At 69.7% G+C, this 115,343-nt stretch carries 105 protein-coding genes, 5 tRNA genes and 1 pseudogene; 74 read left to right on the top strand and 37 right to left on the bottom strand.

The genetic code is table 11. The features are described from left to right. Positions 1-10 precede the first annotated feature (10 nt). Positions 11-1,198 (bottom strand): PucR family transcriptional regulator, encoded by a 1,188-nt coding sequence (locus I8N67_RS11250; RefSeq protein WP_200302702.1) that lies wholly within the window; start codon positions 1,196-1,198, stop codon positions 11-13. Positions 1,199-1,389: 191 nt separating this feature from the next. Here I8N67_RS11250 and I8N67_RS11245 point away from each other — a divergent pair, with 191 nt between their 5' ends. The 3 genes from I8N67_RS11245 to I8N67_RS43815 all read left to right on the top strand — a co-directional run bounded on the left by I8N67_RS11245 (position 1,390) and on the right by I8N67_RS43815 (position 4,553). Continuing rightward, complete coding sequence (locus I8N67_RS11245; protein ID WP_200302667.1) at positions 1,390-2,370, top strand: proline dehydrogenase family protein; 981 nt, start codon at positions 1,390-1,392, stop codon at positions 2,368-2,370. 30 nt (positions 2,371-2,400) lie between these two features. Then, positions 2,401-4,041, top strand: a complete 1,641-nt coding sequence (gene pruA / locus I8N67_RS11240; RefSeq protein WP_200302666.1) for an L-glutamate gamma-semialdehyde dehydrogenase — start codon at positions 2,401-2,403, stop codon at positions 4,039-4,041. A gap of 380 nt (positions 4,042-4,421) precedes the next feature. Further along, entirely contained in the window at positions 4,422-4,553 is a 132-nt protein-coding gene (locus I8N67_RS43815) for a hypothetical protein (RefSeq protein ID WP_005479955.1), read from the top strand. 68 nt (positions 4,554-4,621) lie between these two features. On the opposite strand, the gene I8N67_RS11235 is transcribed toward I8N67_RS43815, so the two are convergent. Further along, a complete protein-coding gene (locus I8N67_RS11235) occupies positions 4,622-6,193 on the bottom strand; it encodes a purple acid phosphatase family protein (protein WP_200302665.1) in 1,572 nt (523 codons plus the stop codon). A gap of 167 nt (positions 6,194-6,360) precedes the next feature. On the opposite strand from I8N67_RS11235, the gene I8N67_RS11230 reads away from it, so the two are divergent. The 5 genes from I8N67_RS11230 (at position 6,361) to cimA (ending at position 12,790) form a co-directional block, all read left to right on the top strand. After that, positions 6,361-7,404, top strand: coding sequence for a 3-isopropylmalate dehydrogenase (locus I8N67_RS11230; protein WP_200302663.1), 1,044 nt, complete (start codon positions 6,361-6,363; stop codon positions 7,402-7,404). Between the two features lie 247 nt (positions 7,405-7,651). Then, positions 7,652-8,740 (top strand): branched-chain amino acid aminotransferase, encoded by a 1,089-nt coding sequence (locus I8N67_RS11225; protein ID WP_200302661.1) that lies wholly within the window; start codon positions 7,652-7,654, stop codon positions 8,738-8,740. Between the two features lie 102 nt (positions 8,741-8,842). After that, positions 8,843-9,595, top strand: coding sequence for a TolB family protein (locus I8N67_RS11220; protein ID WP_200302659.1), 753 nt, complete (start codon positions 8,843-8,845; stop codon positions 9,593-9,595). Positions 9,596-9,640: 45 nt separating this feature from the next. Beyond that, positions 9,641-10,834 (top strand): TolB family protein, encoded by a 1,194-nt coding sequence (locus I8N67_RS11215; protein ID WP_200302657.1) that lies wholly within the window; start codon positions 9,641-9,643, stop codon positions 10,832-10,834. Between the two features lie 351 nt (positions 10,835-11,185). Next, positions 11,186-12,790 (top strand): citramalate synthase, encoded by a 1,605-nt coding sequence (cimA, locus tag I8N67_RS11210; RefSeq protein ID WP_200302655.1) that lies wholly within the window; start codon positions 11,186-11,188, stop codon positions 12,788-12,790. 193 nt (positions 12,791-12,983) lie between these two features. Here cimA and I8N67_RS11205 read toward each other — a convergent pair whose 3' ends face one another. Continuing rightward, positions 12,984-13,478 carry a hypothetical protein gene (locus tag I8N67_RS11205; protein ID WP_200302654.1) on the bottom strand — a complete coding sequence of 165 codons (495 nt, stop codon included), beginning with the start codon at positions 13,476-13,478 and terminating at the stop codon, positions 12,984-12,986. Between the two features lie 169 nt (positions 13,479-13,647). Between I8N67_RS11205 and I8N67_RS11200 the strand changes: the two genes are divergently transcribed. Together I8N67_RS11200 and I8N67_RS11195 are read left to right on the top strand one after the other, a co-directional pair. Continuing rightward, on the top strand, positions 13,648-16,161 hold the full coding sequence (locus I8N67_RS11200; protein WP_200302653.1) for a glycoside hydrolase family 3 N-terminal domain-containing protein: 2,514 nt from the start codon (positions 13,648-13,650) through the stop codon (positions 16,159-16,161). A gap of 167 nt (positions 16,162-16,328) precedes the next feature. Beyond that, positions 16,329-17,717 (top strand): hypothetical protein, encoded by a 1,389-nt coding sequence (locus tag I8N67_RS11195; RefSeq protein ID WP_200302652.1) that lies wholly within the window; start codon positions 16,329-16,331, stop codon positions 17,715-17,717. A 125-nt stretch (positions 17,718-17,842) separates the two neighbouring features. Here I8N67_RS11195 and I8N67_RS11190 read toward each other — a convergent pair whose 3' ends face one another. Further along, positions 17,843-18,625, bottom strand: coding sequence for a serine protease (locus I8N67_RS11190; protein ID WP_200302651.1), 783 nt, complete (start codon positions 18,623-18,625; stop codon positions 17,843-17,845). A gap of 388 nt (positions 18,626-19,013) precedes the next feature. Between I8N67_RS11190 and I8N67_RS11185 the strand changes: the two genes are divergently transcribed. From I8N67_RS11185 to I8N67_RS11175, 3 genes are all read left to right on the top strand, one after another. Beyond that, a complete protein-coding gene (locus I8N67_RS11185; RefSeq protein WP_200302650.1) occupies positions 19,014-21,464 on the top strand; it encodes a polysaccharide lyase 8 family protein in 2,451 nt (816 codons plus the stop codon). A 165-nt stretch (positions 21,465-21,629) separates the two neighbouring features. Further along, positions 21,630-23,213, top strand: coding sequence for an acyl-CoA carboxylase subunit beta (locus I8N67_RS11180; protein ID WP_200302649.1), 1,584 nt, complete (start codon positions 21,630-21,632; stop codon positions 23,211-23,213). Positions 23,214-23,270: 57 nt separating this feature from the next. After that, the gene (locus tag I8N67_RS11175) at positions 23,271-23,462 is read left to right on the top strand and encodes an acyl-CoA carboxylase epsilon subunit (protein ID WP_200302648.1); all 192 of its coding nucleotides are present in this window, start codon (positions 23,271-23,273) and stop codon (positions 23,460-23,462) included. Between the two features lie 72 nt (positions 23,463-23,534). Here the strand turns inward: I8N67_RS11175 and I8N67_RS11170 are convergent, their stop codons facing one another. The 9 genes from I8N67_RS11170 to I8N67_RS11130 form a co-directional block, all read right to left on the bottom strand. Continuing rightward, a complete protein-coding gene (locus tag I8N67_RS11170; RefSeq protein ID WP_200302646.1) occupies positions 23,535-27,149 on the bottom strand; it encodes a DEAD/DEAH box helicase family protein in 3,615 nt (1,204 codons plus the stop codon). Between the two features lie 170 nt (positions 27,150-27,319). Further along, positions 27,320-28,480, bottom strand: a complete 1,161-nt coding sequence (locus I8N67_RS11165) for a restriction endonuclease subunit S (protein ID WP_200302644.1) — start codon at positions 28,478-28,480, stop codon at positions 27,320-27,322. Then, positions 28,477-29,997, bottom strand: coding sequence for a type I restriction-modification system subunit M (locus tag I8N67_RS11160; RefSeq protein WP_200302642.1), 1,521 nt, complete (start codon positions 29,995-29,997; stop codon positions 28,477-28,479). The genes I8N67_RS11165 and I8N67_RS11160 overlap by 4 nt, the downstream gene beginning before the upstream one ends. A gap of 379 nt (positions 29,998-30,376) precedes the next feature. Next, positions 30,377-31,573 (bottom strand): RNA-guided endonuclease InsQ/TnpB family protein, encoded by a 1,197-nt coding sequence (locus tag I8N67_RS11155; RefSeq protein ID WP_200302640.1) that lies wholly within the window; start codon positions 31,571-31,573, stop codon positions 30,377-30,379. Further along, positions 31,570-31,992 (bottom strand): IS200/IS605 family transposase, encoded by a 423-nt coding sequence (gene tnpA / locus I8N67_RS11150; protein WP_200302700.1) that lies wholly within the window; start codon positions 31,990-31,992, stop codon positions 31,570-31,572. Before tnpA ends, I8N67_RS11155 begins: the two co-directional genes overlap by 4 nt. Positions 31,993-32,144: 152 nt before the next feature. Beyond that, positions 32,145-32,381: a PIN-like domain-containing protein gene (locus I8N67_RS11145; RefSeq protein WP_200302638.1), complete on the bottom strand. Its 237-nt coding sequence runs from the start codon at positions 32,379-32,381 to the stop codon at positions 32,145-32,147. Continuing rightward, on the bottom strand, positions 32,381-33,022 hold the full coding sequence (locus I8N67_RS11140; RefSeq protein WP_172638923.1) for a DUF433 domain-containing protein: 642 nt from the start codon (positions 33,020-33,022) through the stop codon (positions 32,381-32,383). The genes I8N67_RS11145 and I8N67_RS11140 overlap by 1 nt, the downstream gene beginning before the upstream one ends. A 98-nt stretch (positions 33,023-33,120) precedes the next feature. Further along, positions 33,121-33,480, bottom strand: a complete 360-nt coding sequence (locus tag I8N67_RS44180; protein WP_307835211.1) for a DUF397 domain-containing protein — start codon at positions 33,478-33,480, stop codon at positions 33,121-33,123. 9 nt (positions 33,481-33,489) lie between these two features. Then, positions 33,490-34,341 (bottom strand): helix-turn-helix domain-containing protein, encoded by an 852-nt coding sequence (locus tag I8N67_RS11130; RefSeq protein WP_307835210.1) that lies wholly within the window; start codon positions 34,339-34,341, stop codon positions 33,490-33,492. Positions 34,342-34,490: 149 nt separating this feature from the next. On the opposite strand from I8N67_RS11130, the gene I8N67_RS11125 reads away from it, so the two are divergent. The 5 genes from I8N67_RS11125 to I8N67_RS42495 all read left to right on the top strand — a co-directional run bounded on the left by I8N67_RS11125 (position 34,491) and on the right by I8N67_RS42495 (position 36,608). Beyond that, positions 34,491-34,820: a hypothetical protein gene (locus I8N67_RS11125; RefSeq protein ID WP_200302634.1), complete on the top strand. Its 330-nt coding sequence runs from the start codon at positions 34,491-34,493 to the stop codon at positions 34,818-34,820. A gap of 136 nt (positions 34,821-34,956) precedes the next feature. After that, a complete protein-coding gene (locus I8N67_RS11120) occupies positions 34,957-35,283 on the top strand; it encodes a DUF6247 family protein (RefSeq protein WP_200302632.1) in 327 nt (108 codons plus the stop codon). A gap of 20 nt (positions 35,284-35,303) precedes the next feature. After that, a complete protein-coding gene (locus tag I8N67_RS11115; RefSeq protein ID WP_307835209.1) occupies positions 35,304-35,519 on the top strand; it encodes a hypothetical protein in 216 nt (71 codons plus the stop codon). A 184-nt stretch (positions 35,520-35,703) separates the two neighbouring features. After that, positions 35,704-36,357: a DUF3800 domain-containing protein gene (locus tag I8N67_RS42500; RefSeq protein ID WP_307835208.1), complete on the top strand. Its 654-nt coding sequence runs from the start codon at positions 35,704-35,706 to the stop codon at positions 36,355-36,357. Then, on the top strand, positions 36,354-36,608 hold the full coding sequence (locus tag I8N67_RS42495; RefSeq protein ID WP_234045468.1) for a hypothetical protein: 255 nt from the start codon (positions 36,354-36,356) through the stop codon (positions 36,606-36,608). Before I8N67_RS42500 ends, I8N67_RS42495 begins: the two co-directional genes overlap by 4 nt. A gap of 104 nt (positions 36,609-36,712) precedes the next feature. Here the strand turns inward: I8N67_RS42495 and I8N67_RS11105 are convergent, their stop codons facing one another. From I8N67_RS11105 to I8N67_RS11070, 8 genes are all read right to left on the bottom strand, one after another. Beyond that, complete coding sequence (locus I8N67_RS11105) at positions 36,713-37,294, bottom strand: GTP-binding protein (protein WP_013000463.1); 582 nt, start codon at positions 37,292-37,294, stop codon at positions 36,713-36,715. After that, a complete protein-coding gene (locus I8N67_RS11100) occupies positions 37,275-37,844 on the bottom strand; it encodes a DUF742 domain-containing protein (RefSeq protein WP_200302629.1) in 570 nt (189 codons plus the stop codon). The genes I8N67_RS11105 and I8N67_RS11100 overlap by 20 nt, the downstream gene beginning before the upstream one ends. A 98-nt stretch (positions 37,845-37,942) precedes the next feature. Then, the gene (locus I8N67_RS11095) at positions 37,943-38,356 is read right to left on the bottom strand and encodes a roadblock/LC7 domain-containing protein (RefSeq protein WP_005479603.1); all 414 of its coding nucleotides are present in this window, start codon (positions 38,354-38,356) and stop codon (positions 37,943-37,945) included. Between the two features lie 10 nt (positions 38,357-38,366). Further along, complete coding sequence (locus I8N67_RS11090; RefSeq protein WP_200302627.1) at positions 38,367-41,588, bottom strand: sensor histidine kinase; 3,222 nt, start codon at positions 41,586-41,588, stop codon at positions 38,367-38,369. Positions 41,589-41,986: 398 nt separating this feature from the next. After that, positions 41,987-42,562, bottom strand: coding sequence for a GTP-binding protein (locus I8N67_RS11085; RefSeq protein ID WP_200302626.1), 576 nt, complete (start codon positions 42,560-42,562; stop codon positions 41,987-41,989). Next, positions 42,543-42,941 (bottom strand): DUF742 domain-containing protein, encoded by a 399-nt coding sequence (locus tag I8N67_RS11080; RefSeq protein ID WP_200302624.1) that lies wholly within the window; start codon positions 42,939-42,941, stop codon positions 42,543-42,545. Before I8N67_RS11080 ends, I8N67_RS11085 begins: the two co-directional genes overlap by 20 nt. 110 nt (positions 42,942-43,051) lie before the next feature. Beyond that, a complete protein-coding gene (locus I8N67_RS11075; RefSeq protein ID WP_030667329.1) occupies positions 43,052-43,465 on the bottom strand; it encodes a roadblock/LC7 domain-containing protein in 414 nt (137 codons plus the stop codon). 9 nt (positions 43,466-43,474) lie between these two features. Beyond that, complete coding sequence (locus I8N67_RS11070) at positions 43,475-47,410, bottom strand: sensor histidine kinase (protein WP_200302622.1); 3,936 nt, start codon at positions 47,408-47,410, stop codon at positions 43,475-43,477. 600 nt (positions 47,411-48,010) lie between these two features. On the opposite strand from I8N67_RS11070, the gene I8N67_RS11065 reads away from it, so the two are divergent. The 3 genes from I8N67_RS11065 to gltX all read left to right on the top strand — a co-directional run bounded on the left by I8N67_RS11065 (position 48,011) and on the right by gltX (position 50,692). Continuing rightward, on the top strand, positions 48,011-48,190 hold the full coding sequence (locus I8N67_RS11065) for a hypothetical protein (RefSeq protein WP_200302620.1): 180 nt from the start codon (positions 48,011-48,013) through the stop codon (positions 48,188-48,190). 257 nt (positions 48,191-48,447) lie between these two features. Continuing rightward, positions 48,448-49,224, top strand: coding sequence for a fumarylacetoacetate hydrolase family protein (locus tag I8N67_RS11060; protein WP_200302618.1), 777 nt, complete (start codon positions 48,448-48,450; stop codon positions 49,222-49,224). Further along, entirely contained in the window at positions 49,217-50,692 is a 1,476-nt protein-coding gene (gene gltX / locus I8N67_RS11055) for a glutamate--tRNA ligase (RefSeq protein WP_200302616.1), read from the top strand. Before I8N67_RS11060 ends, gltX begins: the two co-directional genes overlap by 8 nt. A 70-nt stretch (positions 50,693-50,762) precedes the next feature. Here the strand turns inward: gltX and I8N67_RS11050 are convergent, their stop codons facing one another. Next, the gene (locus I8N67_RS11050) at positions 50,763-51,047 is read right to left on the bottom strand and encodes a type II toxin-antitoxin system RelE family toxin (RefSeq protein ID WP_200302614.1); all 285 of its coding nucleotides are present in this window, start codon (positions 51,045-51,047) and stop codon (positions 50,763-50,765) included. Positions 51,048-51,158: 111 nt separating this feature from the next. On the opposite strand from I8N67_RS11050, the gene I8N67_RS11045 reads away from it, so the two are divergent. From I8N67_RS11045 to I8N67_RS11020, 6 genes are all read left to right on the top strand, one after another. Further along, on the top strand, positions 51,159-51,890 hold the full coding sequence (locus I8N67_RS11045; RefSeq protein WP_200302612.1) for an HAD family hydrolase: 732 nt from the start codon (positions 51,159-51,161) through the stop codon (positions 51,888-51,890). A gap of 90 nt (positions 51,891-51,980) precedes the next feature. Further along, positions 51,981-52,052, top strand: a tRNA-Gln gene (locus tag I8N67_RS11040). Between the two features lie 42 nt (positions 52,053-52,094). Continuing rightward, positions 52,095-52,167 (top strand) — tRNA-Glu (locus tag I8N67_RS11035). A 62-nt stretch (positions 52,168-52,229) separates the two neighbouring features. Continuing rightward, positions 52,230-52,302, top strand: a tRNA-Glu gene (locus I8N67_RS11030). 20 nt (positions 52,303-52,322) lie between these two features. After that, positions 52,323-52,394 (top strand) — tRNA-Gln (locus tag I8N67_RS11025). Positions 52,395-52,425: 31 nt separating this feature from the next. Continuing rightward, positions 52,426-52,498: transfer RNA gene (locus tag I8N67_RS11020), tRNA-Glu, on the top strand. 62 nt (positions 52,499-52,560) lie between these two features. On the opposite strand, the gene I8N67_RS11015 is transcribed toward I8N67_RS11020, so the two are convergent. Continuing rightward, positions 52,561-53,205 (bottom strand): MerR family transcriptional regulator, encoded by a 645-nt coding sequence (locus I8N67_RS11015; protein ID WP_200302610.1) that lies wholly within the window; start codon positions 53,203-53,205, stop codon positions 52,561-52,563. Positions 53,206-53,308: 103 nt separating this feature from the next. On the opposite strand from I8N67_RS11015, the gene I8N67_RS11010 reads away from it, so the two are divergent. Beyond that, the gene (locus I8N67_RS11010; protein WP_200302608.1) at positions 53,309-53,824 is read left to right on the top strand and encodes a DUF4188 domain-containing protein; all 516 of its coding nucleotides are present in this window, start codon (positions 53,309-53,311) and stop codon (positions 53,822-53,824) included. Positions 53,825-53,901: 77 nt separating this feature from the next. Here I8N67_RS11010 and ndgR read toward each other — a convergent pair whose 3' ends face one another. Further along, positions 53,902-54,618 (bottom strand): IclR family transcriptional regulator NdgR, encoded by a 717-nt coding sequence (gene ndgR / locus I8N67_RS11005; protein ID WP_200302606.1) that lies wholly within the window; start codon positions 54,616-54,618, stop codon positions 53,902-53,904. A gap of 213 nt (positions 54,619-54,831) precedes the next feature. Between ndgR and leuC the strand changes: the two genes are divergently transcribed. From leuC to I8N67_RS10985, 4 genes are all read left to right on the top strand, one after another. Next, complete coding sequence (gene leuC, locus I8N67_RS11000) at positions 54,832-56,262, top strand: 3-isopropylmalate dehydratase large subunit (protein WP_200302604.1); 1,431 nt, start codon at positions 54,832-54,834, stop codon at positions 56,260-56,262. A gap of 6 nt (positions 56,263-56,268) precedes the next feature. Continuing rightward, on the top strand, positions 56,269-56,862 hold the full coding sequence (gene leuD, locus I8N67_RS10995; protein WP_200302602.1) for a 3-isopropylmalate dehydratase small subunit: 594 nt from the start codon (positions 56,269-56,271) through the stop codon (positions 56,860-56,862). A gap of 287 nt (positions 56,863-57,149) precedes the next feature. After that, positions 57,150-57,380, top strand: a complete 231-nt coding sequence (locus I8N67_RS10990) for an SCO5555 family protein (RefSeq protein WP_200302600.1) — start codon at positions 57,150-57,152, stop codon at positions 57,378-57,380. A gap of 138 nt (positions 57,381-57,518) precedes the next feature. Then, positions 57,519-58,172, top strand: coding sequence for an HU family DNA-binding protein (locus I8N67_RS10985; protein ID WP_200302598.1), 654 nt, complete (start codon positions 57,519-57,521; stop codon positions 58,170-58,172). A 110-nt stretch (positions 58,173-58,282) separates the two neighbouring features. Here I8N67_RS10985 and I8N67_RS10980 read toward each other — a convergent pair whose 3' ends face one another. Together I8N67_RS10980 and cofC are read right to left on the bottom strand one after the other, a co-directional pair. Further along, positions 58,283-58,486: a hypothetical protein gene (locus tag I8N67_RS10980; RefSeq protein WP_200302596.1), complete on the bottom strand. Its 204-nt coding sequence runs from the start codon at positions 58,484-58,486 to the stop codon at positions 58,283-58,285. Positions 58,487-58,495: 9 nt separating this feature from the next. Further along, complete coding sequence (gene cofC, locus I8N67_RS10975; protein WP_200302594.1) at positions 58,496-59,146, bottom strand: 2-phospho-L-lactate guanylyltransferase; 651 nt, start codon at positions 59,144-59,146, stop codon at positions 58,496-58,498. A 161-nt stretch (positions 59,147-59,307) separates the two neighbouring features. Between cofC and I8N67_RS10970 the strand changes: the two genes are divergently transcribed. Genes I8N67_RS10970 through I8N67_RS10960 form a run of 3 tightly spaced genes read left to right on the top strand, consistent with a single transcriptional unit; the run spans position 59,308 to position 62,344 of the window. Next, positions 59,308-60,120, top strand: a complete 813-nt coding sequence (locus I8N67_RS10970) for a lysophospholipid acyltransferase family protein (protein WP_200302593.1) — start codon at positions 59,308-59,310, stop codon at positions 60,118-60,120. Beyond that, on the top strand, positions 60,117-61,127 hold the full coding sequence (locus tag I8N67_RS10965; RefSeq protein ID WP_200302592.1) for an NAD(P)H-dependent glycerol-3-phosphate dehydrogenase: 1,011 nt from the start codon (positions 60,117-60,119) through the stop codon (positions 61,125-61,127). Before I8N67_RS10970 ends, I8N67_RS10965 begins: the two co-directional genes overlap by 4 nt. A gap of 59 nt (positions 61,128-61,186) precedes the next feature. After that, positions 61,187-62,344, top strand: coding sequence for a D-alanine--D-alanine ligase family protein (locus I8N67_RS10960; RefSeq protein ID WP_200302591.1), 1,158 nt, complete (start codon positions 61,187-61,189; stop codon positions 62,342-62,344). A 56-nt stretch (positions 62,345-62,400) separates the two neighbouring features. Here I8N67_RS10960 and I8N67_RS10955 read toward each other — a convergent pair whose 3' ends face one another. Both I8N67_RS10955 and I8N67_RS10950 read right to left on the bottom strand, forming a co-directional pair. Next, on the bottom strand, positions 62,401-62,922 hold the full coding sequence (locus I8N67_RS10955) for a DUF3515 family protein (RefSeq protein ID WP_200302590.1): 522 nt from the start codon (positions 62,920-62,922) through the stop codon (positions 62,401-62,403). Positions 62,923-62,942: 20 nt separating this feature from the next. Next, entirely contained in the window at positions 62,943-63,176 is a 234-nt protein-coding gene (locus tag I8N67_RS10950; RefSeq protein WP_200302589.1) for an Lrp/AsnC family transcriptional regulator, read from the bottom strand. Positions 63,177-63,403: 227 nt separating this feature from the next. Here I8N67_RS10950 and I8N67_RS10945 point away from each other — a divergent pair, with 227 nt between their 5' ends. Together I8N67_RS10945 and thiD are read left to right on the top strand one after the other, a co-directional pair. Next, positions 63,404-64,369 carry a thiamine-phosphate kinase gene (locus I8N67_RS10945; RefSeq protein WP_200302588.1) on the top strand — a complete coding sequence of 322 codons (966 nt, stop codon included), beginning with the start codon at positions 63,404-63,406 and terminating at the stop codon, positions 64,367-64,369. Beyond that, positions 64,366-65,169: a bifunctional hydroxymethylpyrimidine kinase/phosphomethylpyrimidine kinase gene (thiD, locus tag I8N67_RS10940; RefSeq protein WP_200302586.1), complete on the top strand. Its 804-nt coding sequence runs from the start codon at positions 64,366-64,368 to the stop codon at positions 65,167-65,169. The genes I8N67_RS10945 and thiD overlap by 4 nt, the downstream gene beginning before the upstream one ends. Positions 65,170-65,331: 162 nt before the next feature. Here thiD and rpmB read toward each other — a convergent pair whose 3' ends face one another. Beyond that, positions 65,332-65,517: a 50S ribosomal protein L28 gene (gene rpmB / locus I8N67_RS10935; protein ID WP_003973430.1), complete on the bottom strand. Its 186-nt coding sequence runs from the start codon at positions 65,515-65,517 to the stop codon at positions 65,332-65,334. A 341-nt stretch (positions 65,518-65,858) separates the two neighbouring features. Here rpmB and I8N67_RS10930 point away from each other — a divergent pair, with 341 nt between their 5' ends. Then, positions 65,859-67,541, top strand: a complete 1,683-nt coding sequence (locus I8N67_RS10930; protein WP_200302584.1) for a DAK2 domain-containing protein — start codon at positions 65,859-65,861, stop codon at positions 67,539-67,541. 142 nt (positions 67,542-67,683) lie between these two features. On the opposite strand, the gene I8N67_RS10925 is transcribed toward I8N67_RS10930, so the two are convergent. Together I8N67_RS10925 and I8N67_RS10920 are read right to left on the bottom strand one after the other, a co-directional pair. Then, on the bottom strand, positions 67,684-70,647 hold the full coding sequence (locus I8N67_RS10925) for a tetratricopeptide repeat protein (protein ID WP_200302582.1): 2,964 nt from the start codon (positions 70,645-70,647) through the stop codon (positions 67,684-67,686). Next, positions 70,644-72,554 carry an HSP90 family protein gene (locus I8N67_RS10920; RefSeq protein WP_200302580.1) on the bottom strand — a complete coding sequence of 637 codons (1,911 nt, stop codon included), beginning with the start codon at positions 72,552-72,554 and terminating at the stop codon, positions 70,644-70,646. The genes I8N67_RS10925 and I8N67_RS10920 overlap by 4 nt, the downstream gene beginning before the upstream one ends. A gap of 191 nt (positions 72,555-72,745) precedes the next feature. On the opposite strand from I8N67_RS10920, the gene recG reads away from it, so the two are divergent. The 8 genes from recG to mutM all read left to right on the top strand — a co-directional run bounded on the left by recG (position 72,746) and on the right by mutM (position 80,309). Further along, complete coding sequence (gene recG / locus I8N67_RS10915; protein ID WP_200302578.1) at positions 72,746-74,953, top strand: ATP-dependent DNA helicase RecG; 2,208 nt, start codon at positions 72,746-72,748, stop codon at positions 74,951-74,953. Between the two features lie 150 nt (positions 74,954-75,103). Further along, positions 75,104-75,691: a 16S rRNA (guanine(966)-N(2))-methyltransferase RsmD gene (rsmD, locus tag I8N67_RS10910; protein ID WP_200302576.1), complete on the top strand. Its 588-nt coding sequence runs from the start codon at positions 75,104-75,106 to the stop codon at positions 75,689-75,691. A 26-nt stretch (positions 75,692-75,717) separates the two neighbouring features. Next, positions 75,718-76,197 carry a pantetheine-phosphate adenylyltransferase gene (gene coaD, locus I8N67_RS10905; RefSeq protein ID WP_200302696.1) on the top strand — a complete coding sequence of 160 codons (480 nt, stop codon included), beginning with the start codon at positions 75,718-75,720 and terminating at the stop codon, positions 76,195-76,197. A gap of 100 nt (positions 76,198-76,297) precedes the next feature. Beyond that, positions 76,298-77,392: an ATP synthase subunit B family protein gene (locus I8N67_RS10900; RefSeq protein WP_200302694.1), complete on the top strand. Its 1,095-nt coding sequence runs from the start codon at positions 76,298-76,300 to the stop codon at positions 77,390-77,392. A gap of 157 nt (positions 77,393-77,549) precedes the next feature. Further along, positions 77,550-78,194 carry a YceD family protein gene (locus I8N67_RS10895; protein WP_200302574.1) on the top strand — a complete coding sequence of 215 codons (645 nt, stop codon included), beginning with the start codon at positions 77,550-77,552 and terminating at the stop codon, positions 78,192-78,194. Positions 78,195-78,196: 2 nt separating this feature from the next. Further along, on the top strand, positions 78,197-78,370 hold the full coding sequence (gene rpmF / locus I8N67_RS10890; protein ID WP_086771257.1) for a 50S ribosomal protein L32: 174 nt from the start codon (positions 78,197-78,199) through the stop codon (positions 78,368-78,370). A gap of 7 nt (positions 78,371-78,377) precedes the next feature. Next, positions 78,378-79,229, top strand: coding sequence for a ribonuclease III (rnc, locus tag I8N67_RS10885; RefSeq protein ID WP_200302572.1), 852 nt, complete (start codon positions 78,378-78,380; stop codon positions 79,227-79,229). Between the two features lie 219 nt (positions 79,230-79,448). Beyond that, positions 79,449-80,309 (top strand): bifunctional DNA-formamidopyrimidine glycosylase/DNA-(apurinic or apyrimidinic site) lyase, encoded by an 861-nt coding sequence (gene mutM, locus I8N67_RS10880; RefSeq protein ID WP_200302570.1) that lies wholly within the window; start codon positions 79,449-79,451, stop codon positions 80,307-80,309. Here the strand turns inward: mutM and I8N67_RS10875 are convergent. Then, entirely contained in the window at positions 80,282-80,722 is a 441-nt protein-coding gene (locus I8N67_RS10875) for a winged helix-turn-helix transcriptional regulator (RefSeq protein WP_234045464.1), read from the bottom strand. The two genes, mutM and I8N67_RS10875, sit on opposite strands and share 28 nt — an antisense overlap. Before the next feature lie 103 nt (positions 80,723-80,825). Beyond that, positions 80,826-81,791, bottom strand: a complete 966-nt coding sequence (locus I8N67_RS10870; protein ID WP_200302690.1) for a CAP domain-containing protein — start codon at positions 81,789-81,791, stop codon at positions 80,826-80,828. Between the two features lie 202 nt (positions 81,792-81,993). On the opposite strand from I8N67_RS10870, the gene I8N67_RS10865 reads away from it, so the two are divergent. The 4 genes from I8N67_RS10865 (at position 81,994) to I8N67_RS10850 (ending at position 88,308) form a co-directional block, all read left to right on the top strand. Then, the gene (locus tag I8N67_RS10865; protein ID WP_200302568.1) at positions 81,994-82,275 is read left to right on the top strand and encodes an acylphosphatase; all 282 of its coding nucleotides are present in this window, start codon (positions 81,994-81,996) and stop codon (positions 82,273-82,275) included. Positions 82,276-82,675: 400 nt separating this feature from the next. Further along, complete coding sequence (locus tag I8N67_RS10860) at positions 82,676-82,876, top strand: hypothetical protein (RefSeq protein WP_152171913.1); 201 nt, start codon at positions 82,676-82,678, stop codon at positions 82,874-82,876. 231 nt (positions 82,877-83,107) lie between these two features. Then, positions 83,108-86,719 (top strand): chromosome segregation protein SMC, encoded by a 3,612-nt coding sequence (smc, locus tag I8N67_RS10855; protein ID WP_200302566.1) that lies wholly within the window; start codon positions 83,108-83,110, stop codon positions 86,717-86,719. A gap of 170 nt (positions 86,720-86,889) precedes the next feature. After that, positions 86,890-88,308 (top strand): sugar porter family MFS transporter, encoded by a 1,419-nt coding sequence (locus I8N67_RS10850; protein ID WP_200302563.1) that lies wholly within the window; start codon positions 86,890-86,892, stop codon positions 88,306-88,308. Positions 88,309-88,508: 200 nt separating this feature from the next. Here the strand turns inward: I8N67_RS10850 and I8N67_RS10845 are convergent, their stop codons facing one another. Beyond that, positions 88,509-89,480, bottom strand: a complete 972-nt coding sequence (locus I8N67_RS10845; protein WP_200302562.1) for an LLM class flavin-dependent oxidoreductase — start codon at positions 89,478-89,480, stop codon at positions 88,509-88,511. 135 nt (positions 89,481-89,615) lie between these two features. On the opposite strand from I8N67_RS10845, the gene ftsY reads away from it, so the two are divergent. Then, on the top strand, positions 89,616-90,821 hold the full coding sequence (ftsY, locus tag I8N67_RS10840) for a signal recognition particle-docking protein FtsY (protein ID WP_200302561.1): 1,206 nt from the start codon (positions 89,616-89,618) through the stop codon (positions 90,819-90,821). Between the two features lie 124 nt (positions 90,822-90,945). Here ftsY and I8N67_RS10835 read toward each other — a convergent pair whose 3' ends face one another. Beyond that, positions 90,946-91,602, bottom strand: coding sequence for a bifunctional DNA primase/polymerase (locus tag I8N67_RS10835; RefSeq protein WP_200302560.1), 657 nt, complete (start codon positions 91,600-91,602; stop codon positions 90,946-90,948). A gap of 425 nt (positions 91,603-92,027) precedes the next feature. Here I8N67_RS10835 and nsdA point away from each other — a divergent pair, with 425 nt between their 5' ends. From nsdA to ffh, 6 genes are all read left to right on the top strand, one after another. Next, positions 92,028-93,503: a transcriptional repressor NsdA gene (gene nsdA / locus I8N67_RS10830; RefSeq protein WP_200302559.1), complete on the top strand. Its 1,476-nt coding sequence runs from the start codon at positions 92,028-92,030 to the stop codon at positions 93,501-93,503. 372 nt (positions 93,504-93,875) lie between these two features. Then, complete coding sequence (locus I8N67_RS10825) at positions 93,876-94,451, top strand: hypothetical protein (RefSeq protein WP_234045461.1); 576 nt, start codon at positions 93,876-93,878, stop codon at positions 94,449-94,451. A gap of 350 nt (positions 94,452-94,801) precedes the next feature. Next, positions 94,802-96,091, top strand: coding sequence for an ammonium transporter (locus I8N67_RS10820; protein WP_200302557.1), 1,290 nt, complete (start codon positions 94,802-94,804; stop codon positions 96,089-96,091). Then, on the top strand, positions 96,088-96,426 hold the full coding sequence (locus I8N67_RS10815) for a P-II family nitrogen regulator (RefSeq protein WP_003997576.1): 339 nt from the start codon (positions 96,088-96,090) through the stop codon (positions 96,424-96,426). Before I8N67_RS10820 ends, I8N67_RS10815 begins: the two co-directional genes overlap by 4 nt. 26 nt (positions 96,427-96,452) lie before the next feature. Continuing rightward, complete coding sequence (locus I8N67_RS10810) at positions 96,453-98,912, top strand: [protein-PII] uridylyltransferase (protein ID WP_200302555.1); 2,460 nt, start codon at positions 96,453-96,455, stop codon at positions 98,910-98,912. 143 nt (positions 98,913-99,055) lie between these two features. Continuing rightward, the gene (ffh, locus tag I8N67_RS10805) at positions 99,056-100,606 is read left to right on the top strand and encodes a signal recognition particle protein (RefSeq protein WP_200302553.1); all 1,551 of its coding nucleotides are present in this window, start codon (positions 99,056-99,058) and stop codon (positions 100,604-100,606) included. A gap of 144 nt (positions 100,607-100,750) precedes the next feature. Here ffh and I8N67_RS10800 read toward each other — a convergent pair whose 3' ends face one another. Together I8N67_RS10800 and I8N67_RS10795 are read right to left on the bottom strand one after the other, a co-directional pair. Continuing rightward, on the bottom strand, positions 100,751-101,377 hold the full coding sequence (locus I8N67_RS10800) for a hypothetical protein (RefSeq protein ID WP_200302551.1): 627 nt from the start codon (positions 101,375-101,377) through the stop codon (positions 100,751-100,753). A gap of 178 nt (positions 101,378-101,555) precedes the next feature. Continuing rightward, positions 101,556-102,416 (bottom strand): SAM-dependent methyltransferase, encoded by an 861-nt coding sequence (locus tag I8N67_RS10795; RefSeq protein WP_200302549.1) that lies wholly within the window; start codon positions 102,414-102,416, stop codon positions 101,556-101,558. 203 nt (positions 102,417-102,619) lie between these two features. Here I8N67_RS10795 and proS point away from each other — a divergent pair, with 203 nt between their 5' ends. The 17 genes and pseudogenes from proS to I8N67_RS42490 form a co-directional block, all read left to right on the top strand. Then, complete coding sequence (gene proS / locus I8N67_RS10790; RefSeq protein ID WP_200302547.1) at positions 102,620-104,035, top strand: proline--tRNA ligase; 1,416 nt, start codon at positions 102,620-102,622, stop codon at positions 104,033-104,035. A 260-nt stretch (positions 104,036-104,295) separates the two neighbouring features. Continuing rightward, positions 104,296-104,892 (top strand): hypothetical protein, encoded by a 597-nt coding sequence (locus I8N67_RS10785; RefSeq protein ID WP_086746543.1) that lies wholly within the window; start codon positions 104,296-104,298, stop codon positions 104,890-104,892. 375 nt (positions 104,893-105,267) lie between these two features. Further along, positions 105,268-105,696 (top strand): 30S ribosomal protein S16, encoded by a 429-nt coding sequence (gene rpsP, locus I8N67_RS10780; protein WP_200302545.1) that lies wholly within the window; start codon positions 105,268-105,270, stop codon positions 105,694-105,696. Between the two features lie 2 nt (positions 105,697-105,698). Next, positions 105,699-105,938, top strand: a complete 240-nt coding sequence (locus I8N67_RS10775) for an RNA-binding protein (protein ID WP_033526925.1) — start codon at positions 105,699-105,701, stop codon at positions 105,936-105,938. A gap of 84 nt (positions 105,939-106,022) precedes the next feature. Further along, entirely contained in the window at positions 106,023-106,577 is a 555-nt protein-coding gene (gene rimM / locus I8N67_RS10770) for a ribosome maturation factor RimM (RefSeq protein WP_200302543.1), read from the top strand. Next, the gene (gene trmD, locus I8N67_RS10765) at positions 106,577-107,410 is read left to right on the top strand and encodes a tRNA (guanosine(37)-N1)-methyltransferase TrmD (RefSeq protein WP_200302542.1); all 834 of its coding nucleotides are present in this window, start codon (positions 106,577-106,579) and stop codon (positions 107,408-107,410) included. The genes rimM and trmD overlap by 1 nt, the downstream gene beginning before the upstream one ends. Before the next feature lie 134 nt (positions 107,411-107,544). After that, positions 107,545-107,895 (top strand): 50S ribosomal protein L19, encoded by a 351-nt coding sequence (gene rplS / locus I8N67_RS10760; protein WP_033526928.1) that lies wholly within the window; start codon positions 107,545-107,547, stop codon positions 107,893-107,895. A gap of 72 nt (positions 107,896-107,967) precedes the next feature. Continuing rightward, positions 107,968-108,693: a signal peptidase I gene (gene lepB, locus I8N67_RS10755; RefSeq protein WP_200302540.1), complete on the top strand. Its 726-nt coding sequence runs from the start codon at positions 107,968-107,970 to the stop codon at positions 108,691-108,693. Further along, on the top strand, positions 108,686-109,807 hold the full coding sequence (gene lepB, locus I8N67_RS10750; RefSeq protein WP_307835207.1) for a signal peptidase I: 1,122 nt from the start codon (positions 108,686-108,688) through the stop codon (positions 109,805-109,807). The genes lepB (I8N67_RS10755) and lepB (I8N67_RS10750) overlap by 8 nt, the downstream gene beginning before the upstream one ends. Further along, positions 109,773-110,690 (top strand): signal peptidase I, encoded by a 918-nt coding sequence (lepB, locus tag I8N67_RS10745; RefSeq protein ID WP_307835206.1) that lies wholly within the window; start codon positions 109,773-109,775, stop codon positions 110,688-110,690. The genes lepB (I8N67_RS10750) and lepB (I8N67_RS10745) overlap by 35 nt, the downstream gene beginning before the upstream one ends. Positions 110,691-110,770: 80 nt before the next feature. Then, on the top strand, positions 110,771-111,517 hold the full coding sequence (gene lepB / locus I8N67_RS10740) for a signal peptidase I (RefSeq protein ID WP_200302536.1): 747 nt from the start codon (positions 110,771-110,773) through the stop codon (positions 111,515-111,517). Positions 111,518-111,635: 118 nt separating this feature from the next. Then, complete coding sequence (locus tag I8N67_RS10735; protein ID WP_200302688.1) at positions 111,636-112,121, top strand: NUDIX hydrolase; 486 nt, start codon at positions 111,636-111,638, stop codon at positions 112,119-112,121. Between the two features lie 57 nt (positions 112,122-112,178). Beyond that, entirely contained in the window at positions 112,179-112,487 is a 309-nt protein-coding gene (locus I8N67_RS10730; protein ID WP_005311352.1) for a DUF2469 domain-containing protein, read from the top strand. Between the two features lie 137 nt (positions 112,488-112,624). Then, positions 112,625-112,990, top strand: a complete 366-nt coding sequence (locus I8N67_RS10725) for a YraN family protein (protein ID WP_200302534.1) — start codon at positions 112,625-112,627, stop codon at positions 112,988-112,990. Beyond that, a pseudogene (locus I8N67_RS10720) lies at positions 112,990-113,241 on the top strand (magnesium chelatase domain-containing protein); the annotation flags it as partial. The gene I8N67_RS10725 and the pseudogene I8N67_RS10720, both read left to right, overlap by 1 nt. Before the next feature lie 40 nt (positions 113,242-113,281). After that, positions 113,282-114,886 carry a recombinase family protein gene (locus I8N67_RS10715; protein ID WP_200302532.1) on the top strand — a complete coding sequence of 535 codons (1,605 nt, stop codon included), beginning with the start codon at positions 113,282-113,284 and terminating at the stop codon, positions 114,884-114,886. A gap of 250 nt (positions 114,887-115,136) precedes the next feature. Further along, positions 115,137-115,343: helix-turn-helix domain-containing protein (locus tag I8N67_RS42490; protein WP_200302530.1), on the top strand; the 207-nt coding region annotated here is incomplete at its 3' end.

Here is a 115,343-nt window from a genome sequence, read left to right as displayed (position 1 = left end):
GTGCCGGAGTTCAGAGCCGCGCCCCCTTCAGCGCCATGTGCAGCAACAGCCGGTCCTCGCCGTCGTCCAGGTCCAGGCCCGTGAGTTGTTCGACGCGGGAGAGGCGGTAGTAGAGGGTCTGGCGGTGGATGCCCAGTTCGGCGGCGGTGCGGCCGGCCTGGCCGGCGCGGTCGAGGAACACCTCTGCGGTGTGGGCGAGTTCATGGTGGGCGGGGGACAGGAGGGTGCGCACTGAGGGGTCCTGGGGGGTGTCGCGGGGGAGGGCGGTGAGGAGGCGGTACGGGCCGATGGAGCGCCACTCGGCGACCGGGCCGAGGCGGGGCTCCGCCAGCACCGCGCGCGCCGCCGCCGAGGCCTCGCGCCAGGCGGTGCCCAGGTCGGCGAGGCCCGTGCGGGCGCTCGCGACGCCGGCCGCCGCGTGGGCGCCCGCGCGTTCCAGGACCCGGGCGGCGGCCGTGAGCGCCGGGGCCGGCACGTCCGCCGAGCGGAGCCGCACCAGCAGGGCCAGGCCCTGGCCCGCCGCGCCGCACGGCACCGTGCACAGCGCGATCGCCCCCGGCACCGTACGGAACGAAGGGGCGTCCTCCGGGGCGGGGGACGGCCAGGGGGCCACGCACACCATCGTGTGGACGCCGTCGCCGCGGGGGCCGAGGGCCGTGCGCAGTTCCGCGACCGCCATGTCGTGCTCCCAGCCGCGCTCGGCGGTGAGAACCGCGCGCAGCTCGCGGGTGAGGTCGGCGCCGGCCTGGGCCTCGTCCCCGAGGAGGGCGCCGATGCGGGAGGCGACCGCCATGGCGGCGGACAGCTGTACGTCGGTGGGGCCCGGATCGCCGTCCAGCAGCCAGACGTAACCGAGGACGACACCCCGATGGCGTACCGGGAGGCAGATACGGCCTCGGAGGACCCCGGCCTCGGAGGCGGGTGGGATGCGGACGGGGGCCGTCGCCCGGGTGATGCCGTAGCCCTCGAACCAGGCGCGGACGGCCGCCGTCGAGCGGCGGGTCAGGATCGAGCGGGTGCGGACCGGGTCCAGGGCCGACGGGTCGAGATCGCCCTCACTGTCGTACGCGCCGAAGGCGATCAGCTCGAAGTCGCGGTTCTCCAGCGTCGCCGGGGCGCCGAGCAGCCCCGAGATCTCGTCGACGAGCTCCTGGTACTCGCCGCGCCCGCCACCGCTGTTACCGCTCGCACCCGTCATCGTCGCCACCGCCCACGTCCGCGCCCGCCTCGAAAACGTCCGTCACGCGGGCATTCTCCCGCGGTTTCACCGTCCTTCATACAGATGTCTGAGATCCAGGGCACGAATGCGTGACAGCTGTCGATGGCCGACGATCGGAGGGATCCTTAGGTTTCACGGTGGTTCTATCTGCTGGTTTGTGGAGGTGCCCCGTGCTGGGTCCCGTGATTCTTGCCGCGTCGCGCAGCGACCGGATGCGACGCCTGGTCTCGGCGGCCCCGGTGACCAAGCAGGTCGTCGACCGCTTCATCCCCGGTGAGACGGTCGACGAGATCGTCCCGATCGTCCGGGCGCTCACCGACCGGGGCCTGGAGCTGACGATGGACGTCGTCGGCGAGGACATCACCACGCCCGAGCAGGCCGCCGCCGCCCGGGACGCCTATCTGGAACTCGTCGACCGGCTGAAGGGGCTGGAGCTGGGTACCAGGGCCGAGATGTCCGTCAAGCTGTCGATGTTCGGCCAGTCCCTCCCGTCACCCACCACCGCCCTCAACCGAGAGCCCTTCGGACTCGCCCCTACATTCAACGGCGGCCACGAGCTGGCCCTGGCCAATGTCCGCCCGGTCGTCGAGGCTGCCGCCGCCATCGGTACGACCGTCACGCTCGACGCCGAGGACCACACCACCCTCGACTCGATGTTCGCCATCCACGAGGAGCTGCGGAAGGACTTCCCGCAGACCGGCTGCGTCATCCAGGCCTACCTCTTCCGCACCGAGGCCGACGCCCGCCGTCTCGCCGGGGCCGGCAGCCGGGTGCGGCTCGTGAAGGGGGCGTACAAGGAGCCGGCCGACGTCGCTCACCAGCACAAACACGAGATCGACAAGGCGTACGTCCGGATCCTGCGCACCCTGATGGACGGCGAGGGCTACCCGATGATCGGCTCCCACGACCCGCGCCTCATCTCCATCGCCCAGGAACTCGCCCGGCAGGCCGACCGCAAGCTCGACGAGTACGAGTTCCAGATGCTGTACGGCATCCGCGGCGACGAACACCTCCGCCTGGCCGCCGAGGGCCACCGCATGCGCGTCTACACGGCCTACGGCACCGACTGGTACGGCTACTTCATGCGCCGCCTCGCGGAGAAGCCCGCCAACCTGCGGTTCTTCGCACGAAGCTTGATCACCAAGGGCTAAGCACACCGCTCAGTAAGGAGTTCGGAACCCATGGACGCTGTGACCCAGGTCCCCACCCCCGTCAACGAGCCGGTGCACGGCTACGCCCCCGGCTCGCCCGAGCGCGCCCGTCTGGAGGCCAGGCTGAAGGAGCTGGCCGAGAACCCGGTCGACCTGCTCATGACGATCGGCGGCGAGCAGCGGATGGGCGGCGGCGAGCGCTTCGACGTCGTACAGCCGCACAACCACAAGGCACGCCTCGGCACCTACGGCAACGCCACCCGGCAGGACGCCCAGGACGCCATCGACGCGGCCCTCGCCGCCGCGCCCGCCTGGCGCGCGATGTCCTTCGACGACCGCGCCGCGATCATCCTGCGCGCCGCCGAACTGCTCGCCGGCCCCTGGCGCGAGACGTTGGCCGCCTCCACCATGCTCGGCCAGTCGAAGACCGCCCAGCAGGCCGAGATCGACTGTCCCTGCGAGCTGGTCGACTTCTGGCGCTTCAACGTCAAGTACGCCCGTGACCTGCTCGCCGAGCAGCCGCCGGCCAACTCGCCGGGCGTCTGGAACCGCCTCGACCACCGCCCGCTGGAGGGCTTCGTCTACGCGATCACGCCCTTCAACTTCAGTGCGATCGCGGGCAATCTGCCGACCGCCCCGGCCCTCATGGGCAATGTCGTCGTCTGGAAGCCGTCCCCGACCCAGACCCACGCGGCCGTCCTGCTGATGCGGCTGCTGGAGGAGGCGGGCATGCCGAAGGGTGTCATCAACCTCGTCACCGGCGACGGCATCGAGGTCTCCGAAGTGGCGCTGGAGCACCGTGATCTCGCGGGCATCCACTTCACCGGGTCGACGAAGACCTTCCAGTACCTGTGGAAGACGGTCGGCGCGAACATCGAGAAGTACCGCTCGTACCCGCGGCTGGTCGGCGAGACCGGCGGCAAGGACTTCGTGGTGGCCCACCCGAGCGCCGACCGTGCCGTACTGAAGACGGCCCTCACCCGCGGTTCCTTCGAGTACCAGGGCCAGAAGTGCAGCGCGACCTCCCGCGCGTACATCCCGGCCTCCATCTGGAACTCCGGCTTCAAGGAGGAGTTCGCGGCCGAGGTCGACGGCATCACCATGGGTGATGTCACCGACCTGTCGAACTTCGTCGGCGCCGTCATCGACGAGCGCTCCTTCGCCAAGAACAAGGCGGCGATCGACCGGGCACACGCCGACCCGTCCTGCACGGTCGTCGCGGGCGGCACGTACGACGACGCGGTCGGCTACTTCGTCCGCCCGACCGTCGTCGAGTGCACCGACCCGGCCAACGAGGTCTTCACCACCGAGTACTTCGGCCCGTTCCTCGCCGTGCACGTGTACGACGACAGCACGGCCGACGCGTACGACGAGATGCTGACCCAGATGGAGTCGGTCTCCGCCTACGCCCTGACGGGCTCGGTGATCGCGGGCGACCGCGCGGCGGCGGCGTACACGATGGAGAAGCTCCGCTACGCGGCCGGCAACTTCTACATCAACGACAAGTCCACCGGCGCCGTCGTCGGCCAGCAGCCCTTCGGCGGCGGTCGCGCCTCCGGCACGAACGACAAGGCCGGCGCCCCGCAGAACCTGATGCGCTGGACCCTGACCCGCGCCGTCAAGGAGACGCTGGTCGCGCCGACGGACTACGTGTACCCGCACATGGGCTGACAGCGGGCGAGGCAGCGGGCGAGGCAGCGGGCGAGGCAGAGGCGAACGGGCCGGGTCGTTCACGATCCGGCCCGTTCCGTCGTTCCCGCCGGAGGAAGAAGGCACAGGTCAGCGCGGTGTGACCCAATCCACCGTCTCAGATAGTAGGAAGTCCGACTAACTGTGGAGACAGATGCGCCGGCCTCGCCTAGCTTTGTAGGAGCCGAACGTATCGCTCGACCAAGCGAATGGCGGTCGTGAGCCGGAGCCCGAGGCAGGCAACCCCTGCGGCCCCGCTCCCCGCCCCACCTGGGGGCACCTCCCACGCCCATTAGGCAGTGGGGGAGTCTCGTAACCCCCCGTTTCCGTACTCCGGACTGCCTCGAAGGAGTCGATTCCCCATGGCCGAGACGACCGTCCGCCGCCGAGTCCGCCACGTTTCCCGGACGACCGAGTCCGACCGCAAGAACGCCGCCGCCGCGCTCCAGCGCGCCCTCGACCGCAGGGACAACGGCGGCTCGACCGGGCACTGAGCGCCCGGCACCCCTTCAGCCGGGAGCCGCACCCGTTCGGGGTGCGGTGCGGCCCGTGGGTGGACGACTCACGCGCCGCGCCGCACCTCGAAGTGATCGATGCGCGCTCCGGTCTGGGCGAGTGCCGAGACCTTGAGACGGGGAGCGGTGCCCGCCTCCACCTCCACCGACAAGAACGAGAAGCCGGTGTAGCGCACCCGCGACCACTCCACCGTCTCGGACTTCTGCTCGCGTTCCTTCGTCCAGTGGTACGACTCCACGGACTCACGCTCGTCGGTCCTGCCCTCGTAGCTGTCCGCCACGCCCTCCGGGAAGCCGTACAGCTCCTTGCCGGCCCCGCCCGCCGTGACGTACACCGTCCCGTCCCGCGTCGGATCGGTCGACGCGCCCACCGGGACCCGCTTGCCCACCCTGCCGCCCTTGATGGCGTCGGTGCGCTCGTAGACGTGGTTGTGGCCGTTGATGACGAGGTCGACCTGGTGCTTGGTGAAGAGCGGCAGCCAGGTGTCGCGCAGGCCCCCGTCCGAGGCGTGCGTGGACGTCGAGTACACGCAGTGGTGGAAGAAGACGACGACGAAGTCCACCGCGTCGGACGCCCGCAGCTCGCCGAGGCGCCGGTCCAGCCACTTCGTCTGCTTCCCGTCCGTGTAACCGAGGTTGGCGGGGATCTCGTACGACACGTCGTTCGCGTCGAGGGAGACGACGCCGACATTGCCGTAGACGAAGGAGTAGACCCCGGGCGCCTTGCGCGGGTCGAAGCCGTTCTCCGGCAGTGACCAGCGGGCGAGTTGGCCGCCGTAGCCGTCGAGGGAGTACCAGGCCTCCATGTCGTGGTTGCCGTACGAGACCATCCACGGCACCGACTTGGCGACCGACTCGGTCTGGGCGAGGAACTGGTCCCAGACGCGGGCGTCGTAGACGTCGCCCTCCTCGCCGTGGCCGGTGGTGTCGGCGTAGCAGATGTCACCGGCGTGGAGGTGGAAGGCCGGGTTCTGGCCGAGGATCACCTGGTCGTTGGCCAGGGCGTCGTAGCTGACGCCTTGGTCGCCGAACGCGGTGAAGACGAAGGACTCCGCCTTCGCCGGGGCCGTGGTGAAGGTGCCCAGCGTCTCCAGCCGGTCGGCCGGGTCGAAGCCCTCGTGGCCGACCCCGTAGTAGTACGTCGTGCCGGGTTTCAGGCCGTCGAGCGCCGCGTGCAGGTAGTACTGGTCGACCGAGGGCAGCATTTCCGACAGGGACGGGGTGCGCAGGTCGCGCAGCTCGGCCTCGATCTTCCGGCTCAGCTCCCAGGGTTTCAGCCCGACCCGGACGTACGGCTGCTTGACGGCGAACGGCACCTGCCAGGAGATCCGCATCTGCGTCTTCGGATCCGCGCCGAAGGCGAGCCGGCGGCCGAAGGGGACGACGACCGAGCCGTGGACCCTGCCGGTGGCGGCGGCCGGCGCGGGCGGGGACGACCGCTTCCTCGCCGGCTCCTCCTCGGACCCCGAGCAGCCGCCGACCAGCAGCCCGCCCGCCATCGCGCCCGCGGTCGCCAGGGTGCCGCGCCGGGAGAGCTTCGTGCGCAGGTACTCGTACTGTTCCGGCATGCTGAGCCGGCGCGCGAGCCGCTGCGGGATGCCGAGGTTCGGGGTGTCCATGGCTGTTCAACTTCCCAGCAGAGGCCAACTCCCGGCAAACGCACGGGTGAACGCCAGTCAACGGATTGGAGCGAACGTCACACTAGCGGGTCCCTCGCCTGCCCCTTTCGCGTCCAAATCGCGGACAGTCCGTGTCATTCCCTGGGACCGAGGAGTACGGTGCCGTCATGTCTCGCAGCCTCAATCTCGCAGTGATCCCCGGTGACGGCATCGGTAGGGAAGTCGTGGCCCAGGGGCTGAAAGTCCTCTCCGCCGTCCTTCCGCAGGATGTGAAGCTGGAGACCAAGGAGTACGACTTCGGCGCCAGGCGCTACCACGCCACCGGTGAGACCCTCACCGACGCCGACGTGGCCGCGCTCAAGCAGCACGACGCGATCCTGCTCGGCGCGATCGGCGACCCGAGCGTCCCGTCCGGGGTCCTGGAGCGCGGCTTCCTGCTGAAGCTCCGGTTCCTCTTCGACCACCACGTCAACCTGCGGCCGAGCAAGCTGCTGCCGGGCGTCGAGACCCCCCTCAAGGGCCAGCCCGAGATCGACTTCATCGTGGTCCGCGAGGGCACCGAGGGCCCGTACACCGGCAACGGCGGCACGATCCGCAAGGGCACCCCGCACGAGGTCGCCACCGAGGTCTCCGTCAACACGGCGTTCGGTGTCGAGCGCGTCGTCCGTGACGCCTTCGCCCGTGCCCAGGCCCGCCCCCGCAAGAAGCTCACGCTGGTCCACAAGAACAACGTGCTGGCCTTCGCCGGTCACCTCTGGACGAACATCTTCAACCAGGTGGCCGAGGAGTTCCCCGACGTCACCACCGACTACATCCACGTCGACGCCGCGACGATCTACCTCGTCACCGACCCGGCCCGCTTCGACGTGATCGTCACCGACAACCTCTTCGGCGACATCATCACCGACCTCGCCGCGGCCGTCTCCGGCGGCATCGGCGTCGCCGCCTCCGGGAACATCAACCCGAGCGGCGAGTTCCCGTCCATGTTCGAGCCCGTGCACGGCTCGGCCCCGGACATCGCCGGCCAGGGCAAGGCCGACCCCTCCGCCACGGTCCTGTCCATCGCGCTGCTCCTGCGCCACCGCGGCTACGAGGCCGAGGCCGCAGCGATCGAGGAGGCCGTCTCCGCCGACCTCGCGGAGCGCGTCGGCAAGCCGGCCCGTACGACGGACGAGATCGGCGACGCCCTCGCCGTACGAGTAGCCGGCTGACCTGCCGCGCTCGAAACGCTTCGAAGCCGCCGGGTCGCATCAGCACCCGGCGGCTTCCGCATGTCCCCGCCGGGTGTCACCATCATCCCTGGGTCGCATTCACGCCGTTTTCTTCCGCCCGTTCCTCTTGCGATAATCGAACGCGGAGCCGCGGAGTGAGGGAATGCTCGGACGTCCTGACACTGGCCACTGGCCGTACGGATGTGAGCGCGGCCCGTCACACACAACCGGTGAAGGACAACCACTCATGACGACGCCCACGATCGAGCTCAAGCCCTCGGCCTCGCCACTCTCCGACGCGGAGCGCGAGGCGATCCTCGCCAACCCCGGGTTCGGCCGCCACTTCACCGACCACATGGTCGTCATCAAGTGGACCGAGGGCCGCGGCTGGCACGACGGCCAGCTCGTCCCGTACGCGCCGCTCTCCCTCGACCCGGCCACCATGGTCCTGCACTACGCGCAGGAGATCTTCGAGGGGCTGAAGGCCTACCGCCGGCCCGACGGGAGCGTCGCCACCTTCCGCCCGGAGAAGAACGCCGAGCGCTTCCGGCTCTCCGCGCGTCGGCTCGGTATGCCGGAGCTGCCGGTCGACACGTTCATCGAGGCGTGCGACGCGCTGGTGAAGCAGGACCGGGCCTGGGTCCCGGCGCACGGCGGCGAGGAGTCCCTCTATCTGCGCCCGTTCATGATCGCCACTGAGGTCGGCCTGGGCGTCAAGCCGGCCAACGAGTACCTCTTCCTGGTCATCGCCTCCCCGGCCGGCGCCTACTTCCCGGGCGGCGTGAAGCCCGTCTCCATCTGGGTCTCCGAGGATCACGTCCGTGCCGTCCCCGGCGGCGTGGGCGACGCCAAGACCGGCGGCAACTACGCCGCGTCCCTGCTCGCCCAGGCCGAGGCCGCCGCCGAGGGCTGTGCACAGGTCTGCTACCTCGACGCGGTCGAGCGCAAGTGGGTCGAGGAACTCGGCGGCATGAACCTGTACTTCGTGTACGGCGACCGCATCGTCACCCCCTCCCTCACCGGCTCGATCCTGGAGGGCGTCACCCGCGATTCGCTGCTGACGCTCGCCGCCGACCTCGGTTGCACCGCCGAGGAGGGCCGCATCTCCATCGACCAGTGGCAGGCCGACGCCGAGAGCGGAGCCCTCACCGAGGTCTTCGCCTGCGGCACCGCCGCCGTCATCACCCCCGTCGGCACGGTCAAGCGCACCGGCGCCGCCTGGCAGCAGTCCGGCGGCGAGCCCGGCCCCGTCACCCTCAGGCTCCGCGACGCCCTGCTGAACATCCAGCGCGGCACGGTGGAGGACACGCACGGGTGGATGCACGAGCTGGGCTGAGCGTGGTCGCCTGCGGCTGAGCTGAGCCGCTGAGTTTCGGGAGCCCGCCCTGGACGTCGCGTCCGGGGCGGGTTTCCTGTGCGCGGCTCGCGGACAGCGTATGTGTACGACCGCGTGACCGGCGAGACCCAGCAGCTGTGGCCCGCGCAGGTGCCGGACGACACGAGCTACGAGCTGGGCACCGTGCGGGCGATCAGCACCGACGGCCGTCATGTCGCATACGTGATCGGCAACCGCGACGGCAACCAGGGCTCCCGCGTGCTGTACGTCCGCGATCTGGCCACCGGTACCGACGAGCGCATCACCTCGCTGCCGCCCGAGGGCATGATCGACCGGGTCAGGCTGAGCGCCGACGGCCGCACCGTCGCGTGGGACGTGATCGTGCTCACCGGATCGGCCTCGGGCGCGCTCGGCCGCGTCTACGTCAAGGACCGGCGGACGGGCGTCATCCACCCGGTCTCCGACCCCGAGGCCCCGTCCACCCTCGCACAACTGTCCGATGATGGCCGCCGGGTCCTCCTCACCACGACACCGGCCACGTCACCCACCCCGGGCACACCCCAGCCGTACGTCCACGACCTGCGCACCGGGCGCACCGAGCCGGCCGGGCCCGAGGGCAGTACGGCGGTCGCCGGCGACGCCACCGCCCGCCATGTCCTGCTGACCCGCGACGGCGCACTGCCCCTCCTCGACCGGCGCACCGGCGCGCACCGGCCCGTGACCACGGCCGGCACCGCGCTCCCGGACGCGGTCACCCGTCACGGCCGCGCCGTGGTGTTCACCTCCACGGCTGAGGACCTGGTCGAGGACGACACCAACGGGGTCGCGGACGTGTTCATCAAACGCGGTCACTGACCGGACCGACAGACCGATGGGCAGCACCACAAGGGGGAACAGATTTTGTACGCCGGCACTCGTACACACACCGCACTCACCGTCGCAGCCGCCGTCGCCGCCACAGTCGCCCTGACCGGGCTCTCGGCGAGCGCCGCGCCCAACGCCCCGCACACCCGACCGATCAGCGTCACCCCGGAGGGAAAGGCGGGCAACGGCGCCTCCGGGGACATCGTGATCAGCCGCGACGGCCGGTACGCGGCCTTCTCCTCGTCCGCCACGGACCTCGTGCCGGGCAAACCGGGCGGAGTCTTCGTCCGCGACCTGCGCACCGGGAAGCTGGAGCGCGTCGCGGGCGGCAGCGGCCCGTCGATCAGCGCCGACGGCCGGTACGTCGCCGTCGCCGGCTCCTCCGAACTGCTCGACCGGCGCACCGGCCGGACCGAACGACTCGACACCGGCCTCCCGGCCGGATTCTCCGCCTCCGGTGAACTCACCCTCAGCGCGAACGCCCGCTACGCCGCGTTCGTCGCGTCCGGCGACGAGGGCTACGTGGTCTTCCTGCGCGACCGCGTGCGGAAGACCACCGAGCGGATCAGCCACCCCAAGCCGACCTGGGAGCCCCGCGACGCCGGAAAGCCCTCGGTCAGCGACGACGGCCGATACGTCGTCTACGACTACCGGTACGCGGGCGGCCCGCGCGGCGACGACTGGGGCGACATCTGGATGTACGACCGCGCCAAGGGCACCCGCACCCAGATCGACCGCTCGTACGACGGCTCCACGACCGAGCGCGAGTCCCTGGAGCCGTCCCTCAGCGGCGACGGCCGCAGCGTCGTCTTCGAGTCGGCCGACACCCATCTGGTCCCGGACGACAGGGACAAGAGCTGGAACGTGTTCGTGCACGACGTGGCCTCCGGCGCCAACAAGCGCGTCCGGCCGGCGGCGGGCACGGCCACCCGGGAGTCGTACACCCGGCTGCCCGCCGTCAGCGCCGACGGCCGGTACATCACCTTCACCGTGTACGTCGAGAAGCCGGGCGGCGGCACGGCGTACCCCGTGTATCTGCGCGACCTGAAGACCGGCTCCACCGCCCTGGTCTCCCCGGACCCCGCAGGCGGCGTGGCCTCGGCCACCGTCGAGCCGGGCGGGATCGCCGACGGCGGACGCCGGATCGCCTTCTGGTCGTACGACGGCACCCTCACCCCCGCAGGGGACACGAACGACGACCGGGACGCCTTCGTACGCCACTTGAGGTGAACGGGGGTCGAATGACGTGAACGTGGGCCGATCCGAGTCGATCAGCGCGCTGTTCGCATCCTGAGACGGACGGTGAGCATGGGGGCGGATTGTGCCAGACTGCCCCCGTGCTCTCGTTCGCCACGATTATTGGCAGCAGGCGCGCCGGTCCGCAGTGACCGCCACGTACGACCAGGTACGGGCGGACATCGTCGTCTTCGACCCGCGCGCAGACCTCTCGCACCCGCGAGGGGTTTTTCGCTTTTCTGGCCCACCTTCAGCCGGGAGCGCAGCGTGAGGGACCATGGGAGAACGGTGGAGCCGGTCATTCCGGTAAAGACCGAGATCGAAATCCTCAGGAGCCTTGAGACCATGACGGAAACCAGCGAGCTCGACGACTCGTTCCACGTCTTCGACACCACCCTGCGCGACGGCGCCCAGCGCGAGGGCATCAACCTCACGGTCGCGGACAAGCTGGCCATCGCACGGCACCTGGACGACTTCGGCGTCGGCTTCATCGAGGGCGGCTGGCCCGGCGCGAACCCGAGGGACACCGAGTTCTTCGCCCGGGCGCAAAAAGAGATCGACTTCAAGCACGCCAAGCTCGTGGCCTTCGGCGCGACCCGCCGCGCGGGCGGCAAGGCGAGCGAGGACCCGCAGGTCAAGGCCCTCCTGGACTCCGGCGCCTCGGTCATCACGCTCGTCGCCAAGTCCCATGACCGGCATGTCGAGCTGGCGCTGCGCACCACCCTCGACGAGAACCTGGAGATGGTCCGCGACACCGTCTCCCACCTGCGCGAGCAGGGTCGCCGGGTCTTCGTCGACTGCGAGCACTTCTTCGACGGATACCGCGCCAACCCCGAGTACGCGAAGTCGGTCGTACGCGCCGCCTCGGAGGCCGGCGCCGACGTAGTGATCCTCTGCGACACCAACGGCGGCATGCTCCCCGCCCAGGTCCAGGCCGTCGTCGCCACGGTTCTCGCCGACACCGGCGCCCGGCTCGGCATGCACGCCCAGGACGACACCGGCTGCGCGGTCGCCAACACCCTGGCCGCCGTCGACGCCGGCGCGACCCACGTCCAGTGCACGGCCAACGGCTACGGCGAGCGCGTCGGCAACTCCAACCTCTTCCCGGTCGTCGCCGCCCTGGAGCTGAAGTACGGCAAGAAGGTCCTGCCCGACGGCGCGCTGCGCGAGATGACCCGCATCTCCCACGCCATCGCCGAGGTCGTCAACCTCACCCCGTCCACGCACCAGCCGTACGTCGGTGTCTCGGCCTTCGCGCACAAGGCCGGCCTGCACGCCTCCGCGATCAAGGTCGACCCGGACCTGTACCAGCACATCGACCCCGAGCAGGTCGGCAACACCATGCGGATGCTGGTCTCCGACATGGCGGGCCGCGCCTCCATCGAGCTCAAGGGCAAGGAACTGGGCGTCGACCTCGGCGACGACCGTGAGCTGGTCGGCCGGGTCGTCGAGCGCGTCAAGGAGCGCGAACTGAGGGGCTACACGTACGAGGCCGCCGACGCGAGCTTCGAGATCCTGCTGCGCGACGAGGTCGCGGGCAAGCCCCAGCGCTACTTCCGCACCGAGTCCTGGCGGGCCATCGTCGAGGACCGCCCCGACGGCAGCCACGCCAACGAGGCCACCGTCAAGCTGTGGGCCAAGGGCGAACGCCTCGTCGCCACCGCCGAGGGCAACGGCCCGGTCAACGCCCTCGACCGCGCCCTCCGCGTCGCCCTGGAGAAGATCTACCCCCAGCTCGCCAAGCTGGAGCTCGTCGACTACAAGGTCCGCATCCTTGAGGGCAAGCACGGCACGAACTCGACGACCCGCGTCCTCATCTCCACGACCGACGGCACGGGCGAGTGGTCCACGGTCGGCGTCGCCGAGAACGTGATCGCGGCGTCCTGGCAGGCGCTGGAGGACGCGTACACGTATGGGCTGCTGCGGGCTGGGGTGGAGCCGGCGGAGTAGGCCGGCAGGTCGGGGTACGTCGTCGGCCGCGGCTGAGCGGGGGCTGGTCGCGCCGTTCCCCACGCCCCCAAAGGCGAAAAGCGCGGGGCGCAGCCCCTGCTCTTTCAGGGGCGCGGGGAACTGCGCGAGCAACCACAACGCACCCGCAGCCGCCAACGCACCCCGACCACCCGAGTACCCCCGCGCACAACCCTCAGCACGCCCCCTCGGCGAGCTCCTCGAACTCCCCGGGGCTCATGGCCCGGTCATCCGCCCACACCTGGCCCGGCTCCAGCCCCGAGATGTCCGCCGCGGTGAAAGCGACGGTCCCGTTGTGGTCGTCGCCGCCCGCGTACTGGCCGAAACCCAGCCGATAGCTGTGCCCGGGCAGCAGCCGTTGCCCGCCCTTGTCCCCCTTGCGCTCGGCCTCCCACGCGCCCGGCGGCGAGAACAGCGGGAACTGCGAGTCACCCGACCGCTCACCCGCCACCGCCCAGCCCGTCGTGACCGTCTCGTCCTCGTCTGAGGACGGCCAGCCCTCCAGCCCCAGACCCCGGTAGCCGTCGTCACCGCACGGCCGGATCAGTGCCCGGGGCGTCCCGTCGGCGTCCACGGCCACGGCCGCCAGGGGCAGATCGAGCGCCGTGCAGCCGCTCAGCACCGCCGCTCCCGTCAGTACGCCGACCGTCGTGAGCACTCTCCGCCGCATCCCGTTCGCCCGTCCCCCAGTAGCACTACGTGACCAGCACGCCTCCCGAACGGTTGTACAGCCGTCTTGACGCCTGCCCAAGCCGACAGTTGACTCCCATCAAGTCACAAAAGGGAAACGGGAGTTCAGCGCGGCGACTGGTCCTGGAGTTTCAGTGGAGGAAAACCCGATGCGGTCCTCAACGAACGACCGAAGCACCCGGCTCACCGGAACCACACCGCTCACCGGAACCACCCCGCACACAGAAAGCACCCGACACCCCGGAGACACCCGGCACGTCCGAAAAACGTCCCTGCTGGCCTCGGCCGCCCTCCTGTCCGGCCTGATCCCGCTGTCGTTCGCCCCCACGGCGACGGCGACGACGGCCGCACCCGCGCGGGTGGCCACCGACGCCACCGCGTACCCCGTGGCCGAGGGCGGCACGGCCCGCATCCGGGTCACCGTCACCGGCGCGGTCGCGGAACCCGTCACCGTGACGTACCGGACGCCCGCCGACGCCGACGCCGACGCCGACCACAGGCCGGCCGACGGCACCCTGACCTTCCCGGCGGGCACCCCCTCCGGCACCTCCCGCACCATCGCCGTACGCACCCTGCCCGACAAGGGCGCGGAGACGGCCGAGTCGATCCCCGTCCGGCTCACCGTCACGGGCGCCCAGGCCCCCGCCGAGACCCCGACCGTCGTCATCGGCGCCCACGGCCTGCCCTACCTGAACCCGAAACTGCCGGTGCAGCGGCGTGTCGCCGACCTTCTCTCCCGGATGACCCTGGAGGAGAAGGCCGGCCAGATGACGCAGGCCGAGCGCGGCGCCCTCGCCACCCCCGAGGACATCACCGCGTACGGTCTGGGCTCGATCCTCTCCGGCGGCGGCTCGACCCCCGCGCGGAACACACCCGAGGCCTGGGCCGAGATGATCGACGGCTTCCAACGCCGCGCGCTGGCCACGCGACTGCAGATCCCGCTGATCTACGGGGTGGACGCGGTTCACGGCCACAACAACCTCCTCGGCGCCACGATCACCCCGCACAACATCGGCCTCGGCGCCACCCGCGACCCCGAACTCGCGCATCGCATGGGTGAGTTGACGGCTGCCGAGACCCGGGCCACCGGCATCCCCTGGGACTTCGCCCCCTGCCTGTGCGTGACGCGCGACGACCGCTGGGGCCGCGCGTACGAGTCCTTCGGCGAGGACCCGGCGCTCGTGAAGTCGATGGAGACGATGATCCAGGGCCTGCAAGGGCCCCGCGACGGGCGGGATCTGGACCGTGGCGACAAGGTCCTGGCCACGGCCAAGCACTTTGTCGGCGACGGCGGCACCGAGTACGGCTCGTCCACGACCGAGGCGTACACGATCGACCAGGGCATCACCAAGGTCACCCGCCAGGAACTGGAGGCGGTCCACCTCTCGCCGTACCAGGAGGCCGTGGACCGGGGCGTCGGCTCGGTCATGCCGTCCTTCTCGTCCCTCGACATCCTCGGCGACGGCAAGGGCGCGGTGAAGATGCACGCCCGCGCCGACATGATCAACGGCGTCCTCAAGGACCGGATGGGCTTCGACGGCTTCGTCATCAGCGACTGGCAGGCCATCGACCAGATCCCCGGCGACTACGCGAGCGACGTCCGCACCTCCGTCAACGCGGGCCTCGACATGATCATGGTCCCGTACGCGTACGGCGACTTCCACCGGACCCTGGTCGCGGAGGTGAAGGCGGGGCGCGTCAGTGAGCGGCGCGTGGATGATGCCGTCTCCCGCATCCTCACCCAGAAGTTCAGGCTGGGCCTCTTCGAGAAGCCGTACGCCGACACGGCGGGTATCGCGGACATCGGCTCGCCCGACCACCGCGCGGCGGCCCGCGAGGCGGTGGCCAAGTCGCAGGTCCTGCTGAAGAACAAGGGCGGGGTCCTGCCGCTGAAGAAGTCCCAGAAGGTGTACGTGGCCGGCTCGAACGCCGACGACCTCGGCAACCAGTCCGGTGGCTGGACGATCACCTGGCAGGGCTCCTCCGGCGACATCACGCAGGGCACGACCGTCCTGGAGGGCCTCCGGAAGGTCGGCGGCGACCGCGTCACGTACTCGAAGGGCGCCTCCGCCCCGACCGCCGGGTACGACGTCGGCGTGGTCGTCGTGGGCGAGACCCCGTACGCCGAGGGCTTCGGCGACGTCGGCAACGGCCACGACCTGGAGCTGAGCGCCGCCGACAAGGCCGCCGTGGACAAGGTGTGCGGCGCCATGAAGTGCGCGGTGCTGGTCGTCTCCGGGCGACCGCAGCTCATCGGCGACCGGCTCGGCGACATGGACGCGCTGGTCGCCTCCTGGCTGCCCGGCTCCGAGGGCGACGGCGTCGCGGACGTGCTGTACGGCAGGCGGCCCTTCACCGGCCGGCTCCCCGTGACCTGGCCCCGGTCGGGGGCCCAGTTGCCGATCAACGTCGGCGACACGTCGTACGACCCGCAGTTCCCGTACGGGTGGGGCCTGACGACGAAGGGGGCGGCGACGGCCTCGGAGCGTGGAGTGCCCGCCTCGGTGTACCGGGCGCGGCAGCTGGTGCGGGAGAAGGTGGGCCAGGACGTCCGTATGACGGAGGCGGTCGCGAAACCCTTCGCGGTGGCCGACCACCTGCTGCTCACGGGCCGCTACGCGCAGGCGCTGGCGAAGCTGAGGGAGGCGTACCGGGCGGCGTGACGCCCTTCTCGGCGAGGCGTGACGCGTGACGTGCGTGCGTGACGTGCTCGCGTGACGTGACGCGTGGCGCGTGACGGCGGTCGGTGGGGAGCGGGAACCTCCGGATTCTTCGGCTCCCCATCGACCGGATCGTCCGTTTTCACGCCGATCGAGGTAGCTTCGAAGGTATGAAGGGCGCACCGGTCCGACGTCTGCTCCACCTCCTGATGGTGCCGCTCGCCGCAGTGGCTCTGGCGGCTCTGGCGGTGCTGTCGGTCGGCGCGCCGAGCGCCCACGCGGCCACCGACCTCTCCACGGTGGCCGAGGCGCTGCGCGAGAGCCCCGTCTACGTCGACCCGGCCGCCTCCGCCCAGCTCTCCTCGGCGGACGCCGAAGCGCTCGCCGACAAGATCGAGGACGCGGATGAGCCGGTCTTCGTGGCCGTGCTCCCGGCCGGCTACCCGACCGAGAACCTCTTCCAGAACCTCCGCACGGAGACGGGCGTGACCGGCCTCTACGCGATCCGCCTCGGCGACCGCTTCGACGCGCGGGCCGACAGCGGCGTCCTGAGCGAGCAGGCCGTGGCGAACCTGGTCACGGCGGTCCAGGGCGCCGGCGACACCAAGGCCCAGCTCAACGACTTCGTGGACGACGCCCTGCGCGGCGACCTCGGCGGAACGGCCCCGTCCAGTTGGAGCGACGGTGGCGGCGACGCGGGCGTGGACGCGGGCACCCTGGCGGCGACGGGCGCGGTCCTGGCGGCGGGCGGCGTCGGCGCGTACGCGCTGATCCGCCGCAACCGCCACCGCAAGGAAGAGGAACGCCGAGCGGCGCTGGCCAAGCTGGCGGTGGTGGTGGACGAGGACATCACCGCCTTCGGCGAGGAGCTGGAGCGCCTGGACTTCCACCCCGCCGAGGCGGGCGCGGACGACGCGATGCGCGCCGACTACGAGCGGGCCCTGGACGCGTACGAGGAGGCCAAGTCCCTCATGGCGGCGGCCACCCGCCCCGAGGAGGTGCGCGCGGTCACCCGGGCCCTGGAGGACGGCCGTTTCTCGCTCTCGCAGCTGGCCGCCCGCCGGGAGGGCCGGCCCCTTCCCGAACGCCGGGCCCCCTGCTTCTTCGACCCCCGTCACGGCCCCTCGGTCGCGGACGTCCTCTGGACCCCGCCGATGGGCGGTGCGGAACGCGAGGTTCCGGTCTGTGCCGCCGATCAGACCCGCCTGGCGGACGGGCAGGAGCCGATGATCCGCGAGGTGGAGACGGCAACCGGCAGCCGCCGCCCGTACTGGGACGCAGGCCCCGCCTACGGCCCCTGGGCGGGCGGCTACTTCGGCGGCGGCCTCCTCCCCGGCCTCCTCGTCGGCACCATGCTCGGCAGCATGATGGCCACCCCGTCCTACGCGGCCGTCTACGGCGCCGGCTACGGCGACTTCGGCGCGGCCGCCGGTTACGAGGGCGGCGACGTCTCGGGCGCCGACTTCGACTCCGACGACTTCAGCGGCGGCTTCGGCGGCGGGGACTTCGGCGGCGGAGGCGACTTCGGGGGCGGCGGGGACTTCAGCGGCGGTTTCTGAGAGACGACGGAAACAGGAACGGGAACAGGAACGGGAACAGGAACACGTACGAGAACGGGAACGGGTCCGGCGCTGGGCGGCGCCGGACCCGTTCGATGCCGTACGAAGTGGTGCGGGAGTGTCGGTCAGAGCGTGGCCGCGGCCGCCGCGATCTGGGACGCGAAGGTGGACACCTCGGTGTAGACGCCGGGGGCGTTCGGCTGGGCGCAGCCTATGCCCCAGCTGACGATGCCGACCTGGACCCACGCGCCCGCGTTGTCCCGGCGGAACATCGGCCCGCCGGAGTCGCCCTGGCAGGTGTCGACGCCGCCCGCCGCCAGTCCGGCGCAGATCTCCTCGCCGGCGATGAGCCCGCTGTAGCCGCTGTACGAACGGCAGGTCGCGTCGCTCACGAACGGCACGGTCGCCTTGAGCAGATACCGCTGCTGCGCCCCGCCCTGGGTGGCCGCGCCCCAGCCGGCGACCGTGAAGGTGCCGGTGTTGTACGCCGTGGTCGTGGCGATGTTCAGCGTCGGCTGGCTGATCGGTGAGGCCAGCTTGATGAGCGCCCAGTCCTTGCCGTCGCCGTTGTAACCCGGAGCCCGGTACACCTTGGTCGACCTGACCTGGACCCGGCCACTGGTGTTCTGCAGGTCCACGACACCGGCCGTGGCCGTATAGCTGGTGTTGTTCCCGGTCGCGCCCACACAGTGCGCAGCCGTGAGCACGATCTGCTGCGTGTACAGCGCGCCGCCACAGCCCATCGACAACCGAACCATGAACGGGAACTCACCCTGCGCGGCCCGGGTTCCACCGACAACGGGCGACGGGGCGGCCTGCGCGGCCGAGACGGGCTGAAGGCTGGCGAACGCAAGGGCCGCGGCACCGATGACCGCACATCTCTTGACCGCCGTGAGGAGCTTCTTCAACGTGATGCCTTCCGTGGGGGGTTGGCCAACTGACAGCGAAATGACCTGCGCATGTCAATCTGGGCGCCAAGGAACCGCCCTGGTTGCCATGAACGGGCCAATTTCTGTTGCTGGATTATGCGAACCCTGTGAGCGGCGCGACAAGGGGTGCGATCCAGCCAGGCGTCCAGGCCGAGACCTCCCGCCCCCGCACCGTGTCCGGGCTGTCCGGCGCCGATGAGGAGGGCCGCCGGCGACAGCGCTCCTTGAGTGAGGTTGTTCAACGTTCAATGAACTGAACACGGCCCACCGTGGGCCCATTCCGTCCGAGATTCAACTTTGTCGCCACGGTGATCATCCAGTCACTCACTGTTGATCTCGTGGCGACTGAGTGATAGACGGCATGGGCATGACCCCCATGACCCCCGAGGCTGCCAAGTCCCCCGAGGCTCCCAATCCCCCCACACGCCGAACCGTCCTGTTCCTCCCCATGACCCTGGCGGCAGTCCTGGCGGCGACCACCCCCGCCACATTCGCCCCCACCGCGTACGCCGCCCCCGATGACGACGAGTCCGACGAGTACGACACCCTCCGCCGCCGCTGGCTGACCATCGCCCTCGGCGCCGGCTACGACCCCACCGCCGAGCCCTACGCGACCCGCCTCCAAGAGACCGGCGACCTCGCCCGCGGCTTCCGCGCGACCATGGCGCCCACCGCCGGCTCCCTCTGGCCGGGCCGCCCCTTCGACCCGCCCGCCGGCATCACCCAGAGCTACAGCCGCCTCTGGACGATGACGCAGGCGTACACACAACCGGGCACCGGTTCCACCGGCGACGCCGCCCTCCTCGCGGACGTCCTGCGCGGCCTCGACCACCTCTCCGCGACGGTCTACAACCCCGCGACCACCCGCTACGGCAACTGGTGGGAGTGGCAGATCGGCAGCCCCCGCCTGCTGATGGACATCGTCGCCGCCCTGCACGACGAGCTGACGCCCGCTCGACGGACCGCCGCCTGCGCGGCGATCGACCACTTCATCCCCGACTCGATGCTCCGCGAGTACACCGGCACCTCCACCGGCGCCAACCGCGTCGACCTCTGCCGCTCCGTCGCCCTGCGCGGCGTCCTCGGCCGCGCCCCCGAGAAGATCGCCCTGGCCCGCGACGCCCTCTCGCCGGTCTTCCCGTACGTCACCGAGGGGGACGGGCTGTACGCCGACGGCTCGTTCGTGCAGCACACCTGGGTCGCGTACTCGGGGACGTACGGGCAGGTCATGCTCGACGGGCTGGGGCGCCTCTTCGCGCTGCTGGCCGGGTCGAGCTGGGAGGTGACGGATCCGGGCCGGCGGATCGCCCTCGACAGTGTCGAGCGGGCGTACGCCCCGCTCATCCACGACGGCCTGGCCATGGACAGCGTCAACGGAAGGGCCATCAGCCGGGGCCACCTCAAGGGCGACGACCGGCACATCATGCGGAGCGACCACTTCCATGGGCAGGGGATCATCGCCGCGATCGCGCTGCTCGCGCTCGGCGCCACCGCGAGCGAGCGCGAGCGCTGGCACGGGCGGATCAAGGGGTGGATCGAGCGGGACACGGTGACACCGATCCTCACGGCGGCCCGGTTCGGCGTCGCGGACCTCGCCCGGTTGCAGGCCGTCGCCGCCTCCCCGGTGGCCGCCGCCCCCGAACCCGTCGGCCACCGCCTCTTCGCCTCGATGGACCGCGCCGTGCACCGTCGCCCGGGCTTCGCGGTGAACATCGCCATGGCCTCCGACCGCATCGCCCACTACGAATGCGGCAACGGCGAGAACCCGCGAGGCTGGCACACCGGCGCAGGGACGACCCTGTGGTGGGCCGAGGGCCGCGGCGATCAGTACACCGACTGGTACTGGCCGACCGTCGACTGGTACCGGCTCCCCGGCACGACCGTCTCCACCAAGCGGCTCGCCGACCGGGAAGGCGGCGAATGGGGCGTTCCGAAGCCCGCCGTACGGTGGGTCGGCGGGACCACGGACGGCGAGTACGCGGCGATCGGCCAGCACCTCAAAGGGCTCAACTCCACGCTCCAGGCCCGGAAGTCGTGGTTCTGCGTCGCGGACGCCGTCATCTGCCTGGGAGCGGGGATCAGCTGCACGGACGGGGTGCCGGTGGAGACGGTGGTCGACAACCGCAACCTGGGGGAGGCCGGCAACGAAGCGCCGCGGACCCTGGTACGCGGCAGGTGCTGGGCCCACCTGGAGGGACACGGCGGCTGGGTCTTCCCGAACGACCCGCCGGGCGGCGCCCCGCGCACCCTCCACGCCCCCCACGCCCCCCACGCCCTCCGCGCCCTCCGCGAGGACCGCACCGGCGCCTGGTCCGACATCAACATCTCCAGCACGACCGAACGCCGCACCCGCCGCTGGCAGACCCTCTGGCTGGATCACGGCACCGACCCGACCGACGCCGCATACGTCTACCTCCTCATGCCCGGGGCGGCCCGCCACGCCGTCGCGGCCCGCGCCGCCGACCGGCGCTGGTTGTCGGTCCTCGCCAACGACAGCGTCTGCCAGGCCGTCCGCGTCCCCTCGCTCGGCCTGACGGCCGCCAACTTCTGGCAGGCCGGTACGGCGGGCCCGCTGACCGCCTCGGCCGGGGCGAGTGTGCTGGTACGCCGCCGGGGACGGAGCGCTACCCTCTGCGTGAGCGAACCGCCGCGCACGGGCGAGCCGGTGGAGATCACTTGGCGTGGCGGACCGGTCCGCGCGGTGGTCCGGGCGGACGACTCGGTCGAGGTGCTGGAGTCGACGGCCGGCCGGCTGCGGCTCCGTGTCGCACCCGGCACGGCCTGCGCCACGCACACCTGTGACCTGACTCTCGCCTGAGCGCCCCATCGCGCCTTTGTCCGACCCCTACAAGTCCCACACCCCCTGAACAGTCGGTTCGGCTGCATGCCGGCATGGTTCTGTTCAGGGGTACCAGGAAAACGCGCCGGAGACTGTACGGAGTCGACGGACCGCTTTCCTCGCTCGGCTTCGTATGGTCGCTACATGACCGTTTTGGATGAGGCACCGGGTGAGCCGACGGACGCGCGTGGGCGCGTGGCCGAACTGCACGAGATCCGTGCGCAGGCGATGGCCGGCCCCAGCGAGAAGGCGACCGAGGCGCAGCACGCCAAAGGCAAGCTGACCTCCCGGGAGCGCATCGAGCTGCTGCTGGACCCGGGCTCCTTCAACGAGGTCGAGCAGCTGCGCCGGCACCGGGCCACCGGATTCGGTCTGGAGGCCAAGAAGCCGTACACCGACGGTGTCATCACCGGCTGGGGCACGGTGGAGGGACGTACGGTCTTCGTCTACGCCCATGACTTCCGCATCTTCGGCGGCGCCCTCGGCGAGGCCCACGCCACGAAGATCCACAAGATTATGGACATGGCCATCGCGGCCGGTGCCCCTCTGGTCTCGCTCAACGACGGCGCGGGCGCCCGTATCCAGGAGGGCGTCTCCGCCCTCGCCGGTTACGGCGGCATCTTCCAGCGCAACACCAGGGCGAGTGGCGTCATCCCGCAGATCAGTGTGATGCTCGGCCCCTGCGCGGGCGGCGCGGCCTACAGCCCCGCCCTCACCGACTTCGTCTTCATGGTCCGCGAGACCTCGCAGATGTTCATCACGGGCCCGGACGTCGTCAAGGCGGTCACCGGCGAGGAGATCACCCAGAACGGCCTCGGCGGCGCCGACGTGCACGCCGAGACGAGCGGTGTGGCCCACTTCGCGTACGACGACGAGGAGACGTGCATCGCCGAGGTGCGCTACCTCCTGTCGATGCTCCCGCAGAACAACCGCGAGAACCCGCCCCGCGTGGAGCCCTCCGACCCGGCGGACCGCCGCGGCGACGTCCTCCTCGACCTGGTCCCGGCGGACGGCAACCGCCCCTACGACATGACCAAGGTCATCGAGGAGCTCGTCGACGACGGCGACTACCTCGAAGTGCACGAGCGCTGGGCCCGCAACATCATCTGCGCCCTCGGCCGCCTCGACGGCCAGGTCGTCGGCATCGTCGCCAACCAGCCGCAGAGCCTCGCGGGCGTCCTGGACATCGAGGCTTCGGAAAAAGCTGCGCGCTTTGTCCAGATGTGCGACGCTTTCAATATTCCGATCATCACGCTGCTGGATGTCCCCGGCTTCCTCCCGGGCGTCGACCAGGAGCACGGCGGAATCATCCGCCACGGCGCGAAGCTGCTGTACGCGTACTGCAACGCGACCGTCCCCCGAATCTCCCTGATCCTGCGCAAGGCGTACGGAGGCGCCTACATCGTCATGGACAGCCAGTCCATCGGCGCCGACCTCACCTACGCGTGGCCGACCAACGAGATCGCCGTCATGGGCGCCGAAGGCGCCGCCAACGTCATCTTCCGGCGGCAGATCGCCGACGCCGAGGACCCCGAGGCGATGCGCGTCCGGATGGTCAAGGAGTACAAGGCCGAGCTGATGCACCCGTACTACGCGGCCGAGCGCGGCCTCGTCGACGACGTGATCGACCCCGCGGAGACCCGCGCGATCCTCATCCGCTCCCTGGCCATGCTCCACACCAAGCACGCGGACCTGCCCTCCCGTAAGCACGGCAACCCGCCGCAGTAACCCGCCGGATCCTTCGCGGTACCCCTGCGGAAACCTCTCTCCCGGAGACTGACATCCATGAACCTGCCTGATATTCGCGTCGAGAAGGGCCACGCCGAGCCCGAGGAAGTGGCCGCGATCACCGCGCTGCTGCTGGCCCGCGCCGCGGCCACGCCCAGCGAGGCCCCGACCCACCGCGGCCGCGCCCGCGCCGGCTGGCGCCGCCTGGAGCGCGAGCCCGGCTTCCGGGCGCCGCACAGCTGGCGCTGAGCATCTGCTTGTCCCCGCCGCCGGACGGGCTCCGCACGGGAGCCCGTCCGGCGATGGGTCTTTCCGGACCCCTCAGGCGGCCAGGGCGGCAGGCTTGGCAGTCCGCTCCAGCTCCTTGAAGATGACCTTCAGGCCTTCGAGCTCCTCACCCGAGAACAGATCATCCGGACCACCGGGGGAGAGCGCGGCGAACGAGTCCTCGTAGAGATCTCCCAGGCCGAGGATTCCCCGCTTGGCCACTGTGTCGACGATCAACGTCAGGAAGTCGAGCTGGCGGGCACTGAGTTGCTTGCCCGCGATGAATCCCTCGAAGGCCTTCTGTGCGGCCTGCCGATCCAGCCCGCACAGCCCGCGCACGAACAGCCCGAGCCCACCGGAGGACCTCACCTCGTCCAGATCCTCCGGGGAGGCGATGGCTTCCGAGAGAAAGATTTCCTCCAGGGCCGAGAGATCGGGCTCGGTGATCTGCTCGTTGGTACGCAGCTTGTGCACCACCGGCTGGTCCTCGTGGCGCAGGAGATAGGCGCGGGCCCGCTGCCTGAAGCGGTGCTCGTCCGTCCCTTGAGGCATTCCCTGGATCTCGGTCTCTGTGTAATCGCCGAACTCGTCGATGAAGTCGGTGTAGACGACGTTGCGCTTGACCTTGGGGTCGGTGAGACGCGCCAGCCGGCGCAAGCGGCGCCGCATGTCCTCAAGGAGCGGGAGGGTGATGTCGTGCCACCACTCCTCGCTCACCACCGCTTCCAGAAGCTCAGCCTGTTCGCCGACCGCTGGGATGTTGGTCTTGGTGAGCAGGTTGGACGCGATGTCCTGGATCTTCGTACGCAGCTTGGCGAACTCCTTGCCGCCTTCGAGCGCGGCGAGTTGGAGCCCGTACGCCATCAGGTCGAAGCGCTTGGCTTCCTCACCCGTCTCATCGTCGTCGAGACGGAACTCGCTGGGCAGACCGAGCAGACGGTCACGTATCGCGGCATCCGCGTCGTCGTCCACCCGATGCCAGTTGCCGAACTCGCCGAACACCTCGATCTCCCGGCGGTGCGGACGGACGAGGAAGTTGTCCAGGTTCATGCCCGTGACCGTCTGGTGCAGCCGGTGGGCGAGCGACCAGCGGATCTCGGCTTCCGTGCCGATCGCGTCAGGGCCGGCGTCGCGTGACGGGTCGGGCTGCTGCCGCTTGTCCAGGACCCGTACGAGGTCGAGCTGGCGCTGGAGGAGCTGCTCGGTGAGGGTGGCCGCCTTGCGTCCCTCCGACCGGTCCATCTGGCTGTTGAAGAAGTCGATGTTGCCGCAGAAGTCGAAGACGAAGAAGTTCTGCTTGTTGTGGTCGGGGTTCTCCGGGTCGGGCCCGTAGAGAGCCGGACGCAGACGAGTGCCGCGGCCGATCATCTGCCAGAACTTCGTCTTGGAGAAAACCGGCTTGGCGAAAACCAGGTTCACCACCTCAGGCACATCGATGCCCGTGTCGAGCATGTCGACGGAGATAGCGATGTCGGGAGCGTTCGGCGGGTTCTTGGGGTTGGAGAAGTCGTCGATGAGGGACTGGGCGTACGTCTCCTTGTACGTGATCACACGCGCCGTTCGGCCGCCCCCCTTCGGGTAGTTGACGTTGTACCGCAGCTCGATGAAGCGGGCGTGTTCGTCGTTCTTCGCGAAGATGATGGTCTTCCCGAGCCGGTCGCCGCCCTCGACACGATGCCCGAACACCATGAGTGTCTCCAGCATCTTGTCCACGGTGTCGTCGTTGAAGAGGTACTTGTTCATGTCATGGCGACCCACCGCCTCCGGGACCTCACCGTCCTCCGTCCACTCCTTGGCATCCCACTCGGCTTTCTCCTCTTCCGAGAGGTCGGCATACCGTATGCCGTGCTCCATGAACTTCAGCGGGACTTTCACCGCTCTGGGCGGAACCAGGTAGCCCTCGCCGACCGCCTCATAGAGGTCGTACGAGTCGGTGGGGACCCCGTCCTCCATCGCGAAGAGCTTGTACGTGTTGTGGTCGATGTCGTCCTTGGGCGTGGCAGTCAGGCCGAGCAGCAGGGAGTCGAAGTAGCGGAAGAGCTCGCCGTACTTGGAGTACACGGACCGGTGCGCCTCATCGATGACTATCAGGTCGAAGTAGCCGGGCCCGAAGCGGCGACGCCCAGCCCCGTCTGTGACATCGATCTGCTTCATCATTGTCTGGTAGGTGGAGAGGAGGACGCGGGCCGAGGCGGTCTTGTCGTCGAGGAGGCTCGCCGAGGGAGTGTTCGGCAGGTTCTCAGTGAACGCCTTCTTCGCCTGGTTGACCAAGGCCTGTCGGTCTGCGAGGAACAGCACCCGCTGGGCCCACCCGGCTTTCATCAACTGATCGACCAGGGCCACGGTGGTACGGGTCTTGCCAGTGCCGGTCGACATGACGAGCAGCGCCTGACGGCCCCGGTCCCGCTCGAACGTCTCTCCCACCCGCTGGATCGCACGAAGCTGGTACGGACGGCCGGCGATCCTCTTGTTCACCGGTGTGGCCGCCAGGGAGAGGCGGCTCGCGCGCTGCCGGATGTGCCAGTGCAGCTCGTCCTTGGTGAAGAAACCCTGGACCTGGCGGGGTGGGTAGCCCCGGTCCTCGCCCCGGTCCTTGCCCCATGCGGCGTCGTCCCAGAGGTACGTCTCGTAGCCGTTGGTGTAGAAGATCACCGGTCGGCGATTGAAGCGGGCCTGGAGCGCGTCGGCGTACAGCTTCGCCTGCTGCTGGCCGTCACGGGCGTCGCGCCGGGTCCGCTTGGCCTCGACGACGGCGAGGGGCTTGCCGTCGTCGCCCCACAGCACGTAGTCGACGTACCCTTTGCCGGACTTGGTGGGCATGCCCGTGACGGGGTACTCGGTGTCCTTGCCGGGGGTGAGGAGATCCCAGCCAGCTTCCTTCAGGAGCAGGTCGATGAAGGCGTCGCGGGTCGCGGCCTCGTCGTAATCATGGGTGTCCCGGACGGACTGGTTGGCTGCCTTGGCGGCCGTGACCTGTGCCCTGAGCTCGTCGAGCTGGCGGGCAAGGTCCGCGTTCTGCGCGCGCTGCGCCGCGAGCTGCTCGGCCTGCTCCTTGAAGCGGGCCTCGTCCTCGGCCTCCTTCGCCTTGAGCTCTGCCTGCTTCAGTATTCGGGCTTGGGGCGAGAGCGGACGCGGTACGGCGCTGGTGTCGAACTCGATACCGGCGGACGGCAGTTGAGCGGGCTGGCGGGTGTAGGTCCGGGCGAACCAGTAGAGGGAGTGGAACAGCTCCTTGACGCTGGCCTCGGCGACGGGCCTTGGGACTGGAGCAGCCTTGTGTACGGCGTTGTTGCCATGGCGACGGACGAGGTCCATCTTGGCGTTGACCGTCGGCCCGACGAGCTGGCGGAAGGTCGCCTCGTGAAGCATCGCCGCGAGGTCCTTCTTGTACGGCTCGTGAAGGCTGCTGTCCGTGTCGTACATCCAGCGGGCGGCGATTTCGATCGCGCGGCGGGCGTAGAAGCAGGCGGTACGGGGGTCGACGTGGATCAACCGCTCGGCGCGGGTCGCTTCGTCGTAGAGGACGGGCCACTCGGTACGCAGGAAGGCGAAGTTCCCGGCGGCGGCGCGGCCGGCATTCTGCGCGGCGGTCCGGTCGCAGGCCTGCTTGTCGTGGTCGGCCTGGCCCTGGTCCTGCCCCTGACCGTCGCTGTTCTGGTCGCTACCCATGCCGGTGCGACGCCCCTTTCCCCTGTTGCGCGGCTCATACGGGGGCGGGTTGTCCAGCCCCCGTACGCCGCCGACGTGTTGGTTCCGTCTCCTACGGCAGAACCACCCACGCGCCGGGCTCCCACTGCCCGGCCGCGCGGGCGGCGTGTATTGGTAAGGCGTGCCGCGGCTTACGCTGCGCCAGCCTCGCCGTCATGATCCCAGAGGGTCCCGGAGAAGGCACGCTGTTGGAGGGAAACGAAGAGCTCGTCTAGGGCGGCGAGGTGGGTGCGGTGACGCCGCATAGTTCTCCGCAGCTGCTCCAGCCGTCCGAGAAACACCCGCTGCTGGTCCATGCTTGGAACCGGGATCGGATTTCCCTTTACTGCCCCTGTGCTAATAGTGTTGAGCCCGGAAGTCGTATTTGCCGAACCGAGCAAATGGCGCCTTCCTGCGATCGAGTTCAGGTACATCTCTAGATACTCTGGAATCAGATGTCGTCGATCCACTCGAATTCGAATCAAGTGATTTTGATGTGTGCAATTATCGATGGACCCATCCCATAGTGCGGCACGACCGATTTCGTTCGGGTTTCCGTGCCCCTCTACAATTAGTAGATCTCCTGTCTCGAGGCGAGTTCGCTCAATCTCTTGTGGAGTCGCTTTGAGCTTTTTGATCTCATTCAGCTGCAGGTATCCCCGGTATACATTTGCAACGCGAAGGTACGGAACTTCACAAGGTAGAGAACTGCGAGTTCCTGAGAGCTGCAGCCCACCTTGCACGTGGGCGAGGTCGGACAATCTTGCAGATGCTGGCAGATTGCCGAACATGTCGAGGAAGATGGACTGGGCGAGATCGTCGAGGAGGGTGATGGCCTCGCGGCGCTTGGCGCGGAGGGTGTCCACCTGATCGAGGACGGCGGCGATGCGCTTCTGCTCCGCGAGGGGAGGAAGCGGGATGGGAAACCGGGAGGCACTTCCTTTCGTTAGCTTGGCGCGCGTACTTCCAGTCAGATAAGGTCTGGCGTCGAAATTTTCGAGAACTCGGTACAGGTAATCCCGATCGACGCCAGCGCGTGCTCTAAGAACGTGAGCATGATTATTCACCCAGGTTCGCCCGGAGATGCGATAGGCGATGCCGCGGTCAGGGTTATCGAAATGGCCACCGTCCTCAGCTAGTAGGACTAGAGGTTCGTCGAATAGGAATCCATCTATAGTTCCCTGTTGGCCGTTTGCCCCAAAATAAGGATACGGGCCGGGGTTTCGCTCGTTAGATTTAACAGGTCGCCTTAGATGGTCCAGAAAGACAGCTACTTCCCCCAACGGTTTCATTGAATGCTCGAGAGAAGTCACACCAACATCCCCTTCAGCTCCTCCGTGCCTTTGGCGATTTCGTCATCCAAGCGCTCCAGGTCCGCCAGGATTTCTAGCGGAGCGCGTGTCTCGATCTCCTCGTGGGCGATCTCCTTGTAGCGGTTCAGGGAGAGGTCATAGCCCTGGGCCGCGATATCCGCCTTCGGGACGGAGAAGCTCTGCGCGGTACGGGCGCGGTCGCGCTCCGTGCCGTCGCGCTCCTGCCAGCGGGCCAGGACGTCAGGGAGGTTGTTCTTCAGGAGTTCGTCCGCGGACAAGGGGTCGCCCTGAGGGCGGACGCCCAGGCGGTCCTCCGGCAGGAGCGGGTTGCGCTTGTCGTCCAAGCTCAGGCCGTCCGCCGCCACGTCGTAGAACCAGACATGGTCCGTGCCACCCGAGTCCGTCCGCGTGAAGAACAGGATCGCCGTCGAGACACCGGCGTACGGCTTGAAGACACCGCTCGGGAGCTTGACCACCGCCTGGAGCTGCTGCTCCTCCACCAGCATCCGGCGCAGCTCCTTGTGTGCCTTCGTCGAGCCGAACAGAACCCCGTCCGGGACGATGACGGCCGCGCGGCCACCGGGCTTGAGGAGCCTCAAGAACAGCGCGAGGAAGAGGAGTTCGGTCTTCTTCGTCTTGACGATGCGCTGGAGGTCCACCGCCGTGGACTCGTAGTCCAGGCTCCCGGCGAAGGGCGGGTTCGCGAGGATCAGCGAGTAGCGTTCGGCTTCGCTGGCCGCGCTCTCCGCGAGCGAGTCGCGGTAGCGGATGTCCGGGTTCTCGATGCCGTGCAGCAGCATGTTCATCGAGCCGATACGGAGCATCGTGGAGTCGAAGTCGAAGCCGTGGAACATCGACTCGTTGAAGTGCTTGCGCTGCTCCACACCGAGCAGCGCGTCGCGGTGCACCCGCGAGACATACGACGCCGCCTGCACCAGGAACCCCGCCGTACCACACGCCGGGTCGCAGATCTCGTCGCGTGGCCCCGGCTGGGTCATCTCGACCATCAGGTCGATGATGTGGCGCGGGGTGCGGAACTGGCCGTTCTGACCGGCGCTGGCGATCTTCGCGAGCAGGTACTCGTAGATGTCGCCCTTGGTGTCGCTGGACTCCATCGAGATGTCGTCCAACTGGTCGACGACCTTGGCGAGCAGGTTGGGGCCCGGGATCGTGAAGCGGGCGTCCCGCATGTGGTGGGAGTAGGTCGAGTCGTCGCCGCCCATGGCGCGCAGGTACGGGAAGACGCCCTTGTCCACGAGCTCGTACATGATCTCGGGGTCCTTGACCTTGAAGTTCTGCCAGCGCAGATCCTGTTGGTCCTCCGAGAAGAAGGGCTCCGGATCGGGCGTCCCCGTTGCTGTCGCCTTGCGGTCCTTGCGAGTCTGAATTTCGTCCAGCCGCTTGATGAAGAGCAGGTATGTGATCTGCTCCATCACCTCCAGCGGGTTGGAGATGCCGCCGGACCAGAACGCGTCCCAGACGCGTCCCACTTTGGTCTTCACTTCGCCCGTAATCACACGGGCGATCCTACGGCTCAGGGGTAACCCGAGTGTCCAGGTCGATGGTCCCGAACTGCTTCGGTCCGATTCGGCACCGCCCATACCGTCACCGTACGGCCATGGGGCTCAAACAACGCCGCTCCGGTCAACGCCAGTAGCGTGGTGGGCTCTGGCGGGGGTCCGTCGATTCGAAGCGTTGGCTCGGTACCGGGCTCAGGCCTCGAATGTGGACGAGTCGTTGGCCGTCGGCGGCGTCAAGTTCTCGCATCACGAAAGGCATGGCGGCGATGATCGCCCCTACAGCCAGAGCCAGCCCGCCGACGCCGCTTTCCTTCTGCGAGTACCGGATGTGGTGACTCCACCCACGCGTGAACGCGCGGGCTTCCTGTGTCGGTGGCTAGGCCACGTCGCAGAGGACCAGCCCGGCCCTGTCGAGGACGTTCAGCGCGCCGACGTGGTCCGCGTTGGCCGCGAACCCGCACGTCGTGCACTGGAACTTCGCCTGGGTGAGGCGGTTCTCCTTCGCCACGTGCCCGCAGGACGGGCAGGTGCGGGAGGTGTTGCGGGGGTCCACCGCGACGACGGTCCGACCGGCGCTTTCAGCCTTGCTGGTGAGGATCGCGAGGAATACCCCCCAACCCGCGTCGAGAATCGACCGGTTCAGCCCGGCCTTCGCCGCCCGCTGGTTCGGCAGGAACACACCGAGCTGTTCGGGGTCGGGCTTGAGGGCGGGCGCTTTGGTCATGCCCGCGGTGTTCAACCGCTCGTGCGCGATCGCGTCGTGATCGCGGATGAGGGTGAGCGCGGTCTTGTGCGCGTAGTCCAGGCGCTGGCGCCGGATCTTCGCGTGGATCTTGGCGACCTTCCGGGCGGCGGCGCGGTGCGCCTTGGTGCGCTTGGGGAAGGTCGCCAGGTGCCGCTGTGCTTCGGCGAGTTCCTCGGCCGCCGCTTGGAGGAAGCGGGGGTTGGCGATGTGCTCACCGGTGGAGGTGGTCAGGAAGTGGGCGACGCCCAGGTCGATGCCGACGACCTGGCCGGTGGCCGGCAGCGGCTCGGCGGGCACCTCGTCGCAGGACAGGACCACGTACCAGCGGTTGCTTTCCCGCTTGATCGTGATCGTCTTCACCCGGCCCTTGACCGGCCGGTGCTGGTGCACACGGATGTGTCCGACGCCTTGAAGCCGCACACGGGTATGCAGGTCGTGCGGGGTGGAGTCCCAGCGGCAGCCGTCGCCGTCTTTGGGGAAGACGACGGTGTCGAAGTGTCCGACGCCCTTGAAGCGCGGATAGCCGGGCTTCTCGCCGCTCTTGACCCGGCGGAAGAACGCCTGGAAGGCCTTGTCCAGGCGGCGCAGGGTGGCCTGCTGGGAGGAGAACGACCAGCGGCCCTGGCGCTCCGTATCGAAGGCGCGGACCTCCTTGAGCTGCCCGGACTGGTCGCCGTACCTGATGCTTGTCTTCGAGCTGTGCCGCCAGGCGTCCCGGCGCTCCTGCAGCGCGCCGTTGTAGAGCGAGCAGTGATCCCGGAGCATCTCGCGCAGCGCCTGCTCCTGGCGGACGGTGGGGCGCAGGCGGAACTTGTACGCGCGGATCACGCCTGCTCCCCCTTCTGCCACGGGCGCTCCCACTGCGTCTCGATGTACCGCTGCACCGTGTCCGCGCCGACCGCGCCCACGGAAGCGGCGAAGTATGACGACGACCACAGGGTGGGCAGTTGGCTCTTGAGGTGCGGGAACTCCGTACGCAGCACGCGGGACGTGAAGCCCTTGAACTGGTTGGCCACATATGAGGCCGACGACTTCGTATCGTGCTTGACGAACAGGTGGACGTGGTCGGGCATCACCTCAAGCGCCACGATCTCCCACCCCCGCTCGTCGGCCTTCTGGCGGATCAGCTCCTCCAGGCGGGCCGCGACCCGGCCGCCGAGGACCGGACGGCGGTACTTCGGGCACCACACCACGTGGAGCCCGAGGTCGTACACACCGCCGGAGAACCGGCGAACCGTCCGGATCACAGTCACGCGATCACTATACACACGCGACAGGTATAACAGTCCGTGATGCCGTGGCCCAGGCCGGCACTGCGGATCCGTACAGAAAGTGGAGGTCAGAGCAGTCGAGAGAAGCGATTCCTCCCTCGGCTCAAGCCGAGGGTCCCCTCGCTAGATCACGGATGGATGCCGGCCTTCTTGATCGAGTCCGTCTCGTCAGGGTCTTCGAGCTGGCGTCCGTCCTTCGTCAACAGGACGTCGTATCCCTTGCGGGCTGCGTCCAAGAGGAGCTGAACATCCTTCTCGCCCGACCACTTCACTTCGGTCACGTGGTCGACCTGGTGCTGGGGCAGCACGTATCGAAGAGGGACCAGGAGCTGCACCGCTGTGTTCTCGTCGACGAGAAGGCGCATCAGGAGGCGCGACTTCCGCTCGGGAGGTAGCTGTCGACGTAGCGGGCGAACCCGGCTGCGTCACGAGCAGCGTCCACCGTCACCGCCGGGTAGTAGTCCGGGATTCGTTCCAGCGGGACACCGTCTTCGAGGAGCTCCGCCACCGCTTCGTACGGCACGCGCGTACCTGTGATCACCGGATGGCCCCCCTGGTTGGCCGGATCCACGGCAACGTGCGTCGTCGGGTGCAGCAGGTGTGGCACCACTACGCCAGGCCGGGGAGCGAAGGGCTCAAGGATGTCGGTCAGGGTCGCCACCACGCGCTGCCCCGGACGGTCCAGGAGGTCGGTCGGGTGTTCGTCGTCATACAGGACGATGCTGGAGCCGTCCGTGACCAGTTGGTACGACGCCAGGTGGGCCGTCTCTCCCAGGCCGCGGAGCGTACCGATCGCCGTGCGGATCTTCTGGAGGGAGAAGTCCTGCCGCAGTCGTACGCAGGTACGCAGAGCCAGGACGTCACGGAAGGAGTACGCGGCGCGGGGGCGAGTGCCAAGTTCGGGCATCAGGAACTGGCCCTTGGCGCCGCGGTTGATCCGCCACGACCTGAGCTGGTTCACGGTGGCGCCGGAGAGCGCCGCAGCCATATGCGTGGAGTACGCCATCGTGATCACCTCTTCCCCGTCACATTCGTGATGCTTGTCCGGACCATACCGGCCTACGCCTCAGTGCAACCACACGGACCGAGAGGGCGCGGGCGAGGTCAGCTGAGTGCCGTTGCCGGAAGGCGGTCGGTTTTGACGGCCGTCAGCAGCGCGGAGAGCCCTTTGCGGTTCACGGCCAGTATTCGGCCAGGGTCGTCACTCTCGCGCAGGCGGAGGGTGTCGTCAGGCATGGCGGCCACGTTCACGCAGTTTGCCGCCTCGGCGCTGAATGACGACTTCTGCCAGGTCGGCTTGATCGCCGCCAACAGCGCGGAGAGTCCTTCGCGGTTCACGGCCAGTATTCGGCCAGGGTCGACACTCTCGCGCAGGCGGAGGGTGCCGTCGGGGGCGGTGGCGAGGTTGAGGCAGTTCGCGCCCTCGGTGCTGTACGAGGATTTCTGCCAGATGTAGCAATGCACAGGTATCCCTCACAGGTCCTTGGCGAGGCGGCGGATGAAGTCGCGGCTCTTCTGGGGCGTGAGCGCGCACGCCTCCATACGGTCGAGTACGGAGCGGTATCGATGCAACTGGGCTTCGGCGTCGAGGAATTCGCAGCCGTGGTCGGAGTCGAGGAGGACTGTGTCCAGCTGTGGGACATGTCCTGACGCATAACTGATGGGCTGACCCGAGGCCGGAAAGTGGACCTGCTCGAAGGGGACGACGAGGATGCGGATGTTGTCGCGCTCGCCCATCTCGTTCAGGTGCAGAAGCTGCTCGCGCATCACGTCAGGGGAGCCCGCCCGAATCCGCAGGGCGGCCTCGTGGACGATCGCGGTGTAGGGGAGTGGCAGCGCCCCGAACAGGATGGCTTGACGCTTGATGCGGAACGAGACCCGGTGTTCGATCTCGTGCGGTCGCAGGGCGGGAACGCTCTGCTGGAAGGCCGCACGTGCATGGTCGAGGGTCTGAACCAGGCCCGGCATGGTGACGACCACGCCAACTCGCAGTCCGGTGGCGTCGGCCTCGAACTCGGCGACCTCCACAAGTGAGGGTGGGAGCAGTTCTCGGTATTCGTCCCACCAGCCCCGGCCGCGACGCCCGGTCATCGCCGCCAGCGCCTCGACCAGGTCGCTGTCGTCGCAGGAGTAGGCGAGTGCCAGCGTGCGTACGCGATCCTCGCTGACGCCATGCCGCCCGGCCTCCATCATGCTCATCCGGGCCTGCTGCACGCCGATGCGCGCGGCACCTGCCGTAGAGCTCAACCCAGCCCGCTCGCGGAGCTTGCGCAACTCGGTTCCCAGGCGTCGCTGCCTCAGCGTGGGTGGGGCACTCGCTGCCACTACCTTCTCCTCTCCCTGCACGTGCGGGATCGATGCACGTCCCCCACATGAGTGAATCGCATAGAACATACAGGAGTTAGAGCATAGATCTATGCGCTTGTGTCTATCGTTCTAACACAGCAACTCCCTCGATGGACAGGAGAATTGCCATGACCACCGTATGCCCGGGCCTCCCGAAACCCGACCGCCCCGACGCCTTCACCGCAGAGATCCACGCCCTCGTCAACGCCACCGCCCCCCGCCTCTTCGCCGTAGTCGAGGAGTACGCCACCGAGGACGGCGACCGCGACGCCCGCGTAGCTGCCTGGGGCCTCGCCCACGACGACGGAAGCGCCCAAGTCGCCGCCCTGGACGGCGGGTTCCGCATGTCGCTGCGCAACCCCGAGCGCGCCGCGCAGCTCATCTCCATGCGCCCCGGCAGCGTAGGCAGCCTCGTATGGCCGCAGGTCGAGTCGGACACGGGTGGTCTCCTTGCGTGAGGTGCCGGACAGGGGCAGCCGTCGGCGTTCGCACTCCGACTCGAACGCGGTCATCGCGGGTCCGGGGTGCGGGGCCCGGCCCGCCCCCTCTACCGTGGGCAGCCACTCAGCTGCTCCTCGCCGGAGGTCTCCGATCATGGCCCACGAAGTCGATCCGAACGCCTGCGAGAGAGCGCCTGATGCCATTCGCGCGGCGCTGGAGCGGCGACCGGACTGGCTGAAAGGCTTCGAGCGGGACTGGCTCGGCGCCGCCGCCGACTTCGATCAGGGTGCCCTGGACGCCGTACTCGACAAGTGGTTGCCGTTTGCCTGCGCCTGTGCGACCCCGGGCTATCTGGACGAGGTCGAGCAGGCCATCACGCGCATGACCGAGGGTGACACCGAGGGGCTGGTCTTCTGGGACGAGGAGGGGCGCCCATTCGATGCCGCCGGTAACCCCCTGGATACGGGCAGGTGGGCGTGAGCGCGTACACGATCAGGTACGTGGACCGAGCCGCTCGGCGCAAGGCCACCCTGACCGCTCCTCAACGGGCAGCGCTTGAGGAGCTGGAGAAGAGGATCAGCCTCAATCCGTTCGGATCACCAGCCCAGAGCAACCGGGACAGCAGTTGGTCGGCGCCCTTCGCCGGGGGATTCATCACCTACGTCGTGTCGAACCGCCACGTAGTGATCGATGTGATCGATCTGGTCGCGATCTGAACACACGATTTCAGCCACAAAGGGTGACCGGCATCAACTCACGGTGACGTCCGGCTTGACCAGGACACCACGGCGTTGGCACGATGCGGATCAGCACACAAAATATCGCGCATATGGCTGCGCAGACCCTGTGGCCGTCCCTTCGGGGGCGGCCACAGATGTGTTTCCGGGGAGGTTCGGTTCGGTGCATCTCTGCTACATCGACGAGGCGGGGAACGGGCAGACGCTCGATCCTGCCCGGCCCGACGCGCCACCCGTACTCGTCGTCGGCGGGTTCACCGTTCCTCGATCCCAGGTGAAGGACCTCACCTGGGGCTTCCTTGAGGTGAAGAAGCACTACCGGCCACAGCTGCGCAGGGCCGAGCAGCTGTCCGATGTGATCCAGCACGAGATCAAGGGCTCGGACGTACGGAAGAACCTCCGGGCCGGGAACCATCAATGGCTGCGTGCGGCAATGGAGTTGCTGGCCTCCGTGCTCGACATACTGGAACGGCACGATGCCAAGGTGCTCGCCCGGGTGTGGGTGAAGGAGGAAGGCCTGGCCTTTGACGAGTCCGGGGTCTATCCCGCCTCCGTCGGGTCGCTCACCGAGACCTTTCAGGCGCAGCTCGCCCATGAGCACTCACGCGGCATGATGGTGCTTGACAGCCGTACGAAAGTGAAGAACGCGCCAAACGTGCACTGCGTGACCACGCGCAAGTACCGAGCGGGCGGGGACAGCCTGCGCGGCGTCATCGAGTCGCCCGTCTTCGGGCACAGCGATACGCACACGCTCCTCCAGCTCGCGGATCTGCTGGTTTCGTCGCTGCTCTTCCCGTCGCCTGCCATACGTACATGAACGACGTGACATGGAACGTGCACTGCGATGACGCCTACCAGCCGCTGCGGGAGCAGTTCGGGGCCCGGCTGAAGAAGCTCCAGTTCCGGTACCAGGACGTGGAGCGCAAGTGGCGGGGCGGGATCGTGGTCTCCGACCGGCGGACGCGGCAGCCGTCCAGCCTCATGTTCGGGCCGGGCAAGGCAGCTGCTCTGCCGCTCATTCCGGGGCAGCCGGGCGCTGCGGAGGATGGTGTGCCACTTCTGCCGTGATGCCGACGCCGAGGCAGACACAGACGCAGGCGCAGGCGCAGGCGCAGATGGGGGCGGCAGCCGGTGAATGGCTGCCGCCCCCATCTGGTGCTCGGAGAAGCTGACTACCGAAGCCGCGCCATCAGCGCGTGCTCGACCAACGTGATCAGCGCCGACTTCGCGTCCGACCGATGCCGCGCGTCCGTCGTGATGATCGGCGTGTCGGGGCCGATCTGCAGGGCCTCGCGCACCTCGTCCGGGTTGTACGGCTGCTGGCCGTCGAAGCCGTTCAACGCGATCACGAACGGCAGGCCGCTGTTCTCGAAGTAGTCGACGGCGGGGAAGCAGTCCGCGAGGCGGCGCGTGTCGACGAGGACGATCGCGCCGATGGCGCCGCGGACCAGGTCGTCCCACATGAACCAGAAGCGGTCCTGGCCGGGGGTGCCGAACAGGTACAGGATCAGGTCCTGGTCGAGGGTGATGCGGCCGAAGTCCATGGCGACCGTGGTGGTCGTCTTGTCCCCGGTGTGGGTGAGGTCGTCGATGCCCGCGGACGCGGACGTCATCACGGCCTCGGTACGCAGCGGGTTGATCTCCGAGACGGCCCCGACGAACGTGGTCTTGCCCACGCCGAAGCCGCCCGCCACCACGATCTTCGCGGACGTGGTGGAGCGGGAAGGCCCTCCGCTAGAGCTTGCGAAGTCCACTGAGCACCCTTTCGAGCAATGTCACGGCTGGCTGGCCGCCGGCGCTCTCGTCGCCGCCGGGCTGATGAATGGCGACCAGGCCCGCCTCCGCCAAGTCGGCGACGAGAATCCTGGCCACGCCGAGAGGGATCGTCAGGAGGGCCGAGATTTCGGCCACCGACTTGATCTCCCGGCAGAGGTTGCAGATCCGCTGATGCTCGGGCAACTGGCCCTGCATCTGGTGCGGCTGCGCGGTGGTGTGCACCAGTGCCTCGATGGCGAGCTGGTAACGCGGCCTGGTGCGGCCGCCCGTCATGGCGTACGGGCGCACCAGGGGGTTGTGCGAGCCCCCGGCGGGCGACGGCTCAGGGGAGCGGCGCTGCGGCTGCACGGGCTGGATGCGCGGCGCCGGCGGCTGGTCGTACGGCGAAGGGCCGGGGCCCTGCGGTACGTACGGCTGCTGACGGCTCGGTGCGGAGGGGAAGTTGTACCGGTTCTGGTCACCCTGGCCAGGCCCCTGGCCAGGGTAGGACCAGTTGCCCGACGATGAACCGCCTGGGGGTGTTGCCACGTTCTCTCCTCCTCCGACTGTGCTGGCATCCAAGGCTCATTGGAAGCCGCGTCCCGAAACCTTACGGCCACAGGACGCCAAAACGCACCGTCTGACTGTTAGTTGAGCAGGCTGCCCTGGAGCTCCGCACGAAGATCGGGCGTCAGGACCGTACCGGCTCGGTCCACCAGAAGTGCCATCTCGTACCCGATGAGACCGATGTCGGCTTCCGGATGGGCGAGAACGGCGAGCGAGGAACCATCGGAAACGGACATGATGAACAGGAATCCCCGTTCCATCTCCACAACCGTCTGGTTGACGCTGCCACCTTCGAAGATGCGGGAGGCACCCGCGGTCAGAGAGGTCAGACCCGACGCGACGGCCGCCAGCTGGTCGGCGCGGTCGCGCGGAAACCCTTCGGACATCGCCAGAAGGAGTCCGTCGGCGGAGACCACCACCGTGTGTGACACCCCGGGGGTGTTGTCCACGAAGTTGGTGATCAACCAGTTCAGGTTCTGTGCCGCCTGGCTCATCGGGCTCACACTAACGCTCCTGGTTGTAGGTGTCAGAACCGAAGCCCTGACCGTTCGTTTCGCTGCTTGCGTTGCGGCCCCGCTGGACACCTCGGCGCAGGTTGCTCAGCCTGCCCCGGACGTCCTCGGGAGCACGGGAGATCTGTGGACCTCCCTGCGGGGTCGTCGTGGCGGCACCCTCGACCAGGTTGGCCTTGGGCACCCGCCGCGGCAGGCCGGAGGAGGTGACCCCGCCCGCCTTCGGCTTCTTCAGCTGGGAGGCCTGCTGCCAGCGCTCGTCGTTGGCCGAGCGCCAGTCGCCGTTCGGTCCCCCGGCCGTCGGCTGGTCCGGGGCCACATCCTGCCGTCCGTTCGCGGCGCCCGCGCTGGTGCCGCCCGCGCTCGCGGGGGAACCGCGGCGGGGCAGGCCGGCGTCGGTCAGCGCGTGGCCGGCGGAGGGGGTGGATCCCGGACGGTCGAAGCCTACGGGGTCCGGCTCCTTCACGTCAGCGGCCTGCGCGGATTCCGGTTGCGGAGCGTACTCGGAGCGGTACGAGTTCTGGTACTCCTGCTGCTGCGGCCAGTCGTCCTGATAGGACGGCTCTTCGAAGCCAGGATACGTCTCCGGAGCGGTCGGCGCGTGGTTCTCCTGGACGGGCTCCGCATGCGAGGGCTCGGGGTAACCGCCGGTAGCGGTGAACGCGTCGTTCCCGCCAGGCCGCTGTCCGTTGCCGTTCGCCGTGCCGTTGCCCGAGCCGAAGTAGGCCTCGTCGTACGACGGCTGCTGCGGCTCCTTGTACGCCGTCTGCTGGTCGAACGACCGCTGCGGGTCCACGTAGCCGGTCGCGCCGTTGTCGTAGGACGGCTCGGGGGCCTGGAAGTCGTCCCCGTAGCGCGGCACCTCACCGGCGGGCAGCTGCGGGTTCGGGTGGGCCTGGGCCTCCAGAGCCGCGCGGCGCTCGTCACGAATGAGGGAGCGGCCCACGGGGTCCAGCTCGCGGATGTCGTCCGGGACCTCGTAGCGGCTGTCGTCGAAGCCCAGCTCGGCGGCGGTCCGCATCGGGGCCATGGCCGGCGGCTGCTGGAACGCGTGCTGCTGCTCCGGGATGATCTGCGAGACCGTGAACTGGTCGGCCTGCGGCTGCTGCGGCTGCTGCGGCTGCTCGCCACCACCGTGGGTGATGACGTCCGGGAGCATGACCAGCGAGGTCGTACCGGCCTGCTCGCCCGAGGGGCGCAGCTGGACCCGGATGCCGTGCCGGTCGGACAGCCGGCCGACCACGAAGAGGCCCATGCGCTGGGAGATCGCGGCGTCCACGGTCGGCGGGTTGGCCAGCTTGTGGTTGATGTCGGCGAAGTCCTCGGCGGTGAGGCCGATGCCCTTGTCGTGGATCTCGATCATGACGCGGCCGTCGGGGAGACGGGTCGCGGTCACGCGGACCTTGGTCTGCGGGGAGGAGAACGTGGTGGCGTTCTCCAGGAGCTCGGCGAGCAGGTGTACGAGGTCGGTCACGGAGCGGCCGTGGATCTCGGCCTCCGGGACGCCCGACAGCTCGATGCGCTCGTACTGCTCCACCTCGGAGGAGGCGGCGCGCAGCACGTCGACCAGCGGGACCGGCTGGTCCCAGCGGCGGCCGGGCTCCTCGCCGGAGAGGACCAGGAGGTTCTCGCCGTTGCGGCGCATACGGGTCGCCAGGTGGTCCAGCTTGAAGAGGTTCTCCAGCTGGTCCGGGTCGGCCTCGTTGTTCTCCAGGTCGGTGATCAGGGTCAGCTGGCCCTCGATCAGCGACTGGTTGCGGCGCGAGAGGTTGGTGAAGATCGCGTTGATGTTGCCCCGCAGCAGCGCCTGCTCGGCGGCGAGCCGGACGGCCTCGCGGTGGACCTGGTCGAAGGCGCGGGCGACTTCGCCGATCTCGTCCGTGGTGTTGATGGGGATGGCCGCGACCCGCGTGTCGACGCGACCGGGATCGGTGCGCGAGAGCTGGTCGACCAGCATCGGCAGCCGCTGCTCGGCGATACCGAAGGCGGCGTTGCGCAGCTGGCGCATCGCGCGGCTCATCTGGCGGGCCATGATCCCGGCGATGATGAACGCGGCGAGCAGGGCGACGATGACGATGGCGCCGTTGATGTAGGCGTCGCGCTGGGCGTCGGAGGCGATCTGGCCGGCCTCGGACACCGCGCGGTTGATCAGCTCGGTCTCGACCTCGTTGTAACCCTCGAACTTCAGGGTGGAGGCCGCCATCCAGTTCTGGTAGGTGACGCCCTGCTTGGCGAGGTCCTCGGGCGAGGCACCGCTGCCGATCAGCTGGATCATCTTCAGCATGGTGTCCGGCGGCGGGACGTACGTGTCGTCCTTGGCCGCCTCCGCGGCGGCCGCCTTCTTGCCCTCTTCGGTCTTCTGCGCCATGACCGACTCCAGGCGCGCGGCGTCGGCCTCGGTGCCACCGGAGATGAACTCCTGTACGGCGATGTTCTCCAGGTAGGCGTACGAGGTGAACGCGGTGACCTGCTGGCGGAGGACGGTCGCGTCCTCGCTGGGCCGGACGAGCAGGTGGGTGCCGATCGAGCGCTGCAGCGAGGCGGCGCCCTTGGCGAGGGCGACGGCATACACGCTACGGCCGTACGCGGTGACGTTGCCGGTACCGAGACCGAGCTCGTTGGAGAACTCGAACAGCAGGTGTTCGATGGAGACGTAGCCCTCTTCGGTCTGCACGGGGTCGGCGGCCCGGGTGAAGGCGGCCTGCCGGAGGTCGTCCAGCTTCGTCTCGGCCTCCTCGACCAGACGCAGCCGACGCTCCAGGCCCTGCCCGGTGGGCATCCCGACGACCTCCGTGTGGAAGGTGTCGGCCTTCTCGTCGGTGAAGGCGCGGGCGTCCTTGACGACCTCGCTGTCCCGTTCGCCGTCCAGCAGCGGCTGGGCCGAGATGTCACGTTCGTTGAGCAGCGCCTCGGCGTACACGGCGGCGGCGGCCACGATCTTGGCGACCTTCTCCGCGTCCCGTGCTTCCTGCCAGGTGTCGATCGAGCCCTTCACCTGGAAGCCGCCCATGACGAGGCCGACCAGCACGGGTATGAGCAGGATCGCGTTCAGACGGGTGGGTACCCGCCAGTTGCGGGGGGAGAGACGACTGCCGCTGGGCGCGGGCGCCCCCGGCGGCTGCGGTCCGGTCACATGTGCGGGTGCCGCTCCGCGCGGCGGCGGGGTGAAGTTGCCCCGCGCCGACGGCTCGGGACCTTTCTTGCTTCGCCTCACTCGACCAACAACCTCTCGGCGCCGGCACCTACGTCGTGCCGCGGGTGACTCCACGCCCTAGTACGTCTTTGACTCATGGGCAGTTCAGGCATTCCAGCACGTCACGCTGAGGACTTCCAAACACTGGGAGGCAACGATTCCGCGTGATGTAAGTCCCAGATAAAACGGTCATACAGAGGTAGCCCCGGCAAAAAGCGGGGCCATTGTGAGCGCAGCGGTACCGATCGACCGCGACGCGTGGTCGTACCACCCTATTTCTCTGTCGAAACGTTATGAACACCGATGCCGACCGTGTCACAGGACACAGTCGGCTTCGGTGTATCTACGACAACTGCCGTATGACGTTGTGGACTTGCGTCCTGTTCTGGGCCCGGATGCGGTACTTCGGACCCGCTGCCCTACCGCAGTCGGGCCATCAGCGCATGCTCGACCAGTGTGATCAGCGCGCTCTTGGCGTCCGAGCGGTGGCGGGCGTCGGTGGTGATGATCGGGGCGTCGGGGCCGATCTGCAGGGCTTCGCGCACCTCGTCCGGGTTGTACGGCTGGTGCCCGTCGAAGCCGTTGAGGGCGATGACGAACGGCAGGCCGCTGTTCTCGAAGTAGTCGACGGCGGGGAAGCAGTCCGCGAGGCGGCGGGTGTCCACCAGGACCACGGCCCCGATGGCGCCGCGGACCAGGTCGTCCCACATGAACCAGAAACGATCCTGCCCCGGCGTACCGAAGAGGTAGAGGATCAGGTCCTGGTCGAGGGTGATGCGGCCGAAGTCCATGGCGACCGTGGTGGTCGTCTTGTCCCCGGTGTGGGTGAGGTCGTCGATGCCCGCGGACGCGGACGTCATCACGGCCTCGGTACGCAGCGGGTTGATCTCCGAGACGGCGCCCACGAACGTGGTCTTGCCCACGCCGAAGCCGCCCGCCACCACGATCTTCGCCGAGGTGGTGGCCCGTCCCGCTTCAGAGCTTGCGAAGTCCACTGAGCACCCTTTCCAGCAGAGTCACGGCCGGCGCGCCGCCGGTGCTCTCGTCGCCACCGGGCTGGTGGATCGCGACGAGTCCGGCCTCGGCGAGGTCCGCGACGAGGATGCGTGCCACACCGAGCGGCATGGACAGCAGGGCCGACACCTCGGCCACCGACTTCACCTCACGGCAGAGGTGGCAGATCCGCTGGTGCTCGGGAAGCAGCCCCATCAGGTGCGCGGGGTCTGCCGTCGTGCTGATCAGCGCCTCTAGGGCGAGCTGGTAACGGGGCCGCGTCCGGCCACCCGTCATGGCGTACGGCCGTACCAGCGGCTGGTCGCCCTCGTCTCCGTACGGCTCTGCGTACGGATCGTGAGGAGCGGTGGGCGGGGTCATGGATCCTCCGAGCGGGACAGCAAGTCGGTCAGTCGTGCCGTCTGACGGGGGCCGGTGGGGGACTGTGGCGGCCGGACGGTGATTTGGTGAGTTCTGTGGATCCGCAGGCGTCAGTGGAGCAGACTGCCTTGAAGTTCGGCGCGCAGGTCGGGCGTGAGTACGGCGCCCGCGCGGTCCACGAGCAATGCCATCTCGTAACCGACGAGGCCGATGTCGCAGTCGGGGTGGGCGAGGACGGCCAAGGACGAGCCGTCGGACACGGACATCAGGAAGAGGAAGCCGCGCTCCATCTCCACCACCGTCTGGGCCACATCCCCGCCCTCGAAGATCCGGGACGCCCCGGCCGTGAGTGAGGTGAGGCCGGAGGCTACGGCGGCGAGCTGGTCGGCACGATCGCGCGGGAACCCTTCCGACATCGCCAGAAGGAGACCGTCGGCGGACACGACGACGGTGTGGGACACCCCAGGGGTGTTGTCCACGAAGTTGGTGATCAACCAGTTGAGGTTCTGTGCCGCTTGACTCATCTGGTTCAACTAGTGCTCCTGCTGGTGAGTGGGGCTCGGGAAGCTGCCGGTCTGGCCGGTACCGGCCTGTCGACCCTGTGCGATGCCCCGACGGAGATTGGTCAGCCGGCCGCGTACGTCGTCAGGCGAACGCGAGACCTGCGGACCGGTTTGGTGCTGTTGCTGCTGAGCCGTGCCCGGCACGAGATTCGCGCGCGGGACCCGGCGCGGCAGGCCGGAGGTGGTGACCCCGCCCGCCGACGGCTGACGGACGCGTTCGGCCTGGCGGACCAGGTCGTCATTGGGGGTGCTGCGCCAGCCGTTGGAGGCGGGCGCGACGGGGGACGCCGGTCGCGAAGGAGCGGCCGGAGCCTGCGGTGCGCGGGCGGGGGGCTGCTGAGGAGCGGCCCCGTTGCCCGGCTGCTGGACCTGGTGGCCGTTCTGCCCACCCTGATCGCCCTGCCCGCCCTGACCGTGGAACCAGTTGGTCTCCAGCGTGTCGTACAGCGGGGTACGGCCGTCGCCCGGACCCGCGGCCGGCGGCAGTGCCTCCGGCTCCTGCGGGCGTCCGGGGCGCTGCGGGGGCACCGGCGGACGCTGCGGCGGCACCGGCGGGCGGGGCGCGCCGTAGCTCTCGCCGTTGACCTGCGGACGCTCGAACTGGCCGGTGTCCTGCGGGTTCTGGCGAGCGGGCGCGTTGCCCGGCGCATTGAACTGTCCGGTGCTCTGGCCGTTCTGCCGGCCGGGCGCGCCGAACTGTCCCGTGTCCTGCGGGCTCTGCCGCCCCGGGACGCCGAACTGTCCGCTGTCCTGGGAGTTCTGCCGTCCCGGTGCCGGGAACTGGCCCGTGTTCGAGGCGTCGAAGCCCGGCGTGGCGAACTGGCCGGTGGACGAAGGGTCCGGCGAGGCGCCGCGGGGCGGACCGCCGGGGGCCGGGGGTGCACCGGCTCCGCCGAACACGTCGGAGCGGACGTAGTTCCCGGTGCCGTTCTGGCCGTCGCCCGCGTCGGGACGCCGGGCGTCGAACTCCGCATGCGGGACACGCGGGGCACGCGGGAAGTCCGTGGCCGGGCCGGGGCCCTGGCCGGGCTCGATGCGCGGCATCGGCGCGGTGACATCGGGCTGCTCGTCGTGGCCGCGCGGGGCGTCCAGCGAGGCGCGCGGCACCGGCGGCTGCGCGTTGTCGTCGCTCCAGCTCGGCGTACGCGCCGAGGAGTCGCCGCCGGGCAGCTCGGCACGCGGACCACCGCGGCCGGGCAACTGCGGACGACGCCTGCCGGAACGTTCCTTGCCCTGCTTCGGCGGCGCTGCGGCAGGACCGCTGTCGGCCCCGCCCGGCCGGCCCGCGCCGGGGGCGCCGCTCTGGAAGCCGCCGCTCTGGAAACCGCCCTGGCGCGCGGAGTCGTCGAAGCTCTCGAAGCCACCCGGACCACCGGTCCCGGCGGCCTGCAGACCCTGCGGGGCACCCGGCGCCTGACCGCCACCGAACGCACCGGCACCGGCGCCCGCCGGAGCCGGCCGGCCGCCCTGCGCAGGCGGACCGCCCTGCGGCCCACGCCGTCCACCGGGGTTGCCCGGGTTGCTGAAACCGCCCGGACCGCCGGAGTTGCCGGGGTTGCCCGGAAGCGCGGCGCGCGGACCCTGACCGGCGCCCACCTGACCGCGCTGCGGAGGCGCACCGAGCAGTCCGGGGCCACCCGCGGGGCCACCGCCCAGCGACGGACCCGCCTGGCGACGCGCGGCGGCGGCACCGGCCGCGGCCTGCGCGGCGGCCGGACCACCGGTGGAGGGAGCGCCCTGGCCGGGCATGCCCGGGGTCGGCTTCTTGTGGCCCTGCGCCACGTCGACGGGAAGCATGACGAGCGCGGTCGTACCGCCCGAGTCGGACGGACGCAGCTGGATACGGATGCCGTGTCTCTGCGACAGCCGGCCGACCACGAACAGACCCATGCGGCGGGAGACCGAGACGTCCACGGTGGGCGGCGAGGCGAGCCGCTCGTTGATCGCGGCGAGGTCCTCCGGGGAGAGTCCGATGCCGGTGTCGTGGATCTCGATCAGTACGCGGCCGTCGGGCAGCGCGTGACCGGTGACCTTGACCTTGGTCTGCGGGGAGGAGAAAGAGGTGGCGTTCTCCAGCAGCTCGGCGAGCAGGTGCACGAGGTCGTTGACGACGCGGCCGGCGACCTCGGTGGTCGGCACCGAGGACAGCTCGATGCGCTCGTACTGCTCCACCTCGGACGCGGCGGCGCGGAGCACGTCGACCAGCGGCACCGGACGGGTCCAGCGGCGGCCGGGCTCCTCACCGGCGAGGACCAGGAGGTTCTCACCGTTACGGCGCATGCGGGTGGCGAGGTGGTCGAGCTTGAAGAGGGAGGAGAGCTGGTCCGGGTCGGCCTCGCGGGACTCCAGTTCGGAGATGAGCGACAGCTGACGCTGGATGAGGCCCTGGGAGCGGCGGGAGAGGTTGGTGAACATCGCGTTGACGTTGCCCCGCAGCAGGGCCTGCTCGGCGGCCAGTCGTACGGCCTCGCGGTGCACGTCGTCGAAGGCCGCGGCCACCTGGCCGATCTCGTCCCGGGAGTGCACACCGACCGACTCGACGGAGGTGTCGACGTCCTGCGGGTCCGACTCCGAGAGCTGCTTGACCAGCTCGGGCAGCCGGTCCTGAGCGACCTTGGTCGCGGTGTCCTGCAGCTGGCGCAGCGAGCGGATCATGGACCGGGCGACGACGAACGCGCCGACCAGGGAGACACCGAGGACGAGCAGGATCAGGGCAGCGGAGATGATCGCCTCTTGCTCGGCGTCGGCGCGGAGGGTACGAGCGGTCTGCTCCATCTCCTCCAGCAGCGAACCCTCGATCTTCTTCATCTGCTCGATCTTGGACGAGGCGTCGTCGGTCCAGTTCTTGTACGAGCGGTCGTCCTGCCCGCGCAGACCGCCCGCGCTGGCGAGCACCCGGTCCGCGTAGACGTCGGAGGCCTCGATGGTGGGGCTCGCGTCGTCGATCGGCTTCAACAGATCCTCGGCACCGGTGCCGTAGATGTCGGCGAAGGCGGTGCGCTCGGACTCCTCGTTGGCCAGCGCCGAAAACGCGTACAGGCGGTCGTTCTCGGAGAGCGAGCCCGCCTTGTCGCTGGTCTCGGGCAGGGCCGCCGCGATGACCGCGCGCTGCACGGACGCGAACTCCTTGGCGGAGGGGAACGCCGCCAGGGCGCGCGTGCGCTTGATCATCTCCGGGTTGCTGGTGGCCTCGGCCATGTCCTGGGAGAGGTCGAGCAGCTGCTCGATCAGCCGGTGGTACGCCTCGACCGTCTGCGTGGAGTTCCGGGGGTCGCTGTACGCGGTCTTGCGGATGCTGCTGAGGTTGTAGAGCTCGCGCACCACGCGGACGAGGCTGTCCCGGACGCCGGGCAGCCGGCCGGTGATGCTCGAGCTGTCGGCTTCCTGGGTCGCGTCCGTGAACTGGATGCGGGCCTGGTCGGTCTTCACGCGGGTGCCCTTGACCGTCAGGTCGTTGGCGTTCCGGCCGTGCGCGAGGGGACCGGCGGACAGGTCGCGCTCCTGCTGGAGCGCGGCGGCGAGCTCGGTCGCCTGCTTGGTCATGTCGGTCAGCAGCCGCATGTTCTCCAGCTGCTGGATGTCGTCCACGTTGTCGCCGATGCGCAGTGCGCCGAGCGAGGTCGCCGCCACCACGGGGAGGGCGAGCAGCGAGACGAGACGGGTCGAGATGCGCCAGTTGCGCAGGGCTATTCGGGAACCGGGGCCACCGGACTTGTTGCCGCCCTTGGACTTCCCGGGCGGCTTGGGAGGAACTGACGAGCCGGGGCGCCCGGAGCGCTCACCGCCGTCGCCGATCTCCGCCGGACCTGGGTTCTGGGCGTGCTGGGGGGAGGAACCGTTACCGGTTCCCTTGTGTGGCTCCGGCTCCGCCGAAGCGCTGCCATCCCTCTTGAAACGTCCCTGCACTAGCGTCGCAACCTCTGGACCAGGCGCCCCACCGCGTGAACGGCGGGACGGTGTCGGCGTCTTCGGGGGCGCCCTGAATACGTCCCCAATTGGTGGTCGTGAGTGACCGGCGCTGGCTCCCCCTGTCCACCGCCGCCGGGCGCTGCTCTGCGCCCTCGCGCCGGTACGTTCCTGCGGCGGTCCGTGGAATTCCAGCACAGTGCCGGATCTCCAACAAGGCCAATGGGTAACGGTCTGTTCACTGTGACAGTGCGTGAGGTGAGCGTCACCGAGCGTGTATGGAGATTGCCTTTATACGGGGCATACCCGTGCGATTCCTGGACGTGGGCAGGGTGTCCCAGTCGCCATGATCAGGAGCGGAATGCGGGCTTCAGGTGCCTTATGCCCGTTTCGCGGGGGCGACTTGATGGCCGGAATTGCCCGGTTTGCCTATGGGTGAGTGAGGAAACTCACACGCGATCATGCCTTCTTCGCGAGTTGACCCGGGAATCGGATGTTTAGCCTGACGCTTTACAGGGATGGCGAATCCGACAACCCGCGCTTCTGGGGCGGCCTTCACGGCCCGCCCGGCGCCCGCACACGACGAGGTCCTGGACAACAGTGAAGACGACGACGATGTTCCGCACCATAGCCAACCCCCGGCGCACCACGCTGACCCACCTCGCCGATGCCGAGGACCTGCGCACGCCGGAGCAGGAGCACTCCGTCGACCTCCCCTCCCAGACCGCCAACCCGCGCCGGACGATCCTGATGGACCTTCCGGTCCAGGTCGCGGAGTAGTTGCAACCTCAAGTACGCGCACGATCCGCCGACCGCTCAAGCCGGTCGCTGTGAAAAACCGGCGGTTTCCTGTGAGCACCGAGGACGAGGGGCGCCCGGCACGAGCGGGGCGCCCTTCCCCGCGCCCCGGCCGCCCCACACGCCGACACATACGTGAACGCGTACGGCATCAATGCGCGAGGCGGGCCCCTCTCCCCGCGTTAGCCTGGAGCGTCAGACTCCAGCCAGCCAGCTCAGTTAAGGGGCGCAAGCATCCCGTGCGCATCGCCAGGTTCTCCATCGACGGGAACGTAGCCTTCGGAGCGGTCGAGGGCGACAAGCCGGACGAGCTCGTCCTCGACATCATCAAGGGCATTCCTTTCGCGGACTTCGAGCTCTCCGGTACGAAGGTCCCGCTGAGCAAGGTCAGGCTGCTGCCGCCGGTGCTCCCCAACAAGGTCGTGGCCTTCGGCCGCAACTACGCCGAACACGCCAGGGAGCTGGGCAACGAGGTCCCCGACGCCCCCTTCGCCTTCTTCAAGCCGGCCACCTCGGTGATCGGCTCCGGCGACGAGATCCAGTACCCCGCCTTCTCCGAGGACCTGCACCACGAGGCCGAGCTGGCCGTCGTCATCGGCCGTATGTGCCGCGAGGTCCCGCGGGAACGCGTCAAGGACGTGATCTTCGGCTACACCTGTGCCAACGACGTCACCGCCCGCGACGTCCAGAAGCGCGAGAAGCAGTGGGCCCGGGCCAAGGGCTTCGACACCGCCTGCCCGCTCGGCCCCTGGGTGGAGACCGACCTCGTCCCGGACGACCTGACCATCCAGCTCACGGTCAACGGCGAACAGCGCCAGCTCGGCCGGACGAGCGAGATGATCCACTCCATCGAGGACCTGATCGTCAACATCACCGAGGCCATGACGCTGCTCCCCGGCGACGTGATCCTCACGGGCACCCCGGCAGGGGTCGGCCCCCTCAACGTCGGCGACGAGGTCGCCGTCACCATCGAAGGCATCGGCACTCTCACCAACAAGGTGATCAAGCGTGGCTAACGGATCCGTCCGCGTACGTTTCTGTCCGTCCCCGACCGGCAACCCCCATGTGGGCCTGGTCCGCACGGCCCTGTTCAACTGGGCGTTCGCCCGCCACACCGGCGGCACGTTCGTCTTCCGCATCGAGGACACCGACGCGGCCCGTGACTCCGAGGAGTCCTACGAGCAGCTCCTGGACTCCCTGCGCTGGCTGGGATTCACCTGGGACGAGGGCCCCGAGGTGGGCGGCCCGCACGCGCCGTACCGCCAGTCGCAGCGGATGGACACGTACAAGGAGGTCGCCGAGAAGCTCCAGGAGGCCGGCCATGCGTACCACTGCTACTGCACCGCCTCGGAGCTGGAGGAGCGCCGCGACGCCGCCCGCGCCGCCGGCAAGCCCTCCGGCTACGACGGGAAGTGCCGCGAGGTCGGCCCGGAGCAGAAGGATCGGTACGAGGCGGAGGGCCGTGAGCCGATCGTCCGCTTCCGGATGCCCGACGAGACGATCACCTTCACGGACCTGGTCCGCGGCGAGCTGACCTTCACCCCGGAGAACGTGCCGGACTACGGCATCGTCCGCGCGAACGGCGCCCCGCTCTACACGCTGGTCAACCCGGTCGACGACGCGCTGATGGAGATCACCCACGTCCTGCGCGGCGAGGACCTGCTCTCCTCGACCCCCCGTCAGATCGCCCTCTACAAGGCGCTGACGGAGCTGGGCATCGCGAAGGAGATCCCGTCCTTCGGTCATCTGCCGTATGTGATGGGCGAGGGCAACAAGAAGCTCTCGAAGCGTGACCCGCAGTCGTCGCTCAACCTCTACCGGGAGCGCGGCTTCCTCCCTGAGGGCCTGCTCAACTACCTCTCCCTCCTCGGCTGGTCGCTCTCGGCGGACCAGGACATCTTCACGATCGAGGAGATGGTCGCCGCCTTCGACGTCGCCGACGTCAACCCCAACCCGGCCCGTTTCGACCTGAAGAAGGCCGAGGCGATCAACGCCGACCACGTCCGCCTGCTGGATGTGAAGGACTTCACCGAGCGCTGCGCCCCGTGGCTGAAAGCCCCCTTCGCCACCTGGGCGCCGGAGGACTTCGACGAGGCGAAGTGGGAGGCCATCGCCCCGCACGCGCAGACCCGCCTCAAGGTCCTCTCGGAGATCACGGAGAACGTCGACTTCCTGTTCCTCCCGGAGCCCGCCGAGGACGAGGCGTCCTGGGCGAAGGCCATGAAAGAGGGCTCCGACGCGCTCCTGCGCACGGCGAAGGAGAAGCTGGAGGCGGCCGACTGGACCTCGGCCGAGTCCCTCAAGGAGGCCGTCCTGGCCGCCGGCCAGGCCCACGGCCTCAAGCTCGGCAAGGCCCAGGCCCCCGTCCGCGTAGCCGTCACCGGCCGCACCATCGGCCTGCCCCTCTTCGAGTCCCTGGAGATCCTGGGCAAGGAGAAGACCCTGACCCGCATCGACGCGGCGCTGGCGAAGCTCGGCGCGTAAGGCAGAGGCGGCGGACGTAGAACGCTGAGGGGCGGCACCCGGATCCGGGTGCCGCCCCTCAGCGTTCGTGTCAGACGGCGTCGTTCTCGTCGATCAGATAGGCACTCTCGTCGAAGATCTCCAGAACCACCACGACCATGATTGCGCCCGCCACCATGTACTCCAGCATCACACCCGGAGCCACGTAGGCCTTGCGCAGATGCTCGTCCGGGCCGAGCTGAGCGGTCGACGTCTTGCGGAACGGATCGCGGGCCAGTATGCGCACGGCTTTGGCCAACTGTGCCCGGCGCTCTCCGGGCAGGGCGTCGTACGTCGCGCGGGCCTCGACAGTGAACTGGACACGGTATTCGGTCATGGCTGTGGCTCGGTCTCTCGCTCGTCGGTCCCACCACGCTACGGCAATCGCCCCCGGGCGGGCTCGGCAATCCGGCGGACGTCACCCCCGGTCGCGGGTTACCGTCGGATCATGGACATCAAAGCCGTGGTCTGGGACGTCGACGACACGCTCTTCGACTACACCACGGCCGACCGGGCCGGAATGGGGGACCACTTGGCAGCCGAGAGGCTGCTCGACGGGTACGAGTCGGTCGAACAGGCGCTGCGGCGCTGGCGGGAGCTCACGGATCAGCAGTGGGCGCGGTACGCGGCGGGCGGGATCGACTGGGAGGCCACCCGGCGCGATCGCGTCCGGGACTTCCTGGCGGAGCCGATGAGCGATGCGGAGGCCGACGCCTGGTTCGGGCGTTACATCGCTCACTACGAGCGGGCCTGGACCCTCTTCCCGGACGTCCTGCCCATCCTGGACGCCCTCGCCGCCAGCCACCGGCACGCCGTGCTGTCGAACTCCACGATCCGGGTCCAGGACCCCAAACTGCGCGTCCTCGGCGTATGGGACCGCTTCGAGGCGGTGCTGTGCGCGGCCGAGCTGGGTGTCCACAAGCCGGCCGCCGAGGCGTTCCACGCGGCCTGCGAGGCCCTTGAGCTGCCGCCGCACGAGGTCGCGTACGTCGGCGATCACCCGGAGATCGACGGGCGGGGCGCGGCCGAGGCGGGTCTGCTGTCGGTCTGGATCGACCGCGGTGGTCTCCACGCGACCATCGACCCGCCGATCGGGCCGCACCGGATCGCCACCCTCGCCGAACTCCCCGCGATCCTCGGCGCGGATACCCGTTTTGGAGCGCCGTCCACCTTCGGGTAATGTTCTTTCTGCGCCGCCGGGGAGCGGGCCGAAAGGCCGGAACCGAGGACGCAAGCTAGAACAAGATCTCCACCGGGGGTTGCGTTCCAGTGGCCTATGGTGTAATTGGCAGCACGACGGTTTCTGGTTCCGTTAGTCTTGGTTCGAGTCCAGGTAGGCCAGCTCGCAGAGCTCATCTGCATCGCGGAGATCCAGCTCCGCGAAGCCCCCGTTGTGTAGCGGCCTAGCACGCTGCCCTCTCACGGCAGTAGCGCCGGTTCGAATCCGGTCGGGGGTACAGATCCTTCCCGGAGGGTCAGCCAGGGTCGCACCCACTGACTCTCATGCAGGATCGCTAGGGCCCCCGTTGTGTAGCGGCCTAGCACGCCGCCCTCTCAAGGCGGTAGCGCCGGTTCGAATCCGGTCGGGGGTACGCATTGGTTTAAACCACATTGGTCTATGGTGTAATTGGCAACACTACGGTTTCTGGTACCGTCATTCTTGGTTCGAGTCCAGGTAGACCAGCTCGGGCCTGCGGAAACGCAGGATCGCTAGGGCCCCCGTTGTGTAGCGGCCTAGCACGCCGCCCTCTCAAGGCGGTAGCGCCGGTTCGAATCCGGTCGGGGGTACGCATAGTGAAGGCCCTCCACCTCGGTGGAGGGCCTTTCTCGTGCGCGCCACTCTGTGCGGCCTACTCGATGCCGTACCGCCGCGCCGACTCCTCCTCCTGCGCCAGCCGGTGCAGCGAGCGCAGCACCGGCTCGAAGAGCACCGCCGACGACACCGCTGTCTCCACCTGCTCCGCCTCCGAGGCGTGCGTCTCCATGGAGTCCAGGTCCAGTTGTGCCACCCGGCGCATCAACTCCGCGTACGGGGCCAGCGCTTCGGCGTCACAGGGATAGCCGAGCCGTTTCAGCGTGGCGACCGCCGCGACCAGGGAGCGGTGAACGGGGGAGAGGGTGCTCATCTCGCGCGAGGTCTCCCAGCCGAGCCGGGCCAGCAGGCGGTCCACCTCGGCGCGCGCGGTCACCGTCGCCGGGTCCTCCTCGTCCGGCTCCGGCCCCTGCGGCAGCGCCCACAGCGCCGCGCCCAGGCGGATCGTACGGCCCAGGGAATCGTCGTCGACATGCCCGAGGACTTCCTTGACCGTCGCCACCGGCACCTTTCCGACCTGGATCAACGCCCGCACCAGCCGCAGCCGGCGCAGATGCTCCTCGTCGTACTCGGCTGTCGTCGCGTTCACCTGGCGGCCCGGCGCCAACAGGCCCTCGCGCAGGTAGTACTTGATCGTCGCGGTGGACACGCCGCTCTGTCTGCTCAACTCGGCCAGCCGCACGTCTTGCGCCTTCCCTTGGGTAGCGGCACTATCTAAACATGGCCACTCGGATAGTGCCGCTACCCAACAGGGGTGGCCGACGGGTGGCCCGCAAGGGGGAGTCATGTTGGGGAATCGGGCCGTCGCCGGTCGCACCACCGCGGGAGCCGAGGGGGACGTCGTGGTCCTGCTCATCGGTATGCGCGTCAACCACTTCTGGGCCGTCCATCACTGGCTGCCGGTGCAGCTGGCGATGGTGCGCATGCTGCGGGAGCTGCGGCAGGACAAGAGTCGTGGGCTGCTGAGCGCCGTACTGCTCACGGCCTCGCCGCGGACGTACTACGTCGTCCAGTACTGGGAGTCCAAGGAGAAGCTCTACCGGTACGCGCACGCGCCCGACGCGTTCCACCGCACGGCGTGGGCCGCGTTCAACCGCAAGGAGAAGGCGGGGAAGGCCCGACTGCATGTGGGGCTCTGGCACGAGACGTACGTGGTGCCGGAGGGGTCGTACGAGTCGATCTACGCGGACATGCCGGCGTTCGGGCTCGCGGCGGCGCACGGTCAGGTGCCGGTGGAGCGGCGGGGGCGGTCCGCGAAGGAGCGGCTCGCGCACCGCTCCGGGGGTGGGGTGAGCGCCTGAGTGCCGTGGGGCACCCCATGCGAAAAGGCCTGCCGCGGCGTTGAGGCAGGCCCTTGGGGGTCGTACTGGTTCGCTGGTCAGCTCGTGCGGCGAAGTGCTTCCGACAGGCGGGCCGCCGCGTCGATGACGGCCTGGGCGTGCATGCGGCCGGGGTGGCGGGTGAGGCGCTCGATGGGGCCGGAGACGGAGACGGCGGCCACTACGCGATTGGAGGGGCCGCGAACAGGGGCGGAGACCGAGGCGACGCCGGGCTCGCGCTCGCCGATCGACTGGGCCCAGCCCCGCCGCCGTACGCCGGAGAGGGCCGTCGCCGTGAAGCGGGCGCCCTGGAGGCCGCGGTGCAGGCGCTCGGGCTCCTCCCAGGCCATGAGGATCTGGGCCGAGGAGCCGGCCTTCATCGTGAGGGTCGAACCGACCGGGACCGTGTCCCTGAGGCCTGAGAGGCGCTCCGCGGCTGCCACGCAGATACGCATGTCGCCCTGACGGCGATAGAGCTGCGCGCTCTCGCCCGTGATGTCTCGGAGATGCGTGAGCACCGGCCCGGCGGTGGCGAGGAGGCGGTCCTCGCCGGCGGCCGCGGCCAGCTCGGCCAGCCGTGGGCCGAGAATGAAACGGCCCTGCATGTCGCGTGCCACCATGCGGTGGTGTTCCAGAGCCACGGCCAGGCGGTGGGCCGTGGGTCGTGCGAGTCCGGTGGCGCCGACCAGACCCGCGAGGGTGGCCGGACCGGACTCCAGAGCGCTCAGGACCAGGGCCGCCTTGTCCAGAACGCCGACGCCGCTACTGTTGTCCATGCAACGATACTCGCGTCTCACTCTGTGAAACGCAAGTTCAATTTCGCGTGGACCTTGCCACTCTGGAAGCAGAACGAAGCACAACAAAGGCTCGCGGACCAACGAGCCCGGCGGCCGGCGCACGATGCTGTGACAGGACGGGGCATGCGCGCTCGCCACCTCTGAAATCTCTAGTTGGGCCGGCACTCGGACAAGCCGGCCGGAGGGAAAGCGATGGGTAGGACACTCGCGGAGAAGGTCTGGGACGACCACGTCGTCCGGCGCGCCGAGGGCGAGCCCGACCTCCTCTTCATCGATCTGCACCTGCTGCACGAGGTGACCAGCCCCCAGGCCTTCGACGGTCTGCGTCAGAACGGCCGCCAGGTGCGCCGTCTCGACCTCACCATCGCGACGGAGGACCACAACACCCCCACCCTCGACATCGACAAGCCCATCGCGGACCCGGTCTCCCGCGTCCAGCTGGAGACGCTGCGCAAGAACTGCGCCGACTTCGGGGTGCGCCTGCATCCGCTGGGCGACGTCGAGCAGGGTGTCGTACACGTCGTGGGCCCGCAGCTGGGTCTGACCCAGCCCGGCATGACCGTCGTCTGCGGCGACTCCCACACCTCCACGCACGGAGCCTTCGGCGGCCTGGCGTTCGGCATCGGCACCTCCCAGGTGGAGCATGTGCTGGCCACCCAGACGCTGCCGCTGGCCCGCCCCAAGACCATGGCCATCACGGTCGAGGGTGAGCTGGCCGACGGCGTCACCGCCAAGGACCTGATCCTGGCGATCATCGCCAAGATCGGCACGGGCGGCGGCCAGGGCTACGTCCTGGAGTACCGCGGCTCCGCCGTCGAGCAGCTCTCGATGGAAGCCCGCATGACCATCTGCAACATGTCGATCGAGGCCGGTGCCCGTGCGGGCATGATCGCCCCCGACGAGACGACCTTCGAGTACCTCAAGGGCCGTCCGCACGCCCCCGAGGGCGAGGACTGGGACGCGGCCGTCGCGTACTGGAAGACGCTCAGGACGGACGAGGACGCCGAGTTCGACGCCGAGGTGATCATCGACGGCGCGACCCTGGCGCCGTTCGTCACCTGGGGCACCAACCCCGGCCAGGGCGCGCCCCTTTCGGCGTCGGTCCCCGACCCGGCTTCGTACGAGGACGCTTCGGAGCGCCTCGCCGCCGAAAAGGCCCTGGAGTACATGGGGTTGGAGGCCGGCCAGCCGCTGAAGTCCATCAACGTGGACACCGTCTTCGTAGGTTCGTGCACCAACGGCCGCATCGAGGACCTGCGCGCCGCCGCCGAGCTCATCAAGGGCCGCAAAGTCGCCGACGGCGTACGGATGCTGGTCGTCCCCGGCTCCGCGCGGGTCGGTCTGCAGGCCGTCTCCGAGGGCCTGGACATCGTGTTCAAGGACGCCGGCGCCGAATGGCGGCACGCGGGCTGCTCGATGTGCCTGGGCATGAACCCGGACCAGCTGGCCCCCGGTGAGCGCTCCGCGTCCACCTCCAACCGCAACTTCGAGGGCAGGCAGGGCAAGGGCGGCCGTACGCACCTGGTCTCGCCGCAGGTCGCCGCCGCGACCGCCGTGCTGGGCCACCTGGCCTCCCCGGCCGACCTGTCCGACGCCGACACCCCTGCGCCCGCTGGAGTCTGAACAGCCATGGAAGCATTCATCAAGCACACCGGCCGGGCCGTCCCGCTGCGCCGCAGCAACGTCGACACCGACCAGATCATCCCTGCTCACTGGCTCAAGAAGGTGACGCGGGACGGGTTCGAGGACGGGCTGTTCGAGGCCTGGCGCAAGGATGAGAAATTCATCCTCAACCAGCCCGAGCGCAAGGGCGCGACCGTCCTGGTCGCCGGCCCCGACTTCGGCACCGGCTCCTCCCGTGAGCACGCCGTCTGGGCGCTGCAGAACTACGGCTTCAAGGCCGTCATCTCCTCCCGCTTCGCCGACATCTTCCGCGGCAACTCGCTCAAGAACGGCCTGCTCACGGTCGTTCTGGAGCAGAAGACCGTGGACGCGCTGCAGGAACTCACGGAGAACGACCCCGAGGCCGAGATCACGGTCGACCTGGAGACCCGCGAGGTGCGCGCCGAGGGCATCACGGTCGCCTTCGAACTCGACGAGAACGCCCGCTGGCGGCTGCTGAACGGGCTGGACGACATCTCCATCACCCTCCAGAACGAGGCCGACATCGCCACGTACGAGGCCAAGCGGCCGTCGTACAAGCCGCGGACGCTGAAGGTCTGATCCACTCACGGGCAGCCCCTCGTGGCCGGCCCGCGCAAGTCGGATTCCAGCCACCGCGACACCCCCAGGTACCCCCAATCGTGCACGGTTGGGGGTACCTCCATGTCCGGGTCCGAGCACCTTCGAAGTCACGTGCAGAAAGGTTTCAACTCCCCTAGTTACAAAGGTGATTGCCGGGGTACGCGCACCATGCCGTGGCATCGGACCGGGGTACCTCCAAGGCCCCCGGAAGACGGCAGTTGCCCCCTGGGCAGGCGACAACTCGCCCCAGATGGCACAATCTGTGCATGGAACACGACGGCCAACTCAAGCTCTATGCGGCGGTCGCGGGCCAACTCAAGGAAGCGCACGCAAGGGTGCGCGCACTGCAAGTCCCGGAGGGCGTACGCATGGCGCTGACCCGGAAGCTGCTGGTCATCACGGCCGTGGCCAAGCACGATCTCGCCGATGCGGCAAGGCGTCTGGAGAGCTTCACGACGGACCTCGACGAGGGTCGAATCCCCACAGAGGAACGCTGAAGGAACTCCGTGACAGCCGAGTTCGTTGCGGCACAAGGGTGATAAGCCCGTTTCGTGTTTGATTTGCGGTATATATCTGCCTAACGTGCGAAAAAGCTTGAACACTTTTGTTCTGGCGAGGTCTCCGAAGGGGAAGACGTGAACAAGGCGCAGCTCGTAGAAGCGATTGCGGACAAGGTAGGCGGGCGTCAGCAGGCCGCTGAGGCGGTCGACGCCGTTCTGGACGCCATCGTCCGCGCGACCGTCGCCGGAGACCGTGTATCGGTCACCGGCTTCGGTTCGTTCGAGAAGGTCGACCGGCCGGCCCGTTACGCCCGCAACCCGCAGACGGGTGAGCGGGTTCGGGTCAAGAAGACCTCCGTGCCGCGATTCCGCGCGGGCCAGGGCTTCAAGGACCTGGTGAGCGGCTCGAAGAAGCTTCCTCGCGGTGGCGAGGTCGCGGTCAAGAAGGCGCCCAAGGGCAGCCTGAGCGGCGGGGCGTCGGCGACGGTCAAGAAGGCGGCGGCCAAGAAGACCACCGCGAAGAAGACCACGGCCACGGCTCGTAAGACGACCGCCGCCGCCAAGAAGGCGACGACGGCGGCCGCGAAGAAGACCACGGCGAAGAAGGCCACCGCGAAGAAGGCCACCACCAAGACGGCGGCCGCGAAGAAGACCACCGCGAAGACCACGGCCGCGGCCAAGAAGACCGCGGCGAAGAGCGCGCCGGCCAAGAAGGCCACCGCCAAGAAGGCGCCGGCCAAGAAGTCGACGGCTCGCAAGACGACCGCGAAGAAGGCTGCCGCTCGCTGAAACGGAGCGCTGGGTACTCACACGCGCCGGGCCGGGCTCCTGTTGATGGAGCCCGGCCCGCGGCGTTCACGGGGTGCAGGGGCGCGGCCGGGTTCAGAACATCTGCGGGTTCAGAACGTCTGCAGGGTGATCAGGGTGATTCGGAGGCCTTCGCCCTCGCCCGTCGTCTCGATGCGGACCCGCTGGCCCGGGCGGAGCAGGCGCAGGCCGCCGGCGTCGAAGGCCGGGGCCTCGAAGGGGACGGGGGTGCCGTCGTCCAGAAGGACCTGGCCGGCGCGGGTGGTGGGGTCGTAGGTGTACGCGGTGGCCTGCATGGGCGCAGCCTACTGGCCGGGTATCAGCAGGCGCGCGGCCGCGGCGGCCGTACGGGGGCCCACGCCGAGGGCGAGGGCGGCACGCAGGTCGTCTCCGGTGTCGACGTCCTGGCGGACGGAGTCGACGGCGCCGAGAGCGAGTTCCACCGCGCCGGAGCGGCGGTGACGGAGGCGGGAGTCGGGGCCGAATGCGGGGGACAGGGCACGGCCGGGGGCCGCGGCGAGCAGGGTGGTGCCGATGCCGGTGGCGTCCGCGAGAAAGGCGCGGGGGAATTCGGCGGCCGCGTTCAGGACGCGGGTCAATTCCGCGGGGCGCAGAGCGGGCAGATCGGCGTTCAGGGCCGCTACGGGGCTTTGCGGGCGTACAGCGCGTACGACTGCGGTTCCGTGCCGCAGAGCGGCGTTCAGGCCGTCCTCGGCGGCGGTCTCGGGGTCCTCCGGGAGCGTCCGGGCGCCCAGGGAGGCCAGCTCGCGGGCGGCCAGCGGGTCGTCCGTGACCACCAGCACATCCCGGACCGCCGCGGCGGTCAGCGCCGCGGCCACGGTGTCCTGGGCGAAGGCGAGGGCCAGTGCGGGGCGCACCTCGTCGGCGGCGGTGTCCGAGAGTCTGCTCTTGGCCCGCGCCAGGGGCTTCAGGGGTACGACCAGGGTCCACAGCACGAGCGTTCCGTCCCTCTCTTGTCGCGGCCATTGTCACCTGGGCGCAATGGAAGGCCACAGGGTGGGGCGTACGGTGTTCTCGACAGACCGGTGGCCCGGGGCGACACTTGTGCGGCTCCCCGGGCGAGGAGCCCCCGACCCACCCAGAGGAAGGTGTCCGAGTGTCCCGCCGCAGAATCGGCTTCTGGTACCGCTTCGCAGCGGTCCTGTGCAAACCGCCGCTGGTGGTTCTGATCAAGCGGGACTGGCGTGGAATGGAGAACATTCCGGCTGACGGCGGATTTATCACCACGGTGAACCACAATTCGCATGTGGACCCCTTCGCGTACGGGCACTTTCAGTACAACAGCGGCCGCGTTCCGCGATTCCTCGCGAAGAGCAGTCTTTTCCGGAATGGATTCGTCGGTGCCGTGATGCGCGGCACCGGACAGATCCCGGTATACCGCGAGAGCACCGACGCGCTGAGCGCCTTCCGGGCCGCGATCGACGCCGTGGAACGCGGCGAATGCGTCGTCTTCTATCCCGAGGGCACCCTCACCCGCGACCCGGGCGCCTGGCCCATGACCGGCAAGACCGGAGCCGCGCGGGTCGCCCTGCAGACCAGGTGCCCGGTGATCCCGGTCGCCCAGTGGGGCGCCAACGAAGTGCTCCCGCCGTACGGCAGGAAGCCCAGCTTCCTGCCGCGCAAGACCCACCACGTGCTCGCGGGCCCGCCCGTAGACCTCTCGCACTTCTACGGCCAGGACATGACCCCCGACCTGTTGAAGGACGCGACGGAGGCCATCATGGCCGCCATCACCCGCCAGCTGGAGGAGATCCGCGGCGAGAAGGCGCCCGAGACGCCGTACGACCCCAAGGTGGAGCGCATCGAACAGCGGCGCAGGACCGCCCGGGCGGTCGTCGAGAATCACCTGCCCGAACACCACACGGTCCAGCGGGCACCGGAACATCAGGATGAGGGGCAGGGCAAGTGAGCAAGCCGGTCAAGGCGGCCGTCTTCAGCGCCGGTTCATGGGGCACGGCCTTCGGCATGGTGCTCGCCGACGCGGGGTGCGAGGTCACCCTGTGGGCGCGTCGCCCGGAGGTGGCTCAGGCCATCAACTCCACCCGGACGAATCCCGACTACTTCCCCGGCATCCAGCTCCCGGAGAATCTGCGCGCCACGACGGACCCCGCAGAAGCCGCCGCGGGTGCCGACTACACGGTCCTGTCCGTGCCCTCCCAGACCCTGCGCGCCAACCTCGCCGAGTGGACGCCGCTGCTGGCTCCGGACACCGTGCTCGTCTCCCTGATGAAGGGCGTCGAACTCGGTACGACCATGCGGATGAGCGAGGTCATGGAGGACGTCGCCAAGGTCGGCCAGGACCGCATCGCCGTCGTCACCGGGCCCAACCTGGCACGCGAGATCGCCTCCCGTATGCCGGCCGCCTCTGTCGTCGCCTGCACCGACGAGGCCGTCGCCCAGCGGCTCCAGGCCGCCTGCCACAACCCGTACTTCCGCCCGTACACCAACACCGACGTCGTCGGCTGCGAGCTGGGCGGCGCGGTGAAGAACGTCATCGGTCTCGCCGTCGGTATCGCGGACGGCATGGGCCTCGGCGACAACGCCAAGGGGTCGCTCATCACGCGCGGTCTCGCCGAGACGACCCGCCTGGGCCTCGCGATGGGCGCCGACCCGCTCACCTTCGCCGGACTCGCGGGCCTGGGCGACCTGGTGGCGACCTGCTCCTCGCCGCTCTCCCGCAACCACACCTTCGGCACCAACCTCGGCAGGGGCATGACCCTGCAGGAGACCATCGCGGTCACCAAGCAGACCGCCGAGGGCGTCAAGTCCTGTGAGTCCGTGCTGGACTTGGCGCGCCGGCACGGCGTCGACACGCCCATCACCGAGACGGTCGTCGACATCGTCCACGAGGGCAAGCCGCCCGTCGTCGCCCTCAAGGAGCTGATGTCGCGCAGCGCCAAGCCCGAGCGACGCTGAGCGAAAGCGACCGTATGGGCACTGACTGGCGCCCTACCAACGGGTACCCTCAACGCGATATGAGCACCGAGAACCTCCCCCAGAGCCCTGAGCAGCCGCCCCGTAAGCCGCGCGTGGCCGTCGTCTTCGGCGGCCGCAGCTCGGAACACGGGATCTCCGTGGTCACGGCCGGCGCCGTCCTGCGCGCCATCGACCGGACGAAGTACGACGTCCTGCCGATCGGCATCACCAGGGACGGCCGTTGGGCGCTCACCGCCGACGAACCGGAGCGGATGGCGATCACCGAGCGCCGCACGCCGAGCGTCGAGGAACTCACCGATTCGCGGGAGGGCGCCGTGGTGCTCCCCGTCGACCCCGCCAACCGCGAAGTCGTCTACAGCGAGCCCGGTTCGGTGCCCAAGGCGCTCGGCGAGGTCGACGTCGTCTTCCCCGTCCTGCACGGCCCGTACGGCGAGGACGGCACCCTCCAGGGCATGCTGGAACTCTCCGGCGTCCCGTACGTCGGCTCGGGCGTCCTCGCCTCGGCCGTCGGCCAGGACAAGGAGTACATGAAGCGGGTGTTCACCTCCTTCGGGCTCAAGGTCGGCCCGTACGTGGTGATCCGGCCGCGGGAGTGGGAGCGGGACGAGTCCGCCGCCCGCAAGAAGATCGTCGATTTCGGGGGCGAGCACGGCTGGCCCCTCTTCGTGAAGCCCGCACGTGCGGGCTCCTCGATCGGCATCACCAAGGTCGACGACCTCGCCGGCCTCGACGAGGCGATCGCCGAGGCCCAGCGCCACGACCCGAAGATCCTCGTCGAGGCGGCCCTGCGCGGCCGTGAGATCGAGTGCGGAGTCCTGGAGTTCGAGGACGGCCCGCGCGCCTCCGTACCGGCCGAGATCCCGCCGCCCGAGACCCACGCGTACTACGACTTCGAGGCCAAGTACATCGACTCGACCCCAGGGATCGTGCCGGCCCCGCTCACCCCGCAGGAGACCGCCGAGGTCCAGCGGCTCGCGGTCGACGCCTTCGACGCGGCGTCCTGCGAGGGGCTGGTCCGGGCGGACTTCTTCCTCACGGAGGAGGGCGACTTCGTCATCAACGAGATCAACACGCTGCCCGGATTCACGCCGATCTCGATGTACCCGGCGATGTGGCAGGCCAGCGGGATCGAGTACGCGGAGCTGGTGGACCGCCTGATCCAGGCGGCGCTGCACCGTTCGACGGGCCTGCGCTGAGACGCGTCCAGCCACGACGGCGTCGCTGCCTCTCGACGGCCTCCTGAGGCACCCCCTCAGGAGGCAACCCCCTCAGGAACCGCCTTCTTGATCGCAGGTGCCAGCCCCACCAGGATCGGGGAGGTGTCCTCCCCGGCCCTCTCCGCGGACACCGACACCTCCACATACGCGGAGCGATTCGCCGTGGTGAAGCGGTACGACCCGTCGTCCCGCTTCTCCATCAGCCAGTCGACCCCGTCGACGGCCCCGGCCACGGCATCGGCATCGCGCCCCTCAGCCACCCCGGGGTCGATCATCTTCGGCGGCTGGGGCACACCACAGCGCAGTATGATCACCGCGTCGCCCCAGCCCGCCGTCAGCTCGGAGGCCGGCTGCGGATCCTGGCGGCTGAGACCGTCCACCTCGCGCGGCAACACCTCGTCCAGGTTCCGGCACAGTTTCACGGCGGCGGCCCCAGCGCTGGGAACCACCGCCGAGCCGCCGTCGTCTGCTGAGGAGCAGCCCGCGACGGCGATCAACGACAGGGCCAGGACGGGCAGCCCGAAGCGAGCGGGGCGCCGGTGACGCGAGGAGTTCACCGGCCAAGGGTAGACGGGGGCTACAGGTGAACGACCGGGCAGGTCAGGGTACGGGTGATGCCGTCCACTTGCTGGACCTTCGCGACCACCAGTCGGCCGAGGTCGTCGACGGTGTCGGCCTGCGCGCGCACGATGACGTCGTACGGACCCGTCACGTCCTCGGCCTGGACGACCCCAGGGATCTTGCTGATCGAGTCGGCGACGGTCGACGCTTTGCCGACCTCTGTCTGGATCAGGATGTACGCCTGTACCACGGAACCTCCAGGGCGGCCACGAGGATCATGTGGATCATGTCGGGAAAAGGAACGCCACGGTATCGCGTCGTCAGGCGCCAGGGGGAGACCCATGGAGGCCGCGCCGCACACACCGGGATGCGGGCACGACGGAAATTGACGGTCGACTCGACCGTACCGAGGACGAGAACGGCCCGCGACCGGGCGCGAGCGACACTGGAAGCGGCACACGAAGGGGCGATACGACGATGAAGGGCACCGTGGGAGAGCTGGGGGAGTTCGGGCTCATCAGGGAGCTCACCTCCCGGCTCACCACCACCCCGGCGGTCCGGGTCGGCCCCGGCGACGACGCCGCCGTGGTGGCCGCGCCGGACCGCCGGGTCGTGGCGAGCACCGACCTGCTCCTGGAGGGACGGCACTTCCGCCGTGACTGGTCCACGGCGTACGACGTCGGGCGCAAGGCGGCCGCGCAGAACCTCGCGGACATCGCCGCCATGGGCGCCGTCCCCACCGCACTGCTCCTCGGCCTGGTCGCGCCCGTCGAACTCCCGGTGACCTGGGCCACCGAGCTGATGGACGGCCTGCGCGACGAGTGCCAGGTGGCCGGCGCGGCCGTGGTGGGCGGTGACGTCGTACGCGGCGACACCATCATGATCTCGATCACCGCGCTCGGTGATCTGCGCAACCACGAGCCCGTGATCAGGGGCGGCGCCCAGCCCGGCGATGTCGTGGCCGTCACCGGCTGGCTCGGGTGGTCCGCCGCCGGGCACGCGGTGCTCTCCCGGGGGTTCCGCTCGCCGCGCGCCTTCGTGGAGGCCCATCGTCGCCCGGAGCCGCCGTACCACGCCGGCCCCGCGGCCGCCGAGCTGGGCGCGACCGCGATGTGCGATGTCAGCGACGGGCTGATCGCGGACCTGGGGCACATCGCGGAGGCGAGCAAGTGCCGGATCGACATCCGCTCCGGTGCGATCGACATCCCTTCCCAGATGAACGACATCGGGCAGGCCGTCGGCGTCGACCCGATCCAGTGGGTGCTGACCGGCGGCGAGGACCACGCGATCGTGGCGACCTTCCCGCCGGACGTGAAGCTGCCCGCCCGGTGGAAGGTGATCGGCGAGGTCCTCAACCCCTCCGCGCTGCCCCAGGTGACCGTGGACGGGGCGCCCTGGACGAGCAAGGGCGGCTGGGACCACTTCGGGGACATCGAGTCATGAACCTCCCCAGGGTTGTGACGGTCGCGGGCTCCGACTCCGGTGGCGGGGCCGGCATCCAGGCCGACCTGAAGACGATGCTGGCGCTCGGTGTGCACGGCATGAGCGTCGTCACGGCCGTCACCGCGCAGAACTCCCTCGGTGTGCAGGGCGCTTGGGAGCTTCCGGTGGAGGCCGTACGCGCCCAGTACCGCAGCGTCGTCGACGACATCGGCGTCCAGGCGGTCAAGACCGGCATGCTCGCCTCCGCCGGACTCGTGGAGGCAGTCGCCGAGTTGCTAGGCGCCACGGACGTGCCGGTCGTCGTCGACCCGGTCGGCGTCTCCAAGCACGGCGACCCCCTCCTCGCCGCCTCCGCACTGGACTCCGTCCGCACGCGACTGCTCCCGGTGGCGACCGTGGCCACCCCGAACCTCGACGAGGTCGCCCAACTCGTCGGCGTACGGGTCGAGTCGGAGGCCGGGATGCGCGAGGCCGCCGCGGCCGTGCTGGCGTACGGGCCGCGGTGGGCCCTGATCAAGGGCGGGCATCTGTCGGGTGACGCCGTGGACCTGCTCACCGACGGGGCCGAGGAGCACTGGCTGCGGGCGCCCAGGTACGACAACCGGCACACCCACGGCACGGGCTGCACCCTCGCCTCCGCGATCGCGTCGCAGCTGGCGAAGGGGCGGACCGTACCGGAGGCCGTGACGGCGGCCAAGGAGTACGTCACCGGGGCGATCGCCGCCGGGTTCGCGCTCGGCGGGGGGATCGGGCCCGTGGACCACGGGTGGGCTCTCACACGGAGTGTTCCGGCGGTTTGAAGTTCGTCGCCGACTTCTCGGTGATCCGCTTGGAGAGGGCCGCCGGGGGACGGAGGCGAGCAGCCGGTACATCCCGGTTCCGGGCATGGCAAAAAGCCGGCCCACCCTACGGTGGACCGGCTCTGAGCAGCGAACCAGCAGTGGCCGCGCGCTGGCTGAGCGTCAGCGCGAGACCTTGCCGGCCTTGATGCACGAGGTGCAGGCGTTCACGCGCTTCGGCGTCCCACTGACCACGGTACGCACGCGCTGGATGTTCGGGTTCCAGCGACGGGACGTACGGCGGTGCGAGTGCGAGATGTTGTTGCCGAAGCCCGGCCCCTTGCCGCAGACGTCGCAGTTGGCAGCCACGGGTCACTCCAAAGACTTCAGATGCTCTTACGGTTGATCCCGGCATGCCGGGATCACGATCCCAGGATCTGGAATCCGAGTGGCATTGCCGGGGGGAAGGTCCGGTCTGGATCGTCGATCCGGATCGGACAACCGGAGCAGCATACAACGACTGCGTCGGTACAACGAAACTACCATGGCTGGTCCGAGGCTCGTCCCGGCCCTCGCCCCTGCCTTCTTACCGGCGGTCACCACCTCGGGTCTACGCTGCGTGCGACGTGCGGCGTCCCACCTGATGCCACGGGTACCCACCCCACGTACCCACCGCCCGTACGACAGCCAAGCCGCTCAAGGAGGCGCAGGTGCCGCAGGTGCCGCAGACATTCTTCGATGCTCTCGCGGTGCGCACCTGGTGCGGGCTCGCGCTGGCGGCGCTGGGACGCGCGCGCGAGGAGATCGACGCCATCAACGTGTATCCGGTGGCCGACGGCGACACCGGCACGAACCTCTACCTGACGATGGAGTCGGCGGCGGCGGCCGTCGAGGCGGTGTTCGCGGGTCACGAGGCCGGGGACACGACACCCCCGGCCGGCGGTGCGGGCGGGCCCACGCTCGCCGAGGCCGCGCGGGCCATGGCGCACGGCGCGCTGATAGGGGCCCGGGGCAACTCGGGGACGATCCTCGCCCAGCTCCTGCGAGGCATGGCCCAGGTGCTCGCCGACGACAGTGAGGCGGCTCACACCGACGGCCGGGGCCTCGGCCTCGCCCTCCGGCACGCTGCCGATTCCGCCCGCGACGCCGTCGCCCACCCCGTCGAGGGCACCGTCCTCACCGTCGCCTCCGCGGCGGCCGACGCGGCCACCGGCACCGAGGGTGACTGCGGCTCGGTCGCCCGCGCCGCCTACGAGGGCGCCGGTACGGCCCTGGCGGCGACCCCCGGCCAGCTGGCCGCCCTGGCCCGCGCGGGCGTCGTGGACGCGGGCGGGCGGGGCCTGGTGGCCGTGCTGGCGGCGCTGGTGGAGACGTTCACGGGCGAGGCGCCGAGGGCGGTGGCCTCCGGCCGGCCGGCCGCCTGCGCCGTACCCGAGCCGTGCGCGGACGACCGGCCCGAGGCGGGCGGGCCCGCCTTCGAGGTGATCTACCTCCTGGAGGCGGACGACACGGCCGTGGCCCGGCTCAGGGAGCGCCTCGACGGCCTGGGTGACTCGCTGGTCGTGGTCGGCGGGGACGGCCTCTGGAACGTCCATGTGCACGTCGACGACGCCGGGGCCGCCGTGGAGGCCGGGGTCGAGGCCGGGCGGCCGTACCGGATCCGGATCACGCACTTCGGGGCCGAGGACGCGCACATGACCTCTGCGGCCGGGCGGCAGCCGCGCGAGCGCGCCCAGCGGGCCGTCGTGGCCGTCGTGCCGGGGGAGGGGCTGGCCGGGCTGTACACCGAGGCCGGCGCGACCACCGTCCTGGCCCGCCCCGGCGAGCCGCCCGCCAGCGGGGAACTGATCGAGGCCGTACGGCGTGCCCACGCGCGCGAGGTCGTGCTGCTGCCCAACGACGCCGACCTGCGCCACACGGCCGCCGCCGCGGCGGAGCAGGCCCGCGCGGAGGGCGTCCGGGTCGCCCTCATCCCCACTCGCTCGGCCGTTCAGGGCATCGCCGCCCTCGCCGTCCACGAGCCCGACCGCCGCTTCGACGAGGACGTCGTCTCCATGACCTCCGCCGCCGGCGCCACCCGCTACGCCGAGGTCGTCATCGCCGAGCGCCAGTCCTGGACCATGGCCGGCATCTGCCAGGCCGGTGACGTCCTCGGCCTCATCGACGGCGACGTCGCCGTCATCGGCGACGACGTCACCGCGGCGGCGGCCGCGGTGGTCGACCGGATGCTGGCCGCCGGCGGCGAAATGGTCACCCTGGTCCTGGGCGACGAGGCCCCCGTCGGTGTGGTGGACCATGTGGAGACCCGGGTGCGGGAGTCGTATCTGGCGGTGGACATGGTGGTGTATCGGGGCGGAGGGCAGGGGGCGTTGTTGCTGATCGGGGTGGAGTGAGGGCTAATTCGCCAATTTCAGCCCCTCCGACGTTTGAGTCGATTTCAGCCCCTCCGGCGTTTGAGGAGCGGGGTCCGGGGCGGAGCCCCGGGGATGGGACGGGTAGGGGCGGCGGGGGGCGAAAACCCTGGGGCACCCCCGCTCAGCCCTCTCCCATCACTCCCAACATCCTCTCCGCCTCCACCCGCCGAGCCACAGCAACCTCGTCGTCCCGGAGGGCCACCGCGGACAACACCTCCCGAGCCCGCCCCACCGCCTCAGCGCCCCGCCGGAGATCGGCCTCCAGCCACCCCGCCGCAAGCTCCGCGCCCGTACGGGCGTCGACGAAGTCACCCCCGAGGGACGCGTACACCGAGACCGCGCGCTCGACAAGAGCGAGCGCCTCCTCGAACACTCCACGAAACGCCGGGAGTTTCGTGTCGGCGTCGGCGTCGGCGGCGGCGTCGGTGTCCACCGACCGAGCGAGCAGATCCCCGAACTGCCGGTACGTGTCGCCCAGCTCCGCGACGACGCGCCGCCGGTTCTCCTCACCGCTCACGTCGGAGAGCGCGGCCTCACACCCGACCACCGCGTCGTCCATCAGCTCCCGCGCCCCGTCGAGATCCGAGCGCTCCTGCGCCGCGTACCAGGCCCGCGCCCGCAACGCCCGCACATACCCGTGCACGTTCCCGAGCTCACCCCAGAGGTCGACCGCGCGCGCGTACGCCCGATCGGCATCGGCGGGCAGCCCGGCCCGGGCGAGCCCCTCGGCGGCGAGATGCGCGAGCATGGCGTGGTCGCGCTGCTCGGGCCAGTGCCGGGCGATGTCGGCGGCCCGCAGCCACCGTTCGGCGGCCTCACGGTGCTCACCCAGCTCGGTGTGGCAGTCGCCGAGCCACCACAGGGTCTGGGCGACGGCCCCGTCACCGTGCGTCTCGGCCGTGAGGTCCGGCAACGCGGACTCCAGTATCTCGGCGGCTTCCGCCCACCGCCCCTGCCGCAGCAGGAGCCCGCCGAGGAGATGCCGGGCCCAGGCGCCGAGGGTCGGGCCCTCGCCCGCCTCGTCGGCCCAGTGCGCCGCCTCCAGGGCGTGCTCCGCGGCCGGTTCGGCCCGCTCGGTGGCGCCGAGCAGCTCGGCCAGCTGGAGGTGCAGCTGGGCGTGGCCCACCGGCTCCAGATCCGTCCCGCCGTGCTCCAGCGCCGCACGGGCGGCCCGTTCGGCCGTCGCCAGGTCCCCGAGGTGCTGCGCGACCCCGGCGAGCCGCGCCTCGTACTGCACCGCGAACCACGGCAGCCCGGCCGTCACATACCGCTCCGCGGCCTCCGCGAACAGCTCGGCGGCGGCCGCTGCGTCCCCGCCGTGCGCGGCCAGCTCCCCGAGCATCGCCCGCGCCTCGGCGGCCCGCGAGGCCAGCTGTACGTCCTTCGCGCGACGCGGCTCAGCGCACGCACAGAATGCAGCCAGCTCCCGTATGGCGGCCTCGGCGAGGCCCGCCGAGGCGGCGTCCTCCGTCTCGTGCAGCCGCTGCACGAGAATCCGTGCCCGCCCCACCAGCACGGACGCCGTCTGCCGTGCGCCGGTCCCGCCGGCGGCCCAGAGGGCGAGGATCTGCTCGTACGGCTCGGAGATCAGCTCCAGGGCCTCCTCGGGCCGGCCCGTCAGGGCGTGGACGTTCGCCCCGCGCGCGCGTGCCGCCAGCGCCTCGCCCGGGTCGCCGGCCTCCTCGTACAGCTCGGCCGCGCGTTCGAAGCGGGTGCGGCCCTCAGGACCGAGGCCGATCGCCTCGTGGTCGACGATCTCCGCGTGGTCCCCGGCAGCCAGCTCCGCACCCCCGGCTTCGGCGGCACGCGCCACCGCGGCCCAGGCCCCGACCGAGTCGGGGTGCAGGGAGCCGGAGAGCCGGCGCGCCTCGGCGAGGAGGGCGGGCAGGTCGTCCGGGGCCGGGTCCGCCTCGGACCCCGTCCGCTCCACGGCGGCGGGCCGCCGCGGCGCCGGCACCGGCACGACGGTTCGCGCAGCGCGAACCCCCAGCGGCAGGCGGTCCAGCAGCGGCGGCTGGTCCATCCGCTGCCGGGCGCTCGTGCCGACGTACGCCGTGCCGTTGCGCTCGTCGAAGAGCGCGGCCAGCGAAAGGGCCTCCTCGCGCGCGTGGGAGGCCAGTTCGCGAGCGGTCCAGGTACGGCCCGTGGGACCGGGGGCAGTTTGATTTCCGAACCCGAGCGTCGTGAGACGGCCCATGAGCAGGGCCACCACGCTCATGAAGTCCAGCTTGCTGCGCGGGTCCCCGGAGTCCGTGAAGTACGCCGGACGCTCGGCCAGCAGCTCCAGGCCGCGCGCCTCGTTGCCGGTCAGGGCACAGAACTCCACATGGTCCGCGTACGCGCCCCGCATGCTCTCCATGGCCCGCACCAGCCGGAAACCGCGCAGATGGTGCGCACGGGCCTCGTCGGGGCGCCCCAGCCGCAGCAGCGGCACCAGGGAGGACGCCAGCACGGTGTGGGGCTCGTGGGCGCACGTGTACTCGCCCTCCAGGACCGGCGTCCACAGCTCCAGCGCCTCGGTGTCCCGGAGCTGCCGTGCCCGCCACCAGCCCTGGCCGTGCAGCTCGCACGCGAGGCAGTCGGCCATCGTGTCCCGGTCGGCCGCGAGCCAGGCCCCGTACGCCCGCTCGGCCCGCACCAGATCCCCGACGTGGGTGGCCACGCTGAACTCGGCGCTGCGCACGGCCCGTTCCGAGTGTCCGGCGAGCCGGTAGCGGTGCTCCATCTCGCCGAGCCACTTCTCGACGGAGGCGAGCGGGATGTGCGGCTGGTTCAGCATGCCGGCCGACATCCACTTGAACACCCAGTGCAGGGAGTGGATCTCGTACTCGTCGAAGTTCTCGGGGTGTTCGTCCCACATGCGCAGCAGGCGCGCGAAGGGGACGAACATCTTGTCCTTCTCGGAGCTGTAGTTGTAGACCTTCAGCTGATGCCCGAGCGCCTCGATCACGGCGAGCGGGATGTCCAGCTTCTCGGCCTCCGCGAGCAGCCGCTCCGCGCGCGCGTTGCGGGCGGGACCCTCCGGCTGCTCGTAGTTCTCCGCCATGGCCCGGCGCAGCTCGTCGAAGTCGATGACATGGCTCATCCGCGACCACCCTCCCCGGAACCGGAACCGGGTCCGGACGCGGAGCCGGGTCCGGACGCGGGCCCGGACCCGGGCTCGGTGTGTGTGGCCCACTCCAGCAGGCCGATGAAAGCGCGGTTCAGCAGCGCCGAGTCCGCGGGCCTCAGCGGCCGCTGGGCCATCAGCAGGGCCTGCCCGTAGAGCGACTCGGTGGCCGTGCCGATCAGCTCGCGGTCGGTCAGGGAACTGATCCGCCGGATCAACGGGTTGAGATGGTTGAGCACCAGCCGCGCGCGCGGGGCACTGCCCCGCAGGGAGCCGAGGATGCCCGCCCACAGGTCGTCGGCCTGCTCCTCGGCCTCCGCACGCGCCTGCTCGTGCCGGGCGGACCGGTCGTCCAGATGCAGCGCCGGCACGGACAGCGGGTGAAAGGCCCGCAGGACGACATCGCACCCCAGGGAGTCGAGTCTGGCCCGCGCGGCCGACAGGAAGCCCGCGAGCGCCAGCTCCTCGTCCGGGTCCAGCGAGTCCAGGTGCGCGGTCACCGTGTCGGCGTCCAGCTCCGCGACCACCGTCCCCGGGCGCACCGACGGCAGCGCCTCGACCAGCTCGCTGTCGTACGTGTAACCGCCGTTGACCACCCCGACGCCCTGCGCGGAGGCGATCGCCGCGACCTGGCGGTACTCCTCTACCGTCCGCGTGAAGTGCACCACCGGGTGCCGCTGCGCGAACTCCTCCAGGGACAGCCGTCCGTCGGTCGTCTCGAAGGGGAGCCACGGCAGCATCGTGCGCAGCATCTCCTTGTCGTGCCGCGCCAGCGACTTCACCCCCAGGTGGTGCACCGACAGGAAGGCCGCCAGCCGCTCCGGATCACCGGCGGCGAGCCCGGTGAGCCAGCCGCGGATCCGTTCGCCCAGCGCCTCCCGTACGGCCGCCAGGGTCTCGTCCTCGTACAGCGACTCGCGCGACGCCGTGGGCCGCAGACTGTCCGTGTCCAGCACGCACCGCACGAAGAACGCCCAGTCCGGCAGCAGTTGTTCGGCCCGCTCGGTGAGCAGCATGCCCTTCAGATGCACCCGGTGGCTCGCCCGCTGGGCCGGACTGACGGCCGACGGCAGGACGTACGCCACGCCCCGAATCCCGGCCAGCGGCACATCCAGCTCGATCGAGTCCAGCGGAGTGAACCCGAACAGGTCGTGACAGTGCCGGGCCAGCGCCACCCGACGGGTGGCGGGGGAGGGATACGCCCGGTCCCAGGGCGCCGGCAGATCGGTGACCGCCTCGTCGCCCACCCGGACGTCGTACGGCAGCAGCGCCCCGAAGTCCCGCGCCAGGGACAGCACCCGCTCGGCGCCGAGCCAGTCGGCGGCGCCGGGCCGCGCGACCAGATGCACGGTCGTGCCCGGCTCGGGGCGCGCCTCGTCGGGCAGCGTCCGCACGGTGTACGAGCCGTCGTCGGCCGCCGTCCACTCCACGGGCGGCGCGTCCGGCGTACGGGCGCTGCGGCTGACCACGCGGATGCGCTCGGCGACCACGAAACAGGCCAGCAGCCCGATGCCGAACTGCCCCAGGAAGTCCGAGCGGACCTCCTGGATCCCGTCGTCGCGCTTGGAACTGCGACCGATCGTGGCGAGCAGATTGTGCACGTCCGCCTCGGTGAGCCCGATACCGGAGTCCTCCACCCGCAGCGCGCCGCCCTCGGCGAACAGCCGCACCCGGGCGGGCGCGTCCGGCTGCTCGGCACGTCGCGCGGTGATCGCGTCCACGGCGTTCTGCAGCAGCTCGCGCAGGTAGACCTTCGGACTGGAATACAGGTGGTGCGAGAGCAGATCCACCAGGCCACGCAGATCGACCTGGAACGTATGAGGTGACTGGGGTGACTGAGGAGTCTGGGATGCCTGGGATGACTGTGAGGTCATTGAATCCATCGTCGCAGCGCCGGTGGGGTGGGTTTCTGGCGACGGCGGCGGGGTCGGGCGGTCCCGCGAGACGGTGACCGCGGACGGGATGGGGTACGGGCCTGTCACAGGCCCGGGAGTGCGCCATCCTAGGCGCGAACGACCCGTCTGACCAGCGGATTTCACGTACGTATACGGGAATGTCAGTGCCGTGGTGTGCAATGGATCTCGTGCCCGCGCTCGAAGAACCGCTCAAGAACACGCTCGGCGCCGCCACCGCGAAGGTGATGGCCGAGCACCTCGGCCTGCACACCGTCGGTGACCTGCTGCACCACTATCCCCGCAGATACGAGGAGCGCGGCCAGCTCACCCACCTCGCCGACCTGCCCATGGACGAGCACGTCACGGTGGTCGCCCAGGTCGCCGACGCCCGCCTGCACAGCTTCGCCTCCGCCAAGGCACCCCGGGGCAAGGGCCAGCGCCTCGAAGTGACCATCACGGACGGCAGCGGCCGCCTCCAGCTCGTCTTCTTCGGCGCGGGCGTCCACAAACCCCACAAGGACCTCCTCCCCGGCACCCGCGCCCTCTTCGCCGGCAAGGTCTCCGTCTTCAACCGCCGCCTCCAACTCGCCCACCCGGCCTACGAACTCCTGCGCGGCGACGACGTCACGGAGACCGTCGACACCTGGGCCGGCGCCCTCATCCCGATCTACCCGGCCACCGCCAAGCTGGAGTCCTGGAAGATCGCCAAGGCGGTCCAGACGGCCCTCCCCAGCGCCCAGGAGGCCGTGGACCCGCTCCCCGAGTCATTGCGCGAGGGCAGGGGCCTGGTCTCCCTCCCCGAAGCCCTCCTGAAGATCCACCGCCCGCACACCAAGGGGGACATCGAAGGCGCCCGCGACCGCCTCAAGTGGGACGAGGCCTTCGTCCTCCAGGTAGCCCTCGCCCGCCGCCGCCACGCCGACGCCCAACTCCCGGCCGTCCCCCGCAGACCCACCCCCGACGGCCTCCTCACCGCCTTCGACGCCCGCCTCCCCTTCACCCTCACCGACGGCCAGCTGAAGGTCACCAAGGAGATCTTCGACGACCTGGCCACCGAGCACCCGATGCACCGGCTGCTCCAGGGAGAGGTCGGCAGCGGGAAAACCATGGTGGCCCTGCGCGCCATGCTCGCCGTCGTCGACGCCGGCGGTCAGGCCGCGATGCTCGCGCCGACCGAGGTGCTCGCCCAGCAGCACCACCGGTCGGTCACCGAGATGATGGGCGAGCTGGCCGAGGGCGGCATGCTGGGCGGCGCCGAGCAGGCCACCAAGGTGGTGCTCCTCACCGGCTCGATGGGCGCCGCGGGCCGCCGCCAGGCGCTGCTCGACCTGGTCACCGGCGAGGCCGGCATCGTCATCGGCACCCACGCGCTGATCGAGGACAAGGTCCAGTTCCACGACCTGGGCCTGGTCGTGGTGGACGAACAGCACCGCTTCGGCGTGGAACAACGCGACGCCCTGCGCGGCAAGGGCAAGCAGCCGCCCCACCTCCTCGTCATGACCGCCACCCCCATCCCGCGCACCGTCGCCATGACCGTCTTCGGCGACCTGGAGACCTCGGTCCTGGACCAACTCCCCGCCGGCCGTTCCCCGATCGCCAGCCATGTCGTCCCCGCCGCCGACAAGCCCCACTTCCTCGCCCGCACCTGGGAACGCGTCCGCGAGGAGGTCGAGAACGGCCACCAGGCGTACGTCGTCTGCCCTCGCATCGGCGACGAGGAGGACGACCCGAAGAAGACCGGGAAGAAGTCCCCCGAGGACGAGGCCGAGAAGCGCCCGCCCCTCGCCGTCCTCGCCGTCGCCGACCAACTCGCCAAGGGCCCCCTCCAGGGCCTGAAGATCGAGGTCCTGCACGGCCGTATGCACCCCGACGACAAGGACGCGGTCATGCGCCGCTTCGCCGCCGGCGAGACCCACGTCCTGGTCGCCACCACGGTCATCGAGGTCGGCGTCAACGTCCCGAACGCCACCGCCATGGTGATCATGGACGCCGACCGCTTCGGCGTCTCCCAGCTCCACCAGCTCCGCGGCCGCGTGGGCCGAGGCTCCGCCCCCGGCCTCTGCCTCCTGGTCACCGACATGCCCGAGGCCGCCGCGGCCCGCCAGCGCCTCAACGCCGTGGCCTCCACCCTCGACGGCTTCGAACTCTCCCGCATCGACCTCGAACAACGCCGCGAGGGCGACGTCCTCGGCCAGGCCCAGTCCGGCGCCCGCACCAGCCTCCGGATGCTGGCGGTCATCGACGACGAGGAGATCATCGAGGAGGCCAGGGAGGAAGCGGCCGCGGTAGTGGCCGACGACCCGGACCTGGAACACCTGCCGGGCCTGCGCACAGCCCTGGACGCCCTTCTGGACGAGGAGAGAGAGCAGTACTTGGACAAGGGGTAGGGACGCCGCCGCGGCTTTTGCTTTTTTTGGGGGGGCAGGGAACTGCGCGAGCAACCCGCACCCACCTGCGGCCGCCCACCAGGCAGAAGCACCCCCCACCTCCGGCTGCCAAACTGGATCCGTGACCACGCCCTCGAACAAGGACCCCAGATGACCCGCGTGATCGCCGGCGCAGCCGGCGGACGACGCCTCTCGGTGCCGCCCGGCACCGGAACCCGGCCCACATCGGACCGCGCACGCGAGGGCCTCTTCTCCACCTGGCACGCCCTCCTCGGCGGCCCCCTGGAAGGCGAACGCGTCCTCGACCTCTACGCCGGCTCCGGCGCCGTAGGCCTGGAGGCACTCTCCCGCGGCGCCGGCCACACCCTCCTCGTGGAAGCCGACGCGCGAGCGACCCGCACGATCCGCGACAACGTCCGATCGCTCGCCCTCCCAGGCGCCGAGGTGAGGTCGGGCAAAGCGGAGCAGATCATCCAGGGCCCGGCACCGGACGAGCCGTACGACCTCGTCTTCCTCGACCCCCCGTACGCCGTCTCGGACGACGATCTTCGGGAGATCCTGCTCACACTCCGTGCGGGGGGCTGGCTCCGGGACGAAGCTCTCGTCACCGTGGAGCGCAGCACCAGAGGCGGCGAATTCCGGTGGCCGACCGGTTTCGAGGCGATCAGGGCCCGTCGCTACGGCGAGGGAACGTTTTGGTACGGTCGCGCCGCCGTTACGTGCGAAGACGCACGATGACCGGACTGGAGAGCGAGGGATTCCAAGTGCGCCGTGCCGTCTGTCCCGGGTCGTTCGACCCCATCACCAACGGGCACCTAGACATCATTGGCCGCGCCTCCAAGCTGTACGACGAGGTCTACGTCGCGGTGATGATCAACAAATCCAAGAGGGGCCTCTTCGAGGTGGAGGAGCGGATCGAGCTGATCCGCGAGGTCACCGCCGAGTACGCGAACGTACGGGTCGAGGCCTTCCACGGACTGCTCGTCGACTTCTGCAAGCAGCGCGACATCCCCGCCATCGTCAAGGGCCTGCGCGCGGTCAGCGACTTCGACTACGAGCTGCAGATGGCCCAGATGAACATCGGTCTCTCCGGCGTGGAGACCCTCTTCGTCCCCACCAACCCTACCTACAGCTTCCTGTCGTCCTCCCTGGTCAAGGAGGTCGCCACCTGGGGCGGCGACGTGGCCCACCTGGTGCCCCCACTCGTCCTCGAAGCGCTGAACGAGCGGCTGAAGCAGGACTGAGTCAGCACTGACGGGACGGGGGTCGTCCGCTGGCCGTACAGTCGACCCGACCGTCTCCAACACAGCTGTAGAGAGTGGCGAACACACGGTGGACCACACGGTGGACGTGCAGAAGAAGCTCGACGAGATCGTCTCGGTGGTCTCCGGCGCCCGGGGCATGCCCATGTCGGCCTCGTGCGTGGTCAACCGCGCCGACCTGCTCTCGCTGCTCGAAGACGTGCGTGCGGCCCTGCCCGGCTCCCTCGCCCAGGCGCAGGAGCTGATCGGCGACCGTGAGCACCTGGTCGAGCGGGCCCGGCTGGAGGCCGAGCGGATCGTCGAGAACGCGCACGCCGAGCGCGGCTCCCTGATCTCCGACACCGAGGTCGCCCGCCGCTCCCAGAACGAGGCCGACCGCATCGTCGGCGAGGCCCGCCAGGAGGCCGAGGCGGTCCGCGCGGAGGCCGACGACTACGTCGACTCCAAGCTCGCCAACTTCGAGGTCGTCCTCACCAAGACCCTCGGCTCGGTCGGCCGCGGCCGCGAGAAGCTGCTCGGCACCGGCCCCGGCCTCGACGGGCAGGGATACGCCGACCCCGAAGAGGACGACGCCCCCGAGCGCAGCCACGACCCCGAGACCCTGCGCCGCGACGCCGACGCCTACGTGGACGCCAAGCTCGGTGCCTTCGAGGCGGTCCTCGCCAAGACCCTGGAGGCCGTCGGCCGCGGCCGCCAGAAACTGCACGGCCGGATCGCCTCCGACGACCTCGGCGCCCTCTCCCTGAACGACGACGGCGCCTCCCCGCAGCTCACCAGCGACGCCGACTACCTGGCTGGCCTCGCGGAAACCCCCGCGCAGCAGTCCCCCGCGGTGCCGGAGCAGCAGTCGTACGGTCAGCAGCAGGACGTGTACCAGACGACGGCGTACCAGCAGGATCCGTACGGCGGCTACCAGCAGCAGTACGCCCAGCCCCAGCAGGCGCCCGACCCCTACGGCTACCAGCAGGCCGACCCGTACGCGGCCGGCTACCCGCAGCAGCCGTCGTACGACCCGAGCCAGGCCCCCCAGGGGCACCAGGATCAGCAAGGGCACCAGGGGCACCAGGGGCACCAGGGGTATGCGCAGCCGCAGGCGAATGCCCTCGACGAGACCAGCCTCTTCGACACCACCATGATCACGGCGGAGCAGCTGCGCCGCTACGAACAGGGCCGCTGACAGCGGATTGGGCCGATGGCGAAAGGTCCAGTATCCTGGCTCTTCGGTCGCGCGTGCGTTCATGCTGTCCGCAAAAGACGCTCCGCGATCGTGGGCTGCCCGGAACACAGGGGCAGCACCCCTCCTCCGAGTTCGTATTCGAAGACCGAAAGTTGAAATGGCTCTGAACGCCCGCCTCGACCACCGCAACCCCCTCGTGTTCGACACACACGAGCTGGGCCGGCGGCCCGGTGCGCAGCAGCGCCTGACGCGTTCGGTCGACGCTCCCAAGGACCTCGGTATCAAGGGGGTCGTCGGAGTGCCGGAAGGCGCCCCGGTGGAGCTCGAAATCCGTCTGGAGTCGGTCATGGAAGGGGTGCTTGTCACAAGCACCGCCCGTGCACTGGCCAAGGGGGAGTGCGTAAGGTGTCTGGAGCCGCTGGAGCTCGATCTCGAAGCGGACTTCCAGGAGTTGTTCTCGTACCCTGACGCCGACGACCGGGGCCGCCCTGTGGCGGAGCCGGCCGACGACGCCGAGGACGACGAGGACAGGCTCTTCATCGAGGACGGTCTGTTCGACCTCGAACCCGTGCTGCGTGATGCGGTCGTGCTCGCACTGCCGATGCAGCCGGTGTGCCGGGACGACTGTCCGGGCCTGTGCTCCGAGTGCGGAGAACGGCTCGCTGACGCCCCGGACCACCACCATGACGCCGTCGACATCCGTTGGGCGGCACTGCAGGGACTCGCCGGTTCACTCGAAGATGGCGAGAAGGACGAGATGAGCGGCGCCGAACCGGGCGTCGACGAGAAGCAGGAGAAGTAGCCGTGGCTGTTCCGAAGCGGAAGATGTCGCGCAGCAACACGCGCCACCGCCGGTCGCAGTGGAAGGCTGCGGTCCCCAACCTGGTGTCGTGCGAGCGCTGCCACGAGCCCAAGCTGCAGCACATCGCGTGCCCGTCTTGTGGCACCTATAACAAGCGCCAGGTCCTCGAGGTCTGAGCGGCTGGTGAGAGGCACTGTGTCCAGCCCCAAGAAGGCGGATGACGCCAAGGCGGAGCTCTCCGCCAAGAAGAAGGCGGCGGAGAACACAGCCTCGTCCCACACGCTTCTGGAAGGGCGGCTCGGCTATCAGCTGGAGTCCGCCCTTCTGGTGCGTGCGCTGACCCACCGTTCGTACGCGTACGAGAACGGCGGTCTGCCGACCAACGAGCGTCTGGAGTTCCTCGGGGACTCCGTGCTCGGCCTCGTGGTCACGGACACGCTGTACCGCACCCACCCCGACCTGCCCGAAGGCCAACTGGCCAAGCTGCGGGCCGCGGTGGTCAACTCTCGTGCGCTGGCGGAGGTGGGCCGCGGGCTCGACCTCGGCTCCTTCATCCGGCTCGGCCGTGGTGAAGAGGGCACAGGTGGCCGGGACAAGGCTTCCATCCTCGCCGACACCCTAGAAGCGGTGATCGGTGCGGTCTATCTCGACCAAGGACTGGAATCGGCGGGGGAGTTGGTGCACCGCCTGTTCGACCCGCTGATCGAGAAGTCCTCGAACCTCGGAGCCGGCCTGGACTGGAAGACCAGTCTCCAGGAGCTCACCGCGACCGAGGGGCTCGGCGTGCCCGAGTACCTGGTCACGGAGACCGGCCCCGACCACGAGAAGACCTTCACCGCTGCCGCCCGCGTCGGAGGCGTCTCGTACGGCACCGGCACCGGCCGCAGCAAGAAGGAAGCGGAGCAGCAGGCGGCGGAGTCCGCCTGGCTGTCCATCCGCGCCGCGGCGGACGAACGAGCCAAGGCAGCGGCCGAAGCCGCCGCCGAGGCCGACGACGACCCCGCCGACACTCCTTCGGACACCGCCCCGGCCTGACCGCCGGACGCCGACGTACCACCCGGACCCGCAAGCCGCCCCGGCGGCCTGCGGGTCCGCTCGCGTCCGGCCCCGTGCTTTTTCCTTTAGGGGCGCGGGGAACCGCGCGACCAGCCCCCACCGGACCCGCACCCGCCAACGAAGCCCCACCCCCCGACCCCTGACGCGAATCGCTACGCTGCGGACGCCACCCACCAACGCGCTCCCCGGAGGACACTCGTGCCCGAACTTCCCGAGGTAGAGGTCGTACGGCGAGGACTGGCGCGGTGGGTGGCCCACCGGACCGTCGCCGACGTCGAGGTACTGCATCCGCGGGCGATCCGGCGGCATCCGGCCGGGCCCGAGGACTTCGCGCACCGGCTCAAGGGGCACCGCATCGGTGAGCCGAGCCGGCGGGGAAAGTATCTGTGGCTGCCGGTGGAGGACACCGGGATCGCCGTGCTGGCCCACCTCGGGATGAGCGGGCAGCTGCTCGTGCAGCCGCAGGACGCGGCCGACGAGAAGCACCTGAGGATCCGGGTCCGTTTCGCGGACGACCTCCGTACCGAACTCCGCTTCGTGGACCAACGCACCTTCGGTGGGCTGTCGCTGCACGACACCACCCCCGACGGCCTGCCGGACGTCATCGCGCACATCGCGCGCGACCCGCTCGACCCGCGGTTCGACGCGGAGGCCTTCCACCAGGCGCTGCGGCGGAAGCGTACGACCATCAAACGGGCCCTGCTCGACCAGTCGTTGATCAGCGGGGTCGGCAACATCTACGCGGACGAGGCGCTTTGGCGCGCACGTGTCCACTACGAGCGCCCGACCGCCGGTTTCACGCGCCCCCGCACCACCGAACTCCTGGGCCATGTACGGGACGTGATGAACGCGGCCCTCGCGGTGGGCGGCACGAGCTTCGACAGCCTGTACGTCAACGTCAACGGGGAGTCGGGGTACTTCGACCGCTCGCTCGACGCGTACGGCCGGGAGGGGCTGCCCTGTCGGCGCTGTGCCACGCCGATGCGGCGGCGGCCGTGGATGAACCGGTCCAGCTACTTCTGCCCGACGTGTCAGCGGGCGCCGCGGGCCTCGTCGTAGTGCTCGCGGGCCCGGAGCACGTCCTCCATGCGGTCCTCCACGCAGGTGATGAGGGACAGCAGGCGCTCGGAGACCTCGCGGCCCAGCGGGGTGAGGGTGTAGTCGACGCGGGGCGGGTTGGTGGGCTGGGCCTCGCGGTGGACCAGGCCGTCGCGCTCCAGGGCGTGCAGGGTCTGGGAGAGCATTTTCTCGCTGACGCCGTCGACGCGTCGGCGCAGCTCGTTGAAGCGGAGCGAGCCCTCGTGCAGCGCGCCCAGCGTGAGCACACCCCAGCGGCCCGTGACGTGCTCCAGGGTGTTCCGGGAGGGACAGTTCCTGGCGAACACATCGAAGGCCAGGTCGTCGAGGTTCACGGCGTCCGCGCCCGCGGCGGCCTGCGCGGGCGTCACTGCGGTCTGCGCGGCTGATTCCATACGTCGAGAATACTCCGGCGCAGCGCTAACCAAAAGGTTGCACTAACTGCTGGTTAGTGCTTGCCGGGGTCGACCGGCAGCAGAGGGCGGCGCGGGTGACGGTCTAGTAGCCGAAGTCCTGCGTCCACCAGGGGCCGCCGGCGCCCAGGTGGACACCGACGCCGAGGGTCTTGAAGTCGCAGTTCAGGATGTTCGCCTTGTGGCCGGGGCTGTTCATCCAGGCTTCCATGACCGCCTCGGCGGTGGCCTGGCCGCGGGCGATGTTCTCGCCGCCGAGACCGGTGATCCCGAGGGCGGCCGCGCGGTCCCACGGGTCCTCGCCGTCGGGGTTGGTGTGGTCGAAGAAGTCGCGCAGGGCCATGTCCTCGCTGAAGGTCTCGGCCAGCTTGGCCAGATCGCTGCTGGCCGCCACCGGGCTGCAGCCCGCCTTGGCCCGCTCCTCGTTGACCAGCTGGAGCACCGCGGCCTCGGCCTGCGTCTCGGAGGAGACCTCCACCGGGGCGGTGGTCTTCTTCTCCTTCTCCTTGGTGGGCTCGGCGGCCGGCTTCTTGGGCTTCTTGGCCTCGGAGCCCTTGCCCGCCTCTTCGGAGGGCTTCTTGGACGGCGTGGTCGACTGGGAGGGGCTGGACGACGGCGAGGCCTCGCGCTCGGTGTCCCGGCTGGTGGACTCGTCCTCGCGCTCCTGCGCGGCGCCGTCCGTGCCGCCCTGCTGGGTCGCCCCACTCGTCGGCGAGCCGGCCGGCAGCACCGTCTCGGCGCTGTTACCCCCGCTGACCGTGTACTTGTCGCCGCCCGGCAGCACCCCGGTGGCCATCGCGACGGTGCCGAGGGCGACGGCGGCGGAGACACCGAGCAGACCGGTCTTCACAGGCGTCGCGGTCCTCTTCTTGCGACGGCGGGAATTGCCGCCGCGTGACGCGGCCTGGGCGTCCGCCTCCAGGACCGCGGCGAACCCGTACAGGTTCTCCGGGCCGTAGTGCGGCTCCTCGGAAGCGAAGCCCGTGTCCGTGACCCCGGTGGCGCGGCCACTGGCGGCGCGGCCGGCGGCGGAGCGTCGGTGGCGTCCCATGTCCTGGCCTTCCTCGTCCTTGCGGTGTCCTGCGGTCAACGTTGGGAACGATGTTGGGGGTGTCGTCAACGTTGTGATCGTCGCCTTCACGAACCTCACACGAACGAGTGAGTTTCATATGAGATTCATTGGGTCGGGACGGTACAGCATGGCGCCAGGGGAGGGAGAGGCCCGAGAGACATTGGCCCGTTAGCGTGCAGTCATGAGCGAGGATGTACGGCTGGTCGCCTGGGTGCGTGGACGGGTGCAAGGTGTGGGTTTCCGCTGGTTCACGCGGGCCAGGGCGCTGGAGGTCGGCGGGCTGAGTGGTTTTGCTCTCAATTTGGCCGACGGACGGGTGCAGGTGGTCGCCGAGGGCTCCCGCGAAGCGTGCCAAGGGCTCCTCGACTGGCTCCTGAGCGACGACACGCCCGGGCGCGTGGACGGTGTCACCGAGATCTGGGACACACCACGACGGGGCTACGAGGGCTTCGCCATTCGCTGAGCCCACGTTGTGCGGCGGGTCGGGCGAGAGCGGAGGGGCACGCCACCGGCATATGCCAGATGCATGCACAAAGTAGAAATGTGCAGGTGATTGCCAAGACGGGTTTGTCGTGGCAGGCTCCGATAACAGGATGATCCCGTCGCTCCATGGGCGCGGAGAGGCCCAGGAAAGGCCGCAGCGTCGCCCGCTCAGGGCCGCGCGGCACCGGGACGCCTGCCAGTGCGGGGCGTGATCGTGTTGACCGTCAAACTTTTTGGTGAGACGCTGAAAGCCCCGCGCACCTTAGCTGTTTGGCATGGATGAACGGCAGCTTAAACTCAACAGTGCCAAGCACCGCGGGTGCGATTCCCTCACGACCCACCCGCTTCGGTCGGTCACTCAGTGTGGAGGACCATCCATCATGGCAAAGGCGCTTCTCGGTTACGTCGGCGGCTCCGACCCGCGACTCCTCGCCGAGATGCGACGGCTCCAGCAGCGCGTCCAAGACCTGGAATCCGAGCTCGGAAGGATCCAGGCGGAGAACGACGCGCTGACGGCTGCCGCTTCTCACGACTCGCTCATGGAGCTCGACGCACACCAGGCGGAGCCTGCGCTCACCTGATCACTGCATCGCAACAACACCGTACTAAACGACAGCAGTGGTTGGGCCGGCCTGTATCAACCGCTAAGTTGTCAGATCTGCAAGGGACGCCTTTCTTAGGCGTCCCTTCTTTCTTTCCCCCGCGCTTCCGTGCCGCCTCACCCTCTTCAACGTCTGATGTGCCCTGCACGTTCATGTGCGAAACCGCGCGTTCATGGAGTGAGACAAGGCCGGAAGGTAGAGTCCGGCGGCGTGCACCTCAAGGCCCTGACCCTCCGCGGGTTCAAGTCGTTCGCCTCGGCGACCACGCTCCGGTTCGAACCGGGTATCACGTGTGTCGTCGGACCGAACGGCTCGGGCAAGTCCAACGTCGTGGACGCGCTCAGCTGGGTCATGGGCGAGCAGGGTGCGAAATCGCTGCGCGGCGGAAAGATGGAGGACGTCATCTTCGCCGGCACCACCGGGCGCCCCCCGCTCGGTCGCGCCGAGGTGTCCCTGACCATCGACAACTCCGACGGGGCCCTTCCCATCGAGTACTCCGAGGTCACCATCACGCGGATCATGTTCCGCAACGGCGGCAGCGAGTATCAGATCAACGGCGACACCTGCCGTCTTCTCGACATCCAGGATCTGCTCTCCGACTCCGGTATCGGCCGCGAGATGCACGTCATCGTCGGCCAGGGCCAGCTCGACTCCGTCCTGCACGCCGACCCCATGGGCCGCCGCGCCTTCATCGAGGAGGCCGCGGGCGTCCTCAAGCACCGCAAGCGCAAGGAGAAGGCGCTCCGGAAACTGGACGCCATGCAGGTCAACCTGGCCCGCGTCCAGGACCTCACCGACGAACTCCGCCGTCAGCTCAAGCCCCTGGGCCGGCAGGCCGCCGTCGCCCGCCGGGCCGCCGTCATCCAGGCCGACCTCCGCGACGCCCGCCTCCGCCTCCTCGCCGACGATCTCGTACGACTCCAGGCGGCGCTCCGGACGGAGGTCGCCGACGAAGCCGCGCTCAAGCAGCGCAAGGAGGCCGCCGAGGCCGAGCTGAGGAAGGCGCTCCAGCGGGAGGCGCTCCTGGAGGACGAGGTACGACGGCTCACCCCGCGTCTGCAGCGGGCCCAGGAGACCTGGTACGAGCTGTCCCAGCTCGCCGAGCGGGTGCGGGGTACGATCTCGCTGGCCGACGCCCGGGTCAAGAGCGTCACCTCCACACCCCCCGAGGAGCGGCGCGGACGCGACCCCGAGGACATGGAGCGGGAGGCCGCCCGCGTCCGTGAGCAGGAGGCCGAGCTGGAAGCGGCCCTGGAGGCGGCCGAGCGCGCGCTGGAGGACACGGTCGAGCACCGGGCCGAGCTGGAGCGCGAACTGACGATCGAGGAACGCCGGCTGAAGGACGTCGCCCGTTCCATCGCCGACCGCCGCGAGAGCCTCGCCCGGCTGGGCGGCCAGGTCAACGCCGCCCGCTCCCGCGCGGCCTCCGCCCAGGCCGAGATCGACCGCCTCGCCGCCGCCCGCGACGGGGCGCGGGAACGTGCCGTCACCGCCCAGGAGGAGTACGAGGCGCTCAAGGCCGAGGTCGACGGCCTCGACGCCGACGACAGCGAACTGGCCGGTCAGCACGACGCCGCCAAGCGCGCCCTGGCCGAGGCCGAGGCCGCCCACGCCGCCGCCCGCGAGGCCACCACCACCGCCGAACGCCGCCGCGCCGCCACCCAGGCCCGCCACGAGACCCTCGCCCTGGGCCTGCGCCGCAAGGACGGCACCGGCGCACTGCTCGGCGCGAAGGACCGCCTCGGCGGACTGCTCGGCCCGGCCGCCGAACTGCTGACGGTCACCCCGGGCCACGAGGTCGCCCTCGCGGCTGCCTTCGGTGCGGCGGCCGACGCGATCGCCGTGACCACCCCGGCCTCCGCCGCGGAGGCCATCCGACTACTGCGCAAGCAGGACGCGGGCCGGGCCGCGCTGCTGCTGGCGGGGGCGCCCGAGGATGCTCCGCAAGAGGGCGCGGGTAACCGCGCGACCAGCCACGACGAACCCGCGGAGGAAAGAAGGCCCCTCCCGCCACCCCCGGCCGGGCACTTCGCCACCGACCTCGTCCGTGGCCCCGCCGACCTCATGCCTGCCGTACGCCGCCTACTCCACCGCATCGTCGTGGTGGACACCCTCGAAGACGCCGAGGACCTCGTCTACGGGCGCCCCGATCTCACCGCCGTCACCGCCGAAGGCGATCTGCTCGGGGCGCACTTCGCGCACGGCGGTTCGGCGGCGGCGCCGAGCCTGCTGGAGGTGCAGGCGTCCGTCGACGAGGCGGCGGCCGAGCTGGAAGAACTGGCCGTACGGTGCGAGGAGCTGGCCGAGGCCCAGCAGAGCGCCGTCGAACTGCGCCGGGGCCGGGCCGGGCTCGTGGAGGAGCTGGGCGAGCGGCGCCGGGCTGCCGAGCGGGAGAAGTCCGCTGTCGCCCAGCAGCTCGGGCGGCTGGCCGGGCAGGCGCGGGGTGCAGCCGGGGAGGCCGAGCGGTCCACCGCCGCGGCCGCACGGGCGCAGGAGGCGCTCGACAACGCCGTACAGGAGGCCGAGGAGCTGGCCGAGCGGCTCGCGGTGGCTGAGGAGATGCCCGTCGAGGAGGAGCCCGACACCTCCGTACGGGATCGGCTCGCGGCGGACGGGGCCAATGCGCGGCAGACCGAGATGGAGGCCCGGCTCCAGGTGCGGACGCACGAGGAGCGGGTCAAGGGGCTCGCGGGGCGTGCCGATTCGCTCGACCGGGCCGCGCGCGCGGAGCGCGAGGCGCGGGCGCGGGCCGAACAGCGCAGGGCGCGGCTGCGGCACGAGGCGGCCGTGGCCGAGGCCGTCGCGTCCGGTGCCCGGCAGCTGCTCGCCCATGTCGAGGTCTCCCTCGCCCGCGCGGACGAGGAGCGCACCGCCGCCGACGCCGCGAAGGCGCGCCGGGAGCAGGAGCTCGGGCAGGCCCGCGCCGAGGGGCGCGACCTCAAGGGCGAGCTGGACAAGCTCACCGACTTCGTGCACCGGGGCGAGGTGCTCGGCGCCGAGAAGCGGATGCGGATCGAGCAGCTGGAGACGAAGGCGCTGGAGGAGCTGGGCGTCGAACCGGCGGGGCTGATCGCGGAGTACGGGCCCGACCAGCTCGTACCGCCGTCGCTGCCGGCGGAGGGGGAGGAGCTGCCGGAGGACCCCGAGCACCCCCGCAACCAGCCGAAGACGTTCCACCGCGCCGAGCAGGAGAAGCGGCTCAAGGCGGCCGAGCGGGCGTATCAGCAGCTCGGCAAGGTCAATCCGCTGGCGCTCGAGGAGTTCGCGGCGCTGGAGGAACGGCACAAGTTCCTCAGCGAGCAGCTGGAGGATCTGAAGAAGACCCGCGCCGATCTGCTTCAGGTGGTGAAGGAGGTCGACGAGCGCGTCGAGCAGGTCTTCACCGAGGCGTTCCTGGACACCGCGAGGCAGTTCGAGGGCGTCTTCAGCCGGCTCTTCCCGGGCGGTGAGGGGCGGCTGATCCTGACCGACCCCGACAACATGCTCACCACGGGCGTCGATGTGGAGGCCCGGCCGCCGGGCAAGAAGGTGAAGCGGCTGTCGCTGCTCTCGGGCGGGGAGCGGTCGCTGACCGCCGTCGCCATGCTCGTGTCGATCTTCAAGGCGCGGCCCAGTCCGTTCTATGTGATGGACGAGGTCGAGGCGGCGCTGGACGACACCAACCTGCAGCGGTTGATCCGGATCATGCAGGAGCTGCAGGAGGCGTCGCAGCTGATCGTGATCACCCACCAGAAGCGGACGATGGAGGTCGCCGACGCGCTGTACGGCGTGTCCATGCAGGGGGACGGTGTGTCGAAGGTGATCAGTCAGCGGCTTCGCTGACCGCTCGACCGTGTCCCTGAGCTGCCGCCGTTTCTGTTTCTTCAAGAAATGAACGTATTCCCATCACTCCCTCTCTCAAATGGGCACGTAGGGGCCGTCTTTGGCTTCGAAACTTGAAGGCATAGTCTCGGCAACGTTGCTTTTACCTTCAGGTGGTCCGAGGAGGGCACGTGACCGGCGCAGCGCAGACGCCCACGGTGGGGGTGTGGAGAGGTCGACCCGATCACCTCTCGCACGTGATCTTCATCGCGGCGGCGGCCGCGATGGGCGGTTTCCTCTTCGGCTACGACAGTGCCGTGATTAACGGGGCCGTCGAAGCCGTCCGGGACCGGTACGACATCGGCTCCACGGCCCTGGCGCAGGTCATCGCCGTCGCGCTGATCGGCTGTGCCGTCGGCGCCGCCACCGCGGGTCGAATAGCCGACCGGATCGGCCGTATCCGGTGCATGCAGATCGCGGCCGTGCTCTTCACGATCAGCGCCGTCGGCTCCGCGCTGCCCTTCGCGCTGTACGACCTCGCCTTCTGGCGGATCGTCGGCGGCTTCGCCATCGGCATGGCGTCCGTCATCGGCCCCGCCTACATCGCCGAGGTCGCCCCGGCCGCGTACCGGGGACGGCTCGGCTCGTTCCAGCAGGCCGCGATCGTCGTCGGCATCGCCATCTCCCAGCTGGTCAACTGGGGCATCCTGAACGCCGCCGGTGGTGACCAGCGCGGTGAACTGCTCGGCCTGGAGGCCTGGCAGGTCATGCTCGGCGTCATGGTCGTCCCGGCCGTCCTCTACGGCCTGTTCTCCTTCGTCATCCCCGAGTCGCCGCGCTTCCTGATCTCCGTCGGCAAGGACGAGCGCGCCCGGCAGGTGCTCGCCGAGGTCGAGGGCGAGGACGTGGACCTGGACGCCCGTGTCGCCGAGATCGAGCGGGCGATGAACAGCGAGCACAAGTCGACCTTCAAGGACCTGCTCGGCGGCAGCTTCCTCTTCAAGCCGATCGTCTGGATCGGCATCGGCCTGTCGGTGTTCCAGCAGTTCGTCGGCATCAACGTCGCGTTCTACTACTCCTCGACCCTGTGGCAGTCGGTCGGCGTCGACCCGACGGACTCGTTCTTCTACTCCTTCACGACGTCGATCATCAACATCGTCGGCACCGTCATCGCGATGATCTTCGTGGACCGCGTCGGCCGCAAGCCACTGGCCCTCATCGGCTCCGTGGGCATGGTCCTCGGCCTCGCCCTGGAGGCCTGGGCCTTCTCCTTCGACCTCGTCGACGGCAAGCTGCCCGCAACCCAGGGCTGGGTCGCCCTGATCGCCGCCCACCTCTTCGTCCTCTTCTTCGCGCTCTCCTGGGGCGTGGTCGTCTGGGTCATGCTCGGCGAGATGTTCCCCAACCGGGTCCGCGCCGCCGCGCTGGGCGTGGCCGCCTCCGCGCAGTGGATCGCCAACTGGGCCATCACCGCGAGCTTCCCGTCCCTGGCCGACTGGAACCTCTCCGCGACCTACGTGATCTACACGGTCTTCGCCGCGCTCTCCATCCCCTTCGTCCTCAGGTTCGTGCAGGAGACGAAGGGCAAGGCGCTGGAGGAGATGGGCTAGGGCCGGCCTGTCGGCCTCGCGCCTCCCCGAGTCCGAGGAGAAGGGCCAGGTCCCCGCCGCCCTTCTCCTCGTCCCCTCTGAGCCGAGGTGTTGCAACGATCGCTAGAACTCAGACAGTCGGCCGGACGTGAGGGTCAGCCGGATGCGACGGTCGGCCGCGCGTGAGCGTCGGAGGCGATGGCCGTTGCCGGACGTGACGCTCAGCCGTCGAGCCGCGGCTGCACCCGCTCGGTGAACAGGCGGAGCCCGCGCCACCCCTCCTCGACCGGCATCCCGCCGGCCAGCGGATGCACTACGTAGTTGTCCAGGCCCAGCGCCACGCACTCGTCCGGCGTGACGATCCGGTACACGCCCTCCGCACGCAGCTCCGCCACCGTCGCCGCCCCCGACCGCACGGCCGACCGAATGCCGGCCGACTGCCAGGAGGCGTACGTCCGCGCCTCGTGCAGGAAATGCCCGCCGTACTCGGCCCACGCCCGGTCCGGATCCTCCGCGACGTGCAGCAACGGCGTCTCGGCCGCGGGCATCATCGTCCAGCCCTCGGTGCCGTACTCGACCAGCCGCTCCTTGTAGTACGCCTCCAGCTCCGGCAGATGCGCGCTCGGGAAGAAGGGGAGCCCGAGGCGGGCCGCCCGACGGGCCGCGGCCTTCGACGAGCCGCCGACCAGCAGCAACGGATGCGGCTCGGTGCCAGGGCGCGGGGTGACCCGGACCGTGCGCCCCCGGTAGGCGAACGGCTCGCCCGTCCACGCCTGGAGCAGCGTCTCCAGCAGCTCGTCCTGGAGCCGCCCCCGCCCCTTCCAGTCCACGTCGAACTGGGCGTACTCCTGCGGCCGGTACCCGATCCCGGCGACAGTCACCAGCCGCCCGCCGCTCACCAGATCCAGTACGGCGATGTCCTCGGCCAGCCGCAGCGGATCGTGCAGCGGGCCGATCACCGCCGACACCGTGACCGCGATCCGCCGCGTCGCCCCGAACACCGCCCCCGCGAAGACGAACGGCGACGGCAGCCAGTTGTTCTCGACCCCGTGGTGCTCCTCCGTCTGCACGGTGCTGATGCCCTGCTCATCGGCGTACGCGGCCATCTCGACGGCGGCCCGGTAGCGGGCCCCGAGCGAGGCGGGGGTGGCACGGGGCTCGACCAGGTTGAAGCGGACGACCGTGACGGGCATGGGAGACCCCCTTCTCGCGGCTGTGGAGGGGACGTTAGCTGACGGTCCGTCAGGTATCCAGAGGTGTGGAAGGGCCGTGCGACCCCGTACGGCGATCGAACGCGGCGCGGGGCAGTCCCGCATACTGGTCAGGTTATGGAACTCATCCTTGCTGTAGTCATCGCCGTGGTCGTGCTCGGCGTGCTGGGCGGGCTCGTCGTAGGCGGCCGCAAGAAGAAGACGAAGACCCTGCCCGGGGCGCCCCCCACGACACCCGACATCACCGCACCCCCGGCCGAGCCGCACATCGGCGACGAGGCCGAGACGCCGCGCGACGAACCGCGCCGAACGATCGAGGAGGTCGACCTCCCGGACGCCACGGCGACGGCGCCCGTCGCCGTCGAGGAGCCGCCGGCCGCTCCGGAGATCGAGATCCCCGAGCCGACCGCCGGCCGGCTGGTCCGGCTGCGCGCCCGGCTCTCCCGCTCGCAGAACGCGCTCGGCAAGGGGCTGCTCACACTGCTCTCGCGCGAGCACCTCGATGAGGACACCTGGGAGGAGATCGAGGACACCCTCCTCACCGCCGACGTCGGCGTCCAGCCCACCCAGGAGCTGGTCGAAGGGCTGCGCGAGCGCGTGAGGGTGCTCGGCACCCGCACCCCGGAGGACCTGCGCGGCCTGCTGCGCGAGGAGCTGCTCAAGATCCTCGTGCCCGAGTTCGACCGCGTGGTGCACACCGAGTCCCCGCTCGACACCCCCGGCATCGTGATGGTCGTCGGCGTCAACGGCACCGGCAAGACCACCACCACCGGCAAGCTCGCCCGCGTCCTCGTCGCCGACGGCAAGAACGTCGTCCTCGGCGCCGCGGACACCTTCCGCGCCGCCGCCGCCGACCAGCTGCAGACCTGGGGTGAGCGCGTCGGCGCCCGTACGGTGCGCGGTCCCGAGGGCGGTGACCCGGCCTCCATCGCCTTCGACGCCGTCAAGGAGGGCATCGAGGAGGGTGCCGACGTCGTCCTCATCGACACCGCCGGCCGGCTGCACACCAAGACCGGCCTGATGGACGAGCTCGGCAAGGTCAAGCGCGTCGTCGAGAAGCACGCGCCGCTGGACGAGATCCTGCTCGTCCTCGACGCCACCACCGGTCAGAACGGTCTCGTCCAGGCCCGCGTCTTCGCCGAGGTCGTCGACATCACCGGCATCGTCCTCACCAAGCTGGACGGCACCGCCAAGGGCGGCATCGTCATCGCCGTCCAGCGCGAGCTGGGCGTACCCGTCAAGCTCGTCGGCCTGGGAGAGGGCGCGGACGACCTGGCGCCCTTCGAGCCGGAGGCGTTCGTGGATGCACTTATCGGCGAGTAGCGATCGATATCGCTCATTTCACCTAGGAAATTTCGTAGGTGAGGTCGCAGAAGCGCCCGTCCCCAAGATGCGGTGGGGGACGGGCGCTTCGCTGTGTACGGATCTGAGGGCCGAGGGTCGAGGCCTACGCGCGCGACCGGTGCGCCACGTACGCCAGCGTCCCCAGCAGCAGCCGCGCGGCCGGCGGCTTCGTCGCCGAGTCGAGGGCGGGGGAGCGGAGCCAGCGGACCGGGCCGAGGCCGGCGCGGTCGGAAGGCGGGGCCGTCACATGGGTACCGGGACCGAGGCCGCGCAGATCGAGGGCGGAGGGGTCGTCCCAGCCCATGCGGTAGAGCACGTCGGGGAGCGCGGCGGCCGCGCCGGGGGCGACGAGGAAGTGGGCGCGGCCCTCGGGGGTGGCGATCACGGGGCCGACGGGCAGACCCATGCGCTCCAGGCGGACGAGTGCGTGCCGACCGGCGGACTCGGCGACCTCGATCACGTCGAAGGAGCGGCCCACCGGCAGCATGACGGCGGCGCCGGGAAACTCGGACCAGGCCTCCGTCACCTCGTCGAGCGTGGCGCCGGCGTGGACGGTGGGCGCGAAGCCGAAGGGATGTGCGCCGGGCGCGGAGCAGTTGCTCTTGCCGCACGAGCACGCGCCTGAAGCCGCCCGCGCGCCGGGGACGACGTCCCACCCCCAGAGGCCGGTGAACTCGGCCACGGCCGTGCACTCCGAGGAACGGCCGCGTCGACGCGTGCCGGATCGCATCTCGCGAATGCCGCCGATCGTGAAGCCCATGCCCCCTCCAACGGGTCCAGCGCGCCGGTGGTTACGCGACGGAGTCAGAATGCGACGCTCCGCTTCCGGGTGAGCGGCGCATTTCGGCGCCCGGGGTGGCGTGGTCGATGACGCGCGCCCCTGAATGCATCACTCCACCCAGTCCCGGCCGTCCTGTGTCAAGTGAATCGCGGACAGGCAACCGTGAGTTCATTCGAAGGGGTGGCGAATGGTGGCGTTTCCGGAATCGCCGTGGCCGGACGCGTGATCGTAGGATTACTTTGAGTGCACGGGCCCTGGGATGTACGCGCTCGTGGGTATGCCGGAGGCAAGTCGTCTTTCCGTTCGACGGGTGACAAGTGTCGGACGTACGGCGGGGTAACCGGCATCCTGGTAGGGCTTGGCGCACACAGCGCACAAGTGGTTTCAGGGATGGGGGCGTTCCAGTGGGCGGCAACGGCGGAAGCGGCACGAACGCTGAGAAGCGCCCGAACGAACTGCTGGGCTCATGGTTCGTCCGCAGCGGCTGGTCCAAGGGCGAGCTCGCCCGACAGGTGAACCGCCGGGCGCGACAGCTCGGGGCCAATCACATCTCCACCGACACCTCCCGCGTACGGCGCTGGCTCGACGGGGAGAACCCGCGCGAGCCGATCCCGCGCATCCTGTCCGAGCTGTTCTCCGAGCGGTTCGGCTGTGTCGTCGCCGTGGAGGACCTGGGATTGCGTGCCGCCCACCGGTCCCCGTCCGTCTCCGGCGTCGACCTGCCCTGGACGGGCCCGCAGACCGTGGCGCTGATCAGCGAGTTCTCGCGCAGCGACCTGATGCTGGCGCGGCGCGGCTTCCTCGGGAGCTCGCTCGCCCTCTCCGCGGGCCCGGCCCTCATCGAACCGATGCAGCGCTGGCTCGTCCCCTCGCCCCCCGCCCCCCGCGCCGAACCCGAGCCGTCGGCCGCCGCCCGCCGCGCCGGCCGACTCTCCAAACCGGAGCTGGACCTCCTCGAATCCACCACGGCGATGTTCCGCCGGTGGGACGCCCAGTGCGGCGGCGGTCTGCGCCGCAAGGCGGTCGTCGGCCAGCTGCACGAGGTGACCGATCTCCTCCAGGAGCCCCAGCCCGAGGCCACCGCCAGGCGACTTTTCAAGGTCGCCGCCGAGCTGGCCGAGCTGGCCGGCTGGATGAGCTACGACATCGGCCTGCAGCCCACCGCCCAGAAGTACTTCGTCCTGGCCCTGCACGCGGCGAAGGAAGCCGGCGACAAACCCCTCGGTTCGTACGTCCTGTCCAGCATGAGCCGCCAGATGATCCACCTCGGCCGGCCCGACGACGCGCTCGAACTGATCCACCTCGCCCAGTACGGCAGCCGCGACTGTGCGAGCCCGCGCACCCAGTCCATGCTGTATGCGATGGAGGCCCGCGCCTACGCCAACATGGGCCAGCCCGGAAAGTGCAAACGGGCCGTCCGGATGGCCGAGGACACCTTCTCCGACGCCGAGGAATGGGACGACCCGGACCCCGACTGGATCCGCTTCTTCAACGAGGCGGAGCTGCACGGCGAGAACTCCCACTCCTACCGCGACCTCGCCTATGTCGCCGGCCGGAGCCCCACCTACGCCTCGCTCGCCGAGCCCGTGATGCGTCGCGCCGTCGAGTTGTTCGCCACGGACAGCGAACACCAGCGGTCGTACGCGCTGAACCTCATCGGCATGGCCACCGTGCATCTGCTCCAGCGTGAGCCCGAGCAGGGGGCGGCCATGGCCCAGCAGGCCATGGAGACCGCGAAGAAGGTGCGGTCCGAGCGCGTCAACACCCGCATCCGCAAGACCGTCGACACGGCCGTACGCGATTTCGGCGGCCTCGCCGAGGTCGTCGACCTCACCGACCAGCTCGCCGTCCACCTCCCCGAAACCGCCGAGGCGGTCTGACCCCCCGGCCCGCCGCACGCCAAGGGCCCTCGACTCCGGCCGCGGCCGGCCATCCCGACTGCCCGACTCGGCTCCCCCATGCCAGGTCATCGGATGGTCTGCCGTGGTCGGTCTTTTCCCGGCTATTTGCAAAGCTGATGCACTGTAACAACCTTGATCCCTGTTCCGTAACGTGGCGTGATCCGGTCAACCTGAGTGGCTAGTGTGGCGTCCGTGCCGCCCGCTCGGGCGGCTGCCAACTCCCTGTCCTGCACGTATGTTTGGCGTGCCCGCCAGGGAGACAACGGGGAACGGGGACAACAGGGAATGCAGAGAAAATCAGCCGCGTCCGCCCTCGCGGTAGGCGCGTCCTCACTCGGTCTCATCATGGGCATGGCACCCGACGCGGGTGCAGTCGCAACGACTTCGCACAGCAAGCCCTACAGCGCGACCGTGGCGATGTGGTCCAAGCCGCTGAAGCGCTGCGTCTATGTGAAGCTCACCGGCCGGATCGAGTTCAAGCACTACTACTGGCAGATGAAGGGCGCCAAGGACCACGCCTACACGGGCGTGAAGCTGAAGGACCCGAGCATGACGGCCACCACCTACACGAGCTGTTCGGGTGGCAAGCGGGCCAAGCTCACCAAGCTGGAGCTGACCCAGCGCTGGTACGAGAGCACGAAGTGCAAGATGAACGCCAAGGTGGCCGTGGGCGTGTGGAGCGTCTCCGTCACCCCGACCGTGGAGTGCGGCAAGCGCAAGGCCGCGACACGCGCCACCACCTACAACGACACGCTGTGGAAGTACGCCCAGAGCAACAGCGGCCGCCCGGCGAGCTTCGACGGTACGGTCCGTGTCTCCCTCAAGAGCGAGAAGCTGTGCCTCTCAGCGCGCCCGGAGGTCACGGCCTACGTGAAGGGCAAGTCCGACTCCTGGAACAAGACGGTCAAGGTCTGCGTCAAGCGATGACGCGGCCGGCGGGTCGGTAGACGATCCGGCGCGGGCGGGGGCGGGTGCACACGTCCCCACCCGCGCCCAGCCCCCGGGGAAAAAGGAACATCGGCGGAAGTTCCATCGGATACGAAACCGTTATCCGTGGGGTGTCCCGCAGGGGCAGGGCCCCATGTGGGATGAATCCTTCGAGATCCACGTTTCACCTGTCTGTAACGTGATGAGGGTCTTCGTCACGTCCGGGAAACATTTCCAAACTCCTGGCGAAACGGTGCTGCGCCAGTCTCCTGAGCACGTCGGCCCTCCCCGCTAGCTCCCCCAGCTTCCGCATCCGCACGGGCCGTTCCGACCACGAGGAGATACCGGCATTGAACGGCACAGATACCGGATTCGTATTGATCAGTGCGGCGCTCGTCATGGTGATGACACCGGGCCTGGCGCTCTTCTACGGCGGCATGGTCCGGGCCAAGAGCGTGCTGAACATGCTGATGATGTCCTTCATCTCGCTGGGCATCGTCAGCATCCTGTGGGTGCTGTACGGCTACTCGCTCGCCTTCAGTGGTGACCAGGGCGGCTTCATCGGCAACCTGGACGCGATCGGCCTCAAGGGCATCGACGCCGCCAGCACGGTCGACAGCTTTGTCGCGGGCGCCAACGGCGAACCGCACAAGATCGCCGCGTTCGCCTTCATCCTCTTCCAGATGCTCTTCGCGGTCATCACCCCGGCCCTGATGAGCGGCGCCCTCGCTGACCGCGTCAAGTTCGGCGCGTGGATGATCTTCGTCGCGCTCTGGGTGACCCTGGTCTACTTCCCGGTCGCTCACTGGGTGTGGGCGCCCGGCGGCTGGCTCTTCGAGCTGGGCGTCATCGACTTCGCCGGTGGTACCGCGGTTCACATCAACGCCGGTATCGGCGCCCTCGCGGCGGTCCTCGTCGTGGGCAAGCGCATCGGCTTCAAGAAGGACCCGATGCGGCCGCACAGCCTGCCGCTGGTCATGATCGGCACCGCCCTGCTGTGGTTCGGCTGGTTCGGCTTCAACGCCGGCTCCTGGCTCGGTGTCGACGGCACCACCGCCCGCATGGCGATCAACACGCAGATCGCGACCGCCGCCGCCATCATCGGCTGGCTGATCTACGAGCGCATCCGCCACGGCGCGTTCACCACCCTCGGCGCCTGCTCCGGCGCTGTCGCCGGCCTCGTCGCGATCACCCCGTCCGGCGGTCACGTCAACGCCTTCGGCGCCATCCTGATCGGCATCGTCGCCGGTGCCGTCTGCTCCTGGGCCGTCAGCCTCAAGTACAAGCTCGGCTACGACGACTCCCTCGACGTCGTCGGCGTCCACCTCGTCGGTGGTGTCCTCGGCACCCTGCTGGTCGGCCTCCTCGCCACCGACGGGATCGGCGGCCTCGACCAGCTCGGCAAGCAGGCCACCGGCGCCTTCTCCGTCATGGGCTACACCTTCGTGGTGACCTGGATCATCGCCTTCGCCATCCAGAAGACGATCGGCTTCCGGGCGTCCGAGGAGGACGAGATGACCGGTGTCGACCAGGCCCTGCACGCCGAGACCGCCTACGACTTCAGCTCGGCAGCCGGTTCCCACATGTCCGCCACCACGAGCAGCGTCGCTGCCCCTGTCAGCAAGAAGGTCGAGGCATGAAGCTGATCACCGCCGTCGTCAAGCCGCACCGGCTCGACGAGATCAAGGAAGCCCTGCAGGCCTTCGGGGTGCACGGCCTTACGGTGACCGAGGCCAGTGGGTACGGTCGGCAGCGGGGCCACACGGAGGTGTACCGGGGCGCCGAGTACACGGTGGACCTGGTCCCCAAGATCCGTATCGAGGTGCTCGCCGAGGACGACGACGCCGAACAGCTGATCGACGTCATCGTCAAGGCCGCCCGCACCGGCAAGATCGGTGACGGCAAGGTCTGGTCCCTCCCGGTCGAGACTGCCGTACGGGTCCGGACGGGCGAGCGCGGCCCGGACGCGCTCTGAGAGAAGAGAAGAACAGGAGTCGCTGGGTGACGAGTACCGACGGACATACGGAAGTAGAGGACTCGGGACCCAGCGGCTACGCGGCGGCCCGGCTGCGCCTCCTCCAGGAGGGGGCGCGGTCCGGGCCGCCGCGCCGTGCCGCCCTCGCCGAGCTGACCGACGACTGGCTCGCGGGACTCTTCGGCGCGGGCTCCACCGAGCCACGCGGCGTCTCGCTCGTCGCCGTCGGGGGGTACGGGCGCGGCGAGCTCTCGCCCCGCAGCGATCTGGATCTGCTGCTCCTGCACGACGGCTCCGACGAACAGGCCGTGGCCGCGCTCGCCGACCGCATCTGGTACCCCGTCTGGGACCTGGGACTGGCCCTCGACCACTCCGTCCGCACCCCGGCCGAGGCCCGCAAGACCGCGGCCGAGGACCTCAAGGTGCAGCTGGGCCTCCTCGACGCCCGGCACATCGCCGGTGACCTGGGGCTGACCGCCGGACTGCGCACCTCGGTCCTCGCCGACTGGCGCAACCAGGCCCCCAAACGCCTTCCGCTCCTCCAGGAGCTGTGCTCCGAGCGGGCCGAGCGGCAGGGGGAGCTGCAGTACCTGCTGGAGCCCGACCTCAAGGAGGCGCGCGGCGGACTGCGCGACGCCACCGCGCTGCGCGCCGTCGCCGCCTCCTGGCTCGCCGACGCCCCCCGCGAGGGACTCGACGACGCCCGGCGCCGGCTCCTCGACGTACGCGACGCGCTGCATCTCACCACCGGGCGCGCGACCGACCGGCTCGCGCTCCAGGAGCAGGACCAGGTCGCCGCCGAGCTGGGCCTGCTGGACGCCGACACCCTGCTCCGCCAGGTCTACGAGGCCGCGCGGGTCATCTCGTACGCCAGTGATGTGACCTGGCGTGAAGTGGGGCGCGTGCTGCGCTCGCGCGCCGTGCGGCCCCGGCTGCGCGCCATGCTCGGCGGCGGGAAGCCGGTCGCCGAACGGTCGCCGCTGGCCGAGGGCGTGGTCGAACAGGACGGCGAGGTCGTGCTCGCGCGGGCCGCCAAGCCCGACCGCGACCATGTGCTGCCGCTGCGGGCCGCTGCCGCCGCCGCGCAGGCCGGACTGCCGCTGTCCCTGCACGCCGTACGCCGGATGGCCGCCGCCGCGCGGTCGCTGCCGACGCCCTGGCCCGCCGAGGCGCGCGAGCAGCTCGTCACACTGTTGGGCTCCGGCCGCCCGACCGTCGAGGTCTGGGAGGCGCTGGAGGCCGAGGGGCTCATCACTCGCCTGCTGCCCGACTGGGAGCGGGTCCGCTGCCGCCCGCAGCGCAACGCCGTGCACATCTGGACCGTCGACCGGCACCTCATCGAGACCGCCGTCCGGGCCTCCGAACTGACCCGCCGGGTCCACCGGCCCGACCTCCTCCTCGTCGCCGCGCTGCTGCACGACATCGGCAAGGGCTGGCCCGGCGACCATTCGGTGGCCGGCGAGATCATCGCGCGCGATGTCGCCGCCCGCATCGGCTTCGACCGCGAGGACGTGGCCGTGCTCGCCACCCTCGTGCGCCACCATCTGCTGCTCGTCGACACGGCCACCCGGCGCGACCTGGAGGACCCGGCCACCGTCCGGTCCGTCGCCGAGGCAGTCGGATCGCCGGGCACGCTCGAACTGCTGCACGCGCTCACCGAGTCGGACGCGCTGGCCACCGGGCCCGCCGCCTGGTCCTCATGGCGTGCCTCGCTCGTGTCCGAGCTGGTCAAGCGGGTCGCCGCGGTCTTCGCCGGGAACCTCCCGGAGGAGCCGGAGCCCGCCGCACCCACCGCCGAGCAGGAGCGGCTCGCCATCGAGGCGTTCCGTACGGGCGGGCCGGTCCTCTCGCTGCGCGCACGGCCCGACGGCGTCACCGTGACCGCCGAGGAGAAGGACGAGAAGGCCGACCCCGAGCCGCTCGGCGTGGAACTCCTCATCGCCGTACCCGACCAGCCGGGCGTCCTGCCCGCGGTCGCCGGCGTCCTCGCCATGCACCGGCTCACCGTGCGCACGGCCGAACTGCGGGCACTCGACCTGCCGGACGGCGTCGAGGGCGCCGTCCTGCTGCTGGACTGGCGGGTGGCCGCCGAGTACGGCTCACTGCCCCAGGCGGCCCGGCTCCGCGCCGACCTCGTACGGGCGCTGGACGGCTCCCTGGACATCACCGGGCGGCTCGCCGAGCGCGACGCGGCCTACCCCCGGCGGCGCGGCGTGGTCGCGCCCCCGCCACGCGTCACGGTCGACGCGGCGGCCTCCCGGCACGCCACGGTCATCGAGGTCCGCGCCCAGGACGCGCCTGGCCTGCTGCACCGGATCGGGCGGGCGCTGGAGGACGCGGGGGTGCGGGTGCGGAGTATGCACGTCTCGACGTTGGGGTCGAATGCGGTCGACGCCTTCTATGTGACGACCACGGGCGGGGTGCCGTTGGCGGGAGACGAGGCGGCTTCGGCAGCGCGGAAGCTCGAGGAGACGCTGCGGGCGTGACCCCAGCGTGGTCACATGCTCCCCGCCGACCCGGGGTTTCCGTCCCCGCCTGCTGAATACAGCAGGCGGGGACGTTTGTCTTGCGGAGCCGGATACTCTGGAGGGCAACCCACATGCCCCCGACTCCGAGGACCGACGTCGCCGTGTTCGATACCCTCTCCGACCGCCTCAGCGCGACTTTCAAAAACCTCCGCGGCAAGGGCAGGTTGTCCGAGGCGGACATCGACGCCACGGCCCGCGAGATCCGCATCGCGCTCCTCGAAGCCGACGTGGCGCTGCCCGTCGTACGTACGTTCATCAAGAACGTCAAGGAAAGGGCGCTCGGGAGCGACGTCTCCAAGGCCCTCAACCCCGCCCAGCAGGTCCTCAAGATCGTCAATGAGGAGCTCGTCTCCATCCTGGGCGGCGAGACCCGCCGCCTCCGCTTCGCCAAGAACCCGCCGACCGTGATCATGCTCGCGGGTCTGCAGGGTGCGGGTAAGACGACCCTCGCGGGCAAGCTGGGCCGGTGGCTGAAGGAGCAGGGCCATTCGCCGCTGCTGGTCGCCTGTGACCTCCAGCGCCCGAACGCCGTCAACCAGCTGAGCGTCGTCGCGGAGCGCGCGGGCGTGGCCGTCTACGCCCCGGAGCCGGGCAACGGCGTCGGTGACCCGGTGAAGGTCGCCAAGGACTCGATCGAGTTCGCCAAGACGAAGCAGCACGACATCGTGGTCGTCGACACGGCCGGTCGCCTGGGCATCGACCAGGAGATGATGCTGCAGGCCGCGGACATCAGGGACGCGACCCGGCCCGACGAGATCCTCTTCGTCGTCGACGCGATGATCGGTCAGGACGCCGTCAACACGGCCGAGGCCTTCCGTGACGGCGTCGGCTTCGACGGTGTCGTGCTCTCGAAGCTCGACGGTGACGCCCGCGGTGGTGCCGCCCTGTCGATCGCCTCGGTCACCGGCAAGCCGATCATGTTCGCGTCGAACGGCGAGAAGCTCGACGAGTTCGACGCGTTCCACCCGGACCGCATGGCCTCCCGCATCCTCGACATGGGTGACCTGCTCACCCTGATCGAGCAGGCGGAGAAGACCTTCAGCCAGGAAGAGGCCCAGAAAATGGCCTCCAAGCTGGCGTCCAAGAAGGGACAGGACTTCACGCTCGACGACTTCCTGGCCCAGATGGAGCAGGTCCGGAAGATGGGCAGCATCAGCAAGCTGCTCGGCATGCTGCCCGGCATGGGGCAGATCAAGGACCAGATCAACAACATCGACGAGCGCGACGTCGACCGCACCGCCGCGATCATCAAGTCGATGACGCCGGGCGAGCGCCAGGCGCCGACGATCATCAACGGCTCGCGCCGGGCCCGTATCGCCAAGGGTTCCGGTGTCGAGGTCAGCGCGGTGAAGAACCTCGTCGAGCGGTTCTTCGAGGCCCGCAAGATGATGTCCCGCATGGCCCAGGGCGGCGGCATGCCCGGGATGCCGGGTATGCCCGGCATGGGTGGCGGCCCCGGCCGGTCGAAGAAGCAGCCGAAGCAGGCCAAGGGCAAGCAGCGCTCCGGCAACCCGATGAAGCGCAAGCAGCAGGAGCAGGAAGAGGCCGAACGCCGGGCCGCGGGCCCCCAGGGCGGCGCGTTCGGTCTGCCGGGCCAGCAGGGCGCGCAGGACTTCGAGTTGCCCGACGAGTTCAAGAAGTTCATGGACTGACGTTCTGCTCGCCGGACCCGGCGAGTGGAAAGAGCGACGGGCGCCGCGCGATCGGCCGGGGGGTGTGGTCGATCACGCGGCGCCCGTGCCGTGCGTGGACGGCACGTTCATGGTGTTGCCGGTGGTGCTGCTCGTCCCGTGGTGCTACTTGCCGGGGAACTTCCAGATGTACGGCTCGCCGTCCTCCTCCGACCAGCGGACCTCGACGCTCTTCGCGTTCGCGGGAATCAGATACGACTCGCAGAGCGTGTGGCTCTCGCCCTGCTTCCAGCTCTCGATGTCGTACGGGTCCTCACAGCCGGGAGCGTCGTCGGAGGCGCCGATGAGCAGCGCGCCCCGGGCGCCGTCGGCCCAGATGGTGGTGCCGTCGTTGGCGTCCGACGAACTGGTCAGGGCCGGTCCGCTCCGGTGGGTGAACTCCACGTGGGCGACGGCGAGAACCATGCCCTTGGCGTCCTCCTTGTCCTGCACGAGCTGCTGCGCCTCGGCCTCGGTGCCGATGTCGACCTGGTGTGCCGTGATCTCGTAGGTGACGTCGCCGTCCTCCTCCTCGACCTTCCCGGTGACGCTCTCGCCGGACGCGACCTCGCCCCCGGAAGCGGCTTCGGTCCCGGCCGACCCGTCCTCGGCAGCGGCCTCGGATGCCGAGGCCGTGGGCGAGGACGATGTCTTCGCGTCGCTCTCGTCGTCCCCGCCGCCACAGGCGGTGAGCGCGAGGGCGAGGACGGCCACGGGCGCCGCGAGGCGCAGCGTGGTCCTGTGGTGCGGCAAAACAACTCCCGTATGCAAATGTGTCGTTCCCCTGGACGGTGCGTCAGGCTATGGGTGCCGTGCGGTACTTGGCCAAGCGAATGCCGTACCGGCTCGCTTTCTTCACACCATTCACACCCGCATCGGAAGGAGATCGCGAAGACCTGCTCGGGGCGTTCTTCTCGGGTGGGCGTCCGTCTCAGGGCGTCCGTGCGATGAGGTAGCGGAACACGTTCGGCATCCACACCGTGCCGTCCCGGCGGCGGTGCGGGTGCAGGGCCTCGGTCAGCTCCTTGTCCACCTGGGCCTGGTCGGTGGCCCTGATCGCCGCGTCGAACAGCCCGGTCGACAGCAGTCCGCGGACCGCTGTCTCCACGTTGGCGTACCCGAAGGGGCAGGCCACGCGTCCGGAGCCGTCCGGCCGCAGGCCCGCCCGCTGGGCGACCTCCTCCAGGTCGTCCCGTAGGGCCGGGCGCCAACTGCGCGCACTGCGCAGGGGATCGGCGAGCTTGGTGGCCACACGGAGCACGGCCGAGGTGGCGCAGCGTTCCGGTGGGCCCCAGCCGGCGAGGACCACGGGGGTGCCGCGTTCCGCGAGCGGGGTCGCCGAGGCGAGGAGTTCACCGAGGCCCTCGGAGTCCCCGGCCAGGCAGCCGATCGGTTCGAAGGCGGTCACGAGGTTGTACAGCGGGTCACCGGGGGCGCGTGCCGCGTCCTCGGGGGCACCGTCGACGATCCGGGCGCCGGTGCGCGCGCGCCCACCCCAGGTCTCCGGCAGCAGGCGCTCCCGGGCGAGAGCCATCCTCTCGGGTGACGACGCGTCGACGCCGGTGACCGCGGCGCCCCGCGACGCCGCCATCAGCAGTGCGAGGCCCGATCCGCAGCCGAGGCCGAGCAGCCGGGTACCGGTGCCGACGTCGAGCCGCCGGTGGACGGCCTCGAAGAGCGGTACCAGCATCCGTTCCTGGATCTCGGCCCAGTCACGCGCGCGTGCACACCGGTCCACGCGGGGTGCGGCCCCCGCGCGAGGCAGTTGCTGCCGCACGAGCGTAGGTGTCATATCGAAAGCGCCCCAATCCGCCGTGAGTTGCCCTGTGTCGGATTTCCTGGCCCCCGTGGCAGTGCGCGCTCGCACTCCCCCCGTATGCCAGGAAACTCCGCACCCGACGTATCGTCCAGGGGTCTCGGACACCGGCTTGTGGACGGACTCTGCGTGGGCAAAAGAATTCACATCCCCGCAACGTGTCCCCGTACCATCGAGCCATGGCAAAGGCACCCGTTCTCACGCCCCGCGCGGACGACTTTCCTCGTTGGTACCAGGATCTGATCAGCAAGGCCGAGCTGGCCGACAACGGTCCGGTGCGCGGCACCATGGTCATCCGACCGTACGGGTACGGGCTGTGGGAGCGGATGCAGCAGGAGATGGACACGCGGATCAAGGAGACGGGCACGCAGAACGCCTACTTCCCGCTCCTGATCCCGCAGTCGTACCTCACCCGCGAGGCCGAGCACGTCGAGGGCTTCGCGCCCGAACTGGCCGTGGTGACGCACGGCGGCGGCAAGGAGCTCGAAGAGCCCGCCGTGGTCCGCCCCACCTCCGAGATGATCATCAACGACTACTTCTCGAAGTGGGTGCAGAGTTACCGCGACCTGCCGCTGCTGATCAACCAGTGGGCGAACGTGGTCCGTTGGGAGCTGCGGCCCCGTCTTTTCCTGCGCACGAGCGAGTTCCTCTGGCAGGAGGGCCACACGGCGCACGCGACGCAGGAGGAGGCGCGCGACTTCGCCGCGCACATCCACCGGCAGGTCTACGAGGACTTCATGGTGAACGTCCTCGCGATGGACGTCGTCCCCGGCCGCAAGACGGTCAGGGAGCGTTTCGCGGGTGCCATCAACACCCTCACCCTCGAAGGCATGATGGGCGACGGCAAGGCCCTCCAGATGGCGACCAGCCACGAACTGGGCCAGAACTTCGCCAAGGCCTTCAACACCCGGTACCTGTCGAAGGACGGCAAGCAGGAACTGGTCTGGCAGACCTCCTGGGGCTCCACCACCCGCATGATCGGCGCCCTGGTGATGATGCACGGCGACGACAACGGCCTCCGGGTCCCGCCGCGGCTGGCCCACGTCCAGGCGGTCGTCCTCGCGATCAAGGGCGACGACGCGGTTCTGGCCAAGGTCCGCGAGCTCGGTGCTCAGCTCAAGGCCTCGGGCATCCGCGTCCACGTCGACGACCGCACGGACATCCCGTTCGGTCGCCGCGCCGTGGACTGGGAGCTCAAGGGCGTCCCCGTACGCATCGAGATCGGCCCCCGTGACCTGGAGAACGGCACCGCGATGCTCGCCCGCCGCATCCCGGGCGGCAAGGAACCGGTCGCCGTCGACTCGCTTCTGCGGCTGCTGCCGACGGTCCTCGAGGAGGATCAGGCCCTCCTGCTGCGGCAGTCGCGCGAGCGCCGCGAGTCCCGTACGGCCGAGGTGTCCACGATCGACGAGGCGATCGAGACCGCCGTGGCCGGCGGCTGGGCGCGTATCCCGTGGTCGACGCTGGGCGAGGACGGCGAGGCCAAGCTCGGGGAGCACGCGGTGACCGTACGGTGTCTGATCGCCGAGGACGGGTCGGTGCCCGACTCCTACGACGCACCCGGTAACGTCGCCGTTGTGGGACGCGCCTACTAGAGCGATCCGTTCCGCGGGGAGAGCGACCGAAACGCCCCTTGCGCATCTGACCACCACAGGTGCCCCGGTGTGCGGACCCCGTCTACGTGCCGGGGCGTACGGGTTACTACGTACCGCCTTGGGGGGAGCTGTGAGGCTTCTCCGCAGATCAGCGCACCCGCCCTCGTCAGGACGCACTAGTGGCAACTGACGGGTACGTGCAAATTATTTGGGATGCCCCGGAATCGGAACACAGGGGCACTCCGGCTCGTTGTCATTACGTGAGCACGACACAGACACCACCTGTTCTCGCCGCAGAACTGGCGCAGGCGTGGGCCGACATTCAACGGCACCACCCCGAGCTGCCGGATCTTGCCGCTCCCGAGTCCCTGATCGGGGAGTCGTCGTCCGCATGCGGGCACGAACTCTCCTTCGAACGACTGCTCCATGAGGCAGTCCATGGCATCGCCGCCGCTCGCGGAGTCCGCGACACCTCCCGGGCCGGCCGGTACCACAACCGCAGATTCCTCGCGATCGCCGAGGAACTGGGCCTCGACCACCCCGACGAGCCGCATCCCAGCAGCGGTTTCTCACTGGTCACGCTCAATCCCGAGGCCAAGCGTCGCTACCGCCCGACCATCGACAGACTGCAGCGCGCCCTCAAGGCCCACACCGCCGCGACCTCCGCGGACACGGCCCGCAGCTTCCGGGGCCCGGCGGCCCGCCACGGCTCCTCCGGCGGCGGCGTCCGCGTCAAGGCCGTCTGCGACTGCGGGCGCAATGTCCGGGTCGTCCCGTCCGTGCTCGCCCAGGCGCCCATCGTCTGCGGCGGCTGCGGAAAGCCGTTCCGGATCCCGGAGGTCGTGGGCGCGGCGTGAGTCGAGGGCGACCCCGGAAGACGGCGAGCTGAAACAGACGGCTGCTCGTGGCAGCCGTGTCCGGTTCGTGGTCGGCGGTCCCACCCTCGCTGCGGGCAGTCGTGCCGCTGGGCGACGGGAGGGTGGGCGTGGGCGGCACCCGGTGAGCGCCGGTGATCGAAACCAGTCGGCGTCGGGTGCCGCTTCGGCATGCGGTGACGCGGCCCTGGTCAAACGTGAACCGCGGGCTGTGGCACAATGGCTAGCTGTACTCGACAGTCGCACAGGACCCCTCTCTCCTCCGGCTGACGCGTCCATCGGGCACTCGGGTACCGCAACCCCACGCGGCACTCTCGCCGTGCCCAACCACGTCAAATTCCAGGAGAACCCACTCCCGTGGCAGTCAAGATCAAGCTGAAGCGTCTGGGCAAGATCCGTTCGCCTCACTACCGCATCGTCGTCGCCGACTCCCGCACCCGTCGTGACGGCCGTGCGATCGAGGAGATCGGCAAGTACCACCCGACGTACCACCCGTCGGTCATCGAGGTCGACGGCGACCGTGTCGCGTACTGGCTGGGTGTCGGCGCGCAGCCGACCGAGCCTGTGCTCGCCATCCTGAAGAAGACCGGCGACTGGCAGAAGTTCAAGGGCGAGCCCGCTCCGGCGCCCCTCCTCGTGGCTCAGCCGAAGTCCGCGCGCCCGCTGTTCGAGGCACTGGGCGGCGACGACGAGGGCAAGGGTGAGGCGATCACCCAGAAGAAGAAGGCCGACAAGAAGGACGAGGCTGCCGCTGAGTCTTCCGCGTCTGAGCCGACCGAGGCCTGAGCATGCTCGAGGAGGCTCTCGAGCACCTCGTCAAGGGCATCGTCGACTACCCCGACGACGTGCAGGTCGCTTCGCGCAACCTGCGTCGGGGGCGCGTCCTTGAGGTCCGGGTCCACCCCGACGACCTCGGCAAGGTGATCGGCCGCAACGGCCGTACCGCTCGCGCCCTGCGCACCGTCGTGGGTGCCATCGGCGGCCGCGGTGTCCGCGTCGACCTCGTCGACGTGGACCACGTCCGCTGACGTCATTTCGCAGCACCGGCTCGGGCCGGGGAGGGCCACTGGGCCGTCCCCGGCCCGTAGTCGTATGACAGGAGAACAAGCACAGTGCAGCTCGTAGTCGCACGGATCGGTCGCGCCCACGGCATCAAGGGTGAGGTCACCGTCGAGGTCCGCACCGACGAGCCGGAACTCCGGCTCGCCCCCGGCGCCGTCCTGCTCACGGACCCCGCCCCGACAGGCCCGCTCACCATCGAGACCGGCCGGGTCCACAGTGGCCGGCTGCTCCTGCGCTTCGAGGGCGTCCGCGACCGCACCGCCGCCGAGGCCCTCCGCAACACCCTCCTCATCGCGGAGGTCGATCCGGAGGAGGTGCCGGAGGAGGAGGACGAGTACTACGACCACCAGCTCATGGACCTCGACGTCGTGACAGCGGACGGCGTGGAAGTGGGCCGGATCACCGAGATCTCACACCTGCCCTCCCAGGACCTCTTCATCGTCGAGCGGCCCGACGGGAGCGAGGTGATGATCCCGTTCGTCGAGTCGATCGTCACCGAGATCGACCTGCATGAGCAGCGCGCGGTCATCGACCCGCCGCCCGGCCTGATCGACGACCGCGCGGAGATCGCGTCCACCAAGGACTCGGCCGGGGACGAGGCGTAATGCGGCTCGACGTCGTCACGATCTTCCCCGAGTACCTCGAACCCCTCAACGTCTCCCTCGTCGGCAAGGCGCGCGCGCGAGGACAGCTCCATGTGCACGTCCACGACCTGCGGGAATGGACGTACGACCGGCACAACACGGTCGACGACACCCCGTACGGCGGCGGCCCCGGCATGGTCATGAAGACCGAGCCCTGGGGCGCCGCCCTCGACTCCGTCCTCGCCGACGGCTACGAGACCGGTTCCGGCGAACCGACGCTCATCGTCCCCACCCCGAGCGGCCGCCCCTTCACCCAGGCCCTCGCCGTCGAACTCTCCGAGCGGCCGTGGCTGGTGTTCACACCGGCGCGCTACGAGGGCATCGACCGCCGGGTGATCGACGAATACGCCACCCGGATGCCCGTCCACGAGGTCTCCATCGGCGACTACGTGCTCGCCGGCGGCGAGGCGGCCGTCCTCGTCGTCACCGAGGCCGTGGCACGGCTGCTGCCCGGTGTCCTCGGCAACGCCGAGTCCCACCGCGACGACTCCTTCGCGCCCGGCGCCATGGCCAACCTCCTGGAGGGCCCGGTCTACACGAAACCGCCCGAGTGGCGGGGCCGCGACATCCCGGACGTGCTGCTCAGCGGCCACCACGGCCGGATCGCGCGCTGGCGACGGGACGAGGCCCTGAAGCGCACGGCCGCCAACCGGCCCGATCTCATCGAGCGCTGCGACCCCAGGTCCTTCGACAAGAAGGACCGCGAGATGCTCTCCATCCTGGGCTGGGCCCCGGATCCGGAGGGCGAGCCGTACGGCCGATTTTGGCGGCGGCCGGAGGGCGTGGAACAATAGGCCGCTGTTGTGCGTCGTCCGGCGCGCGCCCCTGCCGCAGGGGGACACGACGCCCGCCCCGACACGGACAGCATCCTTCCGAACCACCTAGCTTCCGCCCATGACCTGTGGCATGGGTGAAGAAAGCAGACGACATGTCTCACCTGCTCGACTCCCTCGACTCCGCGTCGCTGCGCAGCGACATCCCGGCCTTCCGCCCGGGTGACACCGTCAACGTCCACGTCCGCGTCATCGAGGGCAACCGCTCCCGTGTGCAGCAGTTCAAGGGCGTGGTGATCCGTCGCCAGGGCGCCGGTGTCCGCGAGACCTTCACGGTCCGCAAGGTCTCGTTCTCCGTCGGCGTGGAGCGCACCTTCCCGGTGCACACCCCGATCGTCGAGAAGATCGAGCTCGTCACCCGTGGTGACGTCCGTCGCGCCAAGCTGTACTACCTGCGCGAGCTGCGCGGCAAGGCGGCGAAGATCAAGGAGAAGCGCGACAACTGATCGTGCGCCCAGGGGCTGTCCACCGGACAGTCCCCAAGGGGTCACAGCGGGGTTGGATACGATCTGACCCCGATGGACACCGAAGCACAGCAGCACATGGAGCGCGACCGTTCCTCCCGCCCTTCTGACGAGTTCTCCGAGGAGATCTCCGACACAGAAGAGCCGGAGGGGCGGTCGCGCTTCGTATGGGTCGACCGGGTCGCCCAGTCGGTCCCGGGCGGGCGATACACCCTGACCGTGCTGATCTGCCTGCTTTCGCTGGTGCTCTTCAGCAACTTCGTGATGCAGCCTTTCCAGATTCCCAGCAGCTCCATGGCCAACTCATTGAGGATCGGGGACCGCGTTCTCGTAAATAAGTTGGCGTACCGTTTCGGATCTGAGCCGCAGCGAGGTGACGTCGTCGTGTTCGACGGCACCGGCTACTTCGGGAACGCCGACTACATCAAGCGCGTTGTCGGCGTGGGGGGAGACCGGGTGGTCTGCTGCGACCAGAAGGGGAGGCTTGAGGTGAACGGCCGGTGGGTCGACGAGTCGTCTTTTCTGTACCCGGGAGACACCCCGTCGACCGTGCCCTTCGACGTGGTCGTCCCCGAGGGCACCCTGTTCCTCCTCGGCGACCACCGCAGTGACTCCAGCGACTCCCGGGACCACTTGGGCTCGCCGGGTGGCGGAATGATCCCCCTCGACGTCGTGATCGGCCGGGCCGAGGTCATCGCCTGGCCCGCCGGCCACTGGACGCGTCTGGACCGTCCGGACGCGTACGCGCGGGTCTCCGCCGCCGGCGGTGCGCATGGGTAACCGTGGCAAACCCCGCGGGGCCCCCAGCAGCACCGCCGCCGACAACCTGCTGCCCACCGGCATCCGGCGGTCCGGCGGGGCCGCCCGGCCGAGCCGCGTCGAACGGCGCAAGCTCGCCCGCAAGATCAAACGGCGCAGGCGCCGCTCCGCGGTCAAGGAGATCCCTCTCCTCGTCGGGGTCGCGGTCCTCATAGCCCTCGTTCTGAAGACCTTCCTCGTCCAGGCCTTCGTGATCCCGTCGGGCTCCATGGAGCAGACGATCCAGATCGGCGACAGGGTCCTGGTCGACAAGCTCACCCCCTGGTTCGGCTCCAAGCCCACCCGCGGGGATGTCGTCGTCTTCAAGGACCCAGGCGGTTGGCTGGAGGACGAGCAGACGACGACCACGGCCGAGGATCCGATCGTCATCAAGCAGGTCAAGGAAGGCCTGCAGTTCATCGGCCTGCTCCCGTCCGACGACGAGCAGGACCTCATCAAGCGGGTCGTCGCGGTCGGCGGCGACACCGTCAAGTGCTGTGACACCTCGGGCCGCGTCACCGTCAACGGCATGCCCCTGGACGAGACGGCGTACCTCCACCCCGGCAACCAGCCCTCCACCCAGGCGTTCGAGGTGACCGTGCCCGAGGGCCGCCTCTGGGTGATGGGTGACCACCGGGAGAACTCCGCCGACTCACGCGCCCACCAGACCGACACCTCCAAGACGGCCCAGTACGGTGGCACGGTCCCCGAGGATGCCGTCGTCGGCCGGGCCGTGGTCATCGCCTGGCCGGTCGGTCACTGGGGCCAGCTGGAGGAACCGGACACGTTCTCCGCGGTGCCGAGCGGGTCGACCACCGCCCTCGGCGCTTCGCATAGGGTGGCTGCGGCGGATCGAGACGGATTGATCCCCCTCCCGACCCCTGCGGAACTCCCGCTCGTTATGGGAGTGGTGGGCCTGCACCGGATCTGGCGCGGGCGGCGGCACGGAGTGAGGAGTGGATGTGGGGGATTTGGCGGTCGGCGCACGGTCCGGACACGGTGGTTCCGAAGAACGGCCCGAGCAGTCCGACGAGGCGGCTTCCCCGGCCGCGGTGAACGGCGTGAACTCCGGCGGTTCCGGAGACTCCGGGAGTGACTCCCCGGGCGGACCGGGCGGACCGGGTGGACCGGACGGACCCGGCGGTGCGGACGGCGCCGGGACCCCGGTCGACGACGGCGATCAGGACGAGCGGCCCAAGAAGAAGCAGCGTTCCTTCTGGAAGGAACTGCCGATCCTGATCGGTATCGCGCTGGTGCTCGCGCTGCTGATCAAGACGTTCCTGGTGCAGGCGTTCTCCATCCCGTCGGACTCCATGCAGAACACCCTGCAGGAGGGCGACCGGGTCCTGGTCGACAAGCTCACCCCGTGGTTCGGCTCCGAGCCCGAGCGCGGCGAGGTCGTCGTCTTCCACGACCCGGACGGCTGGCTGGACGGCGAGCCCACCCTGGAGCCCAACGCCGTGCAGCGGGTCCTCGGCTGGATCGGCCTGATGCCGTCCGCCGAGGAGAAGGACCTCATCAAGCGGGTCATCGGCGTCGCCGGCGACACGGTGGAGTGCAACGGCACCGGCCCGCTCAAGGTCAACGGCAAGGCGCTGAACGAGCCGTACGTCTACCCGGGCAACACCCCGTGCACGGTCGACGACACCGGCGGTCAGTTCAAGGTGAAGGTTCCCAAGGGCAAAATCTGGGTCATGGGTGACCACCGGCAGAACTCGCTGGACTCGCGCTACCACCAGAACGACGCGAACAAGGGCATGGTCCCGGTGAGCCAGGCCGTGGGCCGCGCCATCGTGGTCGCCTGGCCGCCCACCCGCTGGTCCACGCTGCCGGTTCCCGACACCTTCGACCAGAACCTGAGCGCCGCCGCCCCCGGCGCGCTCGGCCTCGCGGGCGCGGTCCCGCTGGTGCTGTGGCGTCGGCGCCGCCTTCTCGCCGCCGACGGCCCGAGGGTTTCTGGCAGCGGTACCGCCGGGTAGGGTGCCGTCCCAGATCGTCGATCTTCCGCGACCCGCACGGGGTCCGGACGGTCGATTCTCCGACCTGGGGGAGCACTGGGATGAGCGGGACGACAAGTCGTACGGACGAGGGCCGCGGACGGCTCGGCAGCAAGCTGTCGGGACTGGCCGTGGCCCTCGGCTGTGTGCTCTTCCTGGGCAGCTTCGTCTGGGGCGTGATTGTCTACCAGCCCTACACCGTGCCGACCGACTCCATGGCCCCCACCATCACCTCCGGGGACCGCATCCTCGCGGAGCGGATGGACGGCGCCGAGATCGAGCGCGGTGACGTCGTGGTCTTCCGGGAGGAGACCTGGGGCAACACGCCCATGGTCAAGCGGGTCGTGGCGGTCGGCGGCGACACGGTCGCCTGTTGCACCGACGGCAAGCTGACCGTCAACGGCAAGAAGATCGACGAGGGGTATCTGCCCGAGGGCCAGGACGCCGAGCTGACCGGCATTCCCGAGATCACGGTCCCCAAGGGCCGGCTCTTCCTCCTCGGTGACGAGCGCAGCGGCTCCCTGGACTCCACGGCGCACCTCACGGAGGCCGGCAACGGCACGGTGCCGCGCGCCAATGTGGACGCGCGCGTGGACGCCGTCGTCTGGCCCATGGACGGCATGCTGGCCCGCCCCACGGGCTTCGAGCAGTTGGGCGCGCTCTCCGCTCCGGGCCCGCTGCGGCTGATCACCGTCGCGCTGGTCGTGGGCATGGTGCTCATCCTGGGCGGTGCGGCCTACGGACCCGTCGCCCAGCGGATCGGCGGACGCGGCCGTACGAAGCAGTCGGAGCCCGTCGGTGCCGGCTGAGCCGCCGCAGGGGACGCAGCCGTACGAGACGTCGTCGTACAGCGCGTACGGCGGTGGCTCCGAGGCCGGGGGCGCCGCCGGGGCGGGGGGTGCCGCCGAGGACACGTACGAGGGCGGGCTGCGCAAGGTGGCCCGGGTGATTCTGCTGGATCCGCAGGAGCGCATCCTGCTGCTGCACGGGCACGAGCCGGACGATCCGGCGGACGACTGGTGGTTCACGCCCGGCGGCGGTGTGGAGGGCGCGGAGACCCGCGAGGAGGCCGCTCTGCGGGAACTCGCGGAAGAGACCGGAATCACGGATGTGCAGCTGGGCCCGGTGCTCTGGCGACGGAAGTGCTCCTTCCCCTTCGCCGGACGCCGCTGGGACCAGGACGAGTGGTACTTCCTCGCCCGCACCACCGATACGCGCCAGGTGGTGCCCGCCGCGACGGGCCTCACGGAACTGGAACGACGCAGCGTCGCCGGAGCACGATGGTGGACGTGCGGGGAACTGGCCCGGGCGCATGAGACGGTGTACCCGACCAGACTCGCCGAGCTGCTCCGCACACTGCTCGACGAGGGTCCCCCGGCCGGACCTGTCGTCCTCGATACCGAAATTGTCTAGGGGGCTCGCGGGGCTGGCGCACAATGGTGGGATCGCACGGCTGAAGGGGAACATGCCATGAGCGCCGAGGACCTCGAAAAGTACGAGACCGAGATGGAGCTGAAGCTCTACCGGGAGTACCGCGATGTCGTCGGTCTGTTCAAATACGTGATCGAGACCGAGCGGCGTTTCTACCTCACCAACGACTACGAGATGCAGGTGCACTCGGTCCAGGGTGAGGTGTTCTTCGAGGTGTCCATGGCGGATGCCTGGGTGTGGGACATGTACCGGCCGGCCCGGTTTGTGAAGCAGGTGCGGGTGCTCACGTTCAAGGACGTGAACATCGAGGAGCTGAACAAGAGCGATCTGGAGCTCCCGGGCAGCTGAGGTCATGGAGCCGGAGCGGGGCCGGGGCGGATGTCATCCGTGTGGGTGACGAAGATATCCACAATCGTCCGCTTGTCCACCAAGATCCACTAGTGGGCTGAGTTGCCCCCAATGTTGGCGCCGGAGGTGGTGCCGACATGAGCAACGCACGAGGTGCACTCGGCAGGTACGGCGAGGAGCTGGCCGCGCGGCGGCTGGCCGAGGCCGGGATGACGGTCCTTGAGCGCAACTGGCGCTGTGGCAGGACCGGTGAGATCGACATCGTGGCCCGCGACGGGGACGCGCTGGTCGTCTGTGAGGTCAAGACCCGCAGGGCCGGTCTGTTCGAACACCCGATGGCGGCCGTCACGACCACCAAGGCCGAGCGGCTGCGTGGCCTCGCCGAACGCTGGCTCCAGGAACATGGAGGGGCCCCGCCGGGCGGCGTCCGCATCGATGTCGTGGGCGTCGTCCTGCCCGAGCGCGGGGCACCCGTCGTGGAGCACGTACGGGGGGTGGCCTGATGGGATTCGCCCGTACGTGTGCTGTGGCCCTGGTCGGCGTCGAGGGCGTCGTCGTCGAGGTCCAGGCCGACCTGGAACCGGGGGTGGCGGCGTTCACGCTGGTGGGGCTGCCGGACAAGAGCCTGACGGAGAGCCGGGACCGGGTCAGGGCGGCCATGGTCAACTCCGGGGCCGAGTGGCCGCAGAAGAAGCTGACGGTGGGGCTCAGCCCCGCGTCGGTGCCGAAGGCCGGCAGCGGGTTCGACCTAGCGAAGCCGAGACAAGAGCCGTCCTAACATGCCAGGGTGGACCATGCCCACCAACCCGCCCGGCATCCCCACCCGCGCCATCATCTACTGCAGGATTTCGAGAGACCGCGAAGGCGCCGGCCTCGGCGTCGAACGACAACGCGAAGACTGCCAAGCCCTCGCCCAACAGCTCGGCATCGAAGTCGTCGCCATCCACACGGACAACGACCTCTCCGCCTACTCCGGCAAGCCCCGCCCCGGCTACCTGCGTCTCCTCGACGACCTTCGGGCAGGCCGCGCAGACACCGTCCTGGCCTGGCACACCGACCGGCTCCACCGCTCCCCAGCAGAGCTGGAGGAGTACATCGACGTGTGCGAGCCGCGGCGCGTGCAGACGCGCACCGTCAAGGCCGGGCACCTCGACCTGACCACGGCCACTGGCAGGATGATCGCCCGGCAGCTCGGCGTGCAGGCCCGCTACGAAGTCGAGCGGATGATCGAGCGGCAGAAACGCAAGCGGGACGAGATGGCCTCACACGGCAAGTTTTTCGGCGGCCGGCGCCCCTTCGGATTCGAGGGCGACGGCGTCACCCCCCGCTCCCTCGTCTGCCTCGCCTGCGGCCGCGACGAGCCCGACGACTTCGCCGTCCTCGTCACCTGCCAGGAATGCGGTGCGGCGGGTGGCATCGACGGCTGGGCCTGCACCCGCTGCAAGGCGCCGAACGGACGCCAGGTGTGGGCCGAGTGCAACCGCTGCTCCATGGCCGCCAACGTGGTCGACGGCAGCGAGTTCAACCGCATCCGCGAAGCTGCCGACTCAGTCCTCGCCGGCGCGTCGCTCCGGTCGATCGCCGCCGAGTGGAACGCCATGACGCCGCCCGTGCTGACGAGCACAGGCGGCGACTGGGAGGGCCCGGAAGTCGGGGCGATGCTGCGGCGCCACCGCAACGCTGGAATCCTCGTACACCGCGGCCAGGAGGCCGGGCCGGGGAACTGGCCGGCGCCCCTGGACGAGGCGACGTGGCGGAGCCTGGTGGCGCTCCTTGATGATCCGTCCAGGCGGACCACGCCCGGCAATGAGCGGAAGTATCTGGGGTCGGGACTGTACGTGTGCGGGGTGTGCTCGTCCACGATGCGGTGCGGTACGAGCAACAGGCGTGCGGACAAGAAGTACTTCGCCGCCTACAACTGTCGCGTGAGTAAGCACGTCGTACGGAAAGCGGAGCCGCTCGACGACTATGTGCAGATCCTCATCCTTGACCGGGTCTCACGGGAGGATGCGGCTGACCTTTTGGCTGCCCGTGAGGATCCGGTCGATGTTCGGGGCGCGCAGAAGGACATGCGTGAGGCGCGGCACACGCTTGATCAGCTGGCGCAGGAGCTTGGCTCGGGAGCGATGGACTTGCAGGAGTGGCGGGTGGCTTCTGCGGCCGCGCGGATGCGGAAGGGGCGCGCGGAGGAGGTCCTGTCGCGCGCGGTCGAGGTCAACCCCGTGGCTGGGCTGGTGGGGGCTGAGGACGTCGAAGCCGAGTGGAAGCGCCTGGACCTGTCACGCAAGCGGGCGGTGATCGACTATCTGATGACGGTCACTGTTCACCCGGCGCGGCGGGGGCGTCTGCCTGGCGGCGTGTACTTCGATACGGACTCGATCCAGATCGACTGGAAGTAACAGCGCCCCCAGCCTGAAAGCTGGGGGCGCCGCGGCCGGACCACCGACGCCTGGGGGGCAATCGGGGCCGGCCGACTGTGGGGGTGCTTCACACCCTTGGTTTGCCGTTTACCCGCGACAAGCGTTGTGAGAATGGTTCACCCGTTCGGGTGGCATACCTCCACGCGATGTACACACATGCTTTCGGTAAGTTCGCAAATGTACGGTCGACGATACAGACACTGGAAGTCGATCACGCAAGCGTGATCAGGTGCCGTCCGCTCCGCCGCCCGCTTGGGTTCTCGACCGACGCCGGGTTATCGGCGACCAGATCCGTGCTGCCCGCCGCGAGGTCAGACTCAGCCAGGAGAAACTCGCCGAGTTAGCCGGCATGGAACGGCAGGCGATCAACCGGATCGAGCAGGGGCACCAGTCCGCGCTCCTGGACAACATGATCCGTATCGCGGACGCTCTCGAG

It is taken from the genome of Streptomyces adelaidensis (assembly GCF_016598475.1).
Lineage (GTDB): Bacteria > Actinomycetota > Actinomycetes > Streptomycetales > Streptomycetaceae > Streptomyces > Streptomyces adelaidensis.
This window is presented reverse-complemented; position numbering and strand designations above follow the sequence as displayed.

Coding starts and splice junctions, on each gene's coding strand:
- I8N67_RS11250 (WP_200302702.1), bottom strand. CDS start 1,198: ATGACGGGTGCGAGCGGTAACAGCGGTGGCGGGCGCGGCGAGTACCAG.
- pruA (WP_200302666.1), top strand. CDS start 2,401: ATGGACGCTGTGACCCAGGTCCCCACCCCCGTCAACGAGCCGGTGCAC.
- I8N67_RS43815 (WP_005479955.1), top strand. CDS start 4,422: ATGGCCGAGACGACCGTCCGCCGCCGAGTCCGCCACGTTTCCCGGACG.
- I8N67_RS11235 (WP_200302665.1), bottom strand. CDS start 6,193: ATGGACACCCCGAACCTCGGCATCCCGCAGCGGCTCGCGCGCCGGCTC.
- I8N67_RS11230 (WP_200302663.1), top strand. CDS start 6,361: ATGTCTCGCAGCCTCAATCTCGCAGTGATCCCCGGTGACGGCATCGGT.
- I8N67_RS11225 (WP_200302661.1), top strand. CDS start 7,652: ATGACGACGCCCACGATCGAGCTCAAGCCCTCGGCCTCGCCACTCTCC.
- cimA (WP_200302655.1), top strand. CDS start 11,186: ATGACGGAAACCAGCGAGCTCGACGACTCGTTCCACGTCTTCGACACC.
- I8N67_RS11205 (WP_200302654.1), bottom strand. CDS start 13,478: ATGCGGCGGAGAGTGCTCACGACGGTCGGCGTACTGACGGGAGCGGCG.
- I8N67_RS11200 (WP_200302653.1), top strand. CDS start 13,648: ATGCGGTCCTCAACGAACGACCGAAGCACCCGGCTCACCGGAACCACA.
- I8N67_RS11195 (WP_200302652.1), top strand. CDS start 16,329: ATGAAGGGCGCACCGGTCCGACGTCTGCTCCACCTCCTGATGGTGCCG.
- I8N67_RS11185 (WP_200302650.1), top strand. CDS start 19,014: ATGACCCCCATGACCCCCGAGGCTGCCAAGTCCCCCGAGGCTCCCAAT.
- I8N67_RS11180 (WP_200302649.1), top strand. CDS start 21,630: ATGACCGTTTTGGATGAGGCACCGGGTGAGCCGACGGACGCGCGTGGG.
- I8N67_RS11175 (WP_200302648.1), top strand. CDS start 23,271: ATGAACCTGCCTGATATTCGCGTCGAGAAGGGCCACGCCGAGCCCGAG.
- I8N67_RS11170 (WP_200302646.1), bottom strand. CDS start 27,149: ATGGGTAGCGACCAGAACAGCGACGGTCAGGGGCAGGACCAGGGCCAG.
- I8N67_RS11145 (WP_200302638.1), bottom strand. CDS start 32,381: ATGCGCCTTCTCGTCGACGAGAACACAGCGGTGCAGCTCCTGGTCCCT.
- I8N67_RS11140 (WP_172638923.1), bottom strand. CDS start 33,022: ATGGCGTACTCCACGCATATGGCTGCGGCGCTCTCCGGCGCCACCGTG.
- I8N67_RS11125 (WP_200302634.1), top strand. CDS start 34,491: ATGACCACCGTATGCCCGGGCCTCCCGAAACCCGACCGCCCCGACGCC.
- I8N67_RS11120 (WP_200302632.1), top strand. CDS start 34,957: ATGGCCCACGAAGTCGATCCGAACGCCTGCGAGAGAGCGCCTGATGCC.
- I8N67_RS42495 (WP_234045468.1), top strand. CDS start 36,354: ATGAACGACGTGACATGGAACGTGCACTGCGATGACGCCTACCAGCCG.
- I8N67_RS11095 (WP_005479603.1), bottom strand. CDS start 38,356: ATGAGCCAGGCGGCACAGAACCTGAACTGGTTGATCACCAACTTCGTG.
- I8N67_RS11080 (WP_200302624.1), bottom strand. CDS start 42,941: ATGACCCCGCCCACCGCTCCTCACGATCCGTACGCAGAGCCGTACGGA.
- I8N67_RS11075 (WP_030667329.1), bottom strand. CDS start 43,465: ATGAGTCAAGCGGCACAGAACCTCAACTGGTTGATCACCAACTTCGTG.
- I8N67_RS11050 (WP_200302614.1), bottom strand. CDS start 51,047: ATGACCGAATACCGTGTCCAGTTCACTGTCGAGGCCCGCGCGACGTAC.
- I8N67_RS11045 (WP_200302612.1), top strand. CDS start 51,159: ATGGACATCAAAGCCGTGGTCTGGGACGTCGACGACACGCTCTTCGAC.
- I8N67_RS11010 (WP_200302608.1), top strand. CDS start 53,309: ATGTTGGGGAATCGGGCCGTCGCCGGTCGCACCACCGCGGGAGCCGAG.
- ndgR (WP_200302606.1), bottom strand. CDS start 54,618: ATGGACAACAGTAGCGGCGTCGGCGTTCTGGACAAGGCGGCCCTGGTC.
- leuC (WP_200302604.1), top strand. CDS start 54,832: ATGGGTAGGACACTCGCGGAGAAGGTCTGGGACGACCACGTCGTCCGG.
- leuD (WP_200302602.1), top strand. CDS start 56,269: ATGGAAGCATTCATCAAGCACACCGGCCGGGCCGTCCCGCTGCGCCGC.
- I8N67_RS10990 (WP_200302600.1), top strand. CDS start 57,150: ATGGAACACGACGGCCAACTCAAGCTCTATGCGGCGGTCGCGGGCCAA.
- I8N67_RS10980 (WP_200302596.1), bottom strand. CDS start 58,486: ATGCAGGCCACCGCGTACACCTACGACCCCACCACCCGCGCCGGCCAG.
- I8N67_RS10960 (WP_200302591.1), top strand. CDS start 61,187: ATGAGCACCGAGAACCTCCCCCAGAGCCCTGAGCAGCCGCCCCGTAAG.
- I8N67_RS10945 (WP_200302588.1), top strand. CDS start 63,404: ATGAAGGGCACCGTGGGAGAGCTGGGGGAGTTCGGGCTCATCAGGGAG.
- thiD (WP_200302586.1), top strand. CDS start 64,366: ATGAACCTCCCCAGGGTTGTGACGGTCGCGGGCTCCGACTCCGGTGGC.
- I8N67_RS10925 (WP_200302582.1), bottom strand. CDS start 70,647: ATGAGCCATGTCATCGACTTCGACGAGCTGCGCCGGGCCATGGCGGAG.
- I8N67_RS10920 (WP_200302580.1), bottom strand. CDS start 72,554: ATGGATTCAATGACCTCACAGTCATCCCAGGCATCCCAGACTCCTCAG.
- recG (WP_200302578.1), top strand. CDS start 72,746: ATGGATCTCGTGCCCGCGCTCGAAGAACCGCTCAAGAACACGCTCGGC.
- rsmD (WP_200302576.1), top strand. CDS start 75,104: ATGACCCGCGTGATCGCCGGCGCAGCCGGCGGACGACGCCTCTCGGTG.
- I8N67_RS10895 (WP_200302574.1), top strand. CDS start 77,550: ATGGCTCTGAACGCCCGCCTCGACCACCGCAACCCCCTCGTGTTCGAC.
- I8N67_RS10875 (WP_234045464.1), bottom strand. CDS start 80,722: ATGGAATCAGCCGCGCAGACCGCAGTGACGCCCGCGCAGGCCGCCGCG.
- I8N67_RS10870 (WP_200302690.1), bottom strand. CDS start 81,791: ATGGGACGCCACCGACGCTCCGCCGCCGGCCGCGCCGCCAGTGGCCGC.
- I8N67_RS10865 (WP_200302568.1), top strand. CDS start 81,994: ATGAGCGAGGATGTACGGCTGGTCGCCTGGGTGCGTGGACGGGTGCAA.
- I8N67_RS10860 (WP_152171913.1), top strand. CDS start 82,676: ATGGCAAAGGCGCTTCTCGGTTACGTCGGCGGCTCCGACCCGCGACTC.
- I8N67_RS10845 (WP_200302562.1), bottom strand. CDS start 89,480: ATGCCCGTCACGGTCGTCCGCTTCAACCTGGTCGAGCCCCGTGCCACC.
- ftsY (WP_200302561.1), top strand. CDS start 89,616: ATGGAACTCATCCTTGCTGTAGTCATCGCCGTGGTCGTGCTCGGCGTG.
- I8N67_RS10835 (WP_200302560.1), bottom strand. CDS start 91,602: ATGGGCTTCACGATCGGCGGCATTCGCGAGATGCGATCCGGCACGCGT.
- I8N67_RS10825 (WP_234045461.1), top strand. CDS start 93,876: ATGGCACCCGACGCGGGTGCAGTCGCAACGACTTCGCACAGCAAGCCC.
- I8N67_RS10815 (WP_003997576.1), top strand. CDS start 96,088: ATGAAGCTGATCACCGCCGTCGTCAAGCCGCACCGGCTCGACGAGATC.
- I8N67_RS10795 (WP_200302549.1), bottom strand. CDS start 102,416: ATGACACCTACGCTCGTGCGGCAGCAACTGCCTCGCGCGGGGGCCGCA.
- proS (WP_200302547.1), top strand. CDS start 102,620: ATGGCAAAGGCACCCGTTCTCACGCCCCGCGCGGACGACTTTCCTCGT.
- I8N67_RS10775 (WP_033526925.1), top strand. CDS start 105,699: ATGCTCGAGGAGGCTCTCGAGCACCTCGTCAAGGGCATCGTCGACTAC.
- trmD (WP_200302542.1), top strand. CDS start 106,577: ATGCGGCTCGACGTCGTCACGATCTTCCCCGAGTACCTCGAACCCCTC.
- rplS (WP_033526928.1), top strand. CDS start 107,545: ATGTCTCACCTGCTCGACTCCCTCGACTCCGCGTCGCTGCGCAGCGAC.
- lepB (WP_200302540.1), top strand. CDS start 107,968: ATGGACACCGAAGCACAGCAGCACATGGAGCGCGACCGTTCCTCCCGC.
- lepB (WP_307835207.1), top strand. CDS start 108,686: ATGGGTAACCGTGGCAAACCCCGCGGGGCCCCCAGCAGCACCGCCGCC.
- lepB (WP_200302536.1), top strand. CDS start 110,771: ATGAGCGGGACGACAAGTCGTACGGACGAGGGCCGCGGACGGCTCGGC.
- I8N67_RS10730 (WP_005311352.1), top strand. CDS start 112,179: ATGAGCGCCGAGGACCTCGAAAAGTACGAGACCGAGATGGAGCTGAAG.
- I8N67_RS10725 (WP_200302534.1), top strand. CDS start 112,625: ATGAGCAACGCACGAGGTGCACTCGGCAGGTACGGCGAGGAGCTGGCC.
- I8N67_RS10715 (WP_200302532.1), top strand. CDS start 113,282: ATGCCCACCAACCCGCCCGGCATCCCCACCCGCGCCATCATCTACTGC.